We start from the raw sequence: 114,380 nt of genomic DNA, 5'->3' as shown, positions 1-114,380 counted from the left end.
TATAATAGACAGAGAATTCATTCTTTTCTTGACTATAAAAGTCCGGAAGAATATGAGTTATCTGATTCAATAATTAAATATGTTGCTTAACTATGTGTCCGTAATTGCGGGGCAAGCACATTACCTAAAATCTCACATTTAAATAAGGTAAAGACTTGACAGGAACCGAATAGTAGGGGGATGTTTAATAGACAAATAAAGAATTGTAACATCCTCTCAAGTGAGCGAACAAAGAGTATATAGCTTATATTCCATTTCAATAGTGGGGAGGGATTACTTCATTCTGCTGTTCTTTCATTTAATTTGAGAAGTCTCTTCATATTTCTATTAAAAGGTGGTATTATAATCATGGATAAACCAAAAAAATTAGCCGTAATGTTTTCGGGTGGGACTGATTCAACTTACGCTGCATGGACACAAATACCCAAATTTGATGAAATTCACCTAATTATATTTGTTAGACATGGCTTGAGGAACCCTGATAACCCCCAGGTTATGGTAGATCGTTTAAGAAAAGCCTTTCCTGATAAGAATATAATTTTTCGTAATGACCTAGATTTTGAGGATATATACCAAAAGATCAATCCTCAATCAGAGAAGGAAGAGGTTCACCAACTTGTTCTTAATCAAAAAATAAATCCCTTATGGGAGGATCCACATGGCAAACGATTGGGGCGTGAGGTTTATGATTCTAATAAGATTAAATTGTTTATGGCGAATGAATGCTTACAGTGTAAAATAGCAATGCACATTGCAGCAATACAATATTGCATAGATAATGAAATTACTGATATATGTGATGGTGGCAATCCTGAACAACTGGATGATGGTTCCCAACAAGAAGATGTTAAAGAGGTTGCTCGAGAAATATTTTCCAGATATGGCATTAATTATTTTTCGCCTGTTTATAATGTTACACCTGAAGAGAGGTGTAAAGCCTTGTATGAGGGTGGAATCACTGATCATAAGGAACACAAAAAGCTTGAAAAAAACCATCAAATACCCGCAACACAGGTTCAATGTACAGTCCCTTCTTCCGTATTATGGACTATTTGTATCTTCCCATGGTTAGTTTACGATGGTCAATCATGTAATGAATATCTCGATATGTGTTATAATTATTATAAACATGAAATGGAGGAAGGTCTAAAAACAATAAACCTAAAACCCAAGGATAGCAAATTTCACTAAGTATGTTTTATTAGCACAATATACATCCAGGATTCTAATAAAAGCCCATTGAAAATTCGTAACTTTCCATTTTGTTATTTGAGGAGTATCGATATATAAATAAAAAAGACCTCCATCTTCACTGAAGGTCTCATGTTTTACAATGATGTTATGCAACTATCTTAATTATGTATAACAGAGATCATTCTCCACAATCGCTATCTTATTTCTAATTAATTTTGCTGAGTTAGTACCCTTTACGAATATAGCACTTCACACTCCAAAAGAGACATCTCAAAATTTTCTCAATAATGTGTGCTTAGTGACATATACTAATTCTTCCTGAGATCCCCATTTCACATTTGCTTAGTCAAAACTAAACCCTTAAGACAATTATTTATGTATGCCTAAATGTTTAATATTATTTTTACTCTGCCAATCCTTCAATACCAGCAGATTTTCCCCATGGAGCCTGACCAGCTTCAACTATTTGTTGAGCCTCTCCTGAAGCCTCATCAACTCCAATCCATGCCATACAACCGGGACATTGTCTCATGCTGTATGAAGCATCTATTCTGGCATTATAAAGGTATCTAAACTCTGCTACTGGTTTTTCAACACCACATCCTGGACATTTCATCTGCTTTCCTCCTAGAATTTATAGATTATGTATTATTATTTTTCTTCATTTATACAACAATTATATCAAAAACATTAATTGTCAAGTTAAAATGAAAAAAATATAAATTAATAAAAAAATAATACACAAATTCAAATTACTCTACCAAACTATGAAATCAAGGGCTATACCCCTTCAATAGCTATTATATCAATAATTCTAATCCCCCAAGGGGACTGGAAAGTTTTATTATGATTATTCTGTCAGTTTTGTATAAATTTCTTCCTAATTTTCCAAATTTCATTCTTTATTCAATTGACAGTTTATAGGACTGTTAGTATAGCAGTGACAAAGAATAACGAGTCATTTTTAATAATCACTCACTATATAATGCAGCATTAAACTCACAAAAAATAGTTTATACCATCATATATGCTTTTCATTATCCATCTGACGTTAGCATAATTATTATTTAAGAAAATATTGAGTTTCCACAATGTTTAATGTTGACAAATTACTCGGTCTTCTAGATATGACTGAACATCTATCATTATTTCAATAATATCATGTACTTTCACATTGAATATCAACAATTCAATTAAGGTACACCATTGCACAAATTCATTCAATTAATTCCCCTTTAATAAGAGATGCGGAGTATAATATGAAATTATTTAAAATATTGCAAATGTTATTTCTGATACCAATTCTACTGACCAATCCAGGATATGCAAAATCAGGAGATAAAATCTCGAATCGGATCAAACCAATTGAAGTAGAATTGTCAGACAGCGCAGCAATTATTATAGGCGGCAAAAAAATCACACTGGGCCATGCTATTCGTATGGCAATCAAGAAAAATCATGATGTGATCACTGGGGCATATGATGTGGCTATGGCGGATTCCGATTATCAGAGATATTTGACTAAATATTCTCCCTTTATTGGTATTGAGGGAAGCGCGAAACATATTGAATATCCAATAGCGATGGATCCCATGATTGTGGGTACTGAAAGGAGATCATGGGACTTATCGGCTGTATTATCAAAGCGATTCTCGTCAGGCACAACAATTTCGAGTGGATTGATGCATGAACGTGCTAAAACAAGCGATCTTGAATATGGAGATCCAGATTACCATAGACCGATTTTGTTTTTTAATATTCAGCAGGAACTCCTCAAGAATGCCTTTGGACACAATGAGAGGAAGGAGCTGAAACTATTGACGAACGTAGGGAAGATGAAACGCGAAGGATTAGTATTTCAGCTTTCAATATTAGTTGTAGGGGTAATAGCTGATTATTGGACATTAGTGATCAAGAATACAACCCTAGATAATGCTGAATTGCAGCTTCAGGAGACCAAGGCGGTTAGAAAAATAATTGCGCAGAATGTGCGCATTGGATTGGCTGAGAGATTTGAGTTGAACTACTATAATGCTTTAGTGGCCTCGGCTGAAGCTAATGTCTCCAAAGCTAAACAGGAACATCGCGAATCTCTTAGAAATTTTCAGCAAGTAGTAGATCTTGATGAGGATGTCAGTGTTACAGGCAGTGCTGTGTTATCAAACAAGCTTCCACCGTTAAACGAAATCGAAACGACTCATGTCGCCTTTAATAAACGAGCTGATTATAAGATTGCACTTTTAACTGTGGAAAATGCAAAACTTGAGGTGATGATATATGAGAATGAGGCATCCCCTTCCCTCATTGCTGAGTTGAATGTAGCGCCAATGGGACAGAGGAAGGAGCCTTCCAAGGCCTATTCAGATACTATATCAATGGAATGCCCGTCATTTGAGGCTAAGGTTAAGTTAACATATCCTCTCGATAATAGAGATCAAGAGATAAAATTAAGAAATGCCAGATTTAAACTGAAACAGGCAAATATTAAATTGAAAAAATACAAAAGGACGATAAAGGATGACATAAAGAACAAGATTGATAACATTAGAACCTCCTATGAACTCTATGAGAAATCAATTGCTGCTAGAATTGAGTCCGAGAAGTATTACAGACATCTGCTTACAAATCTTCAAAGGGGGAGGTTCTCCGCTGCAGTTGTAAAGGATGGACTTGTTGCCCTTATCGGTTTCCGAGAAAGAGAGTTGGGCACTTTAGTGCAATACAATGTCGCGCTTCTACAGCTAGATATCGCTAAAAATGAATTATTTGAAAAATATCAAATTGATATAGATAAATATATACCCAAAGAAGAATAGCTATCAAAACCTATATCTATAACTTGAGTAAAAAACATACGACTATAAAGAGGAGTGAAAATTGATAAAACTTATCCATTCTCTAATGCAACAAAAGCTCTTTGTCAATCTAATGGTAGCGCTTATTATCCTCTCAGGCTATGCCATAGCAGAGCGAATCAATAGAGAAGCATACCCAGAGGTTAATTTTGATATGGTAACAGTTACAACAATATATCCAGGGGGATCTCCTGATGAGATTGAAAAATTGATATCCATACCGATTGAAAAGAAGCTTCGAGAGGTTGATAATTTAGATAAGGTTCGAACCTATAACATTGAAAATGTTTCAGTATTAGCTATATATATTGAAGACGATGCATCGAACAAGGATGAGGTTGTGCAGGATATTAAGGATGCTGTTGAGCTTGTGGAGAATCTGCCTGACAAGGCTGAAACACCCTTAGTTAAAGAGCTTAAATTCGACAATACCCCAGCCATTGACGTGGCGATATATGGCAAGAGACCTGATGTGCCCTATCCTTTAATTCGGGAAGCAGCCAATGAGCTTGAGGATTTTCTATATGATATCGAAGGCGTTGCTGATGTGGAGGATTTTGGTTATTATGATAAGGAATATCTTGTCGAGGTGAATCCCAATTCGTTAAAGAAGTACAGGATTGGATTGAATGATATAATTAGAACTCTAAAAAATAGGAATCTCGATTTTCCCGGAGGATCGCTCAAAATTGGCGATAAGGAGTATATCCTACGAACAATGGGTCAATACAAGAATGCTGATGAAATAAGGAATTCAATTATTATCTCCAATGATGCCGGTTTTATTACAAGGATAAAAGATGTAGCGACGGTTACCGATACCTATGAGGAAGCGGATTTTTATGAGAGATTTAATGGCAATAAAGCCATAATCTATAAGATCTGGAAGAAGAGAAGTGCTGATGAGATTAGGCTTGTAGACAAGATTAAAAAGGATCTTAAAGAATATAAGCCATTGAATTCTGATTATGTTGTAATAGAGACTTTTAATGACACAAGCAGGTTTACAAGAGAACGCATAGAATCGATTCAGACGAACGCGATATCAGGTTTTATACTACTTGCACTCATCTTGATGCTCCTTCTTGGCCTGCGAATGTCAACTATTGTGACTTTCAGTATACCTGTGGCATTTATGGCAGCCTTTTTCGGAATGAAGCTTGGAGATATAACCCTAAATGTTGTCAGCATGTTCGGCATGATAATGGTTCTTGGTATGATAGTGGATTTTGGCATCGTTGTTTCAGAGAACAGTCACAGATATATGGAAAAGGGCCTTTTAAGAACTGAAGCCATTGAAAATGGTGTAGCTGAGGTCTTCTGGCCTGTTACAGTAACCCTATTATGCATATGCGCAGCCTTTGCACCCCTTCTTCTACTTACAGGCCTTATGGGCAAGTTTATAAAGGGAATCCCGATTGTTCTAATGATGTGTTTAACAGCATCATGGATCATTGCTATGTTCATAATGCCCATTCACCTTGATATGTTTTCAAAGGAAAATCATAAAAAAAATAGAAATAATGATTTAATAAAGGAGGATGAGTATTTTGAGAAGGGTTATTTCGGTAAGATTCAGGCAGTATACAAGAAAATCCTCACTTGGATACTCAATCATCGATATATAACTACAGCTATTTTAGTTATTCTTCTTGGTATATCGTTATATCTTAGCAATGTTATTGGATTCGTCTTCATGCCGGGTGGGGGTGAAGAGATATTTATGATTAAGATAAAGATGCCGCAGGAAACGAATTTAGATGCTAATCTTAGGGAAATAAAGAAGCTAGAGAAAATAATCATATCCACAGTTCCGAAGGATGAGATTACTGACTTACATGCTATAGTGGGTAGAATTCAGTATCTGCTGATTGATCCACAACCAGGCGAGGGCACTCATAAGTCTATGATACTGGGTTACCTAGTCCCTGAGAAGGAACGAAATAGAATGGCTAATGATATTTTAAATGAGGTTCGTAAAGTGGTCTTAAAGGCACAGGAAGATGGATTAATATCCAAAAAGATCTCCTTTGAATTTGAGTTAATGAGTAATGGCCCCCCTATCGGCAAACCCGTAAATGTAGAGATACAGGGTAAGGAATTCTCAATGCTTAAAAAAATTGCACATGAATATATGGACTACTTGAACAGCATAGATGGTGTTATCGACATAACCATGGATTTAGAAGAAGGGAAACAGGAATATAGATATCAAATTAATGAGGTTATGGCATCACGTACCGGTGTGTCCATGTTTGACGCTGCAATTGCCTTAAATTCTTCCTTTGAAGGCGCAATAGCCAGTAGTGTGCGAAACGATGAGGAGGACATTGATATCAGGGTACGCTTCCCTGAAAAAGCACGTAAGATGAAACAGAGTCTTAATAAAGTAATGATAGCAAATCAGAAGGGAGGACTAATTCCACTTTCAATGGTTACTAAAGTAATAAAACAACCCGGATATACTCAGATAAACAGGCTAAACTATAAGCGCCTTGTCCAGGTGCAGGCTGAGGTCAATACGGATATTATTACATCATTAGAAGTGAACGAAATGCTGGCAAAGAGGTTTCAAGATATTGGTGATCGCTATCCGAATTATACAGTTTCCTATGGTGGAGAGAAGGAGGATACAGACGAGAACATGAGGGAATTGAGAATCCTCTTCCTCTATGCTCTAATAGTGATTTATATCATTATTGCGGTATTCTTTGGATCATTGATGCTTCCAGTAGTTGTTATGATTGCAATTCCCTTTTCTCTTGTTGGGGTTGTCATTGCCCTCTGGTTACATGGTGAGCCTATGTCATTTATGAGCACACTTGGTGTATTCAGCCTCGCTGGAGTGATCGTGAGCAATACCCTGGTACTTGTAAGGTTTATAAATAATCTAAGGGATGAGGGATTGTCTCTAAAGGATGCCCTTATCGAGGGAGGTGTAATCCGTTTGCGCCCAGTGCTCCTCACAACAGGCACTACAGTGCTGGCCCTGTTCCCGACGATTTACAGCATAGGAGGAAAGGATTATTTTGTCGCACCCCTTGCCCTAGCCTTTGGATATGGTCTAATCTTTGCAACCTTTATTACACTGATCCTGATTCCAAGCTTTTATCATATTGCAGAGGATATCAAAGGGGCTACAGCTAAAATCGCCTCCTTTGTAGGAATACATATGAGTGGCGAGATATATAGCACCAAGCAAATCAATGATTCAACAGCAATCCCTTCAAAGAAAACTCGATCAAAAAAATGATGAAAGTCCTGAATACTAAAAATGCATAATCTATTATTACCAGGATAAGAGTTCGCCAACAGCTCTGAATGGATTTGAGTTATCTAAAAGATATTTATTTGAATAAAAGTGTCCCTCTTCTATCCATCCTGGTTGTTCATCCTCCTCTATCATCTCTGCGAAATCAATTAATATCTCTGCAAGCTCACTCCAGAGAGCGGAATCGGGTCTCTTCACAATATCAAGACCTAAAAAGTCGTAGAATTGTTCATAGACATCCCTTGTTGGATAACTTGACTTGAGATTCCTAAAAAAATATTCCATAAAACCTCTATCGTCATAATAATCCAGCATTATTGCTTCAGCAATAATGAAAAGATTGTCATAATGCCCCTGAAAAGTTTCGAGAATCTCAGACAACTCCCTTTCCAGTAGATGAGCGAATTGATCCGGATACTCCCACTCTCCTCGATTGAATATTGTAAAGGCAGATCCAAGTGTATGACGAAGCCCACGTATATGATCATCATTTGTATCTATTCTGGTAAAAATTTTATCAATAAAAGATATTAGGTTCTCTAAAGTATTATATTCACCACCAGTCTCGCCATTATTGCTCAGTAGTTCTCCAAGGGCATCCATCAGTCTATTAAAGTTACCCCAATTATGATCATATATAGACATGTGATCAGGAAATCCAGCGACCTCGAAAAGGATATCATTATTACGGATTGGTAGGGGGGTCCCATTCTCATCCTGTGAATACATCCAATCTGGACGAATCATCTCCTTATGGTTTATTTCGTTTACTGCCCACACAAATTCCCTTTGCACCTTAATTCCTGTAACAATCTGCTCAAGGCTATAGCACAGTTTTCGTCGCGCCCCCCAAGTCCTATAATCACTTTCATCGTATGTACCCGGATCATCATATTGTGAATCAGCGAGTTCGTATAACAATCTAAATATATGACTTAAAAGTCTTGTATTTGACTTATTCTCTGGATCATTAGTAAAATTGGATGAGTCATAATACAGAAGCATCGGAAGCAAACCATCACACCTGCTTGGATTGGATGCGAATGGATCGCTGTCAATCATTATATTCAGCAAATTCCTAACATCTGCCCTTCTGTAATAATTTCTCTCTCCCCAACCACCATAAGGCGATTTGGGATCACGATCAGCTACATCAAAGCTTCTTGTTAAGAAATAGGAGGAATAGGGCTCACCATCATCATTTTGCCTATAATAACGCTCGCCAAGATGATGGTTATTATTTAACCTGCCTCCATACATATATGGCTTCCATGTATTATGGGGATATCGACAATCAGGATTATCCTTTTCATAGTACTGATGAGAAGGTTTTACAAGAAAAGAAAATAGACCATCTACCAGATACTCTATACCGTTCTTTGTTAGGCTAGCACCTGGTTTAAATGGACTGAACTGTGAATAATCATAATAATTATGTTCACGCATAGTCCAAAGGATGGATACAAACAACGGCATATAGGCATTTCTATTTCTCCAAATTGGATCATCATTCGTGGCCTCAAAACCCCATGCCGACTGTACAACACCATTTTCATCCTTGCGTTGATCTCCCTTTCTTGATCCAATCATATAATCATCATAGTTTTCAGAGGGTGATTCTTCACCATAATCCGGTACATCTTGACAGCGTGGAAAACCCAGTTTGGCTAGAGGCATTAGATGTTTACCGATATAGGGGACCACCAGCCTACCATCCTGAAATATGGGCGGGATTATTCTATTCCCCCAAATTTCAAGACCATCATATATAATATCAAGGAAGAGTTGAGGTAGAGAAGTGCTTAAGCCAGTTGAAAAATAATAATTAAGCAAACCTAATAGATTTTCAAGCGCCATCTGCAGTTCACTACTCAACATTTTTTCTGCAATTCGAATATCAAACCTATAATCGCCAATTATATTGGATTCTCCATCAATCCCTTTCTTCATCCAATATCTATTCCCATAGGGCACTTTCTGGCATTGAGCGAGCCCGTTAGCGCCAATCGCCTCAATCACAAGGAATGAGGGAATACTCATCATCTCATCTGGCAATATGCCTTGCAAAAGCGACATGAATAAATTGTAGGAGATTTCCAATCCCCAAGGCGCATTCCTCCATTCCCATAGAGATGGATCCTTACATTGCTCCTCATCAATCATCACACACATGATCGTATTAACAAGGTCTGTTATCAGGTTTTTCCCTATATTTATATACAGAGAGAGGGGAATTCTGATCTTCCATTCGGCGAAAAACCAATTGTAATTTCTGAAAATCGCCTCCTCGTGGGTGTCGCACTCCCGATCAAGGCTATACTCAGGTATTAATTCCTTAACCACCATACATCCTGGCCCTGTCGCTTCACCACTCATATCAACTGGATTACAATATACCTCACCGCTTAGAAAGGGTCTATAAGAGATTAGATAGTAATCTGTTAGACGTCTTTCAAAGTATCGATTCTCACGACCAGCGAATTCCTTTATGACTCCTCCCCCTTGTAAAAGAAGTTGTGTAATCCCATTCCCAGAAATATCCTCGATTATTATACTACCTTCGGGTGGGATTGTATTCTCTCCAATAATCATTATGCCCTTACCCGCCGGGCTGCATGGATTTTTATCAAACACACCATAGAATACTTCATTGATCTCAGCTACAACAATATTCTGATTCAATAAGCCGCTATTAAAGGTTATTTTTCGATCTACACCATCAATTGTAATCCCAATAACAACTGATTCATCGAGAATCACACCCCCATCTGATATTAAATCAACATCAGAAATAAATTGCGCAGCCTTTGGAGGATCATTAAACATCCTATTAGCATCGTTCTCCTCAGCAACATACATATATTCCCATGTCGATACATCATCAGGATCAGGCTTTCTGATCTTTACATATATTTTGCCATTGGGTCTGTAATATGTATAGATATCCCCCTCCTGGATCATACCTTCCCTCGAATAATATGGTCCCTCGCCCATCCAAATAGCTCGAACTACCTTCCCAAGCAACCAACCAGCAAGGTCATTATTCCCAAGCCCCAGTCCATCGTAGGGAGTGTAAGTATTTAACTCCTCATAGTGAGCTTCACCGCTAGGATTCCCTCCCTGCGGAATGCCGTAATCTCCCGCATGAAAGCCACCGAAAAATCCGAAAACTGGATAATTCTGATCGTAATAAAAAGTGTAACGCTCTTTCTCATCAATATTAAAATAGTTCATACTCCTGAATACATGATCCCGAATAGCTTCAGTAAACAACATCTCGTACAGGTCAAGACCTAAGAGATTGTTTACCCCGGCTGCGAAGAATACATCATTCAAGGTGAAGTGCCCCCACCACTCTCCATGTCCATGCTTGGCATTCGGATTGACCAATATTGCATTATTGGTAATCTCATCTGTATCAGCATCCTTCCATCCCCAGGTAGTGGAATTAACAGAGAGTAATAAAATCTTATCCAAAATGCTTATTGGATATGACTCATCCCCTGCCTTAACCTTATTGGGATTATAGCTCTCAACTACCCTGTCCCTTCCGTATGTATCAAAACGCATCAAGTCATAGACAGCCTCTTCAATGTGTGCGGCGCAGCTATTGTGATCATCCGGATTAAAATTCATGTTCCTTAAATTTTTTGCTAAAATATCTAAAAAATATGCCTTTCCATTCTTATCATAAATTATCGAATTTTCTCTATCAGACCTGAGTAATATCGATTGCAAACCAGCCATTAATCCATTTAGGCTGTTAGAAATATTAGCATCAGAATATACCTTCTCATCATTTGCGCTATAGGGATTGAAGTTTGGATATTCACCATAATCCTTCTCATATTCCACACCGCCATTGTCGAGATAATTCTCAACATTATAGATATATTCCTTCATCACATCCTTCAGCTTCTTCTCATTAACTGAGCTTGTCATCAAACTTCCAGTCTCTCGTAAAATATCATAAAAAATTTGTCTAAACGACTCATTCCTTAACAACTGATTCAGTCCTGATAAGAGAACCTCTATACCCTTAGCTGTATTCCCAATTCCGGTATCCTTAACCCCTATATCATCAATTTCTAAATTATTGGTTATGAGATTATCATCCTTATCGAGCCACATATTCTCATTTAACTGAAAGATTAGCTTACCCATATCCTCGCCTAAGTCATTCTCATTATCCCTCCATATATATCCCTCGTTACTCCTCAGAAAACTGACTAAGTCAGAAATCACGTCCTCAAGTTCATCACCTTTATAGGTATCCTTAATATAACTGATCAGCTTCTGTATAATTGGGATCAAGTCCTCTGACAATGCAATATCACTATCAGAAATCAAATCGCAAAACCTATAGAAATCACTTGCATAACCTTCATAATCCTCTGATAAGTCATTATTGGATGAAAGAGGATCGATATCCAAAAGATCCTGATTTATGATTTGATAGAGAATACTTCTTATGTATGCTATAGAATCAGTCACAGGATGATCAGGATCATCAAAGAGATCTTGAGTGAGGAAAAGAATATCCTTTGTTTCTATCAGCTTATTATTAATCGAGTTTGATAGAAGTCTATTAAACCTGCGCTGATCAATGGGATTGAAAGCGCTCCTTAGGGCTGGATAATCATCAAGTATATTAAAAAGCTTGAATTCTGGGTCTGGATCATTATTTTGAAAGTATGTGAGATCATCAGCAGAGCAGAAAAAGAAGGACAAGATCATAGGCAGAAAAAATATCATAAAATAATTCCATTTAATCATAATATTCTCCAATGTTAATTTCTTTATACTCCCCTATCAGGATTTTAGATTAAATGATGTCTACATAACCACTCATAATTTCCAATGCAATCTCAGGGAAGGATATTGTGATGTATATCAATAATTGATCAACATTATCTTTTATTATAAGAATTTCCTATGGATTTTTCACTGAGTGAAAATGAATATACCTGGAGCCACAAATGAAATACACCCTACTGGTAACTATAAAATTGACTAATAATTAACACTAAATCGTTTTATGAGTTTAAACATCCCTTGAGACAGATATACATTAATTGTATTATATTAAATTCTTTTATACTATGATAAATTGTGAGTACTACTGGTCAATAAAAAAAGTAGACTAATTATTTAAAATAGTCTACATACATAATTCTTATTCCATCATAAGTCTTAATCTAAACTTAGCTTAGATAAATATATCATTGATTATCTGACATCGCATAAGGAAGAAATAGGGATCAATATCATCATCTCTAATCCTGTGATATGTGAGAACAATGGTCCTAAATCGTTTTAATACCCTCTTTCGATATATAAGGTAAACCCATGTAATACCTGAATAATACAATAATGATGATAATATTCCACCAATCACCCAATAGATTCTATATCTGATATCGATATTCTCCTTACTCATCTGCCCGTCTCAATCCTTTCATTCCTATACTGATAATCAAGGAGGCTTTAACCATAGTGTATATATTTATGTTAAAGTAATTGAAACACAAGAGCATTTTGGAAATTACATTAAATGTAATAGTTAAATAGACGCCTTTCGTCTAAAAATCCCATAGCTGTAAAAAATATAAAAGGATTATCTGAAATCAGCAAAGATATGGTGCAGGAAGAATTGTAAAGATTTGAGAAAGATAGGTGGTTTGGCTAATTAATAATCATCAATATTTACATCGAAGGAGGAGCTGGGAATATCCATGTCCCAAATGCGCTGCCCCTGTAAAGCTCGCTTGTATGCGGATTTACAGCCATAGCATTAACCCCGGTTCTTGGTTGATTATATGTAATATCCTCCCATGTTAATCCACCATCCAGACTTCTGAATATACATGGGCCCCCGGATGCTGACATGCCCGCATAAATTACATCAGAATTGTCTGGATCAATTGCTACTGACCTTACGAAATTTCCCAATTCCTCGCCCCCGGAAAGTCCCAATACACCTGTGCTTCTCCATTCAATACCATTGAATATAGCAAGATCATAATCACTGAACAGTGTATAGATTTTATCGCAATCAACAGGATCAACCGCGAATGTGGGAAGAGAATCCAATCTCCTGAATCTCCATCCTGGTTGAACATATAGATACCAATTGAGCCCCCTGTCATCAGATCGCAAAATTCGGTATCTTCCGCTATCCATTGCGTAGATGGTATCCGGATCAGAAAGACACATTCCAAGAATTGAAGGACTATAATTATTATATTGTCCAAAATCAACATTTTCAAATGTTTCTCCAGCATCATAGGATATCTTATTCCCCGCGTAGACGAGACTTGACTCATCTGGATGGAAGGCTATGAATAGGTTCTGCTCGCTCTCAGTTGTGACCAATTCCCATGTTTCGCCTTCATCCGTTGAACGCATCAGTTGAGTGTCAAAGTACCCTCCAACTGAGGCTACAATGATCACTGAGTCTGGCACAGGCTGAATTGCTCCCGCGTATGTTCCTATCCATGAGATATATCCACTTGAATACCAATCCCATGCCTGAGCATTTCTCTGTTCAAAAAAGTCACCTTCATTATGTGTAATGACCATACCTACATCACAGTTAAAGAAGGCAATTCTTTCAGGATTATAAGGATCAAAGGCAGCCCCCTTGTTCCACCAACTCCAGGCGAATCCCGTAAAGAGTGTTGAGCTGTCTGCAAAGATGTGACCCCCGTCTGTTGTCTTCCAGAGAGTTGCTCTCGAATATGCGACTGCCTCATCCGGATCGTTAGGATTTGGCACTATCCCCGACAACTCGCCAGCTATCCTTGATTTCCATGATCCTCCCCTGCCAAGACCAGGAGCAGGCTCAGTTACCATATCCTCAATCCATGTCATTCCACCATCGTGTGTTGTTATTGTGTTATCCGATATACCAACGAGATAAAGCACATCCGGATGCCCGTGATTAATAAATACTCTGGATGCATCAAAATCCCTAATCTCAATAAAATTAGCCCCGCCATTGGAAGAACGGTAAAGCCCATCCCCCTTTATTGTTGTATAGATTGTCTGTGGATTTTGAGGATGGATGGCAATTGACGAGACTGCTCCATTTGGTAGATCTCCTAGAACTTGAAGATCAGCACCTTGATCGAAACTAACGAATAAGCCCTCACTTGATGCCAGATAAAGGGTTTGTCCATCACTTGGATGAGCCTCAACCGCATATACTATTGAATGACCCGCAAGACTGCTTGCAAGAGTCCAGTTGGACCCGCCGTCATCTGATCTGAATAATCCATTATCAGGGAAGGCGGCATACCACCGGTTGGCTGAATCAATGCCAACACTTGCAAGGTCATAGGCTATATTGTGTCTATGAATTCTATGAATGCCGGAATCATAATTTGTGTCAGTCTGCAACACAAATTCCCATGTTTCTCCTGCATCCAATGAACGATAAAGCCCCTCATAATCCTCAGCCAGCCAGTTATAGGAATGAGCAACAATAAAAAATACTGTGTTCGGATCAACGGGATCAACCTCAATCGACTGTCCATTATTCAGCCAAAGGCCTATCCCCAGCGGTTTTTCCCATGTTTCACCAGCATCAACGCTCTTCCAGAGCTGGGCTACATCATGCGACAGATAAATTATATCAGGGTTGGAACGACTTCTTGCAATGCTGTGAGGATGCTGTTCAGCCTCGCCACCTATCTTTCCCTGATCGTATTCTTCCTCCGACCTGATCGGCAATACCCTCCATCGTTCCGATTCCGCTAAAGTAGTAGCGCTATCCTCATTGGAGTAAAAAGAATAACCAGCATTGTTATAGGCTCTTACTCTATAGTAATATGTTTGATTAGCGGCCAATCTGCTATCAATATATGATGTTTCATTTACCTCAGAAGTACCGATTACACTGTAATCCTCGCTCAATGTCTTTCTCTCTATGCTGAATCCCAATTCATTTGTCGAGTTATCAACCCACATAAGATCTATCTGGCTTGAAGAAGATGCCTCTGCTTGAAGTCCAGAGGGAGCAATCGGAGGATATTTATCATCAATGTTACTACAGCTAAATATAGAAAAACCAGTTACTACAAAAAAGATAATTAGCCAGATTCTTATCCTATGCAATCTTTTGAATTCTGAATAATGTTTAATATTCTTCATAATAACCCCCCATATACTTTGCTATATTTATGGGACAAAGCATGGACTAGTATCTTATGTATGCATTGAAAAGCCTAATCCTCTGTGCCTGTTCATCTGAAATGTTTTATTAAATTGTCTGAAATAATAAGCTTTCGCAATTTTACATCCATTTCGGATATCAGTATAAATCCAAATCCCACTCCGAATCATGGTAAATGAAAAATGTATATTATAGCCTTTTAATACGCGCCTATAATTAATATTTACTACTCTTCTAATTGCCCATCCCAGCCTGCAAGCCTTGCCCAGATCCACCATGCGGCATAGGCCCTTCTGTTACCAAGAAGATGATAATCACAAGCATGTGCAGGACAGCAATAATACCAATCATCTGGATGATCATTCATCCATTCCAATAGATGCGTAGGCGAATTACCCTGAGCTGTTGGATAAAATTCATCCGTCTCATAATTATGCGTATCGTGAGACCAGTAATCCAAGCAGAAATAACCATTCTCTTCGCAATAATCAACTATTCTCTTATGGTTCTGATAGGGTGTTTCAATATATGGGGGTTCAGGCGTATCTCCCCAGGATCCTCTTGCATAACCTGTCATAAAAACAAATGTAACCGCATTTTCTGATGTTCTACCCTTTGAACCACCAGCTCTATACATATCAATAAGCTCTGCAAAATTGTCTATGTAAATCTGGACATCATGACCTTCTATAGAACACCATGACCACATAACCACATTGACATCTGCATGTTCAGGATGATCCAGGTAGTCTATGGTTCTGTGATAGTAATTAGTATGGCCCTCTCCATCTACAGAATCATGACTCAGGTCATATGCGGAGTATACATCCACTGGCGTAGTGGGTCTATAGTCAATATCAAGCTCTCCTTGAACAGGATTGCCATCAAAGGTTACAGCAAAGAGCACATCATCACCATCCTGATAATCCAGTAATCCCTCCATTCCACTTTTTACCTGAGATGAGTGAGATGTTCCGCAATACATTATATGTAGATTATCTTTTGCTGCATTTATCGCTGATTCGGGAATGCGTCTCAATACGCTTTCCTTTGCAACAAGATGATCTGCGATTGTATCTCCTGATGGTTCTTGCGGGCAGGTTGTAGCGCTGGCCTCATTAGAATAATCAGAAGCACCGACATTATTATAGGATCTAACGCGGTAATAGTAGGTAGTGTCAGTGCTTACCCTAATATCGTCACATGTAGTCTCATTTGATAAAGCTATTGCAATCTGTTCATAGATTCCAGGGATGCCATCATCATCCTCTGCGCGTTCAATTTTAAAACCATATTCATTGTCAGAATTATCATTCCAGCTCAGGCTCAACTGATAGCATGAGTCAACCGTAACTATAAGATTGTCCGGAGCTTCAGGCGCTATAGTTGGTGGAGATAATGAGACTACTTCAATACCGTTTATCATTGGCTCATTTATACTCGCAGCAATGGAGATATCAAGCAATCCATCATCAACAACAACATCATTGAAGATCTTGACAAGGGCAACGTTACGCCCTCCAACTTCAGCAAAGACATCCAGATCATTTAACAAATGGCCTTCCACATCAATGTCCATTACTCGTTCTCCGGCATCACCGATGCCGATATATGTTTCAGCAAAGTGGAGTTTAACTGTGTAGGTATCATTAAGAATAGGAAGCGAATATCCATCGAGCGAATATCTCTCTAACTGGTAAATGCGATCATCCTCTGTATTGTCAATCTCTATAGATCCCCTATCAACGGAGAAATCATAACCCGTCCATCCATAATCAACACTCCAGGTCCTTCCCAATGTATCGACATATGGTTCATTTGATCCGCAATTGATAAGCATAACAGAGGTCTCGGAAACTGGAGTCGTAGCGCTAGCCTCATTGGAGTACGCAGAAAGACCAGCATTGTTGTAGGCCCTTGCTCGATATGTGTATGTATTATTTTGCGCTACTTCATTGTCACTATATGACCTTTCATCTGTTGACACTTCGGCAATCTCAAGATAGTCGTCGCCTCCCAAGAGCCTTCTCTCTATTTTGAATCCAACCGTATTATCAGAAACGGCCTGCCAATGTAGATCAACTTGATTTGAAGATACAGCCTCTGCTTCTAAATCAAAAGGGGCGTTAGGAAGCTCTTGATTCGGTAATTCACTACAATTAATTAGTAAAAGAAATAAAAATAAAGCTATGAATAAACATACTCCTTTCCATTCTACTCTTTGTATTCTGGAATATACATTTAGTCTACTCATCATAACAACACTCCTTTTAATATTATTTCATTGAGGATTAAATATGAATATATATCTCAATTCCTGATAATCCAAACAGGAAGACAAACCCTTGCTTTCTTTAAAAAAAAAATCTTTTATCAATCTTATATATAAATATGCCAAGTTGAGATGAACAAAACACTAGGAGAATAAATCGGCACCCCTTTATACATCTACAATCAAAACCTCACAAATTATTCCTCTATTTGACCATCCCATCCAGCAATTCTTGCCATCATCCACCAGAAAGCCCTCCCTTTTAGTTGACAGTTCAAACAGTGGGAATGAGCACAGGAGCATGTATCACATTCATCTGAATTATCAATACACCATTCATCTGCCCAGTTGCCATTATCATAATCACATTCCTCATCAGCTCTAAGATCTAAAAAATAGTTCCCATCAGGATCATAACTCTCGATATCAGCGAAATCGAAAAGCACCTTATGGTTTTCCTCACAAAAATTACGAATTTGTTCATTTCTTCGATGCAATACGCCTGCTTCTCCAGTTCCATTGAGATGTCCTGTCATATAAACAAAAGTAACCCCCGGAAATTCAATCTCCAACTGATCCATCAATTCAAGATAGAGATCAATGTTTTCTTCGGATGTATCCGCCTGACTGCTCCACGACCACATGATCATGTTTCTATCATTTTCTGGAGCATTCAATAAGTTCATAGTTTTAATAGCCCACTCAGTTCTATTAGGATCACCAAGATCACCAGACGGCTCTTCATCGTGAAGGGAGAGCCCACCTTCAGTGCCGTCATGATCAAACCAATACAAGGATCCAGGATCATCCTTTAAAAGATTCATTCCACTTATTATTTGACTTCCATAGGATGTATGTCCATAGGATAATCTGAAATCCTTTTTTGCTTTATCTATCCAGTATTCCGGTATTCCGCTGATATCTGTACAGGTATGACCAACAATAATGGCAGCAAGTTTCAGACATGTAGTAACACTGACTTCGTTAGAGTATTCAGAATTCCCCTTGGTGTTAAATGCCCTTACTCTATAATGATAGCATGTTTCTGGCTGGAGCTCGGTGTTGGCAAAAGATGTTATCCCAACACCAACAGTAACGATCCGCCTGAAATCCCCAGGAATACCATCAACATCAGGCGCTCGTTCAACCTTGAATCCATCATCATTACTAGAGTTGTCTTCCCATGTTAATACTACTTTGCTGTAAGAGATAACTTCAGCCTGCAGGTTGGTGGGGCCGAGTGGCGGTTCTTCATCATCTTCAATGCAGCTAAATAATGAGATAGCCATTAGCAATAGCACAAAACAGGAATAAATACATTTTATCTTTAATCCAAAATCATTGACAAAAAAAATAAATCCTGTCATAAAAAAACCCCTTAAATAGTAATTTCGAGGGGTTATAAATTGACAATAAAATTGATATAATATAATTATTGATTATTCTGAAAGAATAATTCCAAATGTCAAATAAGATAACCCCAACTCCCAGTCCCCAAATGACAGCTTGAAACATTTATGAAGAATAGTGCTATATTTGCAATATGAACTCTACCCTTCAAATCTGTTCAACAGTAAGAATTCGCTTTATTTATTTATAAAATTTATTATGCTTTTTTACATGAAACACGTTGCTAGATATTAATCGTTAGTTATTTAAAATAATTTCCCAAATAGATAAATCTTATAAAACTGCCACAACCACCGAATTAAGTCAAGACAAAAAATATATTTTTTCAAAAATTCTCAAGGATTATAACTAATAATATTATTGATGTTATAATAATTATAAATAATGTATTTATCTATATACGCATCCGAAGCGACAACACATGCTCCAACCACCCCTTTCAAGGGCCACCCTTGATCCTATAAGGCTTTTTGAAAAAGTAGTTGACATAAATAATTTTCCATTCTCCAACTTTTTTCTATAATTTATTTAATAATTCAATGGAATAATATATCCCCACCCTTAAGTGTCAGAATATTATTCTTTATCTTCACAATATCATTTGTTTAAATTGAATTGTAATCATACTATATATAACGCTTAAAATATAATATTTCTAAACATAAACCTAATGTTTAAATGGAGTTAAACAATTGAAACTAACGGGCGCAGAAATTATAATTGAATCATTAAAAAGAGAGAATATTGAATATATGTTTGGTTATCCTGGCGGTGTAGTTATACCCATTTTTCATCATATCTACAACGCACCATTCAAATTCATTTTATCAAGACATGAACAGGGCGCAGTTCATGCTGCGGATGGATATGCCAGAGCTTCTGGCAAGGTTGGTGTTGTGATTGCAACCTCAGGACCAGGCGCTACTAATTTAACAACTGGCATTGCAACAGCTCATATGGATTCTGTACCTCTTGTTATTTTTACTGGTCAGGTCTCAACCGAGATGATTGGCAACGATGCCTTCCAGGAGGCTGATGTTACTGGAATCACTAGACCCATTACTAAGCATAATTACCTTGTCCAGGATATTGGGGAATTGACAAAAACTATAAAAGAAGCATTCTACCTAGCCGCAACCGGCCGTCCAGGTCCTGTGCTTATTGATGTTCCAATAAATATATCGAATGCAGAAACGACTTTCAATTACCCTGAAACAGTAAATATAAGAGGATACAAACCAGTCTACGATGGACACCCTATTCAGATAAAAAAGGCCTGTAAGCTTATTGAATCCGCAAAGAGACCAGTTATTTATGCAGGTGGAGGAATAATAATCTCTAATGCATCACACGAATTGAGAGAATTTATCAAGAAGACATGTATACCCGTGACAACTACACTACTCGGTCTTGGTGCATATCCTGAGACTGATCCCCTATCACTGGAGATGCTTGGAATGCACGGCACCTACTATGCGAATCATGCAGTTCATGAATCAGACTTACTAATTGCCATTGGAGCTAGATTCGATGATAGAGTCACAGGAAAAATCTCAGAATTCATCCCCAAAGCACAGGTTATTCATATTGATATTGATCCTGCATCTGTTAGCAAAAATGTTGAGGTTGACATTCCCATTATTGGCAATTGCAAGAATGTTTTAACACAGATAAATAAGATTGTAAATGCCCCAAGCATTGAGGAGTGGATCAGCAGGGTTGAAAAGATGAAAGATGGACATCCCTTAACCTATGATAATACAACAAAGACGATCAAACCACAATATGTTATCGAAAAGATATATGAGTTAACACAAGGAAAGGCCATTATCTGCACTGAGGTTGGACAAAATCAGATGTGGGCAGCACAGTTTTATAAATACTCTGAACCTAGATCCTTCTTATCATCTGGCGGTTTGGGTACAATGGGATATGGATTTCCTGCCTCGATTGGCGCTCAATTAGCGAGACCAGATAAAAGAGTTATAGACATTGCTGGCGATGGCTCAATTCAAATGAATATACAGGAGCTAATCGTAGCTGTTCAACATAAACTCCCTATAATAATTGCAATACTGAATAATGGCTACCTAGGGATGGTTAGACAATGGCAGCAGCTCTTTTATAAAAAAAGATACTCTCATACATCTCTGGAGTTCAGCCCTGATTTTATCAAAATAGCAGAAGCCTATGGCGCTGTTGGGATTAGAGTTGATCAAAAAGAGGATGTTGAACAGGCTATAGAGCAAGCATTGAGCATAAAGGATAAACCGATTCTTCTCGATTTTCATATTTCTAAAGAAGAAAATGTTTATCCGATGATTCCTGGTGGAAAATCTGTAAAAGATACAATTATGAGGGAATTGGCATGAGGCATGTTATATCAGTGCAAGTAGAGAATAAATCCGGGGTTCTAGCGAGAGTAGCCGGCCTATTCTCAGCTAGAGGTTACAATATCGACTCCTTAGCTGTCAGCGAAACGGAAAAAAAGGATATATCCGTTATGACTATTGTTGTCAATGGAGACGACAGGATAATCGAGCAGGTAAAGAAACAGTTGAATAAACTTATTGATGTAATCAAGATAACAGATCATACACAACTCTCATCAATTCAAAGAGAACTTGCTCTAATTAAAGTACACGCCACACCGACTAAAAGGGCTGAAATATATCAACTCGCTGATATATTCAAATCAGAGATAGTACACATTTCGCCAAATTCAATCACACTTGAGGTATCTGGTGATACAGAAAAAATAGACAATTTTATTGAATTGCTTAAGCCCTACCCTATTAAAGAATTAATCAGAAGTGGAAGAATATCATTCCTTAAGGAATGATATTTATTTTATCTTGCTGCGCATTGTGACTTCCAGATAAATTATCTATCCTTAATTAAATTAAGGATAAGACAGGTTAACAAAATAATCCAGCTTTTCAACTAACATAATAGGCTTGATTATCTTGCCTTGATAAAGTATTGAGTATAGCATCGCCCTTTTTTTGCAACCAAAATATACTCGATACTGTCTATTAGATTATAACAAAACCAAAATCACAACATCACCTTTCATCATCAACAGATCAATTGCACTAAGATTTTCCATAATTAGTTCAAATTGATAAAATATACATTGCTACTATTCTCTTTATTTGTAGAAAGAAATGTTAAACTTTACATTCTTCGAAAAGCATAAAAACATTGCTCAAAAAATATAATCGAATAAGGAAATTTCAAAATGAAGATAAAGGTTCTGCTGCTTTATCCTGAAATCCCTATAACCTATTGGAGTTTTAAATATGGGATTGCCTTTGTTGGCAAAAAAGGGTACTTCCCTCCTTTAGGTTTGCTTACAATTGCTGCCATGTTACCAGATGACTATGAAGTTAAATTGATTGATATGAATATCTCAAAACTAAATGAAGATGATATTCTTGATTCGGATATTGTTTTTATTTCTTCAATGATCATTCAAAAAAAATCTTTCGATGAAGCTGTTAGGATGTGCAATAGATTAGGGAAACCGATTGTTGCAGGAGGCCCCTATGCCACCTCTACATATAAGAAGATTGAGGGCATCGATCACTTCGTGTTAAATGAAGCAGAGACAACCCTACCCGCCTTTTTGAGTGATTTCCGTTGCGGCAAGGCAAAGCGTATCTATACCGATGCGACTAAACCAGATATTACATCAACCCCTGTTCCTCGATTCGATTTAACAAATATGAACCAATATGCTGCTATCTGTTTGCAGTTTTCTAGGGGATGCCCCTTTAACTGTGAGTTTTGCGATATTACTGAGATGTTTGGACGAAAAACTCGCACTAAGTCAAAAGAACAATTCATAAAAGAAATGAATTGCGCTTATAATACTGGATTTCGCGGTTGTCTTTTTATTGTAGACGACAATTTTATTGGAAACAAAAAAAATGTAAAAATGCTTCTCCCAGCTATTATAAAATGGCAAAGGGAGCGCAGATATCCCTTTTCACTTATCACCCAGACCAGCATTGATTTAGCCCAGGATGAGGAATTGATGAACATGATGATAGATGCAGGTTTTGACAGTGTATTTCTGGGTATAGAGACTCCAGTTAAAGAATCCTTGAAACTTACTAAAAAAAATCAAAACCTTAAGTCTGATATGCTTGAAAGCATAATAACAATCCAGAAAAAGGGCATGGAGGTAATGGGTGGATTCATCATAGGCTTTGATAATGATCCTGATAATATCTTTGACTTACAGATTGATTTCATACAAAAAGCTGGAATTCCTTCAGCCATGACAGGGATACTTATGGCACTGCCCAATACCCAGCTTTACAGGAGACTAAAATCTGAGGATCGAATAATTGAGGATTCATCAGGCAACAATACTCATCACATGCAGATTAATTTTCAGCCGAAGATGGATATGGAATCACTTCTAATAGGATATAAATACCTGATATCAGAGATTTATAAACCCGAAAAATATTTTGAACGATGCCTCACTCTAATAAAAAGATTGCCTGTGAGCAAATTTTCATATATCGGTTCATGGAGATATGTAAGAGCCCTGCTACTATCTATGATAAGGCAATCCTTTTCTAATTATGGCTATCATTATTTAAAATTTATAACAAAAGGGATGCTTACAAATCCAAGACATTTTACTACAATTATTCGATTAGCTATATTTGGACATCACTACTTTACAATTACTCGAGAATTACTAACAGCAGATAGCTTTAAAAACCATTTAGATGAACTTACTCAATCATTACGCGATAGAATGGCTGGTATGTCCGTATCCAACTTTGATGATGCGCTAAAAAAAATACAAAGTTTTAGAAATATTTTAGTTGCACAAGTACAGAATGAGTATTTTAGTATACATAAAGATTTCCGTATGTTGGTTGAGGACTCATTGAAATATTTTCATAAAATCACAGAAGAAGTAATCTCGGAATGGGAAAATACTTGGTGTGCAAGTGATCTATAAAAGATAGATATCTGCATCAAAAATAAAAATGTAATTTTTAAATATACGAAAAGAGCCCATACCAATTCACTGATGCAGAATATCATACAATAGACTCTACAGGGTGGATTATAGGTTAAGCATTTTATCTATACTTAACCTATAAAAACACAGTTTTGCTATATTCTGTAATCATCATTTTATTCAGGAGTAATCATGGAATCTGTTCCATCAGTTGCCGCACAAATAATAGTTACTATAATACCTATTGTGGGTATTGTTGCTGGATTCACAATCTTTTTTTTTTACATGCTATGGGATCATAAACGCAAGGTGTTAATGATCGAGAAGGGTATTGAGCAGAAATCCCTGGATCTTGAATCCTTGAGTTTGTTATCAGGACTAATTCTTTTTGCTATTGGATTGAGCCTTACCCTCTTCTTTTATATAAAAGAGGGGATAAGTTATAGCATCCTTGGTGGATTATTCCCCTTGTCAATTGGTCTCAGTCTAATAATATTCTTTGTGACAAAAATAACAACAAAAGATGGATGAAGGCATCTATACTGATGAACAGATTATTAAAAAAATTCTTCATGGAGAAGTTGATCTTTACAAGATTATCGTTGAAAAATATCAGCAATATATATTCAACCTCGGGATGCGATTTCATAAAAATAGGGAGGACGCATACGATTTTGTACAGGATGTATTTCTAAAGGCTTATGAAAAGCTTCATACATTTAGGGGAACCTCAAAATATTTTTCCTGGCTTGTGAGAATTGCATATAATCATGGAATTAACTCAGCAAAGACAAAAATAATTGACTCAAGCTTAGTCGAAACTTATATTAAAAGTGATGATGCGACACCAGAAGAAACCCACTTAAGGGAAGAATTAAGAAAGGCTCTATTAAAGGCAGTAGAGGCATTGCCCGAAAAATACAGATTGTGCATAGATTTATATTTCTTCTATGGACTTTCCTACAGGGAAATAGAAATGATTACAGATATTCCCTTGAACACAATAAAATCAAATATGCTCAGGGCAAAAATTATATTAAGGGATACACTTCGAGGAGGTATTGCTGATGAACATCATAAATTGTGATAAAATAATAACAAGATTTCTGGAAATGGAAGACTATAGAGTGATACCTCTGAATATAAGAGTGCATATGCTCTTTTGTAACAGATGCAGAGTGGAAGTATATATGCTTAAAGATGCACTTGATGAAATTAGGGAATTCAATCCCTTTCCTTTGAGAAAAGACCTAACAGATGAGATCATGCAAAAAATTTTGCTGACTGAAACACCCTACAAAAAAGAGATCTCAACCTTTAATTGGGTAACTGCAGGTTTAATTATCTTCTTAAGCATATTCCTAATCTCCTACAGCGAACCGATGATTTGGTTAAAGAATCAATTCGGCAACAATTTCGAAGTACCCTTAAGTATAGTATTGGGGCTAATAATCTCAATCTATTCAATTGTATTCATTGGAACTCATCTGGAAAAATTAAAGCATAGCATCGGTATTCTGAAGAAGAAAATTTCTTAATGTGCCTCAGCCCATGTTTTACCCCAACCCACATCTACAATCACAGGCACCTTAAGTATGATAGCCTCTTCCATCTCTATCCTTACAACCCTCTCCATATCATCCTTTTCCTCAATAGGTACCTCAAATACCAGTTCATCATGCACCTGGAGGATCATCCTTGAATTATAATCCTCCTGGCATAATCGCTTCTGTATGTTTATCATTGCTCTCTTGATGAGATCTGCAGAGGCTCCTTGGATCGGTGTATTTATCGCAATCCTTTCTGCCCCTTCCCTTGCAAAGGATGATTCAGAATTGATCTCAGGAATGAATCGCTTGCGCCCTAAAAGGGTTGTTACATATCCATTCTCTCTGGCAAAGGCAATTGACTCCTCAACATACCTCTTAAATCCGGGATATATCTCAAAATACATTTTTATAAATTCAGCAGCCTCCTTTACTGATATATCTGCCTGTTGAGATAGTCCATAGGGTGATACACCGTAAATAGTAGCAAAATTAATAATCTTTGCCTGCCTCCTCATCTCATTAGTAATAGAACCAATCGCGGTGTGAAAGATATTTGAGGCCGTCAGATTGTGTATATCCATACCCTCCTTGAAGGCCTTGATCATATTCTCATCCTCTGATAAATGCGCAGCCAAACGGAGTTCTATCTGAGAATAATCAGCTGACAAAAGAAGGCACTCCTTATCAGAGACAAACGCCCTTCTTATTCTCTTACCAAATTCGTCCTTTATGGGAATATTCTGAAGATTGGGATCAGAGGAAGACAACCTTCCAGTAGCCACAACAGTCTGATTATAGGATGTGTGGATTCTGCCTGTCTTCCTGGATGTAATTTTTGGCAATGAGTCAGTATAAGTGTTCTTAAGCTTGCTTAATGTTCTATATGATATTAAATGAGGTATTATCTCGTGCCTTGCCTTCAATGCCTCAAGAACTGTGATATCTGTTGAAAAACCAGTTTTGGTTTTCTTAACCGGTTTCAATCCCAACTTTTCAAAGAGGATCCTCGACAACTCTCTTGTTGAGTTGATGTTAAATCTCTCGCCAACTATGGAATAGATCGTCTCCTCCACCTCGCCTAGCAATCTCTGATTCTCAATGGAAAGATCTTCAAAATAATTCAGATCAACCCTTACCCCATTCCACTCCATAGTTGCCAAAACATTCACAAGGGGCATCTCAATATCATAAAAGAGTCTATCAAGCATCCCTTCCTTTAGCTTATGCTTTAATATTTTATACAATCTATATGCAACATCAGCATCCTCAATAGCATATTCCGACAACCTGTCAAGGGGCACATCTATAATAGAGATCGCTTTTTTGCCTTTACCAACCAATTCCTCGTAACTTATGGTTTTATAATTTAAATATTTCCATGCAAGATCATCAAGATTATGACGTCGTTCTGTTGGATTGAGAAGATATGAAGCGACCATTGTATCAAAAAATATTCCCTTCATATCAATTCCCTCATTCTTCAATATAATTATATCATACTTAATGTTCTGCCCAATTTTTTTAATCTCTGGGTCTTCTAATGCCTGTCTTAAGAGATCCAATGATGATTCTTTAGTAATATTTACGTCATCCATGTGGCCACGAATGGGAATATACCAACCCTCATTCTCATTAATGGATAGTGATATCCCTACCAGTTCCGCCTCTATAGGATGAAGTGATGTTGTCTCAGTGTCTATCGAGACCTCTCCCTTTTGATTTATCAGATAAATCACCCCTTCAAGATCATTTCTGCTAGAGATTATCCGATAATCCTTTCTAATATCACTCTTCTCCTCAATTTCTCTTCCCTCCTCTTCCGGGAAGCGTTCCTTGATGATTGACATCATCTCCATTTTATAAAAGTACTCTTTAGTCTTATCCGAGTTCAGATCTGGTTTGGCTATCTTATCAATATCTATCTCAATGGGAAGACTGTCACGTATGGTAACGAGATCCCTGCTAAGAAATGCCATTTCCTGATTATTCAGGATTGATTCCTTAATCTTTGCACCTTTTATCTCATCAATATGTTCATAGACGCCTTCCAGATGATCATACTGACCAATCAGCTTCTGTGCGGTCTTTTCTCCAATTCCAAGCACCCCTGGTATATTGTCAGTTGAGTCACCCATAAGAGCCATATAATCTATTACCTGATCAGGTCTAATACCAAGCTTCTCAGTGACCCCCTTAACATCATAGATCTCAAATTCCGTAATCCCCCTTTTATTAGCATATATTTTCACATTGTCATTTACAAGCTGATAGGCATCCTTATCCCCTGTAACAAGCACCACCTCAATATCCTTTCCTGAATACTTTTTCGCTATGGTACCCAGCACATCATCCGCTTCGTAATCCTCCTCCACTATGCACATAATACCCATAATGGATAGCATATTCTTTATCTCGTCAATCTGAGGTCTAAGATCATCCGGCATCTTTTGACGATTGGCCTTGTATTCCGGATAAAGCCTAAACCTGAAAGACCTCCCCGGCGGGTCAAATGCAACGATAAGGTAATCAGGGCTCTCTTCATCAATGAGCTTTAACAGCATCCTAGCAAAACCATAAATTGCGGAGGTATTCTGCCCCTTGGAGTTAGTCAAGGGATTTTTGATGAATGCATAATAAGCTCTATAAGAGAGCGCATGTCCATCAATGACAAATAATCTCTTTCTCATTTATCTTCAGTCTATTAGCTTAGTTGTCCAAATACCGTTTTGCAGCACAATACGCGAGGGATCATTTGGCCGTGGAGATTGTTTGTAAGCAGCGATGGTATATTCGGGATCATGAGGCAGTTTTAATCCAAATCCATCATCCATTGCAAAGGGTTGAGGCAAGACAGTATTGATCTTATGATTGTTTACTGAGGATAGGAGTTCATCTGTAGATTTATAGGCATTGAGTTCTTCAATTATTTTTAGGGTTGGCGGCATGAGCATTATTTCACCCGCTTTTTGTTTCTCTAAGGCCAAGCATGGAGTAATCCAAAGCGAGTCAGTCATCTCCATGCCATCGTGAATGGGTTGTTGTCCACCGGGCATACGCGCAATGAAGAAACGCGTATCAAATCTCTTTGTTTTAAAAGCTGCCTCCGCCTCAGGCGTAATCCAGTGAGCATAGGGTAATAGAAGATCAAAAGCGAATAGGATATTTTCCTCTCTGGATATCTCAATAAAGGATAGTTCATTATTCATGAGTCTTTTACGGTATTGTGAAAAATGCTGCCTTATCTCTTCATCAAGGAAGTTGACCAAATTACCCTCAGAGAAATAGGCTAAGAGTATACCCGCTTCCTCGAAAGTCTCCCGCAGCGCTGCGCAAAATAACCCACAGGCTATATCATCTGGAAGATCTGGCTCCTGCAGAATTAGTTTTGCATTTGAGGATGAAATGCCGCATATGCAGGATACTAACTCACTCGAACAATCCATATCATCCAATCTGCCGCCCGGGAAGACATAAGCTCCACCCATAAAGGATTGATTCCGATGACGCTTCATAAGGAATATCTCATACATATCCTCTGTTGCATCTCGAATAATGATTACTGAAGAAGCATGTATAGGCACAGAGGCCTCCCTCTCTTGAGTTCCCTTGTCATTATCTGATTTCATAACATCCTAATTTATCTTTATTAACCCTTTATAAGTGTCAAGGAAAAAACTAAACTGCACTAACCAGCATTGGCAGTAAAAAATCAGGCATTAACGCCTATGAATATATCCATGATCGAGTTACTGGCGCTTTCAGAATCCCATCATTAGCACAAATTATTCAAGATAGAACTATTGGTATGATAACCTCTCGTCATTCCCATTATATGTGCTTACCATGAAATTTTGAGAGGATACATTTTCTTCGATTTAATCCTCACTTCCACTCCCTTATCATGGAAGGTGGTTTTGATAAAGAGTGAGATTTTGTACATATTCCCATTGTAGACCTTACCGAACGGCGCAAATCCCAGATCTTACGGCGCAAACCCCCGATCTTACGGTACAAAACCCCGTTCTTACGGCACAAATCCCCGATCTTACGGTACAAAATCCCCATTCTTACGGTACAAAACCCCGTTCTTACGGTACAAAATCCCCGATCTTACGGTACAAAACCCCGTTCTTACGGTACAAAACCCCGATCTTACGGTACAAAACCCCATTCTTACGGTACAAAACCCCGATCTTACGGCGCAAATCCCCGATCTTACGGTACAAAACCCCATTCTTACGGTACAAAACCCCGATCTTACGCCCGTAAAACCGCATCGGAACGTAAAATAAACACAAATGCAATCAGCTATGATAGGGTATCGCTTTCAGATTCCCCTTTTGCATCACTCTTGCGCTTTGATCTGCATAAATACTGACTCGCAAACCCCTTGATCCTGGCTTCATCTCTCCAAAAAATAAACCGCCAAAACTCACGCACCTCGTCAACCGCCTCTTTAAATGCGTGTAGCCCTGATCCCTGATCTTTTTAACCCCGCTGCTGTCAGCGCGCTCAGCGCTTGCGGCGCCCAGAAGATCAGACATCTCATCAGCCAGTACAGCAGCCTTCTCCAGAAGAGCCATATCTAATTTAATAGACTCTAATGCTTCCGGATGCTCTCTGCCAAGAACACTCAAATCATTTAAGTCCTGAATCATGTCAGCGTGCCCGGTATCTTGCGCTATCTCGTCCACCCTTCCCAGTATGTCAGGCTGCTTTCTGTAGGCAAAGCGGAAGGTATGCAGAAGCTCATCTCTTAAATCCTAGGCCAGAGGGGACTTCTCTGTCCACAGCCTTTCTGCCTCCTCGTGGCTGAACCTTGTTGTTATCCATCTGGATTGGGCCTCCCTGAGAGCGCCGCACCGCTTCTGCATATCTTCAACCAGTCCCCAGTCAAGCCCCCTGTCCGTTAATTCTTTTTTGTCCTCCTGACTCCAATGGAAAAAGTTTGAACTCCTTATTATATGCCTTCCAACTATTATCGGCCTTAGAGCCACTAGGTTCAGGATAATGAGTTGTGATGTAGGACGGAATATTTTGAGCAGGCATTCCTGATGGTGAATATACACATATCAATATCAAACAGAATATCATTCTAAAGACAATAGAAATATTTTTCATTCCCTAACAAACTTCTCAACATACATATTTTAAACCGCCACTTTTGTGATGAATCAAATCATTTAGTGTTCTACTAACTCTTAAATCCCTCTTTTGAGGATAAGCCGGTAAGAGACTCTACAAACCACTATCTCCGGGGATATAGTTAACAGCTATTATGATCATTATTGGCCTTAAATAGAATATAACATATAAGGTCAAGTTCAAAATATTATGCTTATACAATAATTGACATAATACACTTTCCCATTTGAAACCAAGCGCTTAGTAATTTCTTATCAATACATTATTGTCGATTTTAATCATATATTGAAATTGCTCTGAAAATAAAAATATATTGACATGAGCTTTGATATATCAATTTCTTTATCATATATATTTATAATAAAAATATTTCTTTCATCATACATAATAAATTATTCATTACCATAAATATAAATTATCAATATTATAATGAACAAATAATATAAACAAAAAGGAGAATCGATGTGGAATGGAATACAAAGATTACAGAGCTTCTGGGATGCAAATATCCAATTATCCAGGGAGCGTATCACGGATTTGGAACCTCTGCCTTGGCGGCCCCTGTATCTGAGGCTGGCGCATTTGGATTAATTACAGCCTCAGCCCTCCATACACCTGAAAAGCTGAGAGAGGATATACAGAGAGCCAGGTCTATGACCGATAAACCCTTTGGTATAAACTTAACCATAGGTCTTTTCCCTGGCATGGAAGAGATGATGGAGGTAGCAATAGAGGAGAAGATCCCTGTGGTGGAGACCGCCGCCTTTAAGGCTGAAGAGTATGGTAAAAAGCTCAAACAAGCCGGCATCAAATGGATTCATAAGGTTGCAACCGTGAAACACGCTGTAACAGCCGAGAAGTATGGCGCTGATGCTGTGGTTATTGTTGGCCTTGAGGGAACCGGTTTTAAGCATATTTCCCAACTCCCCACCCTCGTTAATATATCCTGGGCAACAAGGCTGATAAAGATACCCATCATAGCAGCCGGAGGCATTGCTGATGCTCATGGCTTTTTGGCATCCCTTTGTCTAGGCGCTGAAGGGGTATATCTGGGGACTGCATTTATGGCCACTAAGGAGTGTCCAATCTCAGATCGATTTAAGGAAGCTCTCGTTAAAGCTGATCCCACTGACCCGAAATATAGAGACAGATGCCTAGCCCCCCCAAAAGCTGAGGAATATGAGAGGGCTATGCAAAAAAGGGGAAAGGTTGCGACTCATGAATGGCTGCGAGAACTAGAGATGACGCTCCTTAAAAGCACCTCTGAAGAAAGGGACTCGATGAAGGATATTGATAGCATGGACATGTCAGAAGAGATACTACGGTCAGCCGGAGGTTCTTTGGCTGTTGCAGCCATTGACAGGGTTTTAAGCGTAAAGGAACTCATTGATGCTATAATCAAAGAAGCCGAGGAGATACTTCATAGCGGCAAGTTTCCTACTGGAGCATAGGGTAGATCTATAGAAACAAGCCAAAAGGATACTTGGCTTATATGTAGGGGAAACAGAAGCTCATCTTTGTGAAATCTGTATTAGCACATATTAAAAAGGATTGAGGGGATGATGGATATCCCTATCCAAAACTTCGGGAGGGTAATAAATCATAACCTTTCTATCGTATTCGAGAGCTTAGGGAAACTCATGGACGAGATTATGCCTGCTTTGTAAGATATGTTAATAGAGTAATTAAAAGCGCCAACATTGAAAGACCTATTCCCATTAACCATTGCATTGAAGTGAATCGCTTGTTCATATCTTCAAAGCGCTTGTCCACTGAATCAAAACGCTTTTCCATTAGCGCAAATCCACTTCTCATCTCCTGTATCAAAAGAGCAATATCATGAGTGGATGCCTTCTGCTCCCTCAACTCCTCAATATCTGCCTCAACTTCCTCTATCAGATTCAGGAACAGCTCTACCACATGCTCCTCATTACGGGTGTTCAATTGCTGTACCAGAAAAACTATTTTCTGTCGAAGTTGTTCACGTCTTTGGGTTGTTATAGTCGCCATGATTTAAAATATAAAAATGTGTGAAAACATACTCCCCCGATTGCATCGGGGGAGTATGTTTTCATCTCAATTTTTAGATATAACTATCGAACTAAAATATCACTTTTCAATATATATCACAAATCAACTTTACTATATTACTAAATGTGCGAGTTCTTAATTCAGAAAAGAATGTCAATCTCAGCAATGATTACATACGGATATTAATAAAAATTATATCCAACAGATAATGTGATCTTAGAATATTTAAATTCTTCTTCATAAGAATAAGGAATATTTTCATAATAATAACCTGAATATGGATCACCCACTAGTTCGAGTTCAATACCCGATTCCTCAACTTTCCCATTGTTAACTGAATAAAGTAATTCTACCTGAATCCCATCAGATATAATTATTCCAAATCCTAATCCCCAGTAAAGTCCTCCACTCAAATCACCATCTTCACCTTTAAAATCATCATTACCAAAGAGTAAGTTATAGCCTAAATGCGCTACTGCAAATGGAGTGATAGAATTATCTAAAGGAACCTTAAATTTAAATAGTCCGTGAATAGGTAAAAAATTGAACTTTGGATCTAATCCTCCAGTATTTTCATCAAAGCTTCGCTTATGTTGATAGGAAATACCAGCACCAAATCCAGCTCGTTCGTTTATAGCTCCTACAAATTCTGCTGAAAATGAAAAGCCATTATCTATATCATATTCTTCAGATTCTGATAATTCAAAACCCGATAGTTCCAATGTTGCGTCATAATCATATTTCCCATTCAGATCATATCCTGCTTTAATAGTAAAATAACCCCCAGTTGTATCTCGAGGCACACCCCTCTCCTCTTCATCATCTAAGTCGAGATCAATATCAGCAAAGGCTATACTGCTTACAAAAAGAGCCATCAAAACAGATAGAAACACACTCAAGTACTTTTTCTTCATTACTTTTTTCTCCTTATTATTCATTTCTCAATTTATTGTTCCAACCTATATTCAACAAGAACCACTCCCTTAGAAATTCTATTATAGATTGTCTGTTGATAATATCATTTAAAATTAATATATCACACATACTTTTTAATATTTAAATTTTATTATATCACCTCCTTGAATTTAATAACTCTTTTGTAGATATTAAACTATCCTACCTTTAAAAGCAACAGCAATAATGTCAATCATTAAACTGATTAGGACAAGGAGATATTCTAACAAGCGGGCAAATTAGGTATCACTCAAAATTAATAACATTTTGAGTGATACCTAATATAAATTTTGCAAAAGGGGAGAAAATCAAATTTATTTTGTTTCAACATTATGATTTATATCTGCTACTACATGCTTCATCTTCTTTTCATGATCCTTGCTGTCTCCTTATAGGCGGTAACCATCCGCTTATTTGCAAACTTCTGATTTAATTCGATCAGCTTTCTTGCCTTGGCAAGATATTTTTTAGCTCGTCTCCTCTTATTTTTCATGTTCAAGTATTCAGCAGCATTACAATATGAAACAACCTTATTCTCTAGCCATGAACCTCCTGTATCCACTGCTACTTTCCTTTTTCTTGTGAGTCTTTCCTTCGCCTCAGTCATCCTCGGATTCCGTACTCCAGACTTGGCAATCAGGTTTCTACCAGCGTCATAAAACTTAAGGGCCTTCTTAAATTGGTATTCCCCGTAACAGACGTCACCTTTCCTTTCATAAACAGATATCCATGACATATAGATTGCTGTAAGCCTATCCTCAAGGGACTGAAAAATTGAGGACATCACCTTTCTTTCATGTGACGGGAGTTTAGCAAAATGCCTGACTATCTTTTCATATTGTTCCTTGCCCTTTTTCAATTTCTTTACGTCAAGACTCTTCTGCGCTTTAAGCCATTTATCGATCTTCTCTATTGCCTTTTTGCAATCCATACTATGCACTGCTGCAATCCTCTCCAAAACACTTGCAGTAAAGGGCGTGATCTTATTTTGGGTCTCTTTACGTAGCTTCAAACCAATGGTTTTTATTGTCTCTCTATATTTTTTTAGAGCCTTACTATATTTTTTCTTTTTATATAGCTTATCTCCCTTTTGTACTATTTTTTCTAAATCTTTTACTATTCTTTGGCTGATTTCATCATCATATTCAAATTTTATCTTCTTTATGTTTAAACCCTTAAACTCCTTTATTCTAATATCCTCAACCTCAAATTTTGCTGTTATCTTAGAAACAGCCCTCCTGGGATCAATTTTATGTTTTGGATTAATGAGTTTTTTTGCTATCTCTCTGCAATACCATTCTAATTTACTCTCAAAAAATGACATGTTAACAAAAGATTTTTTACTCACAGTCTGTGTGCTGCTGTCACGAAGGAGGTTCTGTACTGTTATTCTTAATTTCCGATCTCCCTCCTTTATTATATTTCCATAAATAATCTCATCCGCATTTATAGCATTCGCAACCTGGACAACCGCATTTTCAGAGTCAGACCCTGTAGCCATCATCAATTCTGCCTTCTGGTACATTACCTTAATATCTTCATCCGTTACAATATGATAATAACGGCCATAATTCTCAAAAACGGAAAGGGTGATATGGTCCCGAACCTTGTCTGTCAGCGTTTTCTCTACTCCCTTCTTTGGTGTAATATTGTTTACAAAAAGTTTCTTTCTCTTTTTATTCTGTTCAGCCTCTGATGAACTCATTAAGATCATCATGAAAAAAATTATACAAATTGTGAACATTACTCTCCTGTTTTTCTTCATCTCTCTCCTCTTACAAATATTTTATCGCTTTAAAATTTCAATTATTAGACGAATGTGATTGTTGGAAATTTACCAATTTATGGTGTATGATAATTCAAAGAATGAAGGGTTCATAAAAGGCTTCACAAACATTCATATAATTCCTGTCCTAAGTAAAAAAGATCAACTCATGGATGAATTATTAGTCTCATCATATAACAATCTGCCCCTTTATGCAAGAACAATCTACAACACGATTCGCTTCATCTGCATTGAAATCATCATCTATTGATAAAGCGACTAATATAACAGATATCTGTGACTCGCCTCAAATCAGTTACTCATCCTCCATCTTCTCCTTGAGCACAATCTTATTTCCGCTGATATTGAGATAGTATATATCCTCGTTCTCCTCAAGCCTGTCGAGAATCTGAAAAGATGGAGAACGCCTGAATTTGGCTGGCATCCTTCCTTTTCTAACACGACAATAGAGCCCAACCTCATGTTTATACTGCAGAGTTCTCACATCCAATTCCTCTTCCTCCCTGGAGGTAAAGGTTATGATCGCCTTTTCAGTATTTCCACTCCCTTCAAATCTCACACCTGAGATGAAGAATGGCACATCTTCAACAAGTATAGGATAGACAAATCTACTATATCTAAGCACGTATGTTCCATCCTCTGTTATATCAATTGAATTATTAAAATAATTGATAATCTTTTTATTTGTAAATGGTTCACCATTGTGAAACCAATTGCCATCCCTGTCTATCCTTATCTCATCAATTTTTCTCCCAGAAGCAATCATCTTTTTAATATATTCCGGGATATCAGGATATTCCTCACTCATCACCTAATCCCTCCAGGATCATGATATCTCAACTCATCAAGTTTTATTCAATTATTGTTTATAATGATCAAACCTTAATCATAGGTTCTGTCAATCTCTGATGCTCTTCCAGGGCGTATCGATCAGTCATTCCAGCAATATAATCTGAGATCGTTCGTTTAAGTCCATCAACCTCAATTCTTTTAAAATAGTCAAAGGGCAAAGCATTGGGGAACTCCAGGTAGAGCGTAAAGAGTTCACGGACGACCTTCCTGGCCTTAATGCTCATCCGTACAACGCGATAATGCTGGTATAGCTTTTCATCAAGAAAATTTTTTAACTCATCATTAGCATTCTCAATTTCACTACTAAAACCGACCAGGTTTACAGAAGACCTCCTAACATCCATATAGTGCTGAATAGATAGTCTTTCAATATTTTCTCTTGTGGTATTGATCACGTCTGTAACCAGGGTATTGATAATCTCCCTAATAATTGTACTCACCATAAGCTTTCTATTCTCTGGGAGATGGCCCTTCCTGCGAATAGATCCAACCACCATCTCCCATATATTCAGCCCTTGTATGTCTTCAAGCTTAAGCATACCTGAACTAATGCCGTCATCCAGATCATGGTTATTATAGGCAATCTCATCAGCCAAATCAATTATCTGAGCCTCGATTGAGGGGCGTTCCTCAGCCATATAATCGGATACCTCAGGCTGATCATGATGGGAGGAATGCTTAATGATACCCTCCCTCGTCTCCCAGGTTAGGTTTAATCCGGAAAAATCTTTATACCTCTCTTCAATCTTTTCAATTACCCTGAGGCTTTGCCTGTTGTGTTCAAATCCATCTTCATCCTTCATCAATTCATTCAGCTCTTTTTCTCCAGAATGCCCAAAAGGCGTATGTCCCAGATCATGGGCAAGGGCAATGGCCTCTGCCAGATCCTCGTTTAATTGAAGGGTTCTGGCAATAGCGCGAGCAATTTGAGCCACCTCTATTGTATGCGTTAATCTCGTTCTATAATGATCCCCCTCATGATTCACAAAAACCTGTGTCTTGTATTCAAGCCTTCTAAACGCCCTTGAGTGAATAATTCTCTCTCTATCCCTTTGAAAATCTGACCTGTACTGATGTAACTCCTCCTCATGCACTCTCCCCCTGCTGTTTTTGGACTTTGCAGCATAGGGGGCTAGAAATCTATCTTCAATATCTTCAATGTATAACCTATCTATCTTCTTCATGCTCAATATCATCTGCTTATTTTTTTCGATAACTCATCCTCATAGGCCTGCATCGCCACTCTTCTGTTCATACGAATCTCTTCAAATGTCGGTTCCTCCTCAATTCCCCTGGTGAAGGATTGTAATGCCTCTCTATATTGCCCCTTTTTGTAATAACACTTGCCAATCTGATTATAGGCATCTGCAATTAGCTTGCTATCCCTTGTCGACCTAATTGCCTGGTAAAAGGTATCTATTGCCTTGTCCAGCATCTCTTCCTTTATATATATTGTCCCTAAAGAATAGAGCGCTTCCCCATCCCCTGGTTTAAGCAAAAGAGCCCTCTGAATATATGCACGAGCATTCTGAATCGCCTCTAGGCTATCAGTGTCAGTCTTGGAAGTAATTATACCAAGATTTATATATGCCTTCCTGGCAAGATCATTCTTTTTGTTAATTTCAATTACTCTATTATACTCTTCTTTTGAATAATCTAAAAGATTCTTTTTATAATATATAGTTGCTAGATTGAAATGTCCTTCCTGAATATTAGGCCAACGCCTCAATATCCTCTGATATTCATCCATAGCTAAATCAAAATAATTATTTTCATAATAGTATCTAGCAATGGCTAGTAGTGGATCAGGTTTATCAGGGTTTATATTGGAAGCATTCCTCCATGATTCGATTGCCAAATCCCACTTCTCTGCATTTTTATAGGAAATGCCTAAATTATATAGAACAGAATCATCCCTGTTATCAATGGCGAGAGCCTTCTGATATGTCTGGATGGCATCATCGAAACGCCCAACGTCATCGAGAATGTTCCCCATGTTTATGTATGCAACTCGAGCATTCTCTGAAGCTGGTTCATATGTTGTAATCTTTTTGTAAAATTCGTATGAATTCTCCAAATCTCCCTTTTCGTAATACACCTCAGCGATTCTAGCCAAAATCTTCACGTTCCGTTTTCCCATTGACAGCATTTTATTGTATGTATCAACGCTCTTGTCATACTCCTTCAAGGAGAAGAACGCATCACCAAGATTCTCCAATAAATCCACATCCTCCCTCGCTAATTCTTCAGCCTTGTGAAGTTCATTCAAGGCCTTATCCCGTTGTCCCTGCTTGAGATATGCTATCCCGAGATTGTATCTATCAATGGCATCCTTGGGATTGATTGATATTGCCATCTTGAGATATTTCAAGGCAGAATCATAATCATTTCTCTCAGTATATATAACGCCAAGTCTAGAATAAGCCAAATAGGCAACCTCCCCTATTTTATCTATCGCTCCTGATCTCTTCAAATATTCTATGCTTGCAACCTCATCTCCCCTCTTTTGAAGACTCAATGCCAAATTATATAGAGCACGAGCATTATTTGGATCCAACTCAATCGCCTTTTCGTACTGATGAATGGCTTCCCTATACCTCCCCTGCTCAAAATATATATTACCTGCTAATATCTGGTTATTGATATCCTCAGGATCAACATCAAGCCCCTTTCGTATTATCTGACCGGCCATATCTAAATCCCGTTTATGCCTATAGGCTATAGCCATGTTCCTATAAACAATGGGATTCTTGTCATCATATTTTAATGCCCTTGTATAATATTCGATTGCCTTATTATAATCGCCTCTATCATCATAAATAATTCCAATGTATGTCAGGGCAATAGCCTTCTCCTCATCAGTTGAATCCGATTCAACAACCTCCTTGAATTCAGCTATAGCATGATTAAAGTACCCCTTGAAGTAACTATCCTTTCCCCTCTGAAGGTGCTTATTCCCTGTCTCTCCTGTAGGGATAGCCTTCTTCTCAATCTCAGATATGACAGGTATTTTCGATGGTGTGAATATCTGCGGTTCTTTATAATATTTTGTTAATACTAATATTGCTACTACCACTACAACCGCAACTGATGAAGCGATTATAATAGGCTTAAAAATCCTTTTCTCAGACTCAATTTTCTTGATCCTGCCTGCCTTAAATTCCTGAGGTGGAGCTTCTTCATCCCTCTCTCTGAAAAAGGATATTCTATTTCTTTTGATCCTCAATGGTATTATTCTTCCCTTTTATTTCTCCCTTTAAAATTGCATCTAATATGCCATTTATATACTGTCTCGACCCTTCCCCCCCAAAGGTCTTTCCAAGTTCTATTCCCTCATTTATAGTAACAGAAAATGGTATATCTTGAAGAAAGATAAGCGCATATATAGATATTCTCAAAATCGATTTGTCAACAACTCCTAACCTTTCAAATCTCCAATTTTTAGAATAACTCCTGATTAGATTGTCAATATACTCCATATTCCCTATTGATCCTTCTATCAGGGATGATGCAAAACACCTTACCTCTTCAGGTACCTCTCTATCTATCCAGTTGAATGATAATATATCCTCAATCGGACAACCTGTTGTTTCATACATATACAAAGCCTGAAGAGCATACACTCTCGCTTTTCTCTTTTGCCCCATTAATCAATCTGTCTATAAATGTTAGCCATCTCAATGGCAGATAATGCTGCTTCAAAACCCTTATTGCCGGATTTTGTTCCTGCCCTCTCGATTGCCTGTTCAATATTATCTGTTGTCAAAACGCCAAATATTACCGGTATTTCAGATTCTAAGCTAATATGCGCTACCCCCTTCGAAACTTCAGCCGCAATATAATCAAAATGTGGGGTTCCTCCCCTGATAACAGCGCCAAGACATATAATAGCGTCATACTTCCCTGAGTCAGATAGCCTTCTGGTTACAGGTGGGATCTCAAAAGAACCAGGCACCCATACTACAGAAATATTCTCCTCCTCTGAATTGTTTCTCTTTAAGCAATCCAGAGCTCCACTGAGAAGCTTGTTTGTGATAAACTCGTTAAATCTCGAAATTACAATAGCAAACTTAAGACCGGACGCATCTAATTTCCCTTCTATTACATTCATAAGGTCTCCCTATTAATTTTATTCATTTGTTAATCAAACAATCATTATTGCGCTGATCATATTTTTTCTGATACAGCAACAATATTAAAATCCCCTAATTGTATCCAATAAATTTAGCTAAATCCCCTCTGAATCTATTAAAAATTGACTTTGACAAAAGTGACACTCTATACGAAAAAAATCAACCTGAAATTGATTTGAAATAGAATGGACTATATAAATAGTGGCCAACAGATATCCATAGAACGACACATGACATGATAGAGATATCAACTTATGGTCTTCCAATTGGCATTATGCACATAGGATTTTCATTCCTTCCCATACTCAAAACCTTCTTTACTTCATTATCATCAAAAGCGCCGATGATAACTGTCCCAAGATTTAAGGATACCGATTGCAGGTAAATATTTTGCGCAACATGACCAACCTCAATATATATGTATCGAGTCCCCCTCATCCTGTACTTGGCAGTGGTACGCTCATTTACAGCGGAAATGACAATATTTACCGCTCCCCTTTTTATACAATCCTGCCCAAGAGCAGCCTTTGACAGTCTATCTCTCATATCCCCAGCTATGGTTAACCTCAATTCATGTTTATTGGGATTATAGTAATAAATGCCATCTTTTAGGTTCAACACATTACCAACAACAATATATATACCGAGTGGATAAGTAGCGCCAGCAGAGGGCGCTGTTCTTAGACCCCTTTTATCTGTAATCCCCTGGGCGGACCATAGAAGCTGAGAAACTTCAGATAACCGCAAAGGTTCATCTTTATAATCCCTGATCGACCTTCGTAACAATAAGGCCTTTTCAATAGATGTTTTGCTTGAATAACTCGGTTTTGGCAGCTTAATTACCTTCGATTTCTTTTGTGAAAATATTTTGTCCATCGAATTTGGTGGTTGAAAGAGCAAATACAATATCAATCCAAGAATAATAATAGTTATTAAAAGGGGAAATGAATATTTTCTACCTCTTATCTTTACATTTCCTTGAACCATATTGTTTAATTGATTCGGTTATTCTACTATTATCATCTTCATAAATATTGTAGAATGATTATTGAAGACAAATGAAGCGTTTTTATACATTATTACCCAATCTGCTATTGAGGAAGAGGACTTTTTTCTATTGAAAAGATAATTTAGAGGAAGTTAGAAAAAAACACAAGGAAAATTTGAAAATGCAACTGACTAATAAGTTACTTCCCATAAGTGTATGCTAAGGAGCGGTCACTGAGGATGCAGGTATCTCATAATGCAGGAATGGCAGTGAGGGCAACTGTCTTTGCTTTCCATTCCTTTAGCTGTCTATCTTCACGCTTCAGAGGGAACATATAAAAAAGTAGGTCCTAAAAAAATTCAAGCCTTACATGAAAATTTCAGGGATTATCCTGAAGGAATGATATTATTGTATTCCCCTAATATTTTTATTACCTAAATATTATTTCTATGGTATATTTTATGGTTGTAATATCGAAAATATACTGCGTCTGTTATTGATTATTATCCTTAATTATTTGTGCAGTTTGTTCAATAATAGTCATATATTAATAGAGAATGAAAATTCGTCAAGATGCGGAATAAACGGAATAAACTAACCGAAATATATAGTGAGTATTATCCAGTTGTTTTTAGCGCAATTTATACAAAGGTTGGGAACAGGGAAGACGCAAATGATATATGCCAGGAGATTTTCATCAGATTGTACGAGAGTTTGGAAAATGTGGATAATATCAGGAGATGGCTGTTCTCAGCCCCCAAGCTGGTGGTGCTGGAGTCGCCTTGCTGATTGCGGATAGACTTTATAGAAGTAGTGTAGATATAAAAAATATAAATGAAACCATAATTATGGATGATGATAGGGAGAAACCCTCAAGAATGGATATCCATATAAAGATGAGACCTGAAGATGTGGGGGCAAGGGTAAAAGAGAGTAAGGAACTAGTTAAATACAGGATTAGTGTATGCCCTTTCACCGAAGAAAATGTTGAAGCTAAGATTGCTATAAGGGCAGCAGAGAGGATAACATCTAAATATGCGATCCTGAAGGGTAAAAACAGCATTATTAATCTTGACTCAAAAAACAGGACTGTGAATGTAAATCTAATCTTAACCGGATCTGTTGACAGGCTTGGCAATATATATATGATATCCGTAAAGGTCGTTAATGTTGAGGATGGCAAGGCTTTCTTTATTGGCTCTGAGAATGTTGATTCAATGAGCGAGATTGATGCTGTCTGCGACAGGATTGCAGAGAGAATAGTCAGGAGAATAGAGCAAATGACGAAGGTTTCATTATTATTCATCTTCAATTTGCCACAGAGATCACAGAGATTTATACTATTCTTTTCTCTTTTTATATTCAACCGATAAACTATACTTTTGGCTTGCCCCTTCTTTCTGTGCGCATTGCTACACTATCTTCATCTTTAATGTTGAGAAGAAGCCCAAAGCCCATGATTGCTCCAAAGGATTATCCCATAAGGAAAAAATCATTTTGCCTCTGCCCGAATGATTATCGCCTCAGGCAAAATCCCTTTCCACCATTCAGGGAAGAAATCGCCGATTGAGAAGCTGAGATAGTCGCTGTGCTGTTTAGCGCTGGTATGAACGCCAATGGGAATTTCCGAAATCAAGAGTATATTAGACAGTGCCGCCAAAGAAGTCTGGCAGGGTTAAAGTCCTTTCTGCATATTACACTACCGGCAATCCTTATATTAAGATGAAAAAAAGATCGAGAATACATGATTAAGCGCATATACTCGAATGATGTCAAAAGACAAACATAAAAATCCGTCCAAACAACAAGGAGGTGAGCATTTATTGCTCACCTCCTGTTTATAAAGTAGCTAAACCTTATAACGTTAACTTTCTATTACAGAAAAACTGCCTTAAGTTAATATAATCTTTCCTCTTAAAAATGAACACCATTTGTAAGTGTTACCCAATCATCAGGAGCATCATTCTGATCATAATCAGCATCCCCCTCAAGAGCGCCATCCCCATCTCCATCCACATGGGCACCTGAACAGGTAACCCCGCTTCTGATTGTTATAGTTTGGATCGCATCTTCAGAATAATCCATTGTTGAGATAAGAACTCTGACAAGTTCAGTGTCACCATCAAGGTAATAGGGGGATACTGTCACACTGAGCTCTTTACTAGGAGCATCATTATCTTTAACAATAAAGTTGGCTGCAGTCAACGTTGCTTCATCCAGGGCAACTGAAAATTGAATCTGAATCATCCTGTCGGTTCCACCAGTATAACCTGGGAGAATAGTCGCTGTCTGGTCGCTGGCTCCCACAAGAGTAGGTATTGTGAGTGTGCTATTCTGCATCATAAATTCCAAAGTGTAACTGCTTCTATTACCCTTAGCAAGATCATAGTCATCGATCATATAATAGTCATCTAAAGTCGCAAGTGTTGTTGCTCCATCAGGATATAATCTATTCACATCTGTTATATCAACAGCAGCACCAGTGGAACTAAAGGTTACAGTGTATTCTGTATTCTCAGTGAGTCCAGTAACACCAAAAGAGACATCCCCCCCTACTGCAAGGTTGTCAGTTAAGGTCCCAATAGTCCCGCCACCGCTTACAGAAAAGTTGCTTGCAGTTATTGTGCTGGGATCCATCTCAAGAGTATTAAACTGAGCCGTTACAGTGACTGATGTTGCAGACAGGTTCACCTGTGAGAGTGTTACTGTTGCAGGTCGCCAAGAAGGAGCATCTGTCCAGGCAGCTCCGATATCCTCTCTATAGTCAGCTACTATATCGGTAAAGGGATATGTAGCCCCGAAATGTGTAACAAGGCCTGCAATGCCGTTGCCCGAAAGGTCTGTTACTGTGCTCTCCACCACTGCCTCAAGCTCAACCGCTGTATAGTCTGTTGATGAACTCCATTCAACATATACAGTCATTCCATCTTCTGAGATAGTAACAGTCTGTCCAGATATTACAGCAGGTGTGCTGGAAACATCCCTCACATAAACGCTGCTTGAAGTTATTGTGTTCCTACTCATAACCTCACTAAAGGTTACCACACATCTGTGATTGTAAGGTGCGACAGCAGTATCCACAAGCCCATCACTTGAATAGGTCACCAAAGCTGGTGTAGTAAATGCATTTACCTGAGGAAGGGTCTTATCCGTAACACCACTTGCACTCGGTGGGGCTATATTATTACTCATCTTAGAATCATCCAAAATGCAACCTGCTAAAAAAAGAGATAATGCAACTAATGCTAAAAAAACAAGATACTTTTTCTTAAAATCTCTCATAAAGTAATCCCTCCTTTTTATTTAAAATATGTAAGTGGCAGAGATATCCCAGGCCATATCTTCTATTTCGAAATAATTAGTACCATGAGATGTCATTACAACATCAATCTGTACAGTGTTCTGAATGGCATATCCTAATCCAAGGTAATAATAATTATGCTGTTCATAAGTTTTACTGTAATCTCTATCACCCCTCGACTCAGTATTAAAAGAATATGAACCTATGGTTTGAGTTCCACTCGTATTAGCATTTAACAAACCATCATTATCAGTCTCATTTCCTGGAATATCATCACGATCCTCGTCTCTGTACAAATCGCTTATGTTAGTTCTTTCCCATTTCGTTTCTACTGTTGTAATAGTAGTTACATGAATTGCACCTAACCTCCAGCACAATGTTGGGGTAGCTTGATATTCAAGACCAATAGGGATACTTATGCTTTGTGTTTTTTCAGCTACAGTGTAGTCATCTGTATAATATCCAGTATCTGTACGTGTTAGATCTGTTGGATCATCTACTCCGTCCCCATCATCAGACCGAGCTACCTCCTGAAAGGTACTTGTCCTACTGAATTCATCTTCAGACATAGTAAGACTGAAGGCAAGACCAAAACCGATAAGTAGATTTTCCTTCTGCTTTCTCATCAGCAATCCAACATCAAATTGATTGCGAACTAAACCATCTCCTTCGTATTTTTCAGTTCCAGTAGCGATATTCCAGGATTCATAAGTGCTTAAGGTCGGGAATATCGTAGAGGAACTATCTCTATAAATTGTGGTTCGATCCTCATATACACTGATACCGCCTGATATCCAAGAGAAGTAGGGTGTAGCTGACCACTCGAAAAGCTCCTTTCTAGCCTGCACCGTCAGGCCATACTGCATCGCTTTACTCTCAATCTCATCTGAGATAAGATTGTCACCATCTCTAGAATATGTAGATGTAGTAATCTCATTGCCTGTATCTGTCAAAACCGTTGTTCCTGAATTATTTTCTTTGTGCTCATAAAGGAGGTAATTTAAATGCCCCTCAACTTCAATCTCTTCAATGGCATCGCCTATCGGTATAATAAGACCCAATGTTAGCAGATAATTAGTAGGCTCAATAGTAGTTTTATTGTCAAATAATGCATTTATAGTACCACTGATATGGCCATCTGAAAGACGCTCAACTGCATAATTATAGCCGCCCTTATCTGTTGTTTCACCAGTACTACCACCACTGAGATCGTCTGTGTGACGCTCTAAAGAGATACCAAAAGTTAAATCTTCTAATTGAAGACCACCTACTGCAACCTTAGCATTTATATGATTATCAGTAGTATATTTTTCTTCTTCTGCATACAACCTTTCTCTTGTTTCATAGTAGTCACCGGGACCAGTGAGGTACACATCGCTTCCTTCTAATGTTCCAGAACCAATCAAAGAGACATTGGTATTACTAATACTGGGATTGTATGATATACTCTGAGGTGTTGTTTGGTATCCCAGTTCAACATAGCCGCCAATTCCAAATGAATTAGGTGTGCCAATACCACCCAATAATAACCTACCGTCAGTGTTAAGTCCATCCATTGTGGTATAGAGATTGTTCCTTTCTTTAGTAATTGAACCATGAAACTCAAGATAATCGAGTTTAGCTCCAACATAAGCAGGATTCTCAGATAACCTGTCATATTCAGCTTTGAAGAAGCCTGCTGTTGCCTCACTCCTGTAGGATTCAGCCCTTGGTATACTGTAAAGAGGACCGCTTAAAAAAACAAGCCCTATGATTATAACAAAAACTGATGAAATATACTTATTCATTTATAAAACCTCCAAAATATAAATTTAAAGTTAAAGCTTATAGATGCTAACTATGCAACAACATCTATCTAATTCTCAACAAAATATACATTTAATTATTTTCATACAATGTTTAATAATTACATATTAAATCATATATCACCCCCTTTTTTCATACATACTTAAACACATCAATAAGGATATGATTATCCTTAATCCCCCTTTTGCATGATAGATTGTGAATTACTTTTCGGTATATTTGGCGGGAAAAATTATCCAGCATTATTACAATTGAAATTAGGCTGATATAATATTGCATTTTGCATTTGGCAAGCATATATATTAATGATGTTACAATCAAAAATTTAATACTCTATTCGCTATCGCAAATCAACAACTAGCAATGCAAATGAGACATATTTTAATAAAACAACAAATTAGAATATCATTTCTCTATATTTAAAACTGTCAAGCCTTTTTATAAAAAAAATGAACTCCCCAAAAACTTCGATATTATGCCGATTTTTCAACCAATTCGAGTCCAAGTTCACTAACTTTCAGTTTTAAATACTTAAATTACGTCAAATGACGTAATTTATATTACATTAAGAATTATCCTACTTATGATGTACTATGAATGTTGCATGATGGAATCCGGAAACAGCGTTAGCGCATGAAGCATATGATTTACTCAAATCCCTCAAACTCACTAAAAAGGACACCATATATTTAACACCCGATGACTTGAAAAAAGGGAAACGAGGTAAAAAGACAGATGCCATTGGCTGGGTCTACGATCCGCTGATCAAAAAATCAACATGGGGTCATCAATATGTCAAAGCTAACTTATGAGTTAGAGACATTACTATTCCATTTGGTATAAGATTATATGTAAAAGATAAAGATTGTGAAGAACTCAACATTGAATTTAAAAATTAATAGAACCTGCGGCTGAGTAAATTCAATCATTTACAGCGCCAGAGGGAATTCCGGTTATAGTTTTTTTTTGATTCTTATTATCTGTGTCCCACTGTAGTAAAATATGCCGCGAGAAAAGTTTTCCATTCGTATCAGTCTTAAAGTCCAACAGGAATATCAAAAAGAGAGGGAAAAAGTTGAAATCAGGTTCTTATGGTTCATATTGTTCCAAGACATGAAAAAAATTACGTATATACGTATAAATGAAGGTTCCCAAAGAAAACAGAGTCGCGGTTTTAAAATATGTTAATGCAGGTTGGCTTGAGGTGAGTAGATTGGGAACTGTTCACATAATTTATTCCAAAAATTCTGAGAAAACTATACTCTGTCTAGTGACTGATCATCCGGAATTGAAAGCATCAGATATAATCGAATCATATGATGCACGCTGGAATATAGAAGTATTTTTAAAGATGCTAAACACCTTTTGGGGTTCAGGCGTTATCAAAATCGTTCATATAAGGCTGTAGTTACACACCTGCACCTTGTTTGTTTTGCCTATGCCCTACTGACCCACATCGCAATAAACGGCACATGTGAAAAAGTAATAAAAAATAAGGCTGATACATCAATTAGGGATCTTCAGAATATTCTGCAATGCATCGTGTGGAATGATACAACAAAATATTTAAAAAAGTTGCCAAATCAAAATTCAGTTTTAAAAGAACTATCTCGATTGATTGTTGCTGCATGAAAAGTCAGTCAAGTTGAGTAATTTATATCGAGATTAAAAAGTATATTTCTTTTTGATTCATCCTCATAAATAAAACAGCATGTGAAAGTGTTTGGCTGCAGATCAATACTAATATATTTCATAAATCCTTCGAAAATTACAAAAATTACTTTCAAAATAATCTTGAATTGATATTATGCATCATACGTCTATCCGGATTTGGCATCTATCACAAATAGATACACCTTCGAGACTAATACGAAGGATGATCGAGGGAAGCTATAACGGGATCAATCAATTGCACCAGGTTCGATGGCGGCCATTTTTTCAAAATTTCAAGTAAGCTAATAATAAATATAACCTCCTTCGTATAAATTGCAGAAAAAAATTAATGATAAGTCGTTTATTATAATATCACTGCACGAAATAACATGTACATCTTTTTAATACCGACCATCCGTAGCCGGATGCAAAATAACTTGGCAGACAAACTATGGGAATTGCTGAAGATCTTATAATTATAATAGTAGTGGGTTTAACTGCTGGTTTAATTGCCAATAAACTCATGATACCTCCAATTATTGGATATATTCTTGCAGGTATCGCGATTGGTCCGTATACGGGTGGACTCACAGTTTCAGATATTCCTCGTATTGAATTACTGGCAGAAATTGGTGTCGCATTACTTTTATTTTCAATAGGTCTCGATTTTTCATTCAAAGAATTAAAATCTGTGAAAGCTATATCATTGATAGGAACCCCCATACAGATTTTATTATTAATTGCTTTTGGTTATGGTATTGGCTTTTATATGCAATTACCTTTGAAAAACTCAATCGTTTTAGGAATGGTCATATCCCTATCAAGTACAATGGTTGTCCTTAAAACACTTATGAGTCGTGGTTTGATCGGAACTTTGTCCAGCAAAGTAATGATAGGTATATTAATTGTTCAAGACCTGGCTGCTATACCTCTTATGCTGATAATACCCAATTTACAGTCATTAGAAAACAATATTATCCAGCTTATTCTAATTCTGTTCAAAGCGATATTAATTCTAATTGCCATTATCTTTATAAGTATAAGAATAATTCCCCGTTTTTTAAAAATTGTAGTTAAATTAAATTCGAGAGAACTGTTTTTAATTACTATTACAGCGATTGGACTTGGAGTGGGTTATCTGACTCATTTGCTTGGACTTTCACTTGCATTTGGCGCATTTATCGCTGGCTTGGTAATTAATGAATCAGACTATAGCCATCAGGCATTAAATGATATTATTCCTTTACGAGATATTTTTGGTCTTGTCTTTTTTAGTTCCATTGGCATGTTGGTAAATCCCGTTTATATTTACAAAAACTTGTCACTTGTTTTTCTTCTTGTGCTATTAATTATATTGAGTAAGGTTTTTATCTTTTCAAGCTTAAGTATTGTTTTTAAATATTATAATATTATACCGCTAGCTTTAGGTTTTGGTCTTGCTCAAGTGGGTGAATTTTCATTTGTTCTTGCGCGCACAGCTTTAAAGAGTAATATCATAGATACTGATTTCTATACATTAATTCTTTCTGTATCAATTATTACCATGATCATTTCACCATTCTTATCTTTACTCGCCTCCCCGCTATATTCATTAAAAAGAAAATTTTTAAAACATGAAGAATTCCAAACCATAAATTTACCCTATGATGGATTAAATAATCACATTGTTATTGCCGGTGGTGGTCGCGTTGGTTATCAAATAGCCACAGTATTTCATAAACTCGAGTATCCATTTGTTATAATAGAACAGGATTTTAGACGATTTGAAAATTCAAAAAAAGCCGGCTTCCCTATTATATATGGTGACGCCAGCCAGGAAACAGTGTTGCTGGCATCAAATTTAAATAGAGCACGATTAATTATTATAACAATCCCTTTAATTTCTACAGCAAAAGAAATAGTCAATTTTGCCATGAGGGTTAATAGACATATTAAAATAATAGCACGAGCTGATGAACTATCCTGTGTAAAAGAATTATTCAAAATGAAAATATTTGAAGTGGTTCAACCGGAATTTGAAGCAAGTCTTGAAATTGTTAGACAGTCACTTGTGGTTCTTGATGTTCCACTTAAGAATATTTATAGCTTTACAGATTCAATCAGACAGGAGAACTACACCAATATAAAAATAGATAAATTAGATCACTCTATTTTATCAGAGATAAAGAAAACACCTTTTTTCCTTGAGCTGAACTGGATAGAAGTTACAAAGACCAGTCTATTGATTGGAAAATCGATTAAGGAATTAGAAATACGCAGCAGAACTGGTATTTCTATTGTTGGTATTCTCAGAAAGGGTAAATTAATACCAAATCCTGATGTAAATTTTATTTTTGAAGAAAATGATTATATGGCGATTATTGGTCTACCGGAAAATATCGCACTATTTGAAAATACAATGATACAATAATTCCATCAATTTGTTTATAGTGGTTAAAATGAGACAAGGAATTATTTTTTCTTCGATTTTATTTCTACTCATTTGTACTTCAGCACAAGTTATTTCTCAGTCAAAGTGTATTGCCAATAAAGAAACAGTTTATGTTCCTGTATACTCGTTAACGTATTGCTATCATGCTGTATAATTTCGACTAACGTGGATGTGGGGATGATTTTCTTTTAAGTTAATATTTACTTTACATATAAATATTTATTGTTAATAATGATCTTGGAGACACCACCTAATTCCCAAATTATCCTTGAATTGCTATACCACTTTCTTCTAAACTACCTTTCAATTGAAATGCTTTTTTTTGGAAAGCATGTATAATGCTTTTCCATATAAATAAAATCATAAGGGTGTATTCTCTTATTAGTAACATTAACTAATTTCAAGGGAGGTTTGGGAATGGATGAATTGATGGATAGAAGGATAAAGGAGTTAAGAGATGTAAAGGAAAAGGTTGAGGAAGGCTTGAAAGATAAGATCGAAAAGGTTCATGAAAAGGGAAAACTTTCCGCTAGAGAGAGGGTGGACAGATTGCTGGATTCAGGGAGTTTTGTAGAATTTAATCCTTTAATCGGTCATCTTGATAATGAGCCAGGGGATGGGTGTATATCCGGTTATGGCACGATAAATGGTCAAGTTGTATGTTTTTACTGTCAGGATCCAACAGTTAAAGGAGGGTCCATAGGCATGGTTCATGGATTTAAGATGTATATGGCAGTTGAAAAAGCGATGGAAATGAGGGTGCCCTTTATTGGTCTTAATGATTCGCCAGGAGCGAGAATGCCAAAGCTGGATGAGGGTGCAATTAGCGCTTTAATAAGCGCTAGGGTTATAGGTGAAAAACATGGGGGATCAATATTTCTGCCAAATACCTATGCATCCGGATCTGTTCCACAGATAACCGGCATTTTTGGCAACTGTGCAGGGATATCTGTTTATTCTCCCGCGCTGACTGATTTCATCTTTATGACAGAAAAGAGCAACATGTATATAACAGGTCCGCGGATGGTGAAATCGGTTATGCATGAGGATATTACAGGTGATGAATTGGGTGGAGCCAAGATCCATTGTCAAAAGAGCGGTGTTGCTGATGGAAGGTATAAAACAGAAGATGAATTGTTTGAAGGAATAAGGGAGCTAATAGGCTATTTACCTCCAAGTTGTGATGTGCCCCCACCGCGAGTTGATACTGGAGATGATCCTAACAGGCTGGATGATATTTTAGCTGATATAGTACCTTCCGACTCTACCAAGGTTTTTAATATGCATAAGGTAATCGAGGTAATTTTAGATAATGGCAAATTCTTTCCAATAAAGCATGAATTTGCACGGGAGATGATCACAGGATTCGGGCGTCTTGATGGGTATACAGTTGGGGTAGTTGCCAACAATTCAATGTCTATGGCTGGGAGCATGACAGTAAATGGCTCTGATAAACAATGCAGGTTTATAAGATTTTGCGATTGTTTTAATATTCCGATGGTATTTTTGTTAGATACATCAGCCTACTGTCCGGGAAGCGCTCAGGAGCATGCCGGGATTATCCGTCATGGGGCAAAAGTGCTATATGCTCTGTGTGAGTGTTCTGTGCCCCGTATATCTGTTGTAATAAGAAAGGCCTATGGCGGCGGGAATTTAGGTATGGGCACAATTCCAGGAATGAATACAGATATGGTCTTTCAATGGCCAATCGCAGAGGCCGGTGTGCTGGGTCCCAAACAGGCAGTGGACCTGTTTTATGTAAAGGATATAATGAATTCCGATAATCCTGAACAAACTAGGGAAGAAAAACTTGCTGAGTATCAGAAACTTGCCGGCAATCCTATCCGTGGTGCATCAGATAATGCATATCTTAATAATTTGATTGAGCCAAGAGAGACAAGGCGTACTCTAATAAAGGCTTTCAAGCTGTTATCCACAAAAAAGGTAGACAGGAGGCTGCCTAAAAAACATGGCAATATTCCCATGTAATCAATTAGTATCTGGAACTTTCTCTATTCCTTGATCATTGCTTCGCGTTATATTTATTGATTTCAGGCAAATTGCTCAGTTGTGGCGCGAAGCAATGCTGAGCAGTATGGTTATAGACAAAGATGGACCCTCCTTATTAGTCTCCTGTTCAATAGAGATGATTCTCTGATACATCTCACACTTAATCTTTATTTATTATATATTCACTCTTGGAACGCTTGTTCTAATAATGTTCCGATCAAGAGCCTAGTCTGACTTCTAATAAATTTGAATAAATCATTCATTCTGTAAAATGGATTATTCAAATTTTACAGGAATAATGAATCAGTCTAATCTATTATGAAATCTGATAGAGGTTTGAGTAAATCATCTCTTAATAATACAAATTCTGTAACTTTTTGCATTGATACAATATTTTTGTAACTCCATTATTGGTATATTATCAAAATTAAGATAAAATTGTTTCTTTACACCTTAAAGTATTATTCTATGCACATAAATAATTAACTGTTGACAATTAACAATTGATAATCGATTATTAATTACTGCAATAAGTTTTGAAATATAATAATTAGACACAATTTTAACTCGTTTTCGTCATTAGTTATTTCATGAATTATAAAGATATAAAGAATATATTAACAGATGATACAATTAGAGCTTTTGAGGGTGATATTGGTTTTATAAAATTTGAAATGAAAAAAGTTTATGGTCCATTTTATAGAATTGATTTCGGTGACATTGCAAAAGAAATGATAAATCAAAAATTAGAAAAAAAGGAGAATGATTTATTCATCGAAAAGCTCATTAAATCAAAAAAAACATTAAAACCAAATTCAGAACATCTTATAAAATCTAGATGTAAATCTTTAGAAAATATTGCAAATTCAAGTCAAGAACCACAAAAATCATTAGCATTAAGTTTTTTAAAAACATATAAAGATATAATTGAAATGGACCCAAAATATAATTTGTTATATCAATTTAAAATTATATTCTCAAATCAGAAAGATGATGAAATTGATACTATTTGGGAAAATAGATCACATGGGCGTTGGTGTGGAATTGAAAAACCAAAAAATTTAATTGATGCTCACCAAAAATATTTTATACCACAATATATTACTCCGATCAAGGAAGATGATAAAAAATTATATCTTTTCAAATTTGATTTCAAGTTAACAAAAGATAAATACATTGGGGCAGGACTTTTCTTCGGAAAGACTTATCGGGGTAATGCTTTGCAGTTTAAATATAATAACTATGCAATTAATTGTATTGAAAATTTACAATGCCTAGGAATAATAAATGAAGAAAAAATATTTTCTGTCTGAAACGATATAGGGAGTTGAAACAGGTCAAACCTCGCATATGTGAAATGGACTTAGGAAAAGCTCACTTTACATACACTATAAACGTTACTTATTTAAGAAATATTATGAACCAAAAGAATATAAGAAACTTTTCAATAATAGCTCACATTGATCACGGTAAATCCACACTGGCAGACCGCATCATAGAAAAATGTCGTTTAGTTGACCCAGGGAAGCATCTGGAACAACTCCTCGACACGATGGATATAGAGAGGGAAAGAGGGATAACAATAAAATCAAATGCCATTACTCTTGATTATAAGGCTGAGGATGGCGGGGAGTATATCCTCAATCTTATTGACACTCCCGGACATGTGGATTTCACATACGAGGTTTCAAGAGCGTTAGCCGCCTGCGATGGAGCGCTATTGCTGATAGATTCAACACAGGGGGTTGAGGCACAGACCATAGCCAATCTATACCTTGCTCTTGAAAATGATCTTGAGATAATTCCTGTTATAACCAAGATTGATATGCCAAATGCAGATATAGAGAGGGTATTGGCCAGCATCAAGGATAGTCTTGATCTTAAGCCTGAGAATGCAGTTCCGACCTCCGCGCTTAAGGTATTGGGCATTGATGATCTACTAGAGAGCATAATTAAAATTATTCCACCTCCGGAAGGTGATCCCCAAAAACCGCTAAAGGCGCTTATCTTTGATTCATTCTTTGATCGTTATGTGGGGGCTATTATTATGGTGAGAATATTCGATGGTTGTATAAAAAAGGATGATGAAATTACATTATACTCGACTGGAAAACAGTATCGTGTTTCTGAGGTTGGGGTTTTTCGGTTAGAAAGGGAACGGAGGGATTTACTTAAATCTGGAGACGTCGGCTATATTATTGCTGGTATCAAAACAGTTGTTGATACTAAAATCGGAGACACAGTAACCCATACCAACTGTCCTACAGAAGTGCCATTAAAGGGATTCAAGGAGGTGAAACCCTTTGTTTTTTCAGGTCTCTATCCCATGTACAGTGATGACTATGAAGTTTTGACTGATGCGCTATTTAAACTTCAATTGAATGATGCTGCGCTTATTTTTGAGCCAGACAACTCCTATGCCCTGGGTTTCGGTTTTAGATGCGGATATTTAGGTCTATTGCATATGGAGATAGTTCAAGAAAGACTTGAACGGGAATATGGTCTTCCTCTTGTTACTACAGCCCCAAGCGTGGAGTACAAGATCTTCACACGCAATGGAGAAATCCTGACAATTGACAATCCAGTAAAAATGCCTTCACCCGGCATAATTGAAAAAATTGAAGAACCCTATGTTGAAGCAAGCATCATCACTCCTACTGAGTTTGTGGGCAATATAATGGCTTTAGTGACAAACTGCAGAGGAATCCATAAAAATATGGAATACATAAACACCAACCGCGTTCACTTGCTTTATGATATGCCACTATCTGAAATTGTATTCAATTTTTATGACAAGCTTAAATCATGCTCTCGCGGATATGCCTCATTTGACTATGAATTCAAGGATTTCCGACCATCTGACATGACAAGGGTGGACATCCTGGTTAATGGTGAGCAGGTAGACGCCCTCTCCTTTATTGTTCATAAGGATAAAGCCTACTCGCGAGGAAAGGATATTATTGAAAAGCTTAAGGAGATAATTCCCAGACATCAATTCAAAATACCACTTCAGGCGGCAATTGGATCAAAGATAATATCGAGGGAGGATATAAGCGCTCTTCGTAAAAACGTAACAGCTAAGTGTTATGGTGGAGATATAACCAGGAAAAGAAAGCTATTAGAAAAACAGAAAAAGGGTAAAAAGAGATTGAAGATAATCGGATCAGTCGAGATTCCACAGGAGGCTTTTCTGACTGCATTAAAGATCGAATAGTCCCATTCTCCAATTCAATATTCATCTATCATTCATATTTCTTTAAACAAATCTGATTTCTACCCTTCATCTTTGCTTCATAAAGGGCCTTATCAGCCAGGCTAACCAGCTCCGTACTGTCATTACAGGATGTTTTCTCATCCAAAATAGCAACACCCAGTGTGGAAGTGATACATGCCTCATCTATTTGGGATAGCCTAATGGCTTCAACCTTTTTACGCAGCCTTTCAGAAACAATTAGTGTCTCCCTTTCCCCACAATAGGGTAAAACAAGAATAAATTCATCACCGCCATATCTACCAGCAATATCATACTTTCTTAATTCCTCTTTCAGGGAATCATACTCCTCTTGTGCAAATTTACCTTTAATTTCACTACCCAACAATCCTGCCTTAAAAATCATGGATACCTTGATAAGAATTTCATCGCCAGCTTGATGGCCGTAATTATCATTAAATTCTTTAAAATAATCTATATCAATCATTACAACACTCATCGGGAATTTGTGACGTTGCGACTCATTAAAGGTTTCCCTCAGCCTCTCATGAACCGCGCTATGGTTCAATAAACCCGTTAAACTGTCTCGCTGTGCAAATTCATAAAAAAATCGACTCTTCTCTTCCAACTCTTTGTTTAGCGCTTGAAGTTGCTCAGTCCTATCTTTAACCTTTTTTTCAAGATTCGAATATAGACTGGCGTTTTCGATTGATATAGCAGCCTGGGAGATGAATACGCCTAAAAGCTCAATGTCATTTTCATCAAAGACAGATTTCGATAAACGATTGTCTAAATAAAAAACCCCTATTCTCTTGTCACGATGGTTAATGGGCATACATAGAATTGATCTTAAATCTTTTGATTCCAAATCCCTATATTTAGTAAAAGAATCATCCTCCATTGCATCTTGAGTCATTATAATTTGGCCTTTATTATAGACATCATCAACAATTTCCTTAGAGTATAACAACTCATCTGATTCTATCTTCCCTTGTTCCACACTTTTAGATGCTCGTAACTCCAGATAATTGCTCTCTTCATCATAAATGAACAGAAAGCCTCTCATCGCGCCAGCAACTTCAATTGCATTAGCAACAATACTCTCTAATAATTCCTTGATGTTTAGGATTGAACTTATCTGCTGACTTACAGTTATAATTGATGACAATCTTCTTTTATCAAGAAATCTATCCTTATAGGAATCCTCACCATCTGTAATACCGAGAAGATTAGAAATCCGTTGTAAATATATCTTGGAATCTATTTCCTTAAATAGGGTATAAGCCTTTTGCCAATTTGTCCTTGCAGACTCAGGATTGCCTTTATTATTAAAATATAATCCATACTCATAATAATTTTTTGCCAATTCATAACGCCTTCCAAGTCGTTTCTCATGATCTATTGCTTGTATAAATAGCGCCTCTGCTTTTCTGTTTTTGCCAATTAAGGCATAATACTTACCGTATACTCTCAGAGCAATCCCATAATGATTCGGCCATCTTCTGGTTTTTAGTAAACTTCCTTTGCATATCTTTTTTATCCTTCTTAAGTATGATTTCCTTTGACCTGATGTAATTCCCTCATTACTCAAATAATCAGCAATAGTAATCTCCGCCAAATATGTATATAAAGAAATGGTATACTCCCTAGGTAGATTATTCCTTTTATAAATCTCCTTTGCTTCTTTTACATGCTTAAAAGCTGTTTTTATATCCCCTTTTTCTAAAAACAGGTCACATAGGGATATTTTTGCTCTGCAATATACCACCCATAATTCTTTATCAAAACTGTGATTACAGCATCTAATTCCCCATCTTTCACTCTCTTCATAATCACCCTTTTTAAAATATAACTCAGAATTGATCCATCGGATAAAACATATTTGAAAATCATCATTTGACTTTTCTATAATCTCGATATATTGATCAATTAATGCTGTAGCTCGATCAATATCACAAAGATAAATATAATTACTGATCAGACAATTAATTGACATCACGATTTCTCGGCTATCGCCCATTATCTCAAATTTAGTTATACTCTTATTGAAGCAATCAATACTCTTTATGTATTCACCCATCCATTGATAACAAAATCCCATAAACTGAAGAGACTGTGCAATACCCCACTGATCGCTTAATTCTTCCTTGAGTTTAAGACTTCTTACATTGTACTCTATAGATCTTTTAAATAAGCCTATTACCATGCATAGGCTAGCAAAGCCTCCCATACTTAACCCAAGTTCCTTGGATTTCCCTATTCTGCTCATAGATACATTAAGCATTCTTAAGATAGATCTGACAAATTTTAAAACATCATTAAGAGCATATGACCAATTTAAAGAATGATAAATATTTATTATTAGTCTATCCCTCTCGAGTTGAGGATTCTCTTTATTGCGATTATATAATCCTGGGAACAGACTAAAGAATAGATGTATTAAAAATTCTTTTATAATACTAACAATTACCAGAAATGTGTTCACTGGCAAATATTCATCTAATAACCGTAATCCCTCTCTCCCAAATTCTTCACACTCTTTCGAATTACCCTTTTTAAAATAGGCCCTGTTAATTTGATTATAAATATTGGCCTTACTATTTGGAGTATCCGTATATGGAAGTAACCTATTAAAGATCTCTATCGCTTCATCATAATTACCAATCGTAGAAAAGACCTCACCCAAATTGTTACTAGTCTCTACCCATTCATTGATGCCATCCTGGCATTTTTCTTCTAATAATTTTAACGCTAATCTATAATATCTTATTGCTTCTTCATTAGCATACCTCTCTTTCGCAATATTACCTGCAGGAATTAGATATTTGAGCGATTTATCATGCTCCTCAGCCTCAGTATAATGACGCGCTAAAGAAAATATTACATCATCATTTCTACCTTGAACCTCTAATGCTTGTGCAATTTTAAGATGAATCATCCTTTCCCTTTCTGTACTTAACTCATGACAAAAGGCATCACGTACCCTGTCATGAACAAAGAGCAACTTCCTCTGATCAAAGGGGCTCTTCTCCAATAATTGTAAATCTATAGCCTTATCAATAATAGTTAAAATTCTCTCCTGATTAATCTCACTAAGTTTAAATAATAAATCGATATCAAATTTTGAACCAATAATTGCGCCATATGCTATTAAATCCCTCTCCTCCTCTCCCAATAACTTGATCCTCTTTAAAACTATCTCAATTACTGAGTCAGGAACTTCAATCATTTCAATCTTGTCATTATCAATTGTCCAATCTGTAATTCCACGGATTATAACTTCCTCGTCCAATAATTGTCTTAATAATTCAATGCCAAAAAAAGGATTTCCTTTACTCTTCTCAAAAATATAATCAATCACTTCATGTGGAAGATCCGATCCCTTTATACCAAGAATGCTTGTCACAAGACTCTCTAATTGCAGTGAATCGAACAGGTTCACCTTTACCTTTGATATTCCATGAAAATCTTTTATAATTCTATTTAATCCGTGTTTTTCTGATATTTCATTGTCCCTGTAAGTCCCTAAAATGAGTAATGGAGATCTTTTAATCTTATCAGCAATCTCTATAAGTAATAATAAACTACTCTCATCTGCCCAATGTAAATCATCCAGAAATAATACTATTGGCGTTCCATCTATTCCTAATGAACAAAACAAATTTGATGCTACATTCATAAACCTTTCATTCTCAATGTCGCCATCCAATCTAATAATGGGTTTTACATCCCCCAGGATATTCTGCATAGATGGATTGAGATTTAGAATAATCTCCCCAAGCTCGCCTGTAACCCCTCTTATCCCATCTCTTATTTCTATCTTGATCCTATCATTTAGTTTATTATAGGAATCCAGATATTCATTCAATGCATCATGAAAGACCTGATATGGCATTTTGTTTCTTCCTGCAAAACATTTCCCTGAAATAAATATTCCACCCTTATCAAAGACCTCTCCCCTTAATTCCTCCACCAATCTAGTCTTTCCACTTCCTGCTTCTCCACCTATGAGGCAGATGCTCCCTTTAGATTCACTCGCGTTATTGTATAACTCCTTTAATAAGGTTAATTCCTTATCTCTACCAATTAACCCAGTTTGAAAACTCAATCGAAGTCTTCTATCCGCTGTGCCAAGCTCAAACCCTCTTTCGCCATACCAGACCTTGTGTATATCAACCAGTAGCCCCATGGCGCTCTGATATCGTTCATCCTGATCCTTTTTCAAAAGCTTTGATATTATTGCATCAAGCTCATGAGAAATTTTTCTATTAATCATGGAAGGAGAAGACGGCTCCATTGCAATATGCTTATGCAAGATTGTGTTCACATCATTTCCGATAAAGGGGAGTTTGCCTGTCAATAGTTGATAAAATAATACACCCAGAGAATAGAGATCGCTTCGTTCATCTATCTTCTTGTTCACTATCCCGCTTGCTTCAGGAGACATATAACTAAAGGTAGTAATTATATCCTCAGACCTCTTTATCTTTGATAATTCCTTTAGTTCCATCAACCCGAATCCAGAAATCTTAATCTGAGAAATATGCCCATTTCCTGGAATTAACCAGATGTTCTCAGGATTTAAATCCCTGTGCACTATGCCATTTTCATGAACAATCTGAAGAGCTTCGCTGATATTTGCTATTATTTCCAATGCCTTATCCTCTTCAAGCGCTTCAAAAGGATCAGTGAGCATTGCGTTTTTTATTAAATAACTATATAAGCTTATACCTTGAATGGACTCTGTTACTATAAAGGTATAGTTTACACTATCGGGAGATTCTGTATATTCATCTATATCGATAATTTTAGTGATACAGGGATGGTCAATCTTGGAAATAATTTCTATTTCCTTTTTTAATCGGATGAGGTCTTCAACTCTATATGTCGAATTTACGTGTTTTAATAATCTTATGGCAACCTCATCATTGGAGGAGACCATTGTTGCCCTCCAATAGATGCTGAGGAGGTCCTCATCGATCTTTTCAACTATTCTATAACGTTGATTTATTGTTTTGCCAGAAAGTTCCATATCACTATCATTCCAGGATTTGCATATCCTTTATAAAATACCTATATATTATAATATTGTCAAAAAATAATCATGCTTTACCTTATCCCAATATATTAATTGACAACAATATACATAGTCCTATGCTAATAGTATAAAATATACTTAATTCTTCTTCTGCTCAAAGCAACGAAGGATAGAATGAAGCTTTATCGTATTATATCTACAGTGGATAGTAATTAATTCTTCAGTAAGTAATATAAATTAAATTATTAAAATGAAGGTTGCTGTAATTCAGTTAAACTCAGGTCCAATTAAGAAAAAGAACATTGCTCAGTCTATAGATTTTATACTGAGTGCTATTAAACATAAAGCTGAATTTATTTTGCTTCCAGAGGTTTTTAATTACAGGGGAAGGATGACTAATATTGAAAATATCCATTGCATTGCTGAACCAATTCCAGGAGACTCGATTATCCCCTTTAAGGAAATAGCCAGACAGAACAAGGTATATATTCTCGCTGGTTCAATCTATGAACGTGTGAAATCGTCTAAAAAGACTTATAACACCTCAGTCCTCATAAATGACAAGGGAATAATTCAAGCAACCTATCGAAAAATTCATCTCTTCGATGCGGTAGTCAATAACAGGATTATTAAAGAATCAAATTCATTTTTAAGAGGAGAACAGCCTACCATTACTTCTATTAAAGGGATTAAAGCAGGTTTATCGATCTGTTATGATGTACGTTTTCCTGAACTATATAATAACTATTCGTCCAAAGGGGTTTCCCTATTATGCATTCCTTCCAACTTCACAAAGCAGACCGGCCAAGCTCATTGGGAAATACTCTTAAGGGCTCGCGCAATTGAAAACCTGTGCTTTGTGTTGGCTCCCAATCAAACAGGAAAGGATGAACGCGGCACCGCTGCTTATGGCAACAGCATGATTATTGATCCCTGGGGTAAAATACTATCCCGTGGATCAGGACAAAGAGAAGAGATTATCTATTCCGATATAGATATATTATCTATAAAAGAGTATAGAAAAATGATGCCAACTTTGAAACATAAGGTCTTGTTGTCATCTGTAGTCACGAAGTAGTATCAATTTTCTGCTATAAATTTGGTTATGCAGATGATAAATAATCATACCAACATATTTATCTATAGGAAAGGATCTCCTTATCTTATAATATAAACATACAAGAGGGATTCCTAAGGAATTATTCTTTAGATTTCATAATTATTGTTGAAATAATACAACTCCCAATAGCATCCCCCTCAACATTAACAGTAGTTCTAAAGGCATCCAGGAAACGATCTATTGGAAGCAAAATGGCAATCCCTTCTGCCGGCAATCCAACGGACTGGAGAACCATTACCATTGTTACCATTCCTGCGCTTGGTATTCCCGGAGCCCCAACAGCTGCAATTATGGCCATAAAAAAAACAACAATCTGTTGAACAACATTTAGATCAATTCCGACTATGTTCGCGATAAACAGAGCAGCCATAGCTTCATAAAGCGCGGTTCCATCCATATTTGCTGTAGCACCGAGAGGAAGGACAAATCCAGCTATATCCTTGTCAACTTCAAGATTCTTTTCTACACATTCCATTGTGATTGGAAGTGTGGCTGAACTTGAACTCGTTGAAAAGGCTGTTATAAGTGCCTTGCTAATTCCAGCAAACAACCTCTTTGGTCCGATGCCAGTGAATACCTTTAACAAAATTGGCAAATCTATTATGCCATGGAAAAGAGTCCCTAACAAGACAACACTTATAAATATTCCTAACTGTGATAAAACCTCGATATCCTGAATTGCTACGAGCTTTATTAGTAGAGCCATTATCCCTAAAGGCGCTATTTTCATAATCCATGTTACTAAAAGCATTACAATTTCAAACAACTCTATTAAAAGTTCTTTCACCCTATTAGCTTTCTCGCCTGAGATGATGACAGCAATGCCAAAAAAAATAGCAAATATTACTGTTGGCAAAATTTTTGCCTCAGCCATTGCCTTAATTGGATTAATAAAAAGACCTGCAATAAAGGTTTTAATAAATTCCGATAATCCCATGCTCTGGATTTCAAATGAGTCCATAGCATCTTGAAATAGCGTTATTTCTAATCCTTGTCCTGGTTTAAAAACGTTAACTATAACCAAACCAACTATAATTGAAAGGGAGGTTGTGGATAGGAAATAAATCAGAGCCAATTTCCAGATTCTATTCATCTGTGAATGTGCCTGTAAATTAGCTATCCCTACTGTGATTGATGTGAAAACCAGTGGGATAAGAATCATCTTGAGAATGCTGATAAATAGAGAGCCTATTATATCCGCAAAGTAAAGAATGCTTGAAGCACTACTTGTATCAGTCCCAATAATATTTAGAATATATCCTATGATAATTCCAATCGCTGTACCTATTAATATTTGTTTATTAAGTGAAATTGATTTTTCCAATTATAGAAATCTTAATCTTGTTTAGGCATGAAAACTATACAAAATTAAATATCAGTTATTATTTTACCAGAACCGGTCGGTTTGATTATTTTAGATTCCTGAATAGCGTCCCCATCCGGCTCACTGATAGCATTCTGAATCTGCATTATCATATTCAGGTAATAGGATTGTGTCGCAATATATTCCTTTATTAACTGATTTTCGGACACCTTCTCAACCAGATCCTGCAAGTTCTGTTTTTCCTCTACTTCTATTACACCACCCTCTTTCTCCTTTTTGCTCATCTCTTCACTAACCTTTGCATATTCTTCAAGAATGCCTTTGGCTTCATTATCTATTTCCAATTTCTTTGTAAGCTCTTCAAATCTTTGATATATTTCCGTACCTTTGATCATTAAGCCAAGCTCGTTAGCCTTTTTTAGAATTTCTTCCATCTTTTCCCCCAAATATAAATAATAACGCTACTACTAAAAACTTCTTATCCTTCACCAATAATTAGCTTGGGAAAATCCTTTTCAAGCAAATTTTATTATTAATTTAACATTTCCAAGTAACATCATTATTTATAAGTATGAATATAAACTAATAATAAAAAAGGATTTTAACTGATAATCTGAAATTAAATAATGGCAAGTAGATTAAAGGGGTGAGTTTGCAGTAGAATAAGTATAGTGATGATTGCTGTATCGACCTACATATTAATATTCACAACTTAGCAGCATCCAAAAATTTTGGTATATTCTTCTCCCATCCAAGTGGTATGAGATGCACTCCCTGGCAGATGTCCTTTAGGCCCTTTATAATATCCGTGAAGATCTCGATGCTTGCCTTCTCCTTTTGTGGAGCTTTGGCTAATTTTTGAATAATATAATCCGGCACAATACCTTGTTTTAGATGCCTGTTTATAAAATGTGCAGTAGTTGCGGTTTTCAATAAAATCACTTCAGCTATTACAGGAATGCCAAAGGATTCCACCCTTTTCATAAATTTCTGGAATTTATCCACATCAAAAACTGGCGTGCTCAGAAAATACCCTGCGCCAAGTTTAACCATCTCCTCCATCTCTTTTAACTCAAGATCAGGCACATTATTACCTACGCCAGCATCAACACCAGACCCAACGAAGAACTCTGCTCGATTTTCAATCTCCCTTCCCGCCACATCCTGCCCTTCCTTCAGGCTATCAACTACAGAGAAGAGTTTGCCAGCATCAACGTGAAAAAACATTATTTCCTGTAGGCTGTCCCCTGTAATGCGATAGTCCTCAGTAAAGGCAAGTATGTTTTTTACCCCCTGCTCATAGGCCTTAATTAAATTTGATTGAATATCCAATCTATTCTTTTCCCTACATGTCGTTTGAAGGATGGGATCAAATCTGTTCTCCTTTAATATATTGCATGTTGAAATAGAATCTGCAACTACTCCTTCAACCTCAAATTCAGGGACTGTTACTCCATCTAGCCTTCCCCTAATCTTATGGATGTTATCGTAGAGTTCTTCTATATCGCTGCCAATTGGTGGCATAATTTCAGAGGTAACCACAAATCTATTCTTTTTTAATGATTCCTGTAAGTCCATATTTCCTTTCCTCTACTTTTTATCTTTCAATTTCAATAGCACCGCGACCTCATTCTTTAGCTCAGATAAGGGAAGCGGCTTTGCAAAACAGGCGTCTGCTCCGTAATCCTTCATTTGTTTACAGCTTTCATCATTCAGATAGGCAGAAAGAACTATAATCTTAATTTCCTTAGTCTCAGGATCTGATTTTATCCTCTTACATACCTCATAACCATTGATATCCGGCATCATGACATCTAAAATTATTAGGTCTGGTTTGAAACGCTTCTCCTGGATTCCAGCCTCAAAACCGTCAGCAGCTGACACCAGTTCATAATCATATTCATCTTCCTCTAATGATTGAACAATTGTCTCTACAATAATTTTATCATCATCAACAACAAGTATCTTCTTTGTATCTTCCCCTGCAGAATATTGGGCTGCTGGCATCTGATGTTCCCTTAAAAAGCGGTCAAGTTCCTCCTTATTTATTCGCCGATGACCACCTACCGTTGTCTCAGCATTGATATCTCCAGCCTCGATCCATTGGAGAATGGTATCAGGAGAGACATTACAGTATTTGCTTGCACGTGAAACAGTATACATTTTCATAAAATCCCTCTCTAATAATTTGTATTTTCATAGGTTTGAGTTAAATATTTTTATACAAGACTGGATGTAGAGTACTTTGCTAAAATCTTATTCAATGTGGGATAGTGGATATATAGGAAGGACAACAGAAAATGTAGAACCATTGCCAACCTCACTTTTAACATTGATATCCCCGCCATGATCCTTAATTATGCCATAACAGACTGATAGTCCTAAACCTACACCCTTTACCTCCTGCTTTGTAGTAAAAAAGGCGTCGAATATTTTATCTCTTATTGCGAGTGGAATGCCAACGCCGGTATCCTGTATATTTATTATCACAAGGTTTTTGTCAGCCAATGTTTCTAGGCTCAGTTCCCCTCCATTTGGCATAGCATCCTTGGCATTGGTAATGATATTAAGGATTACTTGTCTTATTTGGTTGGGGGAAGCTGGAATAGGTGTTAGCTTTTGGTTGAGGTTAGTCTTTATTTCAATGTTTGACTCCCATAGCTGCTTTTCAAGGATGAGCAATATATCCTCAAGTAATTTATTTATATCAATATTCCTTTTCTCCTCCTCTTGGGGTTTGGAGAAACTTAACATATTTCGCAACATCTCAGATACCCTCTCAGTTTCAGAGAGTGACATATCAAGAATTTTTCTTCTCTTGCTATTGGGTTGAATTTCAGTTTTCAAAAGCTCTAGGGTATTCATAATCCCATAGATAGGATTATTTAACTCATGAGCTATCTGAGAAGTAAGTCTTCCCATGGCTGCCAGTTTTTCTGATTGCAACAATTGAAGCTGTATGTCGCGCAACTGCTTTTCCATTTTAATTCTAGGCCTCAAATCTACAAAAATTCCTACGGTTGCTATCTCATTCCCCTTATCATCATAGATGATCGATGCTGATAGGTTGCCATCAATCATCTCTCCCCACTTGTTTTTATGTATCATTGGGAGAAATTTGAGCCTACCGATTCCCCCATAATCCTCACTTCTCATCTTTTGCATTACCTCCCTCGCAACACCAGGAGGATAAATATTCCTGATGTTCATTCTACCTATCACTTCGTCCGCTCTGTATCCCAAAAGCTCCTCTGCCCCCTTGTTAAAGATGAGAATATTACCTTCCATATCAGTCACAATAATTGAATCTAATGAACTCTCAATCAACTTAGATAGAAATTGATTCACCTCTCGGATTTCCCTCTCCATCTTTTTTCTATGTGTAATATCCCTTGTATATGCATAGGTCTTTACACCCCCCTCTTCTCCTTTGGCTATTGTGATGCAGACCTCAACCTCCTTGCTTTTACCTGTGGCAGTATTCATCTCCATTTCAACACATACCCTTCTATTCTCATCCTCTCCAACCTCTGAATGCATATCAGCTAGAAATTTCCTCTCTGTTTTATTTAACAAAAGGTTGAAGTCCATTCCAATTAGTTTCTCCGCCTGAAATCCGGTAATATCCGTAGCCATTGTGTTAGCAAACTCAATCCTATAGTTTTCATCAAACACAATTATTCCATCATCCCCCATTTCAGCAATCTTCTGAAACCTCCTGGTGGCTTCTCGCACCCTCTTTTCCATTGTCTTCCGCTCAGTAATATCAATTATCAATCCCTGGTATCCTATTATCTGTCCCCGATTATTAAATCGTGAATTACCTGTCATTAATGCTGAAACTTTATCTCCCCCCTTGGTCCTAAAATTTAACTCATAATCCATTACATAACCCTGTTCCTCAATCTCACGCTGGAATTTTTTCCTGTCCTCAGGATCCTCATATAGATCTTTTTCAATATCTATGGATAGAAACTCTTCCTTGGTATCATAACCTAACATATTGAGAAGAGCCTGATTACAATCTACAACACTTCCTTCCCTTGTGCTTATGATAAGACCATGTCCAACCCTTTCAAATAGATCCCTATATCTCTCTTCAGATGATGAAAGCTTTTTCCTTGAAATGACTCCCCCCTATCCTCTTTCTCCTGCTATAACTATATGACTACCAATGTTTTCCCTAACAAACAGAAAAAATTTTACTTTCCATAGGCTAATGATAAAATAGGGATTCTTTTAGGTCATTACCTCTTCTCATGATACTCAATCAATATTAATAAAATTTAGTTGATTTACTCATTCAGGGCTATATAAAAATTTATCAGTTTTCATCCATTGGGCCTTCCATCGATACCAGCCTCCTCCAGTATATCAGGTACTACTTCCTCTTTGCCGATTGCCATAATATGAACCCCATCGCAAATTCTTTCCTCCTTAAGCTTTTTAATCATACGCCCGGCAATCTCAATGCCCTTTTTAAGGGCAGTCCCTTTGGGAGCGCTTGCGAGTTCATCAATCAGGTTTTGTGGCACGAATATTCCAGGAACATTTTTATTCATAAATTGTGCCATGCGTGCTGACACCAACAGCACAATGCCTGCAATCATCTTAACATTAAACCCTCCTGCATAGTCCATGAAGCGCTGGAAATTATCCATATCATATATAGCCTGGGTCTGAAAAAACTCAGCCCCTGAATCAATCTTTTTCTCAAACTTGACAAGCTGAGGTCCAAGCGGATCAGCCTCTGGGGTTACAATAGCCCCAGCGCAGAACTCAACTGAGCCGTCAAGCTCATTCCCCCCCAAATCCTTACCTGATTCAAGAAGACGTACTGTACGCAAAAGTTGGCTGGAATCCAGATCAAAAACGCCCTTTGCCATCTTATGATCACCAACAGTAATGGCATCACCAGTTAGACAGAGGACATTTTTTATTCCCCGTGAATATGCAAATAGAAGCTCTGCCTGTAGGGCCAATCTATTTCTATCCCTGCAGGTCATCTGCAAAACAGCCTCTCCTCCCCGCTCTTGAACTGCCAGCGCACCTCCAATTGAAGGAAAACGCATTACAGAACTTTGATGATCAGTGACATTCATAGCGTTTACCCTATCTTTTAAAAGATCGATATGGTGATACATCTTATCAAGATTTGTACCCTTAGGTGGTCCTATTTCGCTAGTTATAACAAATTTCCCCGAATTAAGTGCTTCCCTAAATCTGTGTCCCATCTTTATTACTCCTTTCTTCATAAAAAGGGATGATCGATTTTCCAGGTTTAGGCTCAACATGATACTTTTTAGGTGGCTGATATTTCCGCATATATTCAAGCCTCCCCATCCTTTCTAGTTTATTATAGATGAGTGTCCAAACACAATCCTTATTAAAATCGACTTCACACTTACCCTTGTCTGTTCCTCCACAGGGACCATTAACAAGACCCTTATGACATCCAGCTACTGGGCATATCCCTCCAGTATCAGCCAAGACACACTCCCCACATTGCAGGCAGGCCTCATCAAAAACCCCGGGTTCCTTCTCCTTGCCTATAAATAACGTATCAAGGGCTGGTATTATCGGCTTGTCAAGATTCATAGCAATTGTCTGGACACCAAAGGCACATGTCATAATTAGAAGCGCATCGGCATTCATAATTGCTTCTCTATTCTCCTCCAAAGCAACTTCCGTCAATTCATCGCAGGCGACAGGAATCATCATCCAACCCGTTATGCTCTTATCTGAATTCAGCTGTTGATCAATCATCTGCTGAACCTCGGGCTGACCACCTGTTCGAGTCATGGTAGTGCAGGTTCCACAACCAATTACAAAAATCTTTGATGTCTTTTCAAGAAGCCCTTCAATCTCTTCAAGTGGTTTCTGCCTGGTAATGGAACGAATCATGATCTTCTCCTTATGTTTATTTCTCGAATATTATAATTGATTCAAGCTTGCTGTGAGTCTTTAAATTATTTGGATGTGAGAATATATGAACGCTTTAAAACAAACTCAAAGGGATTGCTAAATCGATATCTGCGATTCAGTGTTATAACATGAACGATATCATTTTTCCAAATCACACCGCAGACAACGTTTGGCCTCCTCTACAGCCTTCTCCTCAGTAAAACCTAATTCAATTTCACGAAAATCATGGATGCGATCCTCAGGAGGTGCTGTGGGCATTTTTACTCTAGGCTTCTCATCCTCAACATCACTAAGCTCCTCCTCCATTATTCCTAAGGGGGTATCCTCTTTGGCATCAACAAAAAAGATGGGAGTATCATCTCCGCGCAGATATTTATCAATTGCTACAGCACCCCTCCTGCCTGCTGCAATGGATTCAATAATAAAGGTCGGTCCTGTGACAAAATCACCTCCAGCAAAAATGCCTGAAATATTTGTTGAAAGTGTATTCGAATTTACTACTAGAGTCTCCCACTTGGTTCTTTCCAGCTCGCTATCTGGTGGCAAAAAAGATAAATCAGGAGCCTGCCCAACTGACATAATAACCGTATCTGCGCCAAAGAAACCCTCACTATCAGGAATAAAGGTTGGGTTAAATTTACCCTCTTCATCAAAGATAGAAGCAACAGCCAACGTTTCAACACCTGTTAAGCTCCCATCCCTTGATATAATCCTCTTTGCTCCAAGTGAGTGGTGTATCAGGATATCCTCCTCTATGGCCTCTTCAATGTCTTCATCAAAGGCCGGCATCTCCTCGCGTGACTCAAGACAGATTACATGAACCTCCCGCTGCCCATCCCCATACCAAGGAACCCTCAATGCCGATCGCGCTACGTCAAATGCAACGTTACCCCCACCAATGACAACCACTACCCTTCCAACATATATCTCCTTTTCCAGTTTAACATCTCGTAAAAATGATAGACCATAATAAAAACCCTTAATGCCTTCATCCTCTCCGGGAATGCCTATTCTTTGACTCTTCTGAGCCCCTCCGGCGATAAATATTGCATCATGTCCCTGTTCCTTTATATCTTCAAGAGTGAAGTTGATGTTTACTGGTGTATTATACTGAATCTCAACTCCACGCTGCTCAATGTATTCAATCTCTTTCTGTACAACTTCCTTAGGCAGACGAAACTCTGGAACTCCTACCATCAACATCCCCCCGCCAACAGGAAGGGCTTCAAAAACCGTTACAGGATAACCCATTCTTGCCAGATAAAAGGCGCAGGTGAGTCCAGTTGGACCTGCTCCTATGACAGCAACCTTTTGACTCTTTGTTTTAGAAAAGGGAAGTGGTTGATCGTGATCAGATGAATAATATCTATCCGCTGCAAACCGCTTTAGCGAACGTATTGCTACCGGATCATCAAGCTCCCCCCTGCGGCATTTGATTTCACAAGGGTGATGACAAATGCGACCACAGATGGCAGGAAAGGGATTCCTCTCTCTGATAACCTCAGCAGCCTTTAAATAGTCCCCTTCTGCAATGGCTGCGATATATTTTGGGATGCTGATGCCAACTGGACAGGTATGATGGCATGCCGATATAACCAAAGCTTCGCACACTGCCCCTTTACATCTCTTTTCATTTATATGCGCCTCATACTCATCCCTAAAATATTTTATAGTGGAGAGGACCGGTTTTGGACAGGTTTGCCCGAGTCCGCATAGAGCGCTCCTCATCACAGCATCTCCCATCTTAATCAGCATCTCGATGTCTCTCCCCTGGCCACGACCTTCAGTAATTCTTGTCAATATTTCGAGCATCTGTTTTGTGCCAAGACGACAGGGTGAACATTTTCCACATGATTCGGTGCGAGTAAAATTGAGAAAAAAGCGTGCTATCTCAACCATGCAATTATTCTCATCCATTACCACCATACCGCCAGAGCCCATAATGGATCCAATAGATTGAAGGGATTCGTAATCAATATCCATATTTAGATGCTTTTCAGGGACACAACCCCCTGAAGGACCACCCATCTGGACTGCCTTAAATTTCCTACCCTTTGGTATTCCACCCCCAATATTAAATATTACATCCCTAATTGGAATGCCAATAGGCACTTCTACGAGCCCAGTATTGTTGACCTTCCCAGCTAATGAAAAGACCTTAGTCCCCTTGCTCTTATCTGTGCCGATTTCTGAATACCATTGTGCTCCATTCTGGATAATCATGGCAATGTTGGCAAAGGTTTCAACATTATTGATGTTGCTGGGTTTTCCATCCAAACCAGCCTGTGCAGGGAATGGCGGACGGGTGCGCGGCATTCCACGCTTCCCTTCAATAGAGGCCATGAGAGCTGTCTCCTCCCCGCATACAAAGGCGCCGGCCCCCTTCTTTAATCGAAGATCAAAACTGAAATTTGAACCAAAAATACTATCGCCCAAAATTCCAAGCTCCTTTGCCTCTTCAATTGCAATACTCAGATGCTCAACAGCTATGGGATATTCCTCTCTGACATAAATATATCCGAAACGAGCGCCTATTGCATAAGCGCCAATAATCATACCCTCAATAACCCTATGAGGATCGCCCTCAAGCACAGCTCTGTCCATGAATGCGCCGGGATCGCCTTCATCGGCATTACAGATTATATACTTTGGCTCATTGGGCGAGTAACGAGCAAACCTCCACTTTCTCCCTGTAGGGAATCCTGCCCCACCCCTTCCCCTAAGACCAGAGTCCTCTACCTCCTTGATTATCTCATCAGGAGTAAATCCACTAAGCGCTTTGGCGAGTGCGCCATAACCGTCCATTCCAATATAGTGCTTAATCCTCTTCGGATCTATTACCCCACAGTTTTTTAATACCCTTCGATTCTGCAGTTTGAAAAATGGAATCTGACTAACGGTGGGCATCTTTATGCCGGTCTTAACATCCTCATAGAGGAGATGTCCGATAATATCCCCCTTTTGAATTGTATTGACAATTATATCAGTCACATCAGCTGGAGATACCTCCTGATAGAATATTCCCATAGGATCGATGGTCAAAACAGGAGCCTTCGCACAGAATCCCTGACACCCAGTTTCACGAATCTCTATTGTCTTTGCCAAGCCACGCACACTGATTTCTCTTTGAAGCGCATCCCTTACCTCCTCCGCGCCATAGGCCTTGCATCCAGTCATGCAGATTCGGATACAGTACTTTTTGGCATTTAATTCACTGGCGCACTCCTCTCGAAAGATTTCCATACCTCTAAATGTGAGAGGATTTGTCATTGGATTCTTCCTTTGCTATTTGTCATATTGCTTTATAATAGAGTTAATCTTAGGAGGTGAGAGCTTTCCATAATAGTTTTGGTTGACCACCATTGTGGGGGCAAGAAAGCATGCTCCAAGACACGCCACAGTCTCAAGAGTAAACTGATAATCTTCTGTGGTTTGCCCCTCCTCCAGTCCCAGTTCCCTTTTAACAATTTTTAGAATGCTCCGTCCACCACGCACGTGACACGCTGTGCCTTTGCAGACCCTTATAATGTACTTGCCCCTAGGTTCGAGAGAAAATTGAGAATAGAATGTTATTACTCCCTGCACTTCGCTGGGGAAGAGGTCAAGCTCCTTAGCGATTGGCTCAATCGTTTCTGCTGGTATGTACCCCAACTCATCCTGCACCCTCTGAAGCAGAGGAATAAGTGGCCACTTCTCATTCTTATATTCCTCTATAATCGGAGCAAGTTTCCCTATGTCTATCTCTTCATATTTCATATAATAGTCCTTTCAATTTTAACATTTATGGTCTTCTGTGTGTTCCCATTGCTGATGTTGGTGAAAATATTTGAACCTTCAGTAAATGGCAATGGCAGGAATAGACATCCCATCGGAATCTTCTGAGTCAGGTGAGCCCTGATTCTTTTCTCACCAGCAATGGAAATCAATTTTACTATATCCCTATCCTTAATGTCTTCCCGTGAGGCATCCTTCGGATTTATCTCAACGTACCCCTCCTCAATATCCCCACAGAGTCTTGGGGAATGCTTAGTCTGATAACCGGTGCCAAGATGTTTTAGGATGCTCCCCAACATGAGTGTGTATGGGTATTTATCGTCTTTATCTAGGGGAGATGTAATTTCTCCTGGAATAAATAGGGATGCCTTCCCCTTTAACGATGATACGGGGAGAAGATAAGAAAAATATCCATCATCCTCATTATTCATATTCATTTTCGAATATAATGGAACGCGATTTATTATCTCTTCTGTGACCTCCAGTTCTGATTTATAACTGAAAGAAGATCCAAGCAATTTGGCGATATTGAGTATCGTTAGATAATCTGAAATACTATTGTTGACACATTCAATTGCTGGTCTAATCCTCTGGACACGCCCCTCCATATTGGTAATTGTGCCAGATTTTTCTGCAAAGGTAACTGAAGGGAACACAACATGAGCCTTTTCTCCAGTATTGGAGAGAAATGTATCAGAGACTATGAGGAGATCAAGTTTATCCAGCGCCCTTTGAATTTCACCATTGCCAGGCAGACTGGTCATTGGATCATCCCCCATAATCCAAAGCCCCTTGATGTTACCTCTCAGGATTTCCTTGAATACTCTTTCAGGCATTTCACTCTTAATAAGACCCAAATGATAACATCCAATTACATTGCTCTCTTTGACTAATGGAAAGATTATTGTCTCCTCTTGTGTAAGTTGACTGATTGAGCAGAGGATTTTTACAAGTTCTTTACCATTCGGCTGTTGTATGATTCCATTCCCAAAGACAATGGCCCTCTTCTTGCTAGAGATGAAGATGTCCACTGCTTTAAAGAGACTTTCGGATGTGACTCCGGTTTCTCGTTCTATTATATCAATATCCAGCGAAAGATTTTTAATGTTTTTTAATATCTGAATCCTTTCATCGTCCAATGCCTCTTTATAATTTTGATGTTCGATCATTAATCTCAGGATGGCAGATAGCAAAATCCCATCACTTCCTATTGTTGGTCTAAGCCAAAGGCAAGCGAATTTAGAGAGTTGAATTTCTACAGGATCAATTACAATCAGATTCGTCTGCCTTCTGCGAACACACCTCTTTATGCTATACCCAACAATAGGCGCCGTTTCAGTTGGATTGGCCCCAATTAAAAGAATCACCTCTGCTTCTTCAATATCTTCTATGGTGGCGGTTGGTCCGGCAAAACCGCAAGAATCTTCCATACCCTCAATGAGATTAAATATGTAACTACTACTCATGCATGCGACATAATTAGTTTTCAAAACGTTGGTAGCAAACTCATTGGTCAAGTAGGCTTCCTCGTTTGTACAATGTGGCCCAGTGATTATTGCAAGGCTCTGCTCTCCTTTGGTTTTTTGATTTATATTTTTTATCTCTTTCGACGCAATCTCCAACGCTTCATCCCAGGATGCTTCAACTAAAGCGTCCTCCTTCCTTATTAGAGGATTATTTAAGCGTTCAGGATGGTTGATATGATCGAAGCCGAAGCGTCCCTTTACGCAGAGGGTTTTTCCATTTACTGATCCTGAAATGCCTGGACGAACTCCAACAACCTGATTTTTCGCAACCTCAAGCCAGAATGAACACCCGCATCCACAGAAAGAACAAGTAGTGGCTACTCTCTTATTGTGAGTGCCAAGGGATCGATTGTCTTTCTTAAAGAGAGCGCCAGTGGGACACACCTCCTCGCATGTGCCGCAGAAGGTGCATCCTGATGATTCAAGCGGCCCGTCTGTAAGTGTGGAGGGTCTTGCCTCAAACCCCCTGTCGATATAATCAATAGCGCCCTCTACAACCAGTTCTTGATCCGCTCTGATACACTTTGCGCAGAGAATGCATTTGCTCAAATCCCTAAGCAGAAATGAATTTACCTCTTGTGTGCCGGAATAATGCGGCATAGGATAGTATTCTACCAAGCCGATTCCAAGATCTGCGGCAATCTGCCTTAATTTACATCTATTCCCCTTTTCACATACAATGCATGAATCAGGATGGCTTGCGAGCATCAGTTTCACAATCACCTTCCTCGTTTCGAGCACCTTTTCTGTGTTAGTTAAGATTGATAAATCCTTGGAAATCGTGGTTACGCAGGCAGCAATTAGATTCCCCCTCTCCTCATTTTCGACAAGGCATATCCTGCATGCTCCAATGGAATCGAGGAAGGGATCATGACAAAGGGTGGGAATAGGTATGTTATACTTAAGTGCTACTTCAATGATTGTATTACCAGAATATCCCTTTACTCTTTGTCCGTCGATTGAAAAATTAATTTCATCCACGGCTTCTCTCCAAGTAGTAGGATTATAGGTATTTATAATCTAAAGTAGACCAAATGATGCGGAAACCCATTAACCGTCTGGCTGGTTTTGAGTATAGATTAATAACAAAACGGACTGCGTCAATATCTTTTTTAATGAATTTGACAAAAAAGTACGTAGCAACTCAACAGGTAGATTGGAATGAAGAAACTATTGATAAGAAATAATTCATTAACTCTATTTAAATTATATCATCACTATAAACGATGATTTCATAATAATAGAGCATTCTATCAGTACAACAATTTTCATTATCAATGTTATTATGTATTCAGGCTCTATTGATATAAAGTGACAATAAGTCAATTTATAGTGTTGTTGCTTCTTATGTAGCGAGATAGTAGATCGCTTATCGGCTCTTTTTTCTAAATATCCTTAATAATAATACAAGAGAAAAGGGGAAAAGCATATTTATCAAGTTGTGGGTTAAGCCATATAAAATCGTTCTGTCCTTATCATTAATTGACGAAGCGTTAGCAATTGAATTACAGCCATCATCAGATGATGAATCTGGAAACAATTGCCAAGGCGATTCATTTGTGTCTTCTTCTGAAGAAATTCCCACTTCACTAATTTCTTCTTCCTCAAGATCATTGAATGTATCAGTATCAATACTAATGATCACTGAATCAGGTTCGCTATGACTCCACTCATCACTTACAGATAACTCTACTATGAAATCGCCATAATTATCATACTCAAATGTTGGAGTAGCTGAATTTGGATCGGACAGAGTGGCTGAGCTTCCAGATGGTTTGGTAATAAATGCCCATGAGTAGGTTATTTCATCCCCATCATCGTCGTAGCTATCAGTTCCGTCAAGCTCGACGATTGAACCAATCTCAGTAAGAGTTTGATCTGCACCTGCATTTGCAACTGGTATTGAATTATATGTGCTCACAAGAACCTCATCTGGAATGCTTACCAACCCATAACAATCTGTGACCACTAACTGGATAGTATAATCCCCTTCTAAGTCAAGTGTAAATATAGGATTAACAGTATTAGCATTGGTTAAGGCTGCTATGCTTCCCTCGGGTTTTGAGATAGTAGCCCAAGCATAATCAAGGGGATAATTCATATCAGGGTCATAGCTTCCAGAACCATCCAAAGTAACTAATCTGCCAACATGATGAGTCACATCTGGCCCAGCAATAGCAATTGGATGCAAAGTTGAAAGCACATTAGTAGCATATTTCAGGTCATTACTATTGCTATCATAATAACTTATGTGTACATTATCCATTGTATCTATGGCTATGGAATTATACGAGCCTGTATTACTAAACATATCCACAATCTCTGTTTCCCAAGATCCAGATCTATTCGTGGTATATCTAAAGTCGTTATTTGTGTTATCCCTATAACAAATATGAACATGATCCTCTTTATCTATAGTAATTGATGTATAACCTCCCACATATCCATTGCTCTCCAGTGTCTCACAAATCCAGGATCCAGTGGAATTTGTAGCGTATTTAAGATCACCTTTAGAACCATTTTGATAACTGATATGAATATTATCCATTGAATCTATAGCGATTGAACTATAATATCCTACATCCCCGTCATTGTCCAGTGTCATTATCTGCCATTCACCTGTGAGATTCGATGCATATTTTAGACACTGATTTAATATAGAATAATAGCTAATATGGACATGATCTCTAGAGTCAAGGGTTATTGAAGAGAATAATCCAGCTCTATCTTCACTGCAAACTATCTCAGACTCCCAGGAGCCAGAAGCATTCGTTGTGTATTTTAGTTTCAGAAGGTTAGCCTCATAATTGCTAATATGAACGTGATCTTTTGAGTCAATAGCGATGGAGGTATACCATCCTACATATGTATTGCTATCCGCTGTCTCTACCTCCCATTCTCCTGACGCATTTGTTGCATATTTAAGATTAGTATTGGTATCATCAAGATAGCTTATATGAACATGATCCTCTGAGTCTATGGCTATCGAGCTATATTTACCTACCCTCCCTTCGCTGTCTACTGTCTTCAACTCCCATTTACCTGTTTCAATTGTTGCATATTTGAGATCATTATTACTTCCACCATGATAGCTAATATGGATATGATCCCTTGAGTCAATGGCTATAGATGTATTTCCGCCTATCTCGTCACTTGTGTCTTTGTCAACTCTTTCAATGACCCATGAGCCACCAGCATAAATAGTAACTCGTTTTTTATTAATATTGCCATTACTATCAAATACGAGCAATCTCAATGTATATATTCCATCATCGATAGAACTGGCATCCCAAGTTGCAAGAGTTCCATCAATAGCAGGACTGCTTGAATCAATAACAGTTGTCCAATCTGAGGGATAAATACCTCTTCCATATTCGATCATATAATTCTGAAAATTTTCTCCACCTGCTGAACCATTTATTGTAATATTTCCATGGATCACATCCCCTTCTAAGGGATAGGATATTACAGCCAACGGGATAGATGTCATCTTCAGTGCTTCATATGCATTTATTCGTCCACTACCAATATACACGTCCGAGTGCACCGGATCAGTAGTTGAAAAGAGAACCTCTCTTACATCCTGGTTTGTAAAGGCAGGGTTGTTTGAAAGAATAAGACCAGCCAAACCAGAAACAAAAGGCGCTGCCATGCTCGTTCCACTCTTTGAAGCATAGGTATTATCAAAATAGATGCTATAAACTCCACTCCCTGGAGCAGCAAAATCAATATCTATACCATAATTTGAGCTATATGCTTCCCACCATAGAGCTCTTTGATCGTTCTTATCCGTAGCAGCAACTGAGACAACATTTTCAAAGCTTGAGGGATAATGATCAACTTCAATCCCGTTATTCCCAGCAGAAGCAACCAGAAGGATTCCTAGGGAATATGCATAATCTAATGCATCCCTCTGTATATTAGAGGGTGAATAGCTTCCAAAGCTCATATTAACGATATTGGCGTCCATGTTTGCAGCATAATAGACTGCATTAGCAATATCTGAGCTTCTAAGCGCTCCATTACCACTAGCATTTTTATACCCTGCCCTTAAGGCCATGATTCTACAATGCCATGAAACACCAGCTATGCCTGTTTCATTATCAGTAACAGCCCCAGCAATACCTGAGACATGTGTGCCATGACCACAAAAATCCATCGGATTATTGTCTTCGGGACCCGGGTCTTCCCCCTGAAATATTGAATCTGAGCTAACTGTAACGAAATCCCACCCCTTGTAATCATCGATAAACCCATTCCCATCATCATCTATTCCATTACCGCTATTTGGATCATTGGGATCAGCCCAGGCATCTTCACCGGAATTGATCCAGATATTGGCATCCATATCTGGATGGTTCCAATCAATCCCCGTATCTATAACTGCAATGACTACTGAGCTTTCTCCGACCTCTATGTCCCAACCTTGCTCAGACTGAATTTGGGATAATCCCCATTGAAGAGTATAATAAGGATCATTGGGGACAATCGACGTATGATAGATGTAATTTGGTTCTGCATATTCCACATTTGCATCCCTTTTATATCTATCAATGATTGACAATATGTCCACATCAGTGCTAAAAGTTATTTTGTAAACATTCTCAAGATGCTGCAGTTTTACTCTTCTATATTTTCGCTTATTTACTCTTTTGGCATACATATTCATGGCAGGATTAAATACTCTTTCTATTTTTACAGCCCCGAAATTAGCGTTAAGCGTATTGATGCTTGCCTTGTTTGTTGAAACAGTATTCATATGTTTTTCAGCACGAAAGTCAATATTGTCCTTAAATTTAATCAACATATCCCCATGAACGAACTCCGTTAAAGCATGATTATTTATGAATGGATTTTTTTGTATTGTAAATGCTGACACCGTTAAGAATATCCCCATAAACAAAAGCATTAGACTAGTGATTGATTTTTTCAATGCTCTCCCCCTCATCTTTTTATCTGTTACATGACAGTGCCTCTATAATCCCACTACGTTTAAACAATAACGACAACCTTTCTGAAATTAAGCATATACAAGTTTTTTTTGTCTTGCATTAGAAAGAAGGGATTTCGTACATTTTCAATATATATTGATTAGATGCAATATTTTTTTTACTTATCTGCTTTTTTTATATAAAAAATTGCGCAACCCCTCAACAATGTAGCCTAAATATATTTGTTTAGGTGAAATCTACTTTCATGAAAACCATATATTTAAAAATTATACGATCTCTATCAATTCTCCCAAGGGTTTTTATTATTGCGACATCAACTGTCTGCAATATCAAATATATGTACTTGACAAAAGTGACAGTATATTTATAAAAGTATGACAATAGATTGATCATTAGTCAAAGATTATTACATGTTTTAATCTTATTATTTTCGGATTGAAGATGCTTTTATTCAACAATATTATACCCGCAATGAGATGATTTCCAATAATCAACACTGATTTATAGCGATTTCTGAAGGTTATAACGGATTACAGGCAACTACATTCCCTTTTAAGTATTTATTGCAAAAAAAATATTATTTCTAACAATTTACCTTATATTTATGAATATATCATTAACAACAATAGAGGAACTCCAGCTAAAGGTAAACCAGGAGAAAGAGAGGGTTACTGAATGGTTAAAGAGTAAAAGGTTAATTCTTCAGGAGGAAGGACAGCTTTTGCCTATTTATTCCTCCTTTGATATTAGGGATAATGGCATTAAAGTAGCAATTGTGGATTCAAATCTCTTCCCTGCTGGTTTCAACAATCTAGATCCCCAGGCCAGAGCAAAATCAATCTCTGCATTTAAAGAGTATATCCCCAAAATCTTCGATGGGCATAAGATTCTCATTATTCCAGAAGCCCATACAAGAAATAAGTTCTACCTAAGCAACTTATGCGCCTTAAAGAATATATTAATGAAAGCTGGTTACAATGTAGTAATTGGAAGCTTAAGGGATGACATTACTGGTGATGGCATAAATGTTGAGGATAGCAATGGTCATATCATTATGCTTGAAAAGATGAGAAGGGATGGGTGCAAATTGCAAACAAAATCCTTTGATGACGGATTGATTTTATTAAACAATGATTTTTCTGTTAAAAATCCTGACCTGCTGGATGATATATGTCATTTAGTTACACCTCCGCTCTTTCTGGGATGGCATCATAGAAGGAAAAGCACACATTTCATGTATTACAATCAACTCATTGAAGAGTTTTCTCAGATGCTTCATGTTGACTCCTGGTTATTAAAGACCATATACACAGTGGTTGACGATGTTGATTTCAGAACAAATGAGACACTCTCCTATGTTTCACAGAAGGTTGATCAGGTTATTGAGGGGATAAAGGAAAAATACGATGAATATAACATCGATAGCGTTCCTTATGTATTTATTAAAGACAACTCAGGAACATATGGCATGGGCATCATCTCAGTCTCAGATGGAAAAGAGATTCTAAACCTCAATAACAGAAAAAGAAATAGGATGGTCTTTGGGAAACAGAAAGCCCAAATCAATAGTGTTTTAATACAGGAGGGCATACACACAATTCATAGCGTTGAATCATACCCAGCTGAGCCTGTTTTATATAGTGTCGGGGGCGCTGTTGTTGGAGGTTTTATGAGAATTCACTCGGAAAAGGATAACAGGACATCCCTTAATGCTCCTGGGATGAAGTTCGATATATTGTTAGAAGGCAATATCACAAGGCCTATTATTGAACAACAATTTGACGACTCAGATCTATCATTATATGCAATATTGGCTGATATAGCCAACATCGCTATAGCCTATGAGCATAAGCAAAATAAAGAAATTGAGTTCTAAATTAAAATGGCTCTTTGTTATTGATCCCATAGAATCATTGAATCCTTCCACAGATACTACCTATGCAATAATGTTAGAGGTATTCAGAAGGGACATTCAAACATATTGCTGTACCATTCAGGATCTCTTTTTTAATAGCACTGTTGTATGCACGTTATCATCACGAGTATATTTTGATAGTGATGAATTTCATTTAGGAAATAAACAAGAGAGCGATTTAGATTCCTTTGATATGATCTTTATGAGGAAGGAACCGCCATATGATTATAATTTCCATTATGCAACTCAAATGCTATCCCTAACTGGCTCGCTGGTTGTCAACTCACCTAAGGCATTGCGCGACTTTAATGAGAAATTGATAATATTCAATTTTCCAACATTTATTCCAAAAACTATAGTAAGCTCCGATAATTCAAGAATAATCGAATTTATTAGACAGAATAAAGGTATCTCAATACTGAAGGATCTTAATTCATATCAAGGCAGGGGAGTAAAAAAGATCTCTGCAGATGATCCAAATTTACGAGCATTATTGGACGAATCTACTCATAATCAGTCAGTCCCAGTAATGGTGCAGGAGTTTGTCCCAAATGTGAAGAGGGGGGATAAGAGAATACTGATTCTGGGTGGAAAACCAATAGGAGCTGTTAACAGAGTACCGGAGGAGGGCTCTTATCTAGCAAACTTTGGACAGGGAGGGGAGGCACAAAGGGCGACTATCACAGAAAACGAGATAAGGATGATCAATTCTTTCTCAACATTCTTGACATCCAATAAGATTTACTTAGCAGGGATTGATGTGATTGATGGATATCTTACAGAGATCAATATAACCTGTCCAACTGGGTTACAACAGATTAACAGACTAGAGGGCATAAGATTACAAGAACAGATTGTCGATTACTTCCAGGATCTCACAGTGTAGGATTTATCAGTTTCTATTTAAGTCGTTAGTCTATTCAAAGCAATAATCAGGGGAAAAGGAATCTGAAACATCACTCAATTGAGTATTCCATTGTAAATATCAAGTGGACATTGCTAATGATATTGGTAATCCAAGAATTAAGAATGGCGCAGTCCTTCTTGATAAATCACGAAAGATACTTATATCTCCTTAATCTATATAGAAGAGCTGAAATCAATAGAATCGATATCACCATCAATATCAAGCCTGCGAAATATTCCTGAAGTATAATCTTCCCTATGGAAAAGAGTGATGAATAGATTAGCAAAATACCCAAAAACCAGTCAACAAAGAGATGGGAGATAGGCTCAGGCTTTAGATCAATCCCCCCCATTCTTATTATTCTCTTCCAACCCACCCCTCCTGGTCTCACCCTTTTGTAAAATCCTATCAATTTGTCCATCTCAGTAGGAAGGGTTGTAAAGGTTACCATAATCCATGATAATGATGTAAATAAGACAATTACAAAAAGGCTTTCAGGGAAGGCAATCTGCAAAAAATTTTTGTTTATTAGATAACCAATAAAGGGAGCTATCATTGCAGCGATCTCTGACCAGGCGTTTATTCTCCACCAATACCACCTCAGGATAAGCACCAGCCCAAGACCAGCACCACATTCTATTATAAAGGCCCATGCCCCAGAGATAGATTCTATTATAAAAATAAGGAGACTGGACACTATAACCAGAAAAAATGTTACTATTCGAGATGCTTTTATATAGTGTGCCTCCCCTTCATCCTTTCTTATAAAACGTCTGTAAAAATCGTTTATCAGGTAAGAGGTGCCCCAATTCAGGTGTGTTGAAATTGTAGACATGTATGCAGCCAGAAAGGCTGCAACGAGAAGCCCGAGAAGACCAGGAGGGAGAAAATCTCTCATAGCAAGGATAAAACCGGTCTTTTTGGCATCCACCTCAAGGTCAGGATATAGGATCAGCGATGAGAGGGCAACAATTATCCACGGCCATGGCCTTATTGCATAGTGAGCTATGGAGAACCAGAGGGTAGCGAGAAGGGAATGCCTTTCATCCCTTGTGGACATCATCCGCTGGGCAATATACCCACCACCCCCAGGCTCTGCCCCAGGATACCATGATGACCACCATTGCACAAGGATGTGGGCTGTGAAGGCGCTGAATGATAGCGCCATCACACCAGTTGCTATGGATGTTATGTGAGCCGATGGCATAGGGGCTATTCTGGGCAAAAAATTGAAGACATGATCGGGAAGTGAGACCTTGAGTCCCTCAATTCCGCCAATTTGAGGGAGATCTAACACAACTATGGCAAGGACAACACAGCCACTCATAGCTATAATAAATTGAAAGAAATCGGTTACAACAACACCCCACAATCCGGAGAGGGCTGAATAGAAGCCAACAATCAGCATGCATGCTATCACAGCATAGATGACATACAACTCGCTTATCCCAAAGATATTCTTGAGAATCTCGGCTAATGCCACATTGACCCAACCCATAATAATACAGTTCATAAATACGCCGAGGTAGATAGCCTTGAATCCCCTGAGAAATGATGCGGATTTTCCTGAATATCTTATCTCAATGAACTCAACATCCGTCAAAACACCTGCCCGCCTCCATAGCTTGGCAAAGAAGTATACTGTTAAGACGCTGCCTGCCACCATATTCCACCAAAGCCAATTTCCGGCTATCCCCTTTGTCGTGACTAGCTCAGTGACAGCAAGTGGCGTGTCAGCGGCAAAGGTTGTCGCAACCATAGCCGTTCCCGCAAGCCACCAGGGCAGCCTCCTCCCTGATAAGAAGAAGTCCACAGTACTCTTGCTAGCCCTTTTAGAAAAATAGATGCCTATAAGGAAGCTGAAAAGGAAGTATAAAACAATCAGCAGAATATCAATGCCACAAATCATAAATTATGTCTTATGTTTATTTTTCTTATAGTATAGATCTAAATCAAATCCCCCAAATCGTGATGTGAATGAGACATTTACATTTTCATATAATGCCTTTACTTGAATAGGGTCATCATCAAATTCAGGCGCTGAGATATGAATATCATGCTTAATAAATTGAAGTTGATTAGCAAAGGAACTCGTAATCATGTTAGCCAGTTCTCCAGCCACATCCGCCCGTTGCTTTTTTGTAGAGCGAGAGTTAGCATTGGGAATGAACCTCTTTGTTAGGAGATTAATTGTCTTAATCGGAAAATTGAGTATCAATTCACCCGAGATAGTGCCATCTATCTCAATCGATACCATCTGGCTTTTCTTGGTTGATTGACTCTCGAAAGCCTCCTCAATAGAGTCATCCTGTAGGAAATTGTGAAATATATGATTAACTGATTTGACAATACAGCGATAATACCTGTTGTAATTATTCATATTAACCTCATTGCCCTATATTCTCCTGAAGGTGAAATATTTTCACCCTTGATTAGTATTTTGGATTCCATTTAATACATATTGGGATGCAAAGTGAATAGCATAATTAATGCAAACCAATAGAGACATTGCAAGTCATTTTAGATAACCTGTTATTAAAAAAATATTCACAATTTATTAACAATGAATATTGATTAGGCGTATCTCTCTTTGAACAGGACGAAAAGTAAATAAAACTAACTAAGAAATATAATCTATAAAAATAGTTTTTTCTGTAAAGGTTTACCCTTGAGGTTGATATATATTATGTCTCATAAGCTTTGATCGTGTCACATTTAAACCTATTTCTAATAACGAAATGAGGGTGTAATCTTATTATCCATGGGTTGTAGGGAGGATATCGCATTGTGGATAACGTGGATAACTTTGTGGATAATTCATATGGATAACCAATTATTTTTACTGATTATTATATCTCACATTCTGTTTCAATAATTTATCTGTGAGAATTAAGATCATATATATATTTGATGCCCTTCATAGTTAGGAGTGAGTCAGCAATACTCGTCTTTGAAATATTTTTCCCTATTATCTCAGAGTATCCGCCGGTGATAATTATTAAAAAATTTTTGTTATAATGCCCTTCGATTCTATCTAATATCCCTTCAATCATTGAAAGCCAACCGAAGTAGAAACCTGATTTAATTGCATCAGTTGTGTTTCTAGCGATAATTTTATCCACCCTTTCGAAATTGACTGCTTTTAACCTTGAGGTCTTATTCATTAATGCTTCGATTGTGATTCCAATTCCAGGACCGATGAGACCGCCATCAAAGATTCCACTCTTGTGTAATACGCAGAAGGTGGTTGCAGTTCCAAGATCGACTATTATACAATCCCTGTCATGTTCATAAAAGGCCGCCACTGCATTTGTTATTCTATCCGCTCCGAGTTGTTCAGGATTATCATAACGAATCCTTAATCCGAGATTTAGGTCACAACCTATCTCAAGGGGTGAAAGGCCATAACACCTTTTTGATATTTCTTTATAGAGGCGATCAATCTCAGGGACTACACTCGAAAAGGCTATTCCTGCAATATCTATCTCATTACTTATAGAGTTATTAAAAATCTTGATGAAAGCCTCAACCTGAAGACTGAGTTCATCAGTGGTTATGCCCTTTTCAGTCCTATATCTGAAGGTTCTTAGCGGTGCTGTCTCGTTTTCGCAATATATCCCAAGTGTTGTGTTGGTATTACCTATATCAAATCCAATAATGTATGACATGGTTTAGAATAATTTTCTATAGATTTAAAACAAAGTATTTAATTGGTATCCCCATCTTCAAAAAGCTGTAGAATTATGCCTTTATCCTGAAATCTCCGATTCTCTTGATTAGCCCGTCATTCTCGATCTTATTCAAAAGTGGGATTGTGAATTTTCTGGAGAGATTTGTTGTCTCCTTGACATCATTGATCGTTACCTTATCCCTAGTGTTAAATAGGATCATGATGTCGGACTTTAATTTTTCGTAGATCTCTTTATGATATACTATATTCCCATCAAGAGTGACTAAAAAGCCCAGCCTTATCAACTCTTTTACTCTTTTCTTATGAGCGCTATTCTCCATCTTCTCCAACTCAATCCCCCCGCTTCCCCTTTTGTGAATTTCTGATAATGTGCTCTTTTTCTCATCTGAAAGGGTATTCTCTGTTATTGAATTACCCGCAAAATATCTGCCATCCTTTTCTATAATCCTGTTATCCTGCAGAACCCTATCAATTATAATTTTTATAAATTCCAACTCGATTCTGCAAATATCGGAGATCTCCTTTAAGTTTAATCCAATATTATTGGTTATTGCATCAAAAATATCCTTCAAGGTCTTCTCATAATAATGCTTATCAACAAGAAAGTCATCAATTTGAATAATGGCCTTTTCTTCTATAAGCCTTTTTAAAATCTTATTTATGCCCGATCTGCTCTCTGGAAGGGTCTCAATGATATCATTCAACCTCACAAGATTATTCATCTTTATTATGAATTCTACTATTTCTTCCTTTGAATAATTTTTCAAAAGACTTAGATTATTCCTAAGATTATGCTTGTATTTTCTTCCTATGTAAGCGGGCAATACAACAACTCCGCCGCCAATTACTCTATATCCGCCTGGATTAGTTAGTATGAAAGGCTCTCCTGGATAAAAAAACCAGTGTTGATCAAACTTGATTCGAATTGGGAAGGCATTCTCCTGGGTATTTGCATCATCTATGATGATCAACTTCCCCTTCTGACTCGATGTCCCGATGAGAATTTCGACTCCGAGATTATTTCTAATATTCCTCTTCTCCAATAGCACTATTCTAGCAATGATGTCATTGGATTTTGTATAAAAATTATTCCTTACGATTATATCCCCCCGTTTTATCTGTCCCACGGTTATTCCTGAAAGGTTCAAAGCGGTTCTCTGTGAACCAGTTCCCTCAGGGAGTGTATGATAGTAGCTTTCGATTTTCTTAATTCTAGCCTCTTTTTGTAAGGGGAGAATTGTTACATATTCATCCTCCCTGAAGTTGCCGTTCTTTAATGTTCCCGTTATAACTGTACCATGCCCCTTGGAGCCGAAAATTCTATCTATGAAGAGATAGGGTTTACCCTTATCAAATACCTTCGAGAGTTTTCTTAAATTTTCAAGGATCTTGCCCCTTAGCTCCTCAATACCATCCCCTGTCCTTGAGGATACCTTGATAATATCAGCGCCTTCAAACCTTGTATTCTGCAATCGTTCCTCTACCTCCTCTGTTACGATCTCCACCATCTCCTCATCACAGATATCAATCTTATTGAGAGCTACAATAATCCTCTCAATGCCCAATAGATCTAAGACCCGGAAGTGGTCCTCGGTTTGTGGCATCCAACCATCGTCAACGGCAATCACAAGTATTGCTAAATCAATCCCCCAAGCGCCAACAACCATATTTCTTATGAATCTTTCATGACCAGGAACATCAACAATTCCAACAGTTCCAAATTTTGCGTATTCAATCCTTGAAAATCCAATATCAATGGTCATCTCTCTCGATTTCTCTTCGGGCAATCTATCACAATCAATCCCAGTAAGAGCCTTAATTAAGCTGGTTTTCCCATGATCTATATGTCCGGATGTTCCTACAATATACACGGCTAACACCCTGAATAAAATTCAATCAGTTGGCCTAGAGCCTCTGCAATAATGGGGATATCTTCATCAAAGATTGCCCTGAAATCTAATGTATATTTATCATCGAGTATATATCCAACTATAGGCACATCATCATAGATTAGCTTTCTATAAATCTCCTCTCCCTTAACATTCGGTATGGATATCTGTAATCCCATGCTCTCTATCTTCACCGTAGGCAGAGCGCCACCTCCAAAAATGCTCTTTAACGGGACCCTGGTGAATATCGTTTTTTTATCTTCAACCTTAATCTTTTTCAGGAGACGATTTACTTTATTACCTATAATCTTTTTATTCTGAAAAATAATGTTCCATAATGATATTTCTTCTAAATTTTTGTTAGAATACTGAATAAAGGACTCCTGCAGTATGTGATATGTTATCTTATCAACCCTAAACATCCTCATCAATGGATTATTCTTGAGTTTTCTGATGAGATCACCTCGGCCAACTATTATTCCTGCCTGGCATCCGCCTAACATCTTGTCACCGCTAAAGCATATAATATCAGGATTCTGAGATAATTCAGATGAGATTGTAGGTTCAAAGGTTTTCGGAAATCTTGCATCAACAAAGAGGTTGCCGCTACCCAGATCTCGAACAAACAGAATAGAGGAGTTCTTTAGTGTTGAAAGATCTTTAAGGGATGGCGATCGGCTAAAGCCTTCAATTTTATAGTTCGATGGGTGAACGGAGAGGATCATGGAAGTATTGTCAGTGATAGCTCTTCTGTAATCATCCAACTCGGTGATGTTGGTTGTTCCAACCTCAACAAGGTTTACTCCAGTTTGACGCATGATATCGGGTATCCTGAACCCTCCGCCTATCTGGACGAGTTCGCCCCTTGATATTATAACATCTTTACCCTTGCCAAATTCACTAAGGATTAAGAAGAGACTGGAAGCGTTATTGTTGACGATTAGGGCATCCTCCGCATTAGTCAAATCACAGATTAACTCTTCAGCAAATCCACCCCGATTCCCCCTTTTGCCTGTTGGGAGGTTGAGTTCCAGATTACAGTATCCAGAAAGGGCATCCTGAAGGTTTTCCAGAATTCTTTTCGATATGGGAGCCCTGCCAAGATTTGTGTGTATGAGAACGCCAGTGCCATTGATTACCCTCTGAAGCTTTTCTGATTTTTTTCTGTTTAATTTGTTAGATATTGATGAAATTAGATCCGATGTCTCAAGATTTTTATTCTCTTTTAACCCCTCACGGAAAAGCTCAATCTCCTCCCTGATGCTCTTAATGACAATACTTCGACCAATGAGGGGGATGTACCTGTCAATTTCATCAATTTGGAGTAACTTTTCTACTTGTGGGATATCCCTTAATTCATTTTTGTTCTTACGCATATTATTAACATTCGGAAGGGGCAGGAATCGAACCTGCCGCTGCAATAAATTACAGTCAACGGTTTTGAAGACCGCGGAGACCACCAGATCTCATCCACTTCCATTACCTTTGAGATTTAGACTATTTTAACCCTTTCTATAATATATTGTATAGCGGATGGTCACAATATATGTCAATAAGTTTTGGCGAGTTCACTGCTCATAATAAGCACAACCTATCGCTCCGATGAGTTGAGGATTATCAGGGATTGATATGCGCTTCCCTATCTTTCTTTCAAGCAATCTATGGATGCAGGGATTCATCGCGACTCCACCAACAAAGGCTATGTCATTGATTAATGAAATCCTTTGAAGCATCGCTGCTGATCTTTTTACGATTGTCTCATGTATCCCATAGGCAAGCCTAGACCGGTCAGCCCCCCTTGCCAGTAGAGAGATCACCTCTGACTCTGCAAACACAGTGCATGTGCTGTTTATCTTCTCACCCCTTTCGGTTGAGAGGCTAGCCTCTATGAACTCTTTCATGGTATATCCCAATGCTGTGGCCATAATCTCAAGAAACTTCCCAGTCCCAGCCGCGCATCTGTCATTCATCTCAAATTTTTTAACGCCACCCTGCTCGTCAATTGATATTGCCTTAGTATCCTGACCGCCTATATCGAGGATTGTCCGACAACTCGGAAAGATCAGCCTTGCTCCAATTGCAAAGGCCTTTATCTCAGTGATCGTACCACAATCATAGTTCTGGCTAAAGAGGTTTCGCCCATATCCAGTGGCGGTTATCATATCGTATTCAATATCATAAAGAATCTCATCGCAAACGCTTATTGGATCATAGTTATTGGGCTCCATTCGAGAATGGATGATCTCTCCACCCTTAACCAGAACCAGTTTTACGGTGCGTGAACCGATGTCAATGCCAGCTTTTATCATTGACCTTCAGCCTTTCAACCTCTCTATAAATGCCTCAACGCGGGTTGTCAACTGTCCGGAATCCTCCTGGCTGTAATCAGTATCGATTCGGAGAAAGGGTATCCCCTCTTTTTCGAGTTGACCTTCAAAGAGATTGCTCTCTATCTGGTAGGGCTGACAGAATTGAAGATTGTAATGAATAATGCCATCCGCATTGTATCTCTTATACAATTCCCTTATCCTCTCCAATCGTGATGAATTTTGCGTAAATACAGCGCAGTTAATTTCAAAATACCTGTCAACAATATTATCTATAAGGTCCTCAATTGAATCGCCGGATTCTTTTGTGAGCCAGTGTGTCCCCCTCTCTCCTACACAGGACTCCTCTCCAACAATTACTGCACCATTGGTTTCAATAATGTGTGGAACCTTCCAGTTTGGTAAAGCCATTGGGCATCCTGAAAGCAAAATACGTGTGGCGCCTTGCGTTTTTGCACCGATTTTCCTTATGACCCGCTCTCCCAGTTCATCCGCAATTTGATTGACTGATTTTGTGAATCGAATCGGATCATCGAAAAAGAATATTTGATTTATAAGCAATGCATCCAGACCAGAGATAGGAGCGGGATCAGCGTTTCTCAAACCAGAGATCCTATGCACTGCTTTACGCTTGTTATTGACTAATTGTATTGATTCCTTAAGCTTTGATACCCCGATCTTTTTTCCAGATATATCCTCAAGCTTTTGCGCAAATTTGATATACTCCTTTTTAAGAAGGGATTTACCCTCTTCACTCTTCATCTGTGGCAGATCCATAATATATAGATTATCTATTAGGGTATCCATATGTTCGTAGGACTTCTTCTTCCCATCGCAGGTATTCTCACCTACGACAAGATCACTCGCTTCTAAATAGGGACAAACCTTGCCAAGCCTAAATCCAAAGGCGGATTTTATTAGGGCGCACGTATTTGAGGGTAGATACTTTTCGGCTTCCTCAAAGGCAAATTCAGCCCCAGCACAGAGTCCAATTGAAATGCCATCCACCGCTAATATCAATTCCTCTGGAACAAATGTGCAGAAAGAACCGATTATCCTTCTTCCCTCCCTCTTGGCATCCACAAGCTCCTTGATCCGTAATCCATGCACCTCGCTAACAACAAAGTTGAAATATCCCATCCCCTCGGGTCTATTTTCCTGGGACAGATAAACCTCATTGTATCCCGAGCTCACAGCATCGAGTAATGCATCATGCACCTCTAGATCAATTTCTAGATCTGACCACATTTTTCGATAGTCTTCTGACATGCTATTCCTCCTAACATCTTAGTAGCCTGCTTGTCCGCTACAAGATGTTAAGGGTTACACATCAAGCTGGGCGAGCAGGTGGGCAAATAACACCAAGAAACCAAACAGGTTTCAGGTAATTATTTCAAATTAAGCGTTTTAAATATGCGGTATTATTCATAAATCATCCATAATCTCAATAATCGAGTATTATTAGGGACTAATACTAGTGAGCATATCCCATTTGTCAAACATTTATAATACAAATACTCAATATTTATATAACAAATAGTCAGTCTTAATTTTACTTTACAATATTGAATTCATATTATATCAGTAATTCATTGTGATATTATAAGAGGGATCACACCAGTGAGAAGAAAAAGTGAATTTGATTTTAATCTTAAACAGCTGCGTTCATTTCTTGCAATTATAGATGAAAATAGCTTTACCAAGGCATCGCGAAGGCTAAAAATTGGACAGGGAACCATTAGCCATCATATCCAGTTGCTTGAGGACATGTTGGGCATAAAATTGATACATAGGACAAGCAAGGAATTCTCAATAACTCGCGAGGGCAGGGTATTTAAAACCTTTTGTGAAAATTTATTCAGGGAGATTGAGAGACTCAAGGTAGATTTTAATAAAGGGATATTTGGTGGAATTGCAAAGATTTCAAGCAGCACAATCCCATCCACATACATTCTTCCGAATATAATCTTCAAATTAAATAAAGAGCATCACGATTTCTTTTATAGCATTGAAATATTTGATAGTCGTGAAGCAGTGGAAATGGTCAAGGAGGGAAAGGCTGATGTTGGGATTGTGGGCAAACAACTCAAGCATCCATCCCTCACATATAAACCTGTTTACAGCGATGAGGTTGTATTGATCGGTCTACCTAAATACCCTGACTTTATTATGATTGATGATATAGTTAATATACCCTTTATCTCACGGAAGAGCGGATCCGGCACCAGGGATACCTATGAGACTAACTTAAATCAACATGGGATATCACCATCAGATTTGAGGATTATTGTTGAATGTTCAACATCAGAAAGTATCAAGGAATCAGTTTTATCAGGGATAGGGGTTTCATTTATCTCGAGATTAGCAATCCAGAATGAATTATATTTAAAGACCCTGAAAGTAATTGAAATAAAAGGGTTAAGGTTAATCCGGGATTTTTTTGTTGTATACCAAAAGAATAAGCATATCTCCATCCCTGTCCAATTGTTTATAGAGGCTTTGTTGAGTATGAATAATATTGATCAGGAGGCCTGACATGGCACCTATGTATAGGAATCCGGTACCCACAGTGGATATTATTATTGAGATAGAGGATGATCATGGGAATTTGCTAGATAAAAAGATAGTTCTCATATTAAGGAAAAATCCTCCCCTTGGTTGGGCTTTGCCTGGCGGTTTTGTGGATTATGGAGAGTCTCTTGAGGAGGCTGCTCTAAGAGAGGCATATGAGGAGACCTCACTAAATGTTGAGATAATCAGACAGTTCCATACCTACTCTGATCCATCAAGAGACCCGAGGCAGCATACAATTACAACCGTTTACCTTACTAAGGCAAGAGGTAATCCAATCGGCAGGGATGATGCAAAAAAGGCTGGGATTTTTAGTCTAAATGATTTACCATTAGATATGGCATTTGATCATGCTTTAATAATCGATGATTATAGAAATCTTAGGTTTTGAATAGGCATTAAGGAGGTAGGATATGCAGGTATCCGGATTTTTAATAAATCTAACTAAGATTGCCCTGGATGCGCTTTTCAAGGCTACTAATGCAGAGATTAAGGTACATGGGGAGGAGAACATCCCTGATCAACCTGTTTTATATGTTATCAATCACTTTACAAGGATGGAAACCTTTTTCTTGCCCTATGTAATTAAGAAGATTACTGGCAAGGATGTTCTCTCCCTGGCATTTAAGGATCTTTTTGGGGGAGGATTCGGTAGGTTTTTGGAGAGGCTTGGAGCGATTCCAACTAATGCGCCGGATAGAGATAGAATTATGATAGGTGCTCTCTTAAAGGGGGATATGCCATGTCTAATTTTCCCAGAAGGGCAGATGATCAAGGATAAGAAACTAATAGAGAAGGGCAAATTTATGGTGTATAATTCTGGGATAAGAAGACCACCTCATACAGGAGCTGCTATGATAGCCCTTCGAACCGAATTTTACAGAGAGAAGATGAGGTATTATAATGAGAAGGGATTAACCGATGAGCTTGATGCATACCTGAAGCACTTTGAGATCGAATCCGACAAGGGTATTGATGACATAATAAGGCAGGAGACTATCATACTGCCTGTAAATATCTCCTATTTCCCTGTGCGAGCGAGGGAGAATATAATAAATAAGATAGCTAATCTCTTTGTTGATAATGTGTCCGAGAGAATTGAAGAGGAGTTGGAAGTTGAAGGCTCAATGATCATAGATGGCGTTGATATTGATATAAATTTTGGCAATCCGATTCCTATAAGGCCATATCTTAACAGGCGCAGCATAATTAAGAAGAGTCAGGATAACTGTAAATATCTGATGGATAGTGAGGTGAAGAAGGGCCTTCATTTCAGGAAAGAGGCTTTAAGTCTTATGTGCAGATATATGGATTCTATTTACGATATGACAACAGTGAATCACGACCATGTATTCTCCTTTATTTTAGCCAAGTATAAGGCTAATAGGATTGATGAAGCAGATTTTATCAACAGGGCATATCTGGCAATTGATCGGATGAATAAAACGGAGTTAGAGTATTGTCATTCAAACCTGAAGCTAAACCAGGATTCTATGTTAACTGATGATGGGCATCGAGGATATGATAGCTTTATTGAAGCTGCTAAATCTGATGGATTAATATCAGTTGAAGATGGGTATATTATTAAAAACAGGGATAAGTTTTCAAATATATATGGCTTTCATAGTATTAGGAAGGATAATATTGTTGAAGTTTTAAAAAATGAGATCGAGCCGATTAGACATCTTGTAAGGGATATAAACAAACTTATGTGGCTGCCGAATTTTATTGTAAGAAAGATAATACGAGACCGATTTGTGAAACTGGATAATGATATTTTTAACAGAGATTATGAGAAATACTATATTGAGGGAGAGACCAAACCGAAGGAGATCGGCAGGCCCTTTTTCCTGAAAAGACCATTTGGCATATATAGTAGACGAGGAGTCATACTTATTCATGGATATATGTCTGCACCTGAGGAGATGAGGGAACTTGCTGATTACCTTTATCATACAGGGCATGCAGTATATGGTGTAAGAATGCGCGGACATGGAACGGCACCCGAGGATCTCTCGCAAATTCAGTGGAATGAATGGTATGACTCAGTAAACAGGGGCTATGTAGTAATGAAAAATACAGCAAGAAAGATAGCGATAGTTGGATTCTCGACTGGCGCTGGCCTTGCACTGCTTCAGGCTATAAGGAAGAGGGATAGATTTTGCAGCGTAATTTCAATCAATGCCCCCTTAAAGCTCAATAATATTGCCTCGAATTTTGCTTCTGTAGTTGTCTTCTGGAATGAACTTCTGGAAAAAATTCACATTAAAAAGGGAAAGATGGATTTTGTTGATAATCAGCCTGAGAATCCCCATATCAATTATTTCAGGAACCCTGTAAGTGGGGTAAGGGAACTGGAAAAGGTTATGGATGCTGTGAGGAAGGGATTGAAAGAGCTTGATGTTCCCACATTCATTATTCAGGGCATTGACGATCCTATAGTAAATCCAGAAAGCGGGCAGGAGATTTATGATAAAATCGGGACAGAGAGAAAGGAGTTATCCAGGGTATATGCCAATAGGCATGTAATAGTAAGAGGCAATGGTTCTCATAAAATTTTTGCAATGGTTAATGAATTTTTAAAAAATCATTTTAATTCATAAACCCGGTGATACCTAAGCTAACCCATAAGCTTGACTTGGCTCAGCAGGATTAGGGTATAATATACGCAAATTCATGTTTATTTTTACCAAAGAGAAGGCCTTCCCTTAAAACCTGAACCTTCAGCCTATCCCCACTTTTTTTATCAAAAAGGGTTAGTTTCAGGTCACTCGTTGAGTTTATTTTAATTTTGTTAAGATGGGTTATAATATCATTTTTTCTAAGACCCATCTTATGAGCGATACTGGCTGGGTTTACTTGATCAATCTTCACACCCTCCTTGACTGATTTAACCATTACACCTAATAGCAGAGACACAGGAGCCCTTAAGGGAGTTGGATAAAGCACATAGTCTGCAATGTTGTTATCAAGGGTTTTAATATTTGAGTTTATCAATATGGTATAATCCCTCCGGTTTAGTCTTTTAACTCTTTGAGGAATGCCTGAACCGTACATTATATGTCCAATCCCTGCAAGCACAACGAACTGATGGTCAGGATTTTTTTTCATAAAATCAGCAATAGTATGCGCCATTGTCTCATCCCAGATAATTTGTGATTGATAAAAGTTATTGAAGTCATCTGGAGCATCGATGGGATGTAGCCTGTAAACATCCCTAAGCCTTTGAGCATAATCCGAATCTGACATATCCATATCAGAGGGGATTTTATCCCTCTCTTCATCAGTCAATGCATCAAGACCGCCCCTTGAGACCCTTTTAATAATGTTAGAATCAGCATTCAATGCTAATATGGGTATACCCTCTGCCTTTGCATAATTTACAATCTCCCTGTAAAGGTGATAATTAAACCTCCACCTTGAAAAGTATTCTGTCGCCCTTAGGAATTCTATTTCATCGATTTTGTCGGATAGATATTCATCTATAGAATCCTGGAAAGGCCTCTGAAACATCTCCATGCCAATGGCGAACTTCCTCCCTCTCTCATTTAGCGCTCTAATGACCTCAAACTGTACCTTGTGATCCTCATAGTTTGAATGTGATTCCCCAATATAGATGATGGGCTTTTCAATAATATTCTCTATAATCTCATCAAGCGTGATGGCCTTTGCAGGTATGATGCCTTTCACTTTGTGAATGAGGTTAATAATTATCCCCCTTTCTGAAGGGGCGATGCGTTTGCGTATATTTTTCCCTTTTCTGAACAGGAGGTTGGAATACCCTCCATATCTGAAGATCTTTCTTGCGGCTAAATCGACTTCCTCCTTTGCTGATGCCTTAACTAAAGCTACAACACTTCCCGGTGTTAAGGGATGATTAATTATATTAATCTCGAATCCTCTATTATTATCAATTCTATATTTTTCATTCCCTGCAAAGAGCCTATTGAATAATTTACCCTTAATATCAGTTAAAATCATTGAAGAGAATAGGATTTCTTTATCGTTGATGTCCTTTACGGATATGGCCTTAAAACCCCTGGTTTTAAATATATCCACTAATTTTTTGTAATTACTCATATCGGCTTCTGTGATTATCAATTTTGAGTCATCCCCAAGCAATCTGGAGATCGTTGGCGGAAACTCATCAGCCGCAAGCCTTCTCATGGTATCGTAATCTGGATCAATGGTTATGGACTTGGGTGTATCATTAACCGCAATCTCAAAGGACTCCTTTGGTTTCGAGACATGTATAATTTCCCTATGCTTGCTGCTAAGGGTATCAATTACTATTTTGAGGTCCAAAACATATGGTTTTGTCATTTGTGTTATGGTAAATTTTACATTGGGTGTTCCATTCAAATACTCCACACCCGTGTTCCCGATTTTAAATGAAGGAATATCGCCCCTGTCCAGCCATTGGCGGAAAAGGATTTTCAGTGATTTTTGATATTTATCTTCAAAGACCCTTTGAATATCAGACCAGGAGGTTAGCTTGAAACGATTCATTTTATAGAGATATCTCAGGGAATCAAAAAATATTTCATCTCCAATCCGATTTCGCAGCATGTGAAAGAGCATGGCGCCCTTGCCATACCCTATGCTACTGGATGCCTTATCAGTTCTTGATTTGAAATCAATAAGGCTTGAGTTATTCGACTTATTTACATAACTCTGGTAATCTTGAAGGATTTTTTTCCTATGCATCCATCCCTTTTTATCCTTCTCTTTATAATAATGATCTGAGAGGTATGTTGTAAGGGCCTCAGCCCAATTGCCCTCCTTATAATTTATGTATACCGAATTCCCAAACCATTGATGAAGAATCTCATGACCCAGCGACGTCTTTACGATGAAAGGGAGACGAAGCACATCACAGCCTAGAAGCGTGAAGGTAGGCATTGAGTAACCTGTTTGCAGAACATTTTCCACAATTGAAAATCTTTTAAATGGGTATTCACCTAATAGCCTTTCATACATCTTAATATATTTTTTTGTGTAATTTATGTATTCAGGAGCTATACTCGAATTCTGTTTTGTAAAGTAACCGTACAAATCGACATCCCCTAGGGTGTCATGAATTACTGTATACCTATTTGCGACAAGATTAATCCCATCAATGGGGTAGATAAATTTAAAATTGTATGTTTTTCCTTCGCTAGATTGAGATTGGGTTATATGTTCTGCTTCGGAGATGGCTATAAATTCTTTGGGTATTGTTACGCTTAATTTATAATTCGCATAGCCTTGTACTTCCGGATACCACCCTCTGGTTAGAGATATTCCATCTGCTGATACTATATTATTGTTAATAACGCCCGGATTATTGGGGTTGTCTTCATCCATGATTTTAGGGTACAGCCCTTCGTATTCTATATCTATGGCGTTGCCACCCTGTAATGATATTGTATCAGTACTTATTCTTTTATTAAGAACCGCGCCCTTCTCTTTGATCGATAAAATCCTCAGCAATCCTGTTGAAATTTTAATCTCTTTTTGGCTAGGATTAGATATATTAACCCTCCCTTTAATACGGTTTTCGATTGGGTATATTGATACTGATATGTGATATTTGGGCAAAGGATCAGTCGCATGAATATCTTTAGTGAAAAATAGAAATATAAAGATTATAATTTGTAATTGTACATATTTCATAATTACCTTGACCAAGCTCCGGTTTTACTGGCAAAACCTGTGGATGTCCTCTGAGGGGAGGCTACCAAAGGAGTAAATCCATGAAGGACTGGAAGAGTATAAGTTAAGCAAAAATTGAATGCAAGTATCATTTGATATTTTTTTAATATTGCCAAGTGTTTATGATAAAAAAAGGACCTATCCCGGAGTCACCGAAAATTACAGACTGAATGTGAAGAGGTATGGCATTTGATAAGGCTATGGCCCCTATTCTCAGCGATGCCTTTTGCAATAGATTATTTAATTTGAAAAGAGTGCGAAGCGTTCTACGCCATCGTCGGATCATATGGAAGATGTTATTCCTAATCCTAATTCGATCATATAACCATGAACATGATCTTTCATTCGTAAAATCATGTATTCATTTCGAATCCTGATGTGAGTAGTATTATTATAGTTGATTAAAACTGAAATTAAATTCAATTTAAGGTTACTGGAAAGTCTGAAGTCAATTCCTGATGTGAAAAGATAATAATCAGTTTGACTGTCGCTAAGAGTCTCATCTGTGTAGTAAGTATTGTCATTCCGATATCTTTCATTATTGTATGATGTATATCCCATACCAAGCAAAAATGCCAGCCTACTGATGGGATTGAATTCGACTCCTCCCTTTATAAATATCGAATTTTTGGTTTTTTGATAATAGGACTCTTCAGTAATATAAGAAGAAGCATTAACTATTGATGGGGTATATATATCAGAAAATTCCAACCCTTTATCATTATAGACATTTTCAAATTTGAGTGTTCCCTCAATTGCAATAGCAAAGAGAGGGTTTATTCTCTTATAACACCCCGCTGATAGAGCAGCGCCCTTCGTATACCTGCCAATATATGAATAATCAGATTTTCCAAAGGGAGAGGAGTCAGGATAGATTGAATATGTAGAGCTTTTGCTGAACTCCATCTCCTCCCTTTTCAATGTAAAATCCCCGGATCTTAATAATATGCCGACATGAGTTCCACTCTCTTTATATAGATATCCAAAGCCCATTTCCGCTGAATAAGCGTAAGTATCTTTCTGGATCTTTGTCTCTTCATAGTATTCATTAGACTCGGTTATGGATATTGAGTTTGTGATTATTTCCATCTCTTTCTGTAAATAACCCAAGGATAATTGGAAACCAATTGAATTTTTCTTTGTAATATTATATCCTACTGCAGAGATAAAAGATGGTGCAAGTCCCTTAATTTTTTCAATAGCATGCACAAGTTCTTGTGCAGATGTTGTATTTAATGAATTCTGTTCCGTCATAGTCACGTTCGATACTGACATATATCTTCTCTTGGATGAGGTGTATATCTCTGATTCTATTCCTGTGAGGGATAGTCCGAAGAAAGACTTTCCTATTACAGCGGTATAAGCAAGTTGAATATTCATGCTATATAGATCAGGTTTGCCAAAGTTATTATACATCTGAAAATCTATAATTTCATTGCTAGACATGTATGAATTATATGAGTAAATATTGTTCAGTGTTGATGAATAGCTGGTATGATGTGATGTAAAGGATGAGAAAATACCTGTGCTATTATTTTTTTTTTGTAGGGTTAAAAGGGCTGGATTTCTTACAACATCAAAGGGGCCGTCAGAGGCAATTGAAGTGAGTAATCCCATTGATGTCGCTTTTCCAGAGGCTAAGGCAAGATCTGTTGTTAAGTGTAATATAATCAAATATATAAAAAAATATGTTAATAGTCTAATAAACATGAATGTTATTCATTTAAAATGAGAAGTCAACCTCCTTTTTTGTTTCGAGTAGAGCGATTGGTATAATGTATGATTTATAAAATGTAAAGTTCTTAACTACATTTACAACTAATTCAATTTTCTTCAATTGAAAGTTAGGATGATTGAAGATTATTTGGAAATTAATTTCATTTTCTTTATCCATCTCACCTTCAATAAATTCAGGCCAAAAATGATAATATCCTTTAGTGGCGTTGTTAGTGATGTAAGGATTTTTCCAGCTTGAATCTATCATCAAGGCAGGTTCTCCCTTGAATAGCAGAAGCGCCTCTACATCAGGTATTATTGAGAATGATGTCTCCTCAAGGACTTCGCCAATTATATGCGGAATAAAATATATCATTTTATCGATCTTCATATAATCTGAGTGTATCTCGGAAGCCCGTCGATTTTTGATTACTTTTATGGCTTCATGTGTTAAAAATAATATGTCAATTCTCTGTTGGAAGGCAAATTGTGATTTGAGCTTTCCATGAAGAACCCCCCTTTCGCTGGTGTAATATATAGGAGGTACCCTATTTAATACATATGTAATTATATCTTGTTTATATGTATTTGAATGTAGTAACTCCTTATCTTCTTTAGATAAGACCTCCTTTACTACGGATATTATTATATCCTCCATAAGATTTTTAATTCCCATCTCTTCCAGATTCCTTTTTTTTATTGTTAAAGGCTATATTTATAACCTCATCCATTTCGTTGATTAAGTAGAATTTTAAGCCTTTTTTTATATAGTCGGGTATCTCTGATAAATCTTTATTATTCGGGGCTGGAAGGATAATTTCTTTCAGGTTTGCTCTCTTTGCAGCAATAATCTTTTCTTTAATACCGCCAACTGGCAAAACCCTGCCGCTGAGGGTTAGTTCGCCGGTCATTGCAATATCAGATTTTATTACCTTGCCGGTGATCAGAGAGAAGAGCGAGGACGCCATTGTTATACCAGCTGAGGGGCCGTCTTTTGGTGTGGCTCCGGCAGGCACATGGAGATGGATACCCTTTTTAAAAAGGGTATCTTTTGTTTTTTCATTCTTTGATAATATATGCTGAATGTATGTATAGGCGATATTGGCTGATTCATTCATCACATCTCCTATCTGTCCCGTTATCTTGAGAGCTTCACCCTTAGAATTTTCAACCTCAATGGCTTCTACCGTTAGCGTAGTGCCACCTAAAGATGTCCATGCTAAGCCATTGACCATACCTGGCTTACTTATTTTATAAACCTCCTTTTCGGGGTAGATCTCAGGTCCAAGATATTCCCTTATCTTTTCATTGCTTAAGAAGCCAGTGGGAGGCTTTTCATTCTTTACAATAAGAGTAGCGACTTTTCTGCATATTTTTTCAATCTGTCTCTCTAAATTTCTCACTCCTGATTCACGTGCCCAGTTAATTATTATGTATAAGAAACCGTTTTTGTCGATCTTTAATGAATTCTTCATAAGTCCATGCTTTTCCATCTGCCTTGGGAGAATGTACTTCTTTGCAATCTGATATTTCTCCTCATGTATATATCCGGATAGTCTTATGATATCCATCCGGTCTGCCAGGACCCTAGGGATAGTATCTAGAGCGTTTGCTGTTGTTATAAAAAGCACATCTGATAGATCAAAAGGGATATCAAGATAGTGATCCCTGAATTCATAATTCTGCTCAGGATCCAGAACATCCAACAGAGCTGAGGCTGGGTCTCCCTGAAAGCTCTGTCCAAGTTTATCTATTTCATCAAGCATGAAAACAGGATTCCTTGATTTACAGATTTTCAATCCCTGTATTATTTTGCCTGGCATGGCTCCGACGTAAGTCCTTCTGTGACCTTTGATCTCTGCTTCATCCCTGATGCCTCCTAGGGACATCCTAAAAAATTTCCTGTTTAATGCCTTTGCGATTGATTTCCCAAGCGATGTTTTACCCGCTCCTGGTGGTCCCACCAGGCATATGATTGAACCCCTAGCGTCGGGTTTCAATTTTCTAACCGCTAGAAATTCTAATATTCTCTTCTTAACATCCTCAAGGCCATAATGATCCTTGTTTAATATCCGTTCCGCCTTTTCAAGATCAATTGATTCCGTAGTCAAATTATTCCAAGGAAGGGATAGTATTGTTTCCATATAGTTTCTGCTAATAGAATACTCTGATGTATTTGGATCCATTAAGGAGAGTCGCTCTATTTCCTCTTTTACCTTGTCCTTAGCCTCTCCCTTGAGTGAGAGCGTCTCTATCTTTTCCTTCATCGCATTGATTTCTCGGGTTCTCTCATCCCCTTCCATCCCTAACTCATTTTTTATTACCTTTAGCTGCTCCCTTAAGAAGAAATCTCTCTGTTGCTTGTCTATTTTTTCATTTATTTGGTTCTGAATCTTTTTCTGAAGCGCAAGCACATCCATCTCTTTATGCAGGAATTGCAGCACTTTTTCTAGTCGCTTCTTGACATTTATCGTTTCAAGGATATCTTGATATTCCTTTTTCTCCAAATTTAGTATTGAGGTAACAAAATCAGCAATTTTGCCAGGTTCATCAACATTTACCATAGTAAGCTTCATCTCTTCAGTGAAGAGAGGATTGTTCTCAGATAACAGTTTAAGCTGGCTTAAGACAGATCTTGTTAATGCCTTTATCTCAATATTCTTTTTATTAGCCTCATCTTCAAGGTATTCCACCCCTGCAATGAAATGTGGCTTTTCTGATGTTATCTCGTTTATTTTAAATCTTTTAATGCTATTAATTAAAACATTTATCCCGCCATCAGGAAGGTTAATCTTCTTAAGAATTTTTGCAGCGGTTCCATATCGATACAGATCATCAACCTTGATCGATTCGATATCGTCATCTTTCAATAAGATAAGTCCTATAGTCCTTGAAGAATTGAGAACCATATCAATGGATTCAGAGAATTTGCCTTGGGAAATAATTAGAGGTGTTACTATTCCAGGAAAGATGGGTCTATATCGAATTGGTATGATGTATAACTTATCAGGAAGGAAATGATCTATTGAAATAAGATCACTCTCAAATATATCAGTGTCAATCTGGATTCTATCGTCTGTTATTATCTCATCAATATCCATTTATTTTCCTCTTTGTGTATTATAATATAAGCTAAAAAAACAATCATATCCTGTTGTTTTAGGCTGGCAATAAGAAAAGATACTTCGCAACAAAGAATTATAGTGAATATTTACTCCTAAGGGATTTATAATCTCAGAATCCCTAAATCCTCCTTCACTCAACAAATAATCATTTTGCATATGTTTGTTGATAAATGAATAGATTTCAATTCCCACACCATTGCATATGATAAAACAAGATTATACTAAAGTCTCAGCTTAATCAACTATTTAATTTACCCAATAGCTTTTTTAGGGATTCTCATTTATTACTATGGGGATTATCCTCATTTGCTGATCCTCCAAAGTGTGTGAAGATATATCTATACGCTATTCTTCACTTTCTAAACGACGAAAAATTATATATTCACAACCCTATCTATTTATTTCTACGCTTGTATATTAGAATAATAACAATAATAATAATAATAATGAAGATAGTAATGACTATATTGTAATTATTTAAAATTTTTCCTATTTTCCCACGTACGATTTCCCAATTATCACCAAGAAGAAATCCTGTATGTATCCATATGAGATTCCAGATAGAGGAACTGATAAGGGCATAAAGAGACACCTTGATTGTTTTTAGTTTTGAAAAGCCAGAAACGATTGAAATCACTGACCTTATTCCTGGAAGGAATCTATTCCCCAAAACAACAAGGTAACCATATTTAAGAAACCACCCCTCAGCAGCATTGATATTCTTTTCTGAGAAAAACTTATAATCCTTGTTATGGAAATAGTCTCTTCCGATAGACTTGCCTATTATGAATAGAATCATAAAACCTATAACGCTGCCAATAGTAGTAGTGAGGTATACAAGCAGATAATCTAATCTGCCTGTACCGACAAGAAAAGCCCCAAAGACGGTTATTGTATCACCGGGAATGGGCGGAAAAAGATTTTCAATAATTGCGCTAAGGAATAGAAAGAGATATATAATCAAGTCATTAGCAGGCAGTATGAATTCCAGTATCCTGTTCAATAGGTTTGCCATTGTATTTGTTTCTAAATCATTAAAATGGGAGCATTCTTATTTTTCTAATTACATAAAAGGACAACCATTTTGAGTCAAAGAGTTCATGTAACAAATTATCATTTAATGCATAAAATAAGCCCTCCATGGCTCATTTTGCCGCTAATTGAATATTTCGATAAAATCATAACACCTCTTCATCCTATAATAATGGGAAGGAGTCAATTGAAAATATCCAGACCCCTGGAATTGAAATCTGAATAAGGACAACCCCTGAAAAGGTATAAATAGGTAGTTTCCTGATTATTAAGACAGAAAAAGTTATTGAAAATTATTTTCTTCCAAATTATATAATATTGCAAGAACAATCCAATATTGTTTTGATTATTGGGAGGGAGATAATGCGGATTTTTAGGCTAATACCTAGTTTATCTTTAATGATTATAATGGCCTGTTCCTCAGCACAGAAGGACCCAGTATTATTACAGAATAATGGCTTTTTAAGGATTGATCCTGAATCTGAAGAGTTATTCAGGGTTCTCATAAGCTCTGATGGATATCACTTGTCTCAGATGAAGTCTTTAAGCACTATCAGGCGTTTGAATGATGCTGATGGTGATCAACGCATCTGTGAGGAGTTAAGGAAACTCGATAAAATTGATGAGAAGAGGGATGGTGTTATTACTGTGTGGCTGTTCCCTGATTCCGGACAATTGATGAAGGTTAGACCAAAGGTTCTTACATATCTAATGGAGATTGATAATCTTATAGTTGAAGACGTAAAGAGATGGAACTTTGATTTTCCTGAAGAGGTGGTTGAACCAGCCTTCTTTGATATTAAGTATAGAATTATCCTTCGAAAGAGACAATCCGATGAGGAGATAATGATGGAAGTAAGGGAAAGGATCAGAGAGAAGAGAGATAGGCGATAGATAGCAATTTATAATTACAAATTAAAGGGATGAAGTATTAATAATCAATCTAACAGCATTTTCATCAATTAAAAGCTTCTGGGATATGTCATAGGAAGACCATCCCTTCATGGAGAGTTCTCTTACAGTTTTAATAATATTATCATTAATGTTATTCCCCAAAGGAATATCCCCCTTTAGCTGTTTAGCAATTGGATTATTGTTCTCTACTGCCTGAAGAAAATCTGCAAACTGTCTGATCTTTTGGTCTGTCTCATTAAACATCTTTTGAAGCTTATTATCTGTTTGGTTAACCTCTTCCCGTATTGACTCTACTTTTTGAAACATAGCATGAATCTGATCAATTCTCTTCTCTATGTGAAGGGTCAATCCCTCTAATTCAGCGAATTTATCCTCCACTACCTGTATCTCCTGTTCCCTTGATTTTAAAATCAGGGTTTTTTCTTCAGTAGATCGCAGGTACTCTGTTAGCTTCTGGATTCTCTTTTCTGATCTATCGATTGTGCCCTTGAAGGCCGCAATCTTTCCTTCAATACTCTTTGATGTCATTTCAGTTTTATATATGGATTCAAGGTTATTAGAGATAATGTCATCATATTCGTGAAGCTCTGCTATCCTTGACTCCAGATTAGAATAACTATCAGTTAGAGCGTCTATTCTCATATTTACTTGATCAATTTTTATTATGTTATCATCCAACTGATGAGATTTGTTTGTAGCAAATTCTGATACCTCCATAAGCGCCTTAATATCGGCTTCAAAATTTTTTATTTTACTCTTCTTTGATTCAAATGCCTTTAGTTCTCGGTCAACAGTAATCCTCAAGTCCTCCATGCTCTCAATATTTTCCAGTAATCTTTCGAGTCTTTCTGATTTATCACCTGCCTCATCCAAAATCCTTTGAAAATTCTCAACAGATTTATTGACCTTCCTGAACATCTCTTCACTCTTTGAGAATATTTTGTGATCCTCCTCGTATTGTAGTATTTCATTCATAATATTCCTTTGTCGTTGTTCCATGGAGGAGAACTCATTTTGAATCCTTTCCATTTGATGATTGCTATAGCCATTATATTGTTCCTCAAGGGTTGACATCTGACCAATGAGATTATTGAACCTGGTTTCAATAGATTGATACTCTGTGACTATATTTCCCAATTTTTCATCAATCGTTTCTGTTATGCCTTTTTCCAGTTCAATATATTTCTTTTCAAAAGCATCAATCTTTAACCTGATCTCTTCAGCCTCTTTTCTCGTTGCCTTTACAATTTCATCCTTCTTTGAGATTGTGTGGATATCCAGATTATCTATCTCAGCTCTAGCCCTATTAACCTCTTCCTCAAATGTTTCAATCAGCCTTGTCTTGGATTCGGATATGCTATCTTCCATGCTCCTTAGCCTAACATTCATCCTTTCTATATTGATATCAATCTTTTCAACATCTGCTATTGATTTTTCAAACTTACATACCTTAATATTTAACTCCGAGATGACCTTCTGTTCTGTTGTCTCCAATTTAGTTTCCAGGGTGTTTATAGATTTTGCTGTTATATCGATCTTATACTGTATATTATCTAAAAGCGCATCGCCTGTGTCAGTGATCCTCTGTTCCATATTCGAAATGGAATCAGAATAATCCGTACTCAAAAAATTTATTTTTTCCCTAGCTGAAATAAGTATTTCATTTAACTCGTTTTTCACTGACTCTCTAATTTGATTGATCTGATTAGATGTTTCCTCAGTAAGTTCACTTGATCTCCTGCGAACCCTGTCGTTAAAAGCCTGAATTATTATAGAACTTTCACTTTCAAGTTTTGGCAACCTCTCTGTTAATGAGCATATTTTCTTTTCTATTTCGTTAAAGCTAAGACTTGATGCACTAATGAACTCAATTTGTTTATTTACATCCCTTGCAGCGCTTGAAATAACATGAAGGTCCTGTTCAGCCTTCTTTAACATTGTCTTTTCATTATTTAATCCTTCAAGTCTATTCTCTAATTCGCTTATAGACTCTCTTAAGTTTGCAATTTGAGAGTTTGCCTTTTTGATTAGGATATCCATTTCTATGGTAGCATCGTTATACTTTCTGTTTTCAAGGTCAGCGAGTTTTTTAAAGTCGTTAAAAATCTTTGTTGAGTACCTTTTTAATTTTATCATTCTTAGATTAGAGCGGTCAAGTCTTCTAAAGAATAGAATTGTAAATAAACATAAAATAAGTGTTAATAAATTCCAAATCATCATATTTCTCCGCTCTTAAAATATTTGTATATAATCAGTATTATAGATAATTCCCAAGTTACTTCCCACATATTCAGCTATGTAAACCCTTTGAATTGTAGACATTATGAACATTATTACTAAATAATAATAAAAAATTGTCAATCTATATTTATGTCACATAATAATTGATTTTTTTTATTTTTTTCTCAAGGAACGCTGCCTAGTCTACCCAATAGAAGAATTCGCTTTTATTATTAAGAAGTCTCCTAGCCTTCATCTTTGATATCTCATTAAGCAGAGCTATATTGGGATATTTAGAAGTCGGAGTATTTATTACGATTTCTAACATCTCGTCAAATTTATCTTCTAATTCATAGGGGATGGCATAGAATTCAACATAATAGACATAGGCTAGGTGTAGTGAAAAATTGCTTATTTTCATCACTTTTTTGAATTCTTCCTCAACCCTTTCCGGTGTTCCGCCCATCATAGGGGGCATAAAGGCAGCTATTACCATTTGGAACAGATGGGATATGCCATAAAAATATTTTTCATCCTCTTCAATAGCATGTTTAATCATATGCTCTAAATTATGGAGATGCTGAACAGCCATTGCATCCTTGCTCATTGTCTTAAGCATGCACATCCCCCATGATAAGGCGGTCCAAATGAGGGCAGGGACATAATCCTTCCCCATATCTTCAATAGCCTCCTTTGTCGCCTCGATGCCTCCCTTTTCATAGGCCTCTTTGAAATCATCATCTGTCATTAGGGCACGCAAACCAAATTCCTTAGCAATGGTGTAGAGTTCAACTGAAAATTCCTCATTCTCATCCTCTATAAGCATCGCATAGGATGTGTAAGCCATGCTAACCGCAACAAGGTAGGTTTTATTATCAGGTGTCATCTCTGCCATGGCAGCTAAAAGCAGGATATTCCCGGCAATTCCTTCTTTGGCAACGCTTCCGCTTCTCTGTTTTAACATTGAATCTATCAGGTCAGGCACTGCTGGACCTATCATATTTAATGCCTTCTTCTGTATATAATGACTACCGGCACAGCCTGAAAGTAAAAGCAGAGCAAAAACTGGAAGATGAATAACTCTCTTAAGCATTATTACCTCCTTAGTAATATCGATTCGTTGTATCATAAGGAAAATATTTGAATATTAAGAAATCTTACAAGCCACAAGCTTAATCCCTCCCAATAGGTAATGATTATTAGACATATTATTCCAACTAAAAAGAATGGCAACACTCCCTTAAGTATTTCAATAATAGGTTTCTTAAACCGCAGACTGGCTATGAAAAGACTCATCCCAAATGGCGGTGTCACATATCCCAATTCCAAATTGATAAAGAATATTACAGATAGGTGAAGTGGATCTATCCCGTATAGCTTTGCGACAGGGATTATTAGGGGTATTACAATTAGTATTGCTGAAAAGAGATCCATTATCATCCCAACGATAAGCAGAAAGGCATTAAGAAAAATCAAAAAGGGCAGTTTATGGGTTATGAATACCTCTGAGTAATCCATTATACTCTGAGGGATTTCGTGTATGACCATATAGTGAGACAACGCCAGAGCGCTTCCCATTATGAGAAATATTGCTCCAAGCATCATCATGCTTTCACATATTATATTTGGCAAAATACCCCACTTGATCTCCCTTAAAATACATCCCTCAATTATTATAAATCCTATAACGGTTATTGTAGCAGCCTCCTCAATTGTGATGATTCCCCAAAATATACTAATCACTATACCTATCAATAATGGCATTTCCCATCGTATATTATATGTCGCTTTTATGCACTCCTTCATGGAGAATGGTTTTGTTTGGATATCCTCCCTATTGCTCTTAAACATAGAATATACAAAAAAGGATGTTATTACTAGAAGTATGGGGATAAAACCAGCTACATAGATTCCTTGGATGCTAGTCTTTGCAATTATTCCATAAAGAATAACTGCAAAACAAGGCGGAAAGAGTATTCCGCTACTGCCGGAAATAGCAACCAATCCAAGTGAAAAGTTATCGGAATAATGTAATTTTTTTAAAATGGGAAGTGTTATCCCCCCGATCACAATTACGGTTATTGCTGAAGCCCCAGTGAATGCTGTAAATATTGAGGCTGACAAGAGAACTGCTAAAATGGTTCCTCCCTTTATTGATCCCGCGATTGCCTCAAAAAATCTTAATAACCGTGTTGCAAAATTACTTTCAGCTATATAATATCCAGCAAGGATAAATAGCGGAAGCGCAATAAAACCAGGGGCTGAAGCGAGTCGATAGATATCCTGAGCTACAATGGTTAGGCTCTCTCCATCATGTAGAAAACCTAGTAATGCCACCCCCCCTACAACGGCAAAGATGGGAGCCCCAATGAGGAAGAATAATATTATAATTAAAAGGATTATTAACAAAAAATACTCCACAATATCCTCACGCAGTTTATTGATGATTAAATCTTACTTAAAAAAGGTAGTCTTACTATGGGAGTAAAAATATATACTTATACCAATTAATTGAAAAGTTGCGAAAATCGATTTGAATAATTAAATCTCTTCTCCCCCGCTCTTCGCTTCTTCTTTCTCTTCAGGAAAAGGTATTCCTTTTGCAGCCTCAAGAAACCGAACAAAATATCTAAATGCAATCATAGCAAATACATAGATGAGTATTGTAGCAAAATACCAACTCTTTATCCCAAGAGATGGGATATCTATTCCCCATTCCCTTTCAAATCTCACATAATTGAATACACCAATACAGAATAATACCGCAACTGGGACAATGGATAGGTTTATTAAAATGATCAATATTCTATTTATGTATGCTCGCTTCTCAAAGATGTGAAAAAGGATATTGAAATTAACCTGTCTATTGTATCTGGATGCTAATGCACCTCCCAGGAATGCGACCCATAAAACAGCCTGTTGAAGAATGGAACTTACCCATGGAGGGATAGAAAAACCGACATTTCGTAAAATAATACTCCCGAAGCTCAACGTCAAAATAAGTAGGATAATTGCAATTATGATATATCTCTCTAAAATAGAGAAAATGGTCTCAATCTTCCTCAAATGGAATGCCAGCTTATATCCGATTGAACTATCTGCCCTGTTAAGATTCATAGCAATTGATTATTGAATTGGTAATATACCTATTTTTTTACAAAGATTACACATTCCCATATTATTCATAGGGTGTCCATTCCCTAATCCATAACCATTCGTCATAACCATCGGGATAAATTCCATCATCCAGCCATCTATTCACCTTGCCGCTCCTCTTTGCTTCCCTATACTCTTCCCGATATTTGAGAATATCATCAAGAAACCATTGAGGATATGTATCTTCTCTATCAGCGAGAGTGCTATATAAAGGCAAAATTTTTCCCTTTACTTTTGTTATTTCCTTTCTGGGGAAATGGATTAACTCCAATTTCCCTGAACTAATAAGCCTCTGCCTTGCTTCACCCTCAGCCTTTCTAATAACCTTTCGGCCGATTTCCTTTAAGGTTTTATTCATCGATAATAAAAGATCCCTACAAATAGCAATCCCATCCTTACTCTGGAGTCCCATAAGACCTCCATACTTGTTAATTATACCTACAATTGTACTAAAAAAGGATTTATCAATAATAAGAATGCCCGCAGAAAATCCACTTAAGGGATAGTCGGTAACATAATTATAGTATGGGGTGGTTTGAAGCAGAACCTGCCAATAATAGGCGCATATCATTGAATCAATTATTCCAGTGGCAGAATTCGGAGTAAGATCCCAAACCCTGCTGACTATTACCTTTCTAAATCCTAATGCCTTTGTGATTTCTGACGCAATACGTGATCCTACAAATATGGGAAAGCTTAGTTTTTTGAGATCCTCTGCAGTTTTTACAGGAAAATGTCTGGAAGCGATAGCATACCAACATCCTCCATCATTGATGCCGCCTAGTACAAATCCTCTCTTATTCAAAAAATTATTTATTGTTGGTGCTGCTTTGCCCCATATCCAATCAATCTGACAGTACTTTAATTCATCCCAATAAAGATTTGGCTCATAGTCATAAAGAAAGGGGAAATCAAAAACTGAAAGCTCAGGTGCTACCATCTGACCCATGATCATCTGTCCGCCACACCACTGCAATTCCCCAAGTTTGATCTTTCTTATAAAATCAGGCTCATCCCCTAATACTCCGCCTGGATAAAAAACAATTTTTAATTTGATATTATTTGTATACTTGCTAATTATCCTATCAAAATCATAGCGAATACCATAGACAATATCGTATTGGACTGTTCCCTTAGGTGCAGTCGCTGATCCCTTCTGAACAATCGCTATAACTGGATTATTACCCAATACAAGTTCTTTTAAATAGACTTTTTGCTTATTCTTTATCTTCATATCATCTAACATTAAATCAACATCAATCCTATATTTTCGAAAAATTTTATTGGGATCAACGTTTTCCCTTTTTGAATTCAAGAGTTCCTTCCACAACACTTGATATTTAGAAGGCACCTTCAACTCAAGCAGGGGCTTAAGTTGTTTATGATTAAAAGTAAAAACCTTCTTCTTTTGGGCAAAAGAAGTGATTGGTAGTAGAAATAAGATTATTGTTAGTATTAGAAATAATAGTAGAAACGATAATGATTTCTTCTCATATCTTCCATTTCTCATAATAAGACCTCAAATCAATAAATAACTCTCAATTTTTCATATCAGTTACTTCAATAAAATCGAGTTAATATGATACTATTAGGTTTAATAGATTTAAATAATGATCACAAAATAGAATATGATTAGATAACCAACCAGTTTATGAAAAGATTTGCAATTTTGGATTATTATAATAAAGGTTGTGAGTGTATTGACAATAGGATTTACATATAATCGAATTTAATCTATATTCTATATTCGGTATTATTTGCTCAAGTAATAAACAATAAATTACTCAACCTGACTGACTTTTTGTGAAGTGATGAGCAATCGAAATAGCTCTTAAAAACTGAATTTTAATTTGGCCAATCCTTTATTTACTCTAACATATCAACCCTACAATGCAATGTAAATATTCTAAAGATCTCTTATTGATGTACAAGTGTAAGACTTTCTTCTATTTTACTTTTTTACATAGACTAGTCTTATTACCATTAACATATTTCATTATTTTCCCCAGATTATATGCTATTGCCATTATTAGAAACTCAAGCTTTACTTTCCTTTTAAAAAGAAACATCTTCTTTGTCATCTAAAGAGGAAGTTCCTTTATCATTATCTCCACTACCTTCAGCATATGTCTCTTCTTTACATCTATATTGGCCATCCTTTATGACATCTAGTCTCTTTCTGATCTTCTCAAATTCTTTTTTCTTCCTCTCTTCAATATCCTCTTTCAATTCATCTCGCTCCTCCCATTCTCTTAAATATCTGTCAACGTGTTCAACTATCTCCTTCTGCCTCTTGATCCATTCAGACTTCTTCCGCTTCTTACTAAAACTCGCCTGTGCCTCAATCTTGCTACCGTCCAATGCGAATAAGCTATTAGTTCTTACGATCCCAGCATCCACGGCTAAGGATATTAAAGATTCAAATAACTTTCTAATCTCCTCGCGATGCCTTATCCTGAAATCACAGATTATCCTGCGTTTTATTATATGACCACCAGCTAAATATATAAAACGTAAATCAGTCCTCACTAATTCTGACATCTTCACACTGCTGGTTATACCCTTATAAAATGCATACAATAAAACACTTAAATGATCTTGAGGAGAAAACATCTTCCCTCCCTCGCTGCTGTAACTACCTGTTATGGAACCTATATCTAATTTCTCTAATAACGCTTTGAATAGAAAAACTTCATCACCCCAACAAAGGCGATCTCCTACATAATGATTTGGGAAAAGTATCCCTTGCTCACTCTGATTTTCTTTTATTCTTTTCATTACTACCTATCCCCAGTTCCCGCCAACCCTCTCATTGAAGTATAAAAACCGTCATGCAGTTGAAATTCTTATTGTCAATATAATTAAAAGTAATATAATACTATAACTTCCAGAAAAAAAATACTAATATATTAACCTATAATATTTGTAATGGTAACAACAAATTTCAAAGAGCAATAATTCTCCAGCAAGGAAGGGGAAGGTGGATTTTGAACATAAGTGCAATAACACCTATAAAATATTGGTTTATTGCCTATTTCATCGGTTGTTGCGCTATTTCCTTATAGATGATAATAAAAATAGAGTCAAGTTGAGGAGATTAAATAAATAATACCATTCTAAATCTGCTAATTAAGATACCACCTGTTTAATTATAAACATGGGGAGATAATTATGATTGAACTCCCAGATTATAAATTAAATGAAGAGATTTTTCAGGCTTATCATTCCTTTCTATACAGAGGGACAAGGAAAAGCGACAACAAACCGGTTCTAATAGAAACATTCCTTACAGAATTTGATACACCTATTCAGGCTGCACAATTCAGACAAGAATTCTCGATTATCAAAAACCTTAAATCTGAAGGTTTTATTAAGTCGTATGACACTCAAAACTTCAGAGATGGTCTTGCTCTCATACTTGAGGACTTCCCAGGTGAACCGCTTTATAAAAATATAAATATTTTGCATAATGATATTATCAAGTTTCTTTTTGTTGCCATTCAGCTTACAAAGGCTCTAAGTGAGATTCATCATGCCAATATCA

Annotated in this window: 77 protein-coding genes and 1 tRNA gene; 25 read left to right on the top strand and 53 right to left on the bottom strand. The window is 37.4% G+C overall.

Going from position 1 to position 114,380, the window contains the following annotated elements; all coding sequences use genetic code 11:
* The first annotated feature begins 348 nt into the window (after window positions 1-348).
* Window positions 349-1,191, top strand: a complete 843-nt coding sequence (locus tag SVZ03_09595; protein MDY6934460.1) for a hypothetical protein — start codon at window positions 349-351, stop codon at window positions 1,189-1,191.
* Window positions 1,192-1,597: 406 nt separating this feature from the next.
* Here SVZ03_09595 and SVZ03_09590 read toward each other — a convergent pair whose 3' ends face one another.
* On the bottom strand, window positions 1,598-1,810 hold the full coding sequence (locus tag SVZ03_09590) for a hypothetical protein (GenBank protein MDY6934459.1): 213 nt from the start codon (window positions 1,808-1,810) through the stop codon (window positions 1,598-1,600).
* Window positions 1,811-2,453: 643 nt separating this feature from the next.
* On the opposite strand from SVZ03_09590, the gene SVZ03_09585 reads away from it, so the two are divergent.
* Window positions 2,454-4,010, top strand: a complete 1,557-nt coding sequence (locus SVZ03_09585) for a TolC family protein (GenBank protein MDY6934458.1) — start codon at window positions 2,454-2,456, stop codon at window positions 4,008-4,010.
* Window positions 4,011-4,071: 61 nt separating this feature from the next.
* A complete protein-coding gene (locus SVZ03_09580) occupies window positions 4,072-7,302 on the top strand; it encodes an efflux RND transporter permease subunit (protein MDY6934457.1) in 3,231 nt (1,076 codons plus the stop codon).
* Between the two features lie 36 nt (window positions 7,303-7,338).
* Here the strand turns inward: SVZ03_09580 and SVZ03_09575 are convergent, their stop codons facing one another.
* The 5 genes from SVZ03_09575 to SVZ03_09555 form a co-directional block, all read right to left on the bottom strand.
* Window positions 7,339-12,096 carry a hypothetical protein gene (locus SVZ03_09575; GenBank protein ID MDY6934456.1) on the bottom strand — a complete coding sequence of 1,586 codons (4,758 nt, stop codon included), beginning with the start codon at window positions 12,094-12,096 and terminating at the stop codon, window positions 7,339-7,341.
* A gap of 433 nt (window positions 12,097-12,529) precedes the next feature.
* A complete protein-coding gene (locus SVZ03_09570; GenBank protein MDY6934455.1) occupies window positions 12,530-12,760 on the bottom strand; it encodes a hypothetical protein in 231 nt (76 codons plus the stop codon).
* 266 nt (window positions 12,761-13,026) lie between these two features.
* Window positions 13,027-15,474 carry a hypothetical protein gene (locus SVZ03_09565; protein ID MDY6934454.1) on the bottom strand — a complete coding sequence of 816 codons (2,448 nt, stop codon included), beginning with the start codon at window positions 15,472-15,474 and terminating at the stop codon, window positions 13,027-13,029.
* Window positions 15,475-15,722: 248 nt separating this feature from the next.
* A complete protein-coding gene (locus SVZ03_09560; protein MDY6934453.1) occupies window positions 15,723-17,753 on the bottom strand; it encodes a malectin domain-containing carbohydrate-binding protein in 2,031 nt (676 codons plus the stop codon).
* Window positions 17,754-17,965: 212 nt separating this feature from the next.
* Window positions 17,966-19,135, bottom strand: coding sequence for a fibronectin type III domain-containing protein (locus SVZ03_09555; GenBank protein ID MDY6934452.1), 1,170 nt, complete (start codon window positions 19,133-19,135; stop codon window positions 17,966-17,968).
* A 735-nt stretch (window positions 19,136-19,870) separates the two neighbouring features.
* Between SVZ03_09555 and ilvB the strand changes: the two genes are divergently transcribed.
* From ilvB to SVZ03_09525, 6 genes are all read left to right on the top strand, one after another.
* Window positions 19,871-21,550 carry a biosynthetic-type acetolactate synthase large subunit gene (gene ilvB, locus SVZ03_09550; GenBank protein ID MDY6934451.1) on the top strand — a complete coding sequence of 560 codons (1,680 nt, stop codon included), beginning with the start codon at window positions 19,871-19,873 and terminating at the stop codon, window positions 21,548-21,550.
* Window positions 21,547-22,020, top strand: a complete 474-nt coding sequence (gene ilvN / locus SVZ03_09545; GenBank protein MDY6934450.1) for an acetolactate synthase small subunit — start codon at window positions 21,547-21,549, stop codon at window positions 22,018-22,020. The genes ilvB and ilvN overlap by 4 nt, the downstream gene beginning before the upstream one ends.
* 399 nt (window positions 22,021-22,419) lie before the next feature.
* A complete protein-coding gene (locus tag SVZ03_09540) occupies window positions 22,420-24,165 on the top strand; it encodes a radical SAM protein (protein MDY6934449.1) in 1,746 nt (581 codons plus the stop codon).
* Window positions 24,166-24,360: 195 nt separating this feature from the next.
* Window positions 24,361-24,699, top strand: a complete 339-nt coding sequence (locus SVZ03_09535; protein ID MDY6934448.1) for a DUF6249 domain-containing protein — start codon at window positions 24,361-24,363, stop codon at window positions 24,697-24,699.
* Window positions 24,692-25,255: a sigma-70 family RNA polymerase sigma factor gene (locus SVZ03_09530; GenBank protein MDY6934447.1), complete on the top strand. Its 564-nt coding sequence runs from the start codon at window positions 24,692-24,694 to the stop codon at window positions 25,253-25,255. Before SVZ03_09535 ends, SVZ03_09530 begins: the two co-directional genes overlap by 8 nt.
* Window positions 25,236-25,706, top strand: a complete 471-nt coding sequence (locus tag SVZ03_09525) for a hypothetical protein (GenBank protein MDY6934446.1) — start codon at window positions 25,236-25,238, stop codon at window positions 25,704-25,706. Before SVZ03_09530 ends, SVZ03_09525 begins: the two co-directional genes overlap by 20 nt.
* Here the strand turns inward: SVZ03_09525 and polA are convergent.
* The 4 genes from polA to SVZ03_09505 form a co-directional block, all read right to left on the bottom strand.
* Window positions 25,703-28,405: a DNA polymerase I gene (gene polA / locus SVZ03_09520; GenBank protein ID MDY6934445.1), complete on the bottom strand. Its 2,703-nt coding sequence runs from the start codon at window positions 28,403-28,405 to the stop codon at window positions 25,703-25,705. The genes SVZ03_09525 and polA overlap by 4 nt on opposite strands.
* Before the next feature lie 6 nt (window positions 28,406-28,411).
* Window positions 28,412-29,344, bottom strand: coding sequence for a hypothetical protein (locus SVZ03_09515; protein MDY6934444.1), 933 nt, complete (start codon window positions 29,342-29,344; stop codon window positions 28,412-28,414).
* Window positions 29,345-30,022: 678 nt separating this feature from the next.
* Complete coding sequence (locus SVZ03_09510; GenBank protein MDY6934443.1) at window positions 30,023-30,412, bottom strand: hypothetical protein; 390 nt, start codon at window positions 30,410-30,412, stop codon at window positions 30,023-30,025.
* 69 nt (window positions 30,413-30,481) lie between these two features.
* Window positions 30,482-30,787 (bottom strand): hypothetical protein, encoded by a 306-nt coding sequence (locus SVZ03_09505; GenBank protein MDY6934442.1) that lies wholly within the window; start codon window positions 30,785-30,787, stop codon window positions 30,482-30,484.
* A gap of 540 nt (window positions 30,788-31,327) precedes the next feature.
* On the opposite strand from SVZ03_09505, the gene SVZ03_09500 reads away from it, so the two are divergent.
* A complete protein-coding gene (locus SVZ03_09500; GenBank protein MDY6934441.1) occupies window positions 31,328-32,314 on the top strand; it encodes a nitronate monooxygenase in 987 nt (328 codons plus the stop codon).
* 199 nt (window positions 32,315-32,513) lie between these two features.
* Here SVZ03_09500 and SVZ03_09495 read toward each other — a convergent pair whose 3' ends face one another.
* The 9 genes from SVZ03_09495 to SVZ03_09455 form a co-directional block, all read right to left on the bottom strand.
* On the bottom strand, window positions 32,514-32,783 hold the full coding sequence (locus tag SVZ03_09495) for a hypothetical protein (GenBank protein MDY6934440.1): 270 nt from the start codon (window positions 32,781-32,783) through the stop codon (window positions 32,514-32,516).
* Window positions 32,784-33,076: 293 nt separating this feature from the next.
* The gene (locus SVZ03_09490) at window positions 33,077-33,808 is read right to left on the bottom strand and encodes a hypothetical protein (protein MDY6934439.1); all 732 of its coding nucleotides are present in this window, start codon (window positions 33,806-33,808) and stop codon (window positions 33,077-33,079) included.
* A 398-nt stretch (window positions 33,809-34,206) separates the two neighbouring features.
* Window positions 34,207-35,613 (bottom strand): hypothetical protein, encoded by a 1,407-nt coding sequence (locus SVZ03_09485; GenBank protein ID MDY6934438.1) that lies wholly within the window; start codon window positions 35,611-35,613, stop codon window positions 34,207-34,209.
* 316 nt (window positions 35,614-35,929) lie between these two features.
* Window positions 35,930-36,442: a DUF1285 domain-containing protein gene (locus SVZ03_09480; protein MDY6934437.1), complete on the bottom strand. Its 513-nt coding sequence runs from the start codon at window positions 36,440-36,442 to the stop codon at window positions 35,930-35,932.
* 67 nt (window positions 36,443-36,509) lie between these two features.
* Window positions 36,510-37,670, bottom strand: coding sequence for a deoxyguanosinetriphosphate triphosphohydrolase (locus SVZ03_09475; protein MDY6934436.1), 1,161 nt, complete (start codon window positions 37,668-37,670; stop codon window positions 36,510-36,512).
* An 8-nt stretch (window positions 37,671-37,678) separates the two neighbouring features.
* Entirely contained in the window at window positions 37,679-39,712 is a 2,034-nt protein-coding gene (locus tag SVZ03_09470) for a tetratricopeptide repeat protein (protein MDY6934435.1), read from the bottom strand.
* Entirely contained in the window at window positions 39,693-40,133 is a 441-nt protein-coding gene (gene nusB, locus SVZ03_09465; GenBank protein MDY6934434.1) for a transcription antitermination factor NusB, read from the bottom strand. Before nusB ends, SVZ03_09470 begins: the two co-directional genes overlap by 20 nt.
* Complete coding sequence (gene ribE, locus SVZ03_09460) at window positions 40,133-40,597, bottom strand: 6,7-dimethyl-8-ribityllumazine synthase (protein ID MDY6934433.1); 465 nt, start codon at window positions 40,595-40,597, stop codon at window positions 40,133-40,135. Before ribE ends, nusB begins: the two co-directional genes overlap by 1 nt.
* Window positions 40,598-40,871: 274 nt before the next feature.
* Complete coding sequence (locus SVZ03_09455; protein MDY6934432.1) at window positions 40,872-41,606, bottom strand: SagB/ThcOx family dehydrogenase; 735 nt, start codon at window positions 41,604-41,606, stop codon at window positions 40,872-40,874.
* A 574-nt stretch (window positions 41,607-42,180) separates the two neighbouring features.
* On the opposite strand from SVZ03_09455, the gene SVZ03_09450 reads away from it, so the two are divergent.
* Window positions 42,181-42,396, top strand: a complete 216-nt coding sequence (locus SVZ03_09450) for a sigma factor (GenBank protein MDY6934431.1) — start codon at window positions 42,181-42,183, stop codon at window positions 42,394-42,396.
* Window positions 42,348-42,980 (top strand): hypothetical protein, encoded by a 633-nt coding sequence (locus SVZ03_09445; protein MDY6934430.1) that lies wholly within the window; start codon window positions 42,348-42,350, stop codon window positions 42,978-42,980. Before SVZ03_09450 ends, SVZ03_09445 begins: the two co-directional genes overlap by 49 nt.
* A gap of 119 nt (window positions 42,981-43,099) precedes the next feature.
* Here SVZ03_09445 and SVZ03_09440 read toward each other — a convergent pair whose 3' ends face one another.
* The 3 genes from SVZ03_09440 to SVZ03_09430 form a co-directional block, all read right to left on the bottom strand.
* Entirely contained in the window at window positions 43,100-43,267 is a 168-nt protein-coding gene (locus SVZ03_09440; protein MDY6934429.1) for a hypothetical protein, read from the bottom strand.
* 254 nt (window positions 43,268-43,521) lie between these two features.
* Window positions 43,522-44,889 carry an Ig-like domain-containing protein gene (locus SVZ03_09435; GenBank protein ID MDY6934428.1) on the bottom strand — a complete coding sequence of 456 codons (1,368 nt, stop codon included), beginning with the start codon at window positions 44,887-44,889 and terminating at the stop codon, window positions 43,522-43,524.
* A gap of 21 nt (window positions 44,890-44,910) precedes the next feature.
* The gene (locus SVZ03_09430; protein ID MDY6934427.1) at window positions 44,911-46,695 is read right to left on the bottom strand and encodes a hypothetical protein; all 1,785 of its coding nucleotides are present in this window, start codon (window positions 46,693-46,695) and stop codon (window positions 44,911-44,913) included.
* A 1,160-nt stretch (window positions 46,696-47,855) separates the two neighbouring features.
* Between SVZ03_09430 and SVZ03_09425 the strand changes: the two genes are divergently transcribed.
* The 5 genes from SVZ03_09425 (at window position 47,856) to lepA (ending at window position 56,022) form a co-directional block, all read left to right on the top strand.
* Window positions 47,856-48,122 carry a hypothetical protein gene (locus SVZ03_09425; GenBank protein MDY6934426.1) on the top strand — a complete coding sequence of 89 codons (267 nt, stop codon included), beginning with the start codon at window positions 47,856-47,858 and terminating at the stop codon, window positions 48,120-48,122.
* A 696-nt stretch (window positions 48,123-48,818) separates the two neighbouring features.
* Window positions 48,819-50,777: a cation:proton antiporter gene (locus SVZ03_09420; GenBank protein MDY6934425.1), complete on the top strand. Its 1,959-nt coding sequence runs from the start codon at window positions 48,819-48,821 to the stop codon at window positions 50,775-50,777.
* A gap of 438 nt (window positions 50,778-51,215) precedes the next feature.
* Entirely contained in the window at window positions 51,216-52,787 is a 1,572-nt protein-coding gene (locus tag SVZ03_09415; GenBank protein MDY6934424.1) for an acyl-CoA carboxylase subunit beta, read from the top strand.
* Between the two features lie 611 nt (window positions 52,788-53,398).
* The gene (locus SVZ03_09410) at window positions 53,399-54,121 is read left to right on the top strand and encodes a hypothetical protein (GenBank protein ID MDY6934423.1); all 723 of its coding nucleotides are present in this window, start codon (window positions 53,399-53,401) and stop codon (window positions 54,119-54,121) included.
* 104 nt (window positions 54,122-54,225) lie between these two features.
* On the top strand, window positions 54,226-56,022 hold the full coding sequence (gene lepA, locus SVZ03_09405; protein ID MDY6934422.1) for a translation elongation factor 4: 1,797 nt from the start codon (window positions 54,226-54,228) through the stop codon (window positions 56,020-56,022).
* Window positions 56,023-56,050: 28 nt separating this feature from the next.
* Here lepA and SVZ03_09400 read toward each other — a convergent pair whose 3' ends face one another.
* Window positions 56,051-61,051, bottom strand: coding sequence for a diguanylate cyclase (locus tag SVZ03_09400; protein MDY6934421.1), 5,001 nt, complete (start codon window positions 61,049-61,051; stop codon window positions 56,051-56,053).
* Between the two features lie 256 nt (window positions 61,052-61,307).
* Between SVZ03_09400 and SVZ03_09395 the strand changes: the two genes are divergently transcribed.
* Window positions 61,308-62,135 (top strand): carbon-nitrogen hydrolase family protein, encoded by an 828-nt coding sequence (locus SVZ03_09395; protein MDY6934420.1) that lies wholly within the window; start codon window positions 61,308-61,310, stop codon window positions 62,133-62,135.
* A gap of 121 nt (window positions 62,136-62,256) precedes the next feature.
* Here the strand turns inward: SVZ03_09395 and SVZ03_09390 are convergent, their stop codons facing one another.
* From SVZ03_09390 to SVZ03_09340, 11 genes are all read right to left on the bottom strand, one after another.
* Window positions 62,257-63,501: a dicarboxylate/amino acid:cation symporter gene (locus tag SVZ03_09390; protein MDY6934419.1), complete on the bottom strand. Its 1,245-nt coding sequence runs from the start codon at window positions 63,499-63,501 to the stop codon at window positions 62,257-62,259.
* Window positions 63,502-63,545: 44 nt separating this feature from the next.
* Window positions 63,546-63,935 (bottom strand): YlbF family regulator, encoded by a 390-nt coding sequence (locus SVZ03_09385; GenBank protein MDY6934418.1) that lies wholly within the window; start codon window positions 63,933-63,935, stop codon window positions 63,546-63,548.
* Between the two features lie 271 nt (window positions 63,936-64,206).
* Complete coding sequence (locus SVZ03_09380; protein MDY6934417.1) at window positions 64,207-65,079, bottom strand: methylenetetrahydrofolate reductase; 873 nt, start codon at window positions 65,077-65,079, stop codon at window positions 64,207-64,209.
* Window positions 65,080-65,091: 12 nt separating this feature from the next.
* Window positions 65,092-65,670 carry a response regulator gene (locus SVZ03_09375; GenBank protein MDY6934416.1) on the bottom strand — a complete coding sequence of 193 codons (579 nt, stop codon included), beginning with the start codon at window positions 65,668-65,670 and terminating at the stop codon, window positions 65,092-65,094.
* 87 nt (window positions 65,671-65,757) lie between these two features.
* Complete coding sequence (locus SVZ03_09370; GenBank protein ID MDY6934415.1) at window positions 65,758-67,629, bottom strand: PAS domain S-box protein; 1,872 nt, start codon at window positions 67,627-67,629, stop codon at window positions 65,758-65,760.
* Between the two features lie 203 nt (window positions 67,630-67,832).
* The gene (locus SVZ03_09365) at window positions 67,833-68,735 is read right to left on the bottom strand and encodes a methylenetetrahydrofolate reductase (GenBank protein MDY6934414.1); all 903 of its coding nucleotides are present in this window, start codon (window positions 68,733-68,735) and stop codon (window positions 67,833-67,835) included.
* A complete protein-coding gene (locus SVZ03_09360; protein ID MDY6934413.1) occupies window positions 68,719-69,405 on the bottom strand; it encodes a methylenetetrahydrofolate reductase C-terminal domain-containing protein in 687 nt (228 codons plus the stop codon). Before SVZ03_09360 ends, SVZ03_09365 begins: the two co-directional genes overlap by 17 nt.
* Window positions 69,406-69,564: 159 nt before the next feature.
* Window positions 69,565-72,696, bottom strand: a complete 3,132-nt coding sequence (gene nuoF, locus SVZ03_09355) for an NADH-quinone oxidoreductase subunit NuoF (protein ID MDY6934412.1) — start codon at window positions 72,694-72,696, stop codon at window positions 69,565-69,567.
* 15 nt (window positions 72,697-72,711) lie between these two features.
* The gene (gene nuoE, locus SVZ03_09350; protein ID MDY6934411.1) at window positions 72,712-73,182 is read right to left on the bottom strand and encodes an NADH-quinone oxidoreductase subunit NuoE; all 471 of its coding nucleotides are present in this window, start codon (window positions 73,180-73,182) and stop codon (window positions 72,712-72,714) included.
* On the bottom strand, window positions 73,179-75,707 hold the full coding sequence (locus SVZ03_09345) for a molybdopterin-dependent oxidoreductase (GenBank protein MDY6934410.1): 2,529 nt from the start codon (window positions 75,705-75,707) through the stop codon (window positions 73,179-73,181). Before SVZ03_09345 ends, nuoE begins: the two co-directional genes overlap by 4 nt.
* 388 nt (window positions 75,708-76,095) lie before the next feature.
* Entirely contained in the window at window positions 76,096-79,659 is a 3,564-nt protein-coding gene (locus SVZ03_09340; protein MDY6934409.1) for a S8 family serine peptidase, read from the bottom strand.
* A 623-nt stretch (window positions 79,660-80,282) separates the two neighbouring features.
* On the opposite strand from SVZ03_09340, the gene gshA reads away from it, so the two are divergent.
* Together gshA and gshB are read left to right on the top strand one after the other, a co-directional pair.
* On the top strand, window positions 80,283-81,554 hold the full coding sequence (gshA, locus tag SVZ03_09335) for a glutamate--cysteine ligase (GenBank protein ID MDY6934408.1): 1,272 nt from the start codon (window positions 80,283-80,285) through the stop codon (window positions 81,552-81,554).
* Window positions 81,544-82,479, top strand: a complete 936-nt coding sequence (gshB, locus tag SVZ03_09330; GenBank protein ID MDY6934407.1) for a glutathione synthase — start codon at window positions 81,544-81,546, stop codon at window positions 82,477-82,479. The genes gshA and gshB overlap by 11 nt, the downstream gene beginning before the upstream one ends.
* 166 nt (window positions 82,480-82,645) lie before the next feature.
* Here gshB and SVZ03_09325 read toward each other — a convergent pair whose 3' ends face one another.
* From SVZ03_09325 to SVZ03_09290, 8 genes are all read right to left on the bottom strand, one after another.
* Window positions 82,646-84,409, bottom strand: a complete 1,764-nt coding sequence (locus tag SVZ03_09325; protein MDY6934406.1) for a sodium:solute symporter family protein — start codon at window positions 84,407-84,409, stop codon at window positions 82,646-82,648.
* 3 nt (window positions 84,410-84,412) lie between these two features.
* Window positions 84,413-84,880: a chemotaxis protein CheX gene (locus SVZ03_09320; GenBank protein ID MDY6934405.1), complete on the bottom strand. Its 468-nt coding sequence runs from the start codon at window positions 84,878-84,880 to the stop codon at window positions 84,413-84,415.
* 496 nt (window positions 84,881-85,376) lie between these two features.
* Window positions 85,377-86,168 carry a type III pantothenate kinase gene (locus SVZ03_09315; protein MDY6934404.1) on the bottom strand — a complete coding sequence of 264 codons (792 nt, stop codon included), beginning with the start codon at window positions 86,166-86,168 and terminating at the stop codon, window positions 85,377-85,379.
* Window positions 86,169-86,241: 73 nt separating this feature from the next.
* On the bottom strand, window positions 86,242-88,062 hold the full coding sequence (gene selB, locus SVZ03_09310) for a selenocysteine-specific translation elongation factor (protein ID MDY6934403.1): 1,821 nt from the start codon (window positions 88,060-88,062) through the stop codon (window positions 86,242-86,244).
* A gap of 2 nt (window positions 88,063-88,064) precedes the next feature.
* Complete coding sequence (gene selA, locus SVZ03_09305) at window positions 88,065-89,456, bottom strand: L-seryl-tRNA(Sec) selenium transferase (protein ID MDY6934402.1); 1,392 nt, start codon at window positions 89,454-89,456, stop codon at window positions 88,065-88,067.
* 11 nt (window positions 89,457-89,467) lie between these two features.
* Window positions 89,468-89,558 (bottom strand) — tRNA-Sec (locus SVZ03_09300).
* 90 nt (window positions 89,559-89,648) lie between these two features.
* Complete coding sequence (locus tag SVZ03_09295; GenBank protein MDY6934401.1) at window positions 89,649-90,389, bottom strand: acyl-CoA dehydratase activase; 741 nt, start codon at window positions 90,387-90,389, stop codon at window positions 89,649-89,651.
* Window positions 90,390-90,395: 6 nt separating this feature from the next.
* Window positions 90,396-91,676: a double-cubane-cluster-containing anaerobic reductase gene (locus tag SVZ03_09290; GenBank protein ID MDY6934400.1), complete on the bottom strand. Its 1,281-nt coding sequence runs from the start codon at window positions 91,674-91,676 to the stop codon at window positions 90,396-90,398.
* 351 nt (window positions 91,677-92,027) lie between these two features.
* Here SVZ03_09290 and SVZ03_09285 point away from each other — a divergent pair, with 351 nt between their 5' ends.
* Genes SVZ03_09285 through SVZ03_09275 form a run of 3 tightly spaced genes read left to right on the top strand, consistent with a single transcriptional unit; the run spans window position 92,028 to window position 95,581 of the window.
* A complete protein-coding gene (locus SVZ03_09285) occupies window positions 92,028-92,942 on the top strand; it encodes a LysR family transcriptional regulator (GenBank protein MDY6934399.1) in 915 nt (304 codons plus the stop codon).
* A 1-nt stretch (window position 92,943) separates the two neighbouring features.
* The gene (locus tag SVZ03_09280; GenBank protein MDY6934398.1) at window positions 92,944-93,369 is read left to right on the top strand and encodes an NUDIX hydrolase; all 426 of its coding nucleotides are present in this window, start codon (window positions 92,944-92,946) and stop codon (window positions 93,367-93,369) included.
* A gap of 22 nt (window positions 93,370-93,391) precedes the next feature.
* On the top strand, window positions 93,392-95,581 hold the full coding sequence (locus SVZ03_09275; GenBank protein ID MDY6934397.1) for an alpha/beta hydrolase: 2,190 nt from the start codon (window positions 93,392-93,394) through the stop codon (window positions 95,579-95,581).
* A 49-nt stretch (window positions 95,582-95,630) separates the two neighbouring features.
* On the opposite strand, the gene SVZ03_09270 is transcribed toward SVZ03_09275, so the two are convergent.
* The 5 genes from SVZ03_09270 to SVZ03_09250 all read right to left on the bottom strand — a co-directional run bounded on the left by SVZ03_09270 (window position 95,631) and on the right by SVZ03_09250 (window position 104,528).
* Complete coding sequence (locus SVZ03_09270) at window positions 95,631-98,633, bottom strand: ChaN family lipoprotein (protein ID MDY6934396.1); 3,003 nt, start codon at window positions 98,631-98,633, stop codon at window positions 95,631-95,633.
* A 321-nt stretch (window positions 98,634-98,954) separates the two neighbouring features.
* Window positions 98,955-100,382: a hypothetical protein gene (locus SVZ03_09265; protein ID MDY6934395.1), complete on the bottom strand. Its 1,428-nt coding sequence runs from the start codon at window positions 100,380-100,382 to the stop codon at window positions 98,955-98,957.
* 13 nt (window positions 100,383-100,395) lie between these two features.
* Window positions 100,396-101,064: a late competence development ComFB family protein gene (locus tag SVZ03_09260; GenBank protein ID MDY6934394.1), complete on the bottom strand. Its 669-nt coding sequence runs from the start codon at window positions 101,062-101,064 to the stop codon at window positions 100,396-100,398.
* Window positions 101,054-103,489 carry an endopeptidase La gene (lon, locus tag SVZ03_09255; protein ID MDY6934393.1) on the bottom strand — a complete coding sequence of 812 codons (2,436 nt, stop codon included), beginning with the start codon at window positions 103,487-103,489 and terminating at the stop codon, window positions 101,054-101,056. Before lon ends, SVZ03_09260 begins: the two co-directional genes overlap by 11 nt.
* A gap of 418 nt (window positions 103,490-103,907) precedes the next feature.
* Window positions 103,908-104,528, bottom strand: a complete 621-nt coding sequence (locus tag SVZ03_09250) for a DedA family protein (protein ID MDY6934392.1) — start codon at window positions 104,526-104,528, stop codon at window positions 103,908-103,910.
* Between the two features lie 380 nt (window positions 104,529-104,908).
* Here SVZ03_09250 and SVZ03_09245 point away from each other — a divergent pair, with 380 nt between their 5' ends.
* Window positions 104,909-105,439, top strand: coding sequence for a hypothetical protein (locus SVZ03_09245; protein ID MDY6934391.1), 531 nt, complete (start codon window positions 104,909-104,911; stop codon window positions 105,437-105,439).
* Window positions 105,440-105,460: 21 nt separating this feature from the next.
* On the opposite strand, the gene SVZ03_09240 is transcribed toward SVZ03_09245, so the two are convergent.
* The 6 genes from SVZ03_09240 to SVZ03_09215 all read right to left on the bottom strand — a co-directional run bounded on the left by SVZ03_09240 (window position 105,461) and on the right by SVZ03_09215 (window position 113,614).
* Entirely contained in the window at window positions 105,461-107,680 is a 2,220-nt protein-coding gene (locus SVZ03_09240) for a hypothetical protein (GenBank protein MDY6934390.1), read from the bottom strand.
* A 199-nt stretch (window positions 107,681-107,879) separates the two neighbouring features.
* Window positions 107,880-108,773, bottom strand: a complete 894-nt coding sequence (locus SVZ03_09235; protein ID MDY6934389.1) for a TRAP transporter TatT component family protein — start codon at window positions 108,771-108,773, stop codon at window positions 107,880-107,882.
* A 32-nt stretch (window positions 108,774-108,805) separates the two neighbouring features.
* Window positions 108,806-110,101, bottom strand: a complete 1,296-nt coding sequence (locus tag SVZ03_09230) for a TRAP transporter large permease subunit (GenBank protein MDY6934388.1) — start codon at window positions 110,099-110,101, stop codon at window positions 108,806-108,808.
* Window positions 110,102-110,221: 120 nt separating this feature from the next.
* Entirely contained in the window at window positions 110,222-110,797 is a 576-nt protein-coding gene (locus tag SVZ03_09225; protein MDY6934387.1) for a TRAP transporter small permease, read from the bottom strand.
* A 61-nt stretch (window positions 110,798-110,858) separates the two neighbouring features.
* Window positions 110,859-112,346, bottom strand: coding sequence for a TRAP transporter substrate-binding protein DctP (gene dctP, locus SVZ03_09220; GenBank protein MDY6934386.1), 1,488 nt, complete (start codon window positions 112,344-112,346; stop codon window positions 110,859-110,861).
* Window positions 112,347-112,891: 545 nt separating this feature from the next.
* Window positions 112,892-113,614 carry a transposase gene (locus tag SVZ03_09215; protein MDY6934385.1) on the bottom strand — a complete coding sequence of 241 codons (723 nt, stop codon included), beginning with the start codon at window positions 113,612-113,614 and terminating at the stop codon, window positions 112,892-112,894.
* 393 nt (window positions 113,615-114,007) lie between these two features.
* Here SVZ03_09215 and SVZ03_09210 point away from each other — a divergent pair.
* Window positions 114,008-114,380, top strand: a 373-nt coding sequence (locus SVZ03_09210; protein MDY6934384.1) for a hypothetical protein, incomplete at its 3' end; no start/stop codon positions are given.

It is taken from the genome of Spirochaetota bacterium (assembly GCA_034190085.1).
Classification (GTDB): domain Bacteria; phylum Spirochaetota; class UBA4802; order UBA4802; family JAFGDQ01; genus JAXHTS01.
The sequence above is the reverse complement of the archived record's forward strand: the minus strand, read 5'-3'. Positions and strand labels throughout refer to the sequence as shown.

Excerpts from the sequence above, each read along its gene's own strand:
- SVZ03_09595 (MDY6934460.1), top strand. The coding sequence starts at position 349 with ATGGATAAACCAAAAAAATTAGCCGTAATGTTTTCGGGTGGGACTGAT.
- SVZ03_09590 (MDY6934459.1), bottom strand. The coding sequence starts at position 1,810 with ATGAAATGTCCAGGATGTGGTGTTGAAAAACCAGTAGCAGAGTTTAGA.
- SVZ03_09585 (MDY6934458.1), top strand. The coding sequence starts at position 2,454 with ATGAAATTATTTAAAATATTGCAAATGTTATTTCTGATACCAATTCTA.
- SVZ03_09575 (MDY6934456.1), bottom strand. The coding sequence starts at position 12,096 with ATGATTAAATGGAATTATTTTATGATATTTTTTCTGCCTATGATCTTG.
- SVZ03_09570 (MDY6934455.1), bottom strand. The coding sequence starts at position 12,760 with ATGAGTAAGGAGAATATCGATATCAGATATAGAATCTATTGGGTGATT.
- SVZ03_09565 (MDY6934454.1), bottom strand. The coding sequence starts at position 15,474 with ATGAAGAATATTAAACATTATTCAGAATTCAAAAGATTGCATAGGATA.
- SVZ03_09560 (MDY6934453.1), bottom strand. The coding sequence starts at position 17,753 with ATGATGAGTAGACTAAATGTATATTCCAGAATACAAAGAGTAGAATGG.
- SVZ03_09555 (MDY6934452.1), bottom strand. The coding sequence starts at position 19,135 with ATGACAGGATTTATTTTTTTTGTCAATGATTTTGGATTAAAGATAAAA.
- ilvN (MDY6934450.1), top strand. The coding sequence starts at position 21,547 with ATGAGGCATGTTATATCAGTGCAAGTAGAGAATAAATCCGGGGTTCTA.
- SVZ03_09540 (MDY6934449.1), top strand. The coding sequence starts at position 22,420 with ATGAAGATAAAGGTTCTGCTGCTTTATCCTGAAATCCCTATAACCTAT.
- SVZ03_09535 (MDY6934448.1), top strand. The coding sequence starts at position 24,361 with ATGGAATCTGTTCCATCAGTTGCCGCACAAATAATAGTTACTATAATA.
- SVZ03_09530 (MDY6934447.1), top strand. The coding sequence starts at position 24,692 with ATGGATGAAGGCATCTATACTGATGAACAGATTATTAAAAAAATTCTT.
- SVZ03_09525 (MDY6934446.1), top strand. The coding sequence starts at position 25,236 with ATGAACATCATAAATTGTGATAAAATAATAACAAGATTTCTGGAAATG.
- polA (MDY6934445.1), bottom strand. The coding sequence starts at position 28,405 with ATGAGAAAGAGATTATTTGTCATTGATGGACATGCGCTCTCTTATAGA.
- SVZ03_09515 (MDY6934444.1), bottom strand. The coding sequence starts at position 29,344 with ATGAAATCAGATAATGACAAGGGAACTCAAGAGAGGGAGGCCTCTGTG.
- SVZ03_09490 (MDY6934439.1), bottom strand. The coding sequence starts at position 33,808 with ATGAAGAAAAAGTACTTGAGTGTGTTTCTATCTGTTTTGATGGCTCTT.
- SVZ03_09485 (MDY6934438.1), bottom strand. The coding sequence starts at position 35,613 with ATGAAGAAAAACAGGAGAGTAATGTTCACAATTTGTATAATTTTTTTC.
- SVZ03_09480 (MDY6934437.1), bottom strand. The coding sequence starts at position 36,442 with ATGAGTGAGGAATATCCTGATATCCCGGAATATATTAAAAAGATGATT.
- SVZ03_09475 (MDY6934436.1), bottom strand. The coding sequence starts at position 37,670 with ATGAAGAAGATAGATAGGTTATACATTGAAGATATTGAAGATAGATTT.
- nusB (MDY6934434.1), bottom strand. The coding sequence starts at position 40,133 with ATGGGGCAAAAGAGAAAAGCGAGAGTGTATGCTCTTCAGGCTTTGTAT.
- ribE (MDY6934433.1), bottom strand. The coding sequence starts at position 40,597 with ATGAATGTAATAGAAGGGAAATTAGATGCGTCCGGTCTTAAGTTTGCT.
- SVZ03_09455 (MDY6934432.1), bottom strand. The coding sequence starts at position 41,606 with ATGGTTCAAGGAAATGTAAAGATAAGAGGTAGAAAATATTCATTTCCC.
- SVZ03_09450 (MDY6934431.1), top strand. The coding sequence starts at position 42,181 with ATGCGGAATAAACGGAATAAACTAACCGAAATATATAGTGAGTATTAT.
- SVZ03_09445 (MDY6934430.1), top strand. The coding sequence starts at position 42,348 with ATGGCTGTTCTCAGCCCCCAAGCTGGTGGTGCTGGAGTCGCCTTGCTG.
- SVZ03_09435 (MDY6934428.1), bottom strand. The coding sequence starts at position 44,889 with ATGAGAGATTTTAAGAAAAAGTATCTTGTTTTTTTAGCATTAGTTGCA.
- SVZ03_09430 (MDY6934427.1), bottom strand. The coding sequence starts at position 46,695 with ATGAATAAGTATATTTCATCAGTTTTTGTTATAATCATAGGGCTTGTT.
- SVZ03_09425 (MDY6934426.1), top strand. The coding sequence starts at position 47,856 with ATGAAGGTTCCCAAAGAAAACAGAGTCGCGGTTTTAAAATATGTTAAT.
- SVZ03_09420 (MDY6934425.1), top strand. The coding sequence starts at position 48,819 with ATGGGAATTGCTGAAGATCTTATAATTATAATAGTAGTGGGTTTAACT.
- SVZ03_09415 (MDY6934424.1), top strand. The coding sequence starts at position 51,216 with ATGGATGAATTGATGGATAGAAGGATAAAGGAGTTAAGAGATGTAAAG.
- SVZ03_09410 (MDY6934423.1), top strand. The coding sequence starts at position 53,399 with ATGAATTATAAAGATATAAAGAATATATTAACAGATGATACAATTAGA.
- lepA (MDY6934422.1), top strand. The coding sequence starts at position 54,226 with ATGAACCAAAAGAATATAAGAAACTTTTCAATAATAGCTCACATTGAT.
- SVZ03_09400 (MDY6934421.1), bottom strand. The coding sequence starts at position 61,051 with ATGGAACTTTCTGGCAAAACAATAAATCAACGTTATAGAATAGTTGAA.
- SVZ03_09395 (MDY6934420.1), top strand. The coding sequence starts at position 61,308 with ATGAAGGTTGCTGTAATTCAGTTAAACTCAGGTCCAATTAAGAAAAAG.
- SVZ03_09385 (MDY6934418.1), bottom strand. The coding sequence starts at position 63,935 with ATGGAAGAAATTCTAAAAAAGGCTAACGAGCTTGGCTTAATGATCAAA.
- SVZ03_09380 (MDY6934417.1), bottom strand. The coding sequence starts at position 65,079 with ATGGACTTACAGGAATCATTAAAAAAGAATAGATTTGTGGTTACCTCT.
- SVZ03_09375 (MDY6934416.1), bottom strand. The coding sequence starts at position 65,670 with ATGAAAATGTATACTGTTTCACGTGCAAGCAAATACTGTAATGTCTCT.
- SVZ03_09365 (MDY6934414.1), bottom strand. The coding sequence starts at position 68,735 with ATGGGACACAGATTTAGGGAAGCACTTAATTCGGGGAAATTTGTTATA.
- SVZ03_09360 (MDY6934413.1), bottom strand. The coding sequence starts at position 69,405 with ATGATTCGTTCCATTACCAGGCAGAAACCACTTGAAGAGATTGAAGGG.
- nuoF (MDY6934412.1), bottom strand. The coding sequence starts at position 72,696 with ATGACAAATCCTCTCACATTTAGAGGTATGGAAATCTTTCGAGAGGAG.
- nuoE (MDY6934411.1), bottom strand. The coding sequence starts at position 73,182 with ATGAAATATGAAGAGATAGACATAGGGAAACTTGCTCCGATTATAGAG.
- gshA (MDY6934408.1), top strand. The coding sequence starts at position 80,283 with ATGAATATATCATTAACAACAATAGAGGAACTCCAGCTAAAGGTAAAC.
- SVZ03_09325 (MDY6934406.1), bottom strand. The coding sequence starts at position 84,409 with ATGATTTGTGGCATTGATATTCTGCTGATTGTTTTATACTTCCTTTTC.
- SVZ03_09320 (MDY6934405.1), bottom strand. The coding sequence starts at position 84,880 with ATGAATAATTACAACAGGTATTATCGCTGTATTGTCAAATCAGTTAAT.
- SVZ03_09315 (MDY6934404.1), bottom strand. The coding sequence starts at position 86,168 with ATGTCATACATTATTGGATTTGATATAGGTAATACCAACACAACACTT.
- selA (MDY6934402.1), bottom strand. The coding sequence starts at position 89,456 with ATGCGTAAGAACAAAAATGAATTAAGGGATATCCCACAAGTAGAAAAG.
- SVZ03_09295 (MDY6934401.1), bottom strand. The coding sequence starts at position 90,389 with ATGATAAAAGCTGGCATTGACATCGGTTCACGCACCGTAAAACTGGTT.
- SVZ03_09290 (MDY6934400.1), bottom strand. The coding sequence starts at position 91,676 with ATGTCAGAAGACTATCGAAAAATGTGGTCAGATCTAGAAATTGATCTA.
- SVZ03_09280 (MDY6934398.1), top strand. The coding sequence starts at position 92,944 with ATGGCACCTATGTATAGGAATCCGGTACCCACAGTGGATATTATTATT.
- SVZ03_09275 (MDY6934397.1), top strand. The coding sequence starts at position 93,392 with ATGCAGGTATCCGGATTTTTAATAAATCTAACTAAGATTGCCCTGGAT.
- SVZ03_09270 (MDY6934396.1), bottom strand. The coding sequence starts at position 98,633 with ATGAAATATGTACAATTACAAATTATAATCTTTATATTTCTATTTTTC.
- SVZ03_09265 (MDY6934395.1), bottom strand. The coding sequence starts at position 100,382 with ATGTTTATTAGACTATTAACATATTTTTTTATATATTTGATTATATTA.
- SVZ03_09260 (MDY6934394.1), bottom strand. The coding sequence starts at position 101,064 with ATGGGAATTAAAAATCTTATGGAGGATATAATAATATCCGTAGTAAAG.
- lon (MDY6934393.1), bottom strand. The coding sequence starts at position 103,489 with ATGGATATTGATGAGATAATAACAGACGATAGAATCCAGATTGACACT.
- SVZ03_09250 (MDY6934392.1), bottom strand. The coding sequence starts at position 104,528 with ATGGCAAACCTATTGAACAGGATACTGGAATTCATACTGCCTGCTAAT.
- SVZ03_09245 (MDY6934391.1), top strand. The coding sequence starts at position 104,909 with ATGCGGATTTTTAGGCTAATACCTAGTTTATCTTTAATGATTATAATG.
- SVZ03_09240 (MDY6934390.1), bottom strand. The coding sequence starts at position 107,680 with ATGATGATTTGGAATTTATTAACACTTATTTTATGTTTATTTACAATT.
- SVZ03_09235 (MDY6934389.1), bottom strand. The coding sequence starts at position 108,773 with ATGCTTAAGAGAGTTATTCATCTTCCAGTTTTTGCTCTGCTTTTACTT.
- SVZ03_09225 (MDY6934387.1), bottom strand. The coding sequence starts at position 110,797 with ATGAATCTTAACAGGGCAGATAGTTCAATCGGATATAAGCTGGCATTC.
- dctP (MDY6934386.1), bottom strand. The coding sequence starts at position 112,346 with ATGAGAAATGGAAGATATGAGAAGAAATCATTATCGTTTCTACTATTA.
- SVZ03_09215 (MDY6934385.1), bottom strand. The coding sequence starts at position 113,614 with ATGAAAAGAATAAAAGAAAATCAGAGTGAGCAAGGGATACTTTTCCCA.